General features: G+C 64.9%; 102 protein-coding genes and 2 pseudogenes (2 of these 104 only partly in view). 56 read left to right on the plus strand and 48 right to left on the minus strand.

The window, feature by feature from the left end:
- Positions 1-275, plus strand: partial view of a hypothetical protein gene (locus EPL04_RS00795; RefSeq protein WP_134668526.1) — the final stretch only. The gene continues 283 nt to the left of window position 1, outside the view; 275 of the gene's 558 nt are visible here — the last part of the coding sequence; its start codon lies beyond the left edge, outside the window; its stop codon occupies positions 273-275.
- An 80-nt stretch (positions 276-355) separates the two neighbouring features.
- Positions 356-1,552 carry an MFS transporter gene (locus EPL04_RS00800; protein ID WP_134668528.1) on the plus strand — a complete coding sequence of 399 codons (1,197 nt, stop codon included), beginning with the start codon at positions 356-358 and terminating at the stop codon, positions 1,550-1,552.
- Positions 1,553-1,566: 14 nt separating this feature from the next.
- On the opposite strand, the gene EPL04_RS00805 is transcribed toward EPL04_RS00800, so the two are convergent.
- The 5 genes from EPL04_RS00805 to EPL04_RS00825 all read right to left on the minus strand — a co-directional run bounded on the left by EPL04_RS00805 (position 1,567) and on the right by EPL04_RS00825 (position 6,753).
- Positions 1,567-2,394, minus strand: a complete 828-nt coding sequence (locus EPL04_RS00805) for a ZIP family metal transporter (protein WP_167599384.1) — start codon at positions 2,392-2,394, stop codon at positions 1,567-1,569.
- A 123-nt stretch (positions 2,395-2,517) separates the two neighbouring features.
- Entirely contained in the window at positions 2,518-3,534 is a 1,017-nt protein-coding gene (locus EPL04_RS00810; protein ID WP_134668532.1) for a metal ABC transporter permease, read from the minus strand.
- Positions 3,531-4,313 (minus strand): metal ABC transporter ATP-binding protein, encoded by a 783-nt coding sequence (locus EPL04_RS00815; RefSeq protein WP_134668533.1) that lies wholly within the window; start codon positions 4,311-4,313, stop codon positions 3,531-3,533. The genes EPL04_RS00810 and EPL04_RS00815 overlap by 4 nt, the downstream gene beginning before the upstream one ends.
- Complete coding sequence (locus tag EPL04_RS00820) at positions 4,310-5,383, minus strand: metal ABC transporter substrate-binding protein (protein ID WP_134668535.1); 1,074 nt, start codon at positions 5,381-5,383, stop codon at positions 4,310-4,312. Before EPL04_RS00820 ends, EPL04_RS00815 begins: the two co-directional genes overlap by 4 nt.
- A 200-nt stretch (positions 5,384-5,583) precedes the next feature.
- A complete protein-coding gene (locus EPL04_RS00825) occupies positions 5,584-6,753 on the minus strand; it encodes a pyridoxal-phosphate-dependent aminotransferase family protein (RefSeq protein ID WP_134668537.1) in 1,170 nt (389 codons plus the stop codon).
- Between the two features lie 177 nt (positions 6,754-6,930).
- Here EPL04_RS00825 and EPL04_RS00830 point away from each other — a divergent pair, with 177 nt between their 5' ends.
- Entirely contained in the window at positions 6,931-7,167 is a 237-nt protein-coding gene (locus EPL04_RS00830) for a PRC-barrel domain containing protein (RefSeq protein ID WP_134668538.1), read from the plus strand.
- Positions 7,168-7,179: 12 nt separating this feature from the next.
- Here the strand turns inward: EPL04_RS00830 and EPL04_RS00835 are convergent, their stop codons facing one another.
- The gene (locus EPL04_RS00835) at positions 7,180-8,031 is read right to left on the minus strand and encodes a hypothetical protein (protein WP_209019535.1); all 852 of its coding nucleotides are present in this window, start codon (positions 8,029-8,031) and stop codon (positions 7,180-7,182) included.
- Positions 8,032-8,205: 174 nt separating this feature from the next.
- Here EPL04_RS00835 and ligA point away from each other — a divergent pair, with 174 nt between their 5' ends.
- Positions 8,206-10,278 carry an NAD-dependent DNA ligase LigA gene (gene ligA / locus EPL04_RS00840; RefSeq protein ID WP_134668540.1) on the plus strand — a complete coding sequence of 691 codons (2,073 nt, stop codon included), beginning with the start codon at positions 8,206-8,208 and terminating at the stop codon, positions 10,276-10,278.
- Positions 10,279-10,284: 6 nt separating this feature from the next.
- Here the strand turns inward: ligA and EPL04_RS00845 are convergent, their stop codons facing one another.
- From EPL04_RS00845 to EPL04_RS00855, 3 genes are read right to left on the minus strand one after another with little or no spacing between them, the layout of a single operon-like run.
- Positions 10,285-11,169 carry an ABC transporter permease gene (locus EPL04_RS00845; protein WP_134668541.1) on the minus strand — a complete coding sequence of 295 codons (885 nt, stop codon included), beginning with the start codon at positions 11,167-11,169 and terminating at the stop codon, positions 10,285-10,287.
- On the minus strand, positions 11,166-12,086 hold the full coding sequence (locus EPL04_RS00850; protein ID WP_134668543.1) for an ABC transporter ATP-binding protein: 921 nt from the start codon (positions 12,084-12,086) through the stop codon (positions 11,166-11,168). The genes EPL04_RS00845 and EPL04_RS00850 overlap by 4 nt, the downstream gene beginning before the upstream one ends.
- 59 nt (positions 12,087-12,145) lie before the next feature.
- Positions 12,146-12,409 (minus strand): hypothetical protein, encoded by a 264-nt coding sequence (locus EPL04_RS00855; RefSeq protein ID WP_134668545.1) that lies wholly within the window; start codon positions 12,407-12,409, stop codon positions 12,146-12,148.
- A 192-nt stretch (positions 12,410-12,601) separates the two neighbouring features.
- Between EPL04_RS00855 and EPL04_RS00860 the strand changes: the two genes are divergently transcribed.
- The 3 genes from EPL04_RS00860 (at position 12,602) to EPL04_RS00870 (ending at position 16,336) form a co-directional block, all read left to right on the plus strand.
- A complete protein-coding gene (locus EPL04_RS00860) occupies positions 12,602-13,210 on the plus strand; it encodes a hypothetical protein (protein ID WP_134668546.1) in 609 nt (202 codons plus the stop codon).
- A gap of 9 nt (positions 13,211-13,219) precedes the next feature.
- On the plus strand, positions 13,220-15,064 hold the full coding sequence (locus EPL04_RS00865) for an excinuclease ABC subunit C (protein WP_134668548.1): 1,845 nt from the start codon (positions 13,220-13,222) through the stop codon (positions 15,062-15,064).
- A 117-nt stretch (positions 15,065-15,181) separates the two neighbouring features.
- Complete coding sequence (locus EPL04_RS00870) at positions 15,182-16,336, plus strand: SPFH domain-containing protein (protein ID WP_134668550.1); 1,155 nt, start codon at positions 15,182-15,184, stop codon at positions 16,334-16,336.
- A gap of 1 nt (position 16,337) precedes the next feature.
- Here EPL04_RS00870 and uvrB read toward each other — a convergent pair whose 3' ends face one another.
- Positions 16,338-18,404, minus strand: a complete 2,067-nt coding sequence (gene uvrB, locus EPL04_RS00875; RefSeq protein ID WP_134668551.1) for an excinuclease ABC subunit UvrB — start codon at positions 18,402-18,404, stop codon at positions 16,338-16,340.
- 501 nt (positions 18,405-18,905) lie between these two features.
- Here uvrB and EPL04_RS00880 point away from each other — a divergent pair.
- Positions 18,906-19,832 carry a hypothetical protein gene (locus tag EPL04_RS00880; RefSeq protein WP_134668553.1) on the plus strand — a complete coding sequence of 309 codons (927 nt, stop codon included), beginning with the start codon at positions 18,906-18,908 and terminating at the stop codon, positions 19,830-19,832.
- A gap of 48 nt (positions 19,833-19,880) precedes the next feature.
- Here the strand turns inward: EPL04_RS00880 and EPL04_RS00885 are convergent, their stop codons facing one another.
- The 3 genes from EPL04_RS00885 to EPL04_RS00895 form a co-directional block, all read right to left on the minus strand.
- Positions 19,881-20,510 (minus strand): rubrerythrin family protein, encoded by a 630-nt coding sequence (locus EPL04_RS00885; protein ID WP_134668555.1) that lies wholly within the window; start codon positions 20,508-20,510, stop codon positions 19,881-19,883.
- A 50-nt stretch (positions 20,511-20,560) separates the two neighbouring features.
- Positions 20,561-21,670 (minus strand): sensor histidine kinase, encoded by a 1,110-nt coding sequence (locus EPL04_RS00890; protein ID WP_134668556.1) that lies wholly within the window; start codon positions 21,668-21,670, stop codon positions 20,561-20,563.
- Between the two features lie 116 nt (positions 21,671-21,786).
- Positions 21,787-22,647 carry a sulfurtransferase gene (locus EPL04_RS00895; protein WP_134668558.1) on the minus strand — a complete coding sequence of 287 codons (861 nt, stop codon included), beginning with the start codon at positions 22,645-22,647 and terminating at the stop codon, positions 21,787-21,789.
- A gap of 230 nt (positions 22,648-22,877) precedes the next feature.
- Between EPL04_RS00895 and EPL04_RS00900 the strand changes: the two genes are divergently transcribed.
- The 3 genes from EPL04_RS00900 (at position 22,878) to EPL04_RS00910 (ending at position 25,065) form a co-directional block, all read left to right on the plus strand.
- Positions 22,878-23,660 carry a sulfurtransferase gene (locus tag EPL04_RS00900; protein ID WP_134668560.1) on the plus strand — a complete coding sequence of 261 codons (783 nt, stop codon included), beginning with the start codon at positions 22,878-22,880 and terminating at the stop codon, positions 23,658-23,660.
- A 55-nt stretch (positions 23,661-23,715) separates the two neighbouring features.
- A complete protein-coding gene (locus EPL04_RS00905; protein WP_134668562.1) occupies positions 23,716-24,576 on the plus strand; it encodes a ribose-phosphate diphosphokinase in 861 nt (286 codons plus the stop codon).
- Positions 24,577-24,777: 201 nt separating this feature from the next.
- The gene (locus EPL04_RS00910) at positions 24,778-25,065 is read left to right on the plus strand and encodes a HalOD1 output domain-containing protein (RefSeq protein WP_167599385.1); all 288 of its coding nucleotides are present in this window, start codon (positions 24,778-24,780) and stop codon (positions 25,063-25,065) included.
- A 15-nt stretch (positions 25,066-25,080) separates the two neighbouring features.
- Here the strand turns inward: EPL04_RS00910 and ileS are convergent, their stop codons facing one another.
- Positions 25,081-28,278, minus strand: coding sequence for an isoleucine--tRNA ligase (gene ileS, locus EPL04_RS00915; RefSeq protein ID WP_134668563.1), 3,198 nt, complete (start codon positions 28,276-28,278; stop codon positions 25,081-25,083).
- Between the two features lie 158 nt (positions 28,279-28,436).
- Here ileS and EPL04_RS00920 point away from each other — a divergent pair, with 158 nt between their 5' ends.
- The 7 genes from EPL04_RS00920 (at position 28,437) to EPL04_RS00950 (ending at position 34,893) form a co-directional block, all read left to right on the plus strand.
- Positions 28,437-28,880, plus strand: coding sequence for an SHOCT domain-containing protein (locus EPL04_RS00920; protein WP_134668565.1), 444 nt, complete (start codon positions 28,437-28,439; stop codon positions 28,878-28,880).
- Between the two features lie 126 nt (positions 28,881-29,006).
- Entirely contained in the window at positions 29,007-29,435 is a 429-nt protein-coding gene (locus EPL04_RS00925) for an HIT family protein (protein WP_134668567.1), read from the plus strand.
- A 95-nt stretch (positions 29,436-29,530) separates the two neighbouring features.
- Positions 29,531-30,868, plus strand: a complete 1,338-nt coding sequence (locus EPL04_RS00930; protein ID WP_134668569.1) for an O-acetylhomoserine aminocarboxypropyltransferase/cysteine synthase family protein — start codon at positions 29,531-29,533, stop codon at positions 30,866-30,868.
- Positions 30,865-32,055: a homoserine O-acetyltransferase MetX gene (gene metX / locus EPL04_RS00935; protein ID WP_134668570.1), complete on the plus strand. Its 1,191-nt coding sequence runs from the start codon at positions 30,865-30,867 to the stop codon at positions 32,053-32,055. The genes EPL04_RS00930 and metX overlap by 4 nt, the downstream gene beginning before the upstream one ends.
- Positions 32,056-32,144: 89 nt before the next feature.
- Entirely contained in the window at positions 32,145-33,188 is a 1,044-nt protein-coding gene (locus tag EPL04_RS00940; RefSeq protein ID WP_134668572.1) for a S1C family serine protease, read from the plus strand.
- Between the two features lie 83 nt (positions 33,189-33,271).
- Complete coding sequence (locus EPL04_RS00945; protein WP_134668573.1) at positions 33,272-34,159, plus strand: NAD(P)H-binding protein; 888 nt, start codon at positions 33,272-33,274, stop codon at positions 34,157-34,159.
- A complete protein-coding gene (locus EPL04_RS00950) occupies positions 34,159-34,893 on the plus strand; it encodes a DUF7530 family protein (protein WP_134668575.1) in 735 nt (244 codons plus the stop codon). The genes EPL04_RS00945 and EPL04_RS00950 overlap by 1 nt, the downstream gene beginning before the upstream one ends.
- A gap of 15 nt (positions 34,894-34,908) precedes the next feature.
- Here the strand turns inward: EPL04_RS00950 and EPL04_RS00955 are convergent, their stop codons facing one another.
- The 4 genes from EPL04_RS00955 to EPL04_RS00970 all read right to left on the minus strand — a co-directional run bounded on the left by EPL04_RS00955 (position 34,909) and on the right by EPL04_RS00970 (position 38,065).
- Entirely contained in the window at positions 34,909-35,967 is a 1,059-nt protein-coding gene (locus EPL04_RS00955) for an NAD(P)/FAD-dependent oxidoreductase (protein ID WP_134668577.1), read from the minus strand.
- A 163-nt stretch (positions 35,968-36,130) separates the two neighbouring features.
- On the minus strand, positions 36,131-36,769 hold the full coding sequence (gene serB / locus EPL04_RS00960) for a phosphoserine phosphatase SerB (RefSeq protein WP_134668579.1): 639 nt from the start codon (positions 36,767-36,769) through the stop codon (positions 36,131-36,133).
- Positions 36,770-36,849: 80 nt separating this feature from the next.
- Positions 36,850-37,578 (minus strand): hypothetical protein, encoded by a 729-nt coding sequence (locus tag EPL04_RS00965; RefSeq protein WP_134668581.1) that lies wholly within the window; start codon positions 37,576-37,578, stop codon positions 36,850-36,852.
- A gap of 109 nt (positions 37,579-37,687) precedes the next feature.
- Complete coding sequence (locus EPL04_RS00970) at positions 37,688-38,065, minus strand: hypothetical protein (protein WP_134668583.1); 378 nt, start codon at positions 38,063-38,065, stop codon at positions 37,688-37,690.
- A 134-nt stretch (positions 38,066-38,199) separates the two neighbouring features.
- Between EPL04_RS00970 and EPL04_RS00975 the strand changes: the two are divergent.
- Positions 38,200-39,090 (plus strand): annotated as a pseudogene (locus EPL04_RS00975) (MBL fold metallo-hydrolase); the annotation flags it as partial.
- Between the two features lie 79 nt (positions 39,091-39,169).
- Here EPL04_RS00975 and EPL04_RS00980 read toward each other — a convergent pair.
- Genes EPL04_RS00980 through EPL04_RS00995 form a run of 4 tightly spaced genes read right to left on the minus strand, consistent with a single transcriptional unit; the run spans position 39,170 to position 41,758 of the window.
- The gene (locus EPL04_RS00980) at positions 39,170-39,640 is read right to left on the minus strand and encodes a hypothetical protein (protein ID WP_134668585.1); all 471 of its coding nucleotides are present in this window, start codon (positions 39,638-39,640) and stop codon (positions 39,170-39,172) included.
- A 57-nt stretch (positions 39,641-39,697) separates the two neighbouring features.
- Entirely contained in the window at positions 39,698-40,843 is a 1,146-nt protein-coding gene (locus EPL04_RS00985) for a tyrosine-type recombinase/integrase (RefSeq protein WP_134668587.1), read from the minus strand.
- A 5-nt stretch (positions 40,844-40,848) separates the two neighbouring features.
- Positions 40,849-41,310: a hypothetical protein gene (locus tag EPL04_RS00990; RefSeq protein WP_134668589.1), complete on the minus strand. Its 462-nt coding sequence runs from the start codon at positions 41,308-41,310 to the stop codon at positions 40,849-40,851.
- Positions 41,300-41,758: a hypothetical protein gene (locus tag EPL04_RS00995; protein ID WP_134668591.1), complete on the minus strand. Its 459-nt coding sequence runs from the start codon at positions 41,756-41,758 to the stop codon at positions 41,300-41,302. Before EPL04_RS00995 ends, EPL04_RS00990 begins: the two co-directional genes overlap by 11 nt.
- A gap of 529 nt (positions 41,759-42,287) precedes the next feature.
- Between EPL04_RS00995 and EPL04_RS01000 the strand changes: the two genes are divergently transcribed.
- Positions 42,288-42,881 carry a winged-helix domain-containing protein gene (locus EPL04_RS01000; protein WP_245154506.1) on the plus strand — a complete coding sequence of 198 codons (594 nt, stop codon included), beginning with the start codon at positions 42,288-42,290 and terminating at the stop codon, positions 42,879-42,881.
- Positions 42,882-42,883: 2 nt separating this feature from the next.
- On the opposite strand, the gene csa3 is transcribed toward EPL04_RS01000, so the two are convergent.
- Entirely contained in the window at positions 42,884-43,537 is a 654-nt protein-coding gene (gene csa3, locus EPL04_RS01005; RefSeq protein WP_134668593.1) for a CRISPR-associated CARF protein Csa3, read from the minus strand.
- 437 nt (positions 43,538-43,974) lie between these two features.
- Here csa3 and EPL04_RS01010 point away from each other — a divergent pair, with 437 nt between their 5' ends.
- The 8 genes from EPL04_RS01010 to EPL04_RS01040 all read left to right on the plus strand — a co-directional run bounded on the left by EPL04_RS01010 (position 43,975) and on the right by EPL04_RS01040 (position 62,656).
- Complete coding sequence (locus EPL04_RS01010; protein ID WP_134668595.1) at positions 43,975-44,841, plus strand: hypothetical protein; 867 nt, start codon at positions 43,975-43,977, stop codon at positions 44,839-44,841.
- Positions 44,838-45,767: a hypothetical protein gene (locus EPL04_RS01015; protein WP_134668597.1), complete on the plus strand. Its 930-nt coding sequence runs from the start codon at positions 44,838-44,840 to the stop codon at positions 45,765-45,767. Before EPL04_RS01010 ends, EPL04_RS01015 begins: the two co-directional genes overlap by 4 nt.
- Positions 45,764-48,841 (plus strand): hypothetical protein, encoded by a 3,078-nt coding sequence (locus tag EPL04_RS01020; protein WP_134668599.1) that lies wholly within the window; start codon positions 45,764-45,766, stop codon positions 48,839-48,841. The genes EPL04_RS01015 and EPL04_RS01020 overlap by 4 nt, the downstream gene beginning before the upstream one ends.
- A gap of 1 nt (position 48,842) precedes the next feature.
- On the plus strand, positions 48,843-49,679 hold the full coding sequence (locus EPL04_RS01025) for a hypothetical protein (RefSeq protein WP_089787276.1): 837 nt from the start codon (positions 48,843-48,845) through the stop codon (positions 49,677-49,679).
- A gap of 2 nt (positions 49,680-49,681) precedes the next feature.
- Positions 49,682-55,210 (plus strand): DEAD/DEAH box helicase, encoded by a 5,529-nt coding sequence (locus EPL04_RS01030; RefSeq protein WP_134668601.1) that lies wholly within the window; start codon positions 49,682-49,684, stop codon positions 55,208-55,210.
- A 26-nt stretch (positions 55,211-55,236) separates the two neighbouring features.
- On the plus strand, positions 55,237-57,576 hold the full coding sequence (locus tag EPL04_RS19115) for a DEAD/DEAH box helicase (protein WP_245154508.1): 2,340 nt from the start codon (positions 55,237-55,239) through the stop codon (positions 57,574-57,576).
- Between the two features lie 189 nt (positions 57,577-57,765).
- Positions 57,766-60,687: a helicase-related protein gene (locus EPL04_RS19120; protein WP_245154509.1), complete on the plus strand. Its 2,922-nt coding sequence runs from the start codon at positions 57,766-57,768 to the stop codon at positions 60,685-60,687.
- Positions 60,680-62,656, plus strand: coding sequence for a hypothetical protein (locus EPL04_RS01040; RefSeq protein WP_134668603.1), 1,977 nt, complete (start codon positions 60,680-60,682; stop codon positions 62,654-62,656). Before EPL04_RS19120 ends, EPL04_RS01040 begins: the two co-directional genes overlap by 8 nt.
- A gap of 1,086 nt (positions 62,657-63,742) precedes the next feature.
- On the opposite strand, the gene EPL04_RS01045 is transcribed toward EPL04_RS01040, so the two are convergent.
- Together EPL04_RS01045 and EPL04_RS01050 are read right to left on the minus strand one after the other, a co-directional pair.
- Positions 63,743-64,009, minus strand: a complete 267-nt coding sequence (locus tag EPL04_RS01045) for a hypothetical protein (protein WP_134668605.1) — start codon at positions 64,007-64,009, stop codon at positions 63,743-63,745.
- Positions 64,010-64,262: 253 nt separating this feature from the next.
- On the minus strand, positions 64,263-64,616 hold the full coding sequence (locus EPL04_RS01050) for a DUF7344 domain-containing protein (RefSeq protein ID WP_134668606.1): 354 nt from the start codon (positions 64,614-64,616) through the stop codon (positions 64,263-64,265).
- 389 nt (positions 64,617-65,005) lie between these two features.
- On the opposite strand from EPL04_RS01050, the gene EPL04_RS01055 reads away from it, so the two are divergent.
- The 10 genes from EPL04_RS01055 to EPL04_RS01100 all read left to right on the plus strand — a co-directional run bounded on the left by EPL04_RS01055 (position 65,006) and on the right by EPL04_RS01100 (position 75,081).
- Entirely contained in the window at positions 65,006-67,909 is a 2,904-nt protein-coding gene (locus tag EPL04_RS01055; RefSeq protein WP_134668608.1) for a queuine tRNA-ribosyltransferase tRNA-guanine transglycosylase, read from the plus strand.
- A 97-nt stretch (positions 67,910-68,006) separates the two neighbouring features.
- Complete coding sequence (locus EPL04_RS01060) at positions 68,007-69,041, plus strand: tRNA-guanine transglycosylase (protein ID WP_134668610.1); 1,035 nt, start codon at positions 68,007-68,009, stop codon at positions 69,039-69,041.
- Complete coding sequence (locus EPL04_RS01065) at positions 69,038-69,934, plus strand: hypothetical protein (RefSeq protein ID WP_134668612.1); 897 nt, start codon at positions 69,038-69,040, stop codon at positions 69,932-69,934. Before EPL04_RS01060 ends, EPL04_RS01065 begins: the two co-directional genes overlap by 4 nt.
- A complete protein-coding gene (locus EPL04_RS01070) occupies positions 69,934-71,091 on the plus strand; it encodes a BREX system ATP-binding domain-containing protein (protein WP_134668614.1) in 1,158 nt (385 codons plus the stop codon). The genes EPL04_RS01065 and EPL04_RS01070 overlap by 1 nt, the downstream gene beginning before the upstream one ends.
- A gap of 245 nt (positions 71,092-71,336) precedes the next feature.
- A complete protein-coding gene (locus EPL04_RS01075; protein ID WP_134668615.1) occupies positions 71,337-71,720 on the plus strand; it encodes a DUF7344 domain-containing protein in 384 nt (127 codons plus the stop codon).
- 115 nt (positions 71,721-71,835) lie between these two features.
- Complete coding sequence (locus EPL04_RS01080) at positions 71,836-72,342, plus strand: hypothetical protein (protein ID WP_134668617.1); 507 nt, start codon at positions 71,836-71,838, stop codon at positions 72,340-72,342.
- 340 nt (positions 72,343-72,682) lie between these two features.
- Positions 72,683-73,054, plus strand: coding sequence for a hypothetical protein (locus EPL04_RS01085; RefSeq protein ID WP_134668619.1), 372 nt, complete (start codon positions 72,683-72,685; stop codon positions 73,052-73,054).
- Positions 73,054-73,398 carry a hypothetical protein gene (locus EPL04_RS01090; protein ID WP_134668621.1) on the plus strand — a complete coding sequence of 115 codons (345 nt, stop codon included), beginning with the start codon at positions 73,054-73,056 and terminating at the stop codon, positions 73,396-73,398. Before EPL04_RS01085 ends, EPL04_RS01090 begins: the two co-directional genes overlap by 1 nt.
- A 38-nt stretch (positions 73,399-73,436) precedes the next feature.
- Positions 73,437-73,736 carry a hypothetical protein gene (locus tag EPL04_RS01095; protein WP_134668623.1) on the plus strand — a complete coding sequence of 100 codons (300 nt, stop codon included), beginning with the start codon at positions 73,437-73,439 and terminating at the stop codon, positions 73,734-73,736.
- Between the two features lie 112 nt (positions 73,737-73,848).
- Positions 73,849-75,081, plus strand: a complete 1,233-nt coding sequence (locus EPL04_RS01100; RefSeq protein WP_134668624.1) for an MBL fold metallo-hydrolase — start codon at positions 73,849-73,851, stop codon at positions 75,079-75,081.
- A gap of 100 nt (positions 75,082-75,181) precedes the next feature.
- Here EPL04_RS01100 and EPL04_RS01105 read toward each other — a convergent pair whose 3' ends face one another.
- Positions 75,182-76,963: an ATP-binding protein gene (locus tag EPL04_RS01105; protein ID WP_134668626.1), complete on the minus strand. Its 1,782-nt coding sequence runs from the start codon at positions 76,961-76,963 to the stop codon at positions 75,182-75,184.
- A 1,009-nt stretch (positions 76,964-77,972) separates the two neighbouring features.
- On the opposite strand from EPL04_RS01105, the pseudogene EPL04_RS01110 reads away from it, so the two are divergent.
- Positions 77,973-78,323 (plus strand): annotated as a pseudogene (locus EPL04_RS01110) (MBL fold metallo-hydrolase RNA specificity domain-containing protein); the annotation flags it as partial.
- Positions 78,324-78,478: 155 nt separating this feature from the next.
- Here the strand turns inward: EPL04_RS01110 and EPL04_RS01115 are convergent.
- The 3 genes from EPL04_RS01115 to EPL04_RS01125 form a co-directional block, all read right to left on the minus strand.
- The gene (locus EPL04_RS01115; RefSeq protein ID WP_134668628.1) at positions 78,479-79,237 is read right to left on the minus strand and encodes a creatininase family protein; all 759 of its coding nucleotides are present in this window, start codon (positions 79,235-79,237) and stop codon (positions 78,479-78,481) included.
- Positions 79,238-79,329: 92 nt separating this feature from the next.
- Entirely contained in the window at positions 79,330-79,617 is a 288-nt protein-coding gene (locus tag EPL04_RS01120; RefSeq protein WP_134668630.1) for an amphi-Trp domain-containing protein, read from the minus strand.
- 175 nt (positions 79,618-79,792) lie between these two features.
- Positions 79,793-80,941, minus strand: a complete 1,149-nt coding sequence (locus EPL04_RS01125; protein WP_134668632.1) for an NAD(P)/FAD-dependent oxidoreductase — start codon at positions 80,939-80,941, stop codon at positions 79,793-79,795.
- A 100-nt stretch (positions 80,942-81,041) separates the two neighbouring features.
- Between EPL04_RS01125 and EPL04_RS01130 the strand changes: the two genes are divergently transcribed.
- Positions 81,042-81,722, plus strand: coding sequence for a class I SAM-dependent methyltransferase (locus EPL04_RS01130; RefSeq protein ID WP_134668634.1), 681 nt, complete (start codon positions 81,042-81,044; stop codon positions 81,720-81,722).
- A 49-nt stretch (positions 81,723-81,771) separates the two neighbouring features.
- On the opposite strand, the gene EPL04_RS01135 is transcribed toward EPL04_RS01130, so the two are convergent.
- Positions 81,772-82,326: a DUF1684 domain-containing protein gene (locus tag EPL04_RS01135; protein WP_134668636.1), complete on the minus strand. Its 555-nt coding sequence runs from the start codon at positions 82,324-82,326 to the stop codon at positions 81,772-81,774.
- Between the two features lie 78 nt (positions 82,327-82,404).
- A complete protein-coding gene (locus EPL04_RS01140) occupies positions 82,405-82,854 on the minus strand; it encodes a universal stress protein (RefSeq protein ID WP_134668638.1) in 450 nt (149 codons plus the stop codon).
- A 141-nt stretch (positions 82,855-82,995) separates the two neighbouring features.
- Here EPL04_RS01140 and EPL04_RS01145 point away from each other — a divergent pair, with 141 nt between their 5' ends.
- Positions 82,996-85,347, plus strand: a complete 2,352-nt coding sequence (locus EPL04_RS01145) for an ATP-dependent DNA helicase (protein ID WP_134668639.1) — start codon at positions 82,996-82,998, stop codon at positions 85,345-85,347.
- Positions 85,348-85,365: 18 nt separating this feature from the next.
- On the opposite strand, the gene EPL04_RS01150 is transcribed toward EPL04_RS01145, so the two are convergent.
- The 3 genes from EPL04_RS01150 to EPL04_RS01160 all read right to left on the minus strand — a co-directional run bounded on the left by EPL04_RS01150 (position 85,366) and on the right by EPL04_RS01160 (position 89,482).
- Positions 85,366-86,424 carry an ABC transporter ATP-binding protein gene (locus EPL04_RS01150; protein WP_134668641.1) on the minus strand — a complete coding sequence of 353 codons (1,059 nt, stop codon included), beginning with the start codon at positions 86,422-86,424 and terminating at the stop codon, positions 85,366-85,368.
- A gap of 100 nt (positions 86,425-86,524) precedes the next feature.
- Positions 86,525-88,318, minus strand: a complete 1,794-nt coding sequence (locus EPL04_RS01155; RefSeq protein WP_209019536.1) for an ABC transporter permease — start codon at positions 88,316-88,318, stop codon at positions 86,525-86,527.
- Between the two features lie 6 nt (positions 88,319-88,324).
- The gene (locus EPL04_RS01160) at positions 88,325-89,482 is read right to left on the minus strand and encodes a thiamine ABC transporter substrate-binding protein (protein WP_134668643.1); all 1,158 of its coding nucleotides are present in this window, start codon (positions 89,480-89,482) and stop codon (positions 88,325-88,327) included.
- Between the two features lie 98 nt (positions 89,483-89,580).
- On the opposite strand from EPL04_RS01160, the gene EPL04_RS01165 reads away from it, so the two are divergent.
- Together EPL04_RS01165 and EPL04_RS01170 are read left to right on the plus strand one after the other, a co-directional pair.
- Complete coding sequence (locus EPL04_RS01165; RefSeq protein ID WP_134668645.1) at positions 89,581-90,465, plus strand: hypothetical protein; 885 nt, start codon at positions 89,581-89,583, stop codon at positions 90,463-90,465.
- 50 nt (positions 90,466-90,515) lie between these two features.
- On the plus strand, positions 90,516-91,514 hold the full coding sequence (locus EPL04_RS01170; RefSeq protein WP_134668647.1) for an AI-2E family transporter: 999 nt from the start codon (positions 90,516-90,518) through the stop codon (positions 91,512-91,514).
- On the opposite strand, the gene EPL04_RS01175 is transcribed toward EPL04_RS01170, so the two are convergent.
- Together EPL04_RS01175 and EPL04_RS01180 are read right to left on the minus strand one after the other, a co-directional pair.
- Positions 91,515-92,339 carry an HVO_0234 family beta-propeller protein gene (locus tag EPL04_RS01175; protein WP_134668649.1) on the minus strand — a complete coding sequence of 275 codons (825 nt, stop codon included), beginning with the start codon at positions 92,337-92,339 and terminating at the stop codon, positions 91,515-91,517.
- A gap of 39 nt (positions 92,340-92,378) precedes the next feature.
- Positions 92,379-92,780, minus strand: coding sequence for a hypothetical protein (locus EPL04_RS01180; RefSeq protein WP_134668650.1), 402 nt, complete (start codon positions 92,778-92,780; stop codon positions 92,379-92,381).
- Between the two features lie 132 nt (positions 92,781-92,912).
- Here EPL04_RS01180 and glmM point away from each other — a divergent pair, with 132 nt between their 5' ends.
- From glmM to EPL04_RS01205, 5 genes are all read left to right on the plus strand, one after another.
- Positions 92,913-94,277, plus strand: a complete 1,365-nt coding sequence (glmM, locus tag EPL04_RS01185; RefSeq protein WP_134668652.1) for a phosphoglucosamine mutase — start codon at positions 92,913-92,915, stop codon at positions 94,275-94,277.
- A gap of 94 nt (positions 94,278-94,371) precedes the next feature.
- Positions 94,372-94,794 (plus strand): hypothetical protein, encoded by a 423-nt coding sequence (locus EPL04_RS01190; protein ID WP_134668654.1) that lies wholly within the window; start codon positions 94,372-94,374, stop codon positions 94,792-94,794.
- Positions 94,795-94,938: 144 nt separating this feature from the next.
- Positions 94,939-96,423, plus strand: coding sequence for an ATPase domain-containing protein (locus EPL04_RS01195; RefSeq protein WP_134668656.1), 1,485 nt, complete (start codon positions 94,939-94,941; stop codon positions 96,421-96,423).
- A gap of 14 nt (positions 96,424-96,437) precedes the next feature.
- The gene (locus EPL04_RS01200; protein ID WP_134668658.1) at positions 96,438-97,541 is read left to right on the plus strand and encodes a sensor histidine kinase; all 1,104 of its coding nucleotides are present in this window, start codon (positions 96,438-96,440) and stop codon (positions 97,539-97,541) included.
- Positions 97,534-98,937 (plus strand): PAS domain S-box protein, encoded by a 1,404-nt coding sequence (locus EPL04_RS01205; protein ID WP_134668660.1) that lies wholly within the window; start codon positions 97,534-97,536, stop codon positions 98,935-98,937. Before EPL04_RS01200 ends, EPL04_RS01205 begins: the two co-directional genes overlap by 8 nt.
- Positions 98,938-98,942: 5 nt before the next feature.
- Here EPL04_RS01205 and EPL04_RS01210 read toward each other — a convergent pair whose 3' ends face one another.
- The 8 genes from EPL04_RS01210 to hisA form a co-directional block, all read right to left on the minus strand.
- Positions 98,943-100,082, minus strand: coding sequence for a DUF7118 family protein (locus tag EPL04_RS01210; RefSeq protein WP_134668661.1), 1,140 nt, complete (start codon positions 100,080-100,082; stop codon positions 98,943-98,945).
- Positions 100,075-100,485, minus strand: a complete 411-nt coding sequence (gene hisI, locus EPL04_RS01215) for a phosphoribosyl-AMP cyclohydrolase (protein ID WP_134668663.1) — start codon at positions 100,483-100,485, stop codon at positions 100,075-100,077. Before hisI ends, EPL04_RS01210 begins: the two co-directional genes overlap by 8 nt.
- A 126-nt stretch (positions 100,486-100,611) precedes the next feature.
- Positions 100,612-102,576: a gamma-glutamyltransferase family protein gene (locus EPL04_RS01220; protein ID WP_134668665.1), complete on the minus strand. Its 1,965-nt coding sequence runs from the start codon at positions 102,574-102,576 to the stop codon at positions 100,612-100,614.
- Positions 102,577-102,660: 84 nt separating this feature from the next.
- On the minus strand, positions 102,661-103,284 hold the full coding sequence (locus EPL04_RS01225) for an IMPACT family protein (RefSeq protein ID WP_134668666.1): 624 nt from the start codon (positions 103,282-103,284) through the stop codon (positions 102,661-102,663).
- Entirely contained in the window at positions 103,277-104,470 is a 1,194-nt protein-coding gene (locus EPL04_RS01230) for an AI-2E family transporter (RefSeq protein WP_134668668.1), read from the minus strand. Before EPL04_RS01230 ends, EPL04_RS01225 begins: the two co-directional genes overlap by 8 nt.
- A 93-nt stretch (positions 104,471-104,563) precedes the next feature.
- Positions 104,564-105,067, minus strand: a complete 504-nt coding sequence (locus tag EPL04_RS01235; RefSeq protein ID WP_134668670.1) for an amino acid-binding protein — start codon at positions 105,065-105,067, stop codon at positions 104,564-104,566.
- Positions 105,068-105,131: 64 nt separating this feature from the next.
- On the minus strand, positions 105,132-105,719 hold the full coding sequence (gene hisB, locus EPL04_RS01240; RefSeq protein ID WP_134668671.1) for an imidazoleglycerol-phosphate dehydratase HisB: 588 nt from the start codon (positions 105,717-105,719) through the stop codon (positions 105,132-105,134).
- Positions 105,720-105,820: 101 nt separating this feature from the next.
- On the minus strand, positions 105,821-106,543 hold the full coding sequence (gene hisA / locus EPL04_RS01245) for a 1-(5-phosphoribosyl)-5-[(5-phosphoribosylamino)methylideneamino]imidazole-4-carboxamide isomerase (protein WP_134668673.1): 723 nt from the start codon (positions 106,541-106,543) through the stop codon (positions 105,821-105,823).
- A gap of 115 nt (positions 106,544-106,658) precedes the next feature.
- Between hisA and EPL04_RS01250 the strand changes: the two genes are divergently transcribed.
- The 3 genes from EPL04_RS01250 to EPL04_RS01260 all read left to right on the plus strand — a co-directional run bounded on the left by EPL04_RS01250 (position 106,659) and on the right by EPL04_RS01260 (position 108,666).
- Positions 106,659-107,060 carry a 30S ribosomal protein S6e gene (locus EPL04_RS01250; protein WP_134668675.1) on the plus strand — a complete coding sequence of 134 codons (402 nt, stop codon included), beginning with the start codon at positions 106,659-106,661 and terminating at the stop codon, positions 107,058-107,060.
- Between the two features lie 55 nt (positions 107,061-107,115).
- Positions 107,116-107,556 (plus strand): DUF7112 family protein, encoded by a 441-nt coding sequence (locus tag EPL04_RS01255; RefSeq protein WP_134668677.1) that lies wholly within the window; start codon positions 107,116-107,118, stop codon positions 107,554-107,556.
- 63 nt (positions 107,557-107,619) lie between these two features.
- Entirely contained in the window at positions 107,620-108,666 is a 1,047-nt protein-coding gene (locus EPL04_RS01260; protein WP_134668678.1) for a hypothetical protein, read from the plus strand.
- On the opposite strand, the gene EPL04_RS01265 is transcribed toward EPL04_RS01260, so the two are convergent.
- Positions 108,663-109,325 carry a DUF5806 family protein gene (locus EPL04_RS01265; protein ID WP_245154510.1) on the minus strand — a complete coding sequence of 221 codons (663 nt, stop codon included), beginning with the start codon at positions 109,323-109,325 and terminating at the stop codon, positions 108,663-108,665. The two genes, EPL04_RS01260 and EPL04_RS01265, sit on opposite strands and share 4 nt — an antisense overlap.
- A 103-nt stretch (positions 109,326-109,428) precedes the next feature.
- Here EPL04_RS01265 and EPL04_RS01270 point away from each other — a divergent pair, with 103 nt between their 5' ends.
- Positions 109,429-109,797, plus strand: a complete 369-nt coding sequence (locus tag EPL04_RS01270) for a universal stress protein (protein ID WP_134668682.1) — start codon at positions 109,429-109,431, stop codon at positions 109,795-109,797.
- Entirely contained in the window at positions 109,794-110,318 is a 525-nt protein-coding gene (locus EPL04_RS01275; RefSeq protein ID WP_134668684.1) for a GNAT family N-acetyltransferase, read from the plus strand. The genes EPL04_RS01270 and EPL04_RS01275 overlap by 4 nt, the downstream gene beginning before the upstream one ends.
- 152 nt (positions 110,319-110,470) lie before the next feature.
- Here EPL04_RS01275 and EPL04_RS01280 read toward each other — a convergent pair whose 3' ends face one another.
- On the minus strand, positions 110,471-110,926 hold the full coding sequence (locus EPL04_RS01280) for a universal stress protein (protein WP_134668686.1): 456 nt from the start codon (positions 110,924-110,926) through the stop codon (positions 110,471-110,473).
- 127 nt (positions 110,927-111,053) lie between these two features.
- Here EPL04_RS01280 and EPL04_RS01285 point away from each other — a divergent pair, with 127 nt between their 5' ends.
- From EPL04_RS01285 to EPL04_RS01295, 3 genes are read left to right on the plus strand one after another with little or no spacing between them, the layout of a single operon-like run.
- On the plus strand, positions 111,054-111,482 hold the full coding sequence (locus tag EPL04_RS01285) for a universal stress protein (protein ID WP_134668688.1): 429 nt from the start codon (positions 111,054-111,056) through the stop codon (positions 111,480-111,482).
- Positions 111,483-111,530: 48 nt separating this feature from the next.
- Entirely contained in the window at positions 111,531-112,646 is a 1,116-nt protein-coding gene (locus EPL04_RS01290) for a DHH family phosphoesterase (protein WP_134668690.1), read from the plus strand.
- Positions 112,643-113,488 (plus strand): BtpA/SgcQ family protein, encoded by an 846-nt coding sequence (locus EPL04_RS01295; protein ID WP_134668692.1) that lies wholly within the window; start codon positions 112,643-112,645, stop codon positions 113,486-113,488. The genes EPL04_RS01290 and EPL04_RS01295 overlap by 4 nt, the downstream gene beginning before the upstream one ends.
- Here EPL04_RS01295 and EPL04_RS01300 read toward each other — a convergent pair.
- Positions 113,485-114,417, minus strand: coding sequence for a carbohydrate kinase family protein (locus EPL04_RS01300; protein ID WP_134668694.1), 933 nt, complete (start codon positions 114,415-114,417; stop codon positions 113,485-113,487). The two genes, EPL04_RS01295 and EPL04_RS01300, sit on opposite strands and share 4 nt — an antisense overlap.
- Positions 114,418-114,466: 49 nt before the next feature.
- On the minus strand, positions 114,467-114,656 hold the 3' end of the coding sequence (locus tag EPL04_RS01305; protein ID WP_134668695.1) for a DUF7090 family protein. Its footprint extends 398 nt past the window's final position; 190 of the gene's 588 nt are visible here — the last part of the coding sequence; its start codon lies off the right edge, out of view; it ends in the stop codon at positions 114,467-114,469.

Raw genomic sequence — 114,656 nt, forward strand, 5'->3', positions numbered from 1 at the left:
CGCTGTACCTCCTCGCGGTCCAGTTTCTCGTCCCGGCGCGGGCCTACTCGCTGGGGGCGGCGCCGCCCGAGAGTCTGGTCTCGACCGCCGACTCCGCGCTCGTGCTCGTGTTCGCCGACCCGCAGTGGATCCTCGATCGGGCGGTCACGGTGGCGCCCGGGCCGGTCGTCTTCGCGGTGGTGCTCGCGGTCTGGGCCCAGTCGCTGGGTCCGGGCGAGGAGGCGTCGTTCGTCGAGCGCCGCTTCCCCGAGTCGTGGCGCCGGCTCCGGGAGTAGCTGATCGGGGCGAGTCCCGGCGACCGTCCGACTCCGCCGAGACTAAGACTGCTCGGCCCCCAGTTTCGAACGTCTCTCCCGTGAGTGCTATCAGACGCGATCGGCGGACGCTCGCGGCGGTGGTGTTCGCCGTCCTGCTGGCGCAGGTGTTGCTGTACCCCGGCGTCTCCGACCTCGTGGCCGCGGTCGGCGCGACCACGACCCTCGACGCGAGCATGTGGTTTCTCGCGGCGGAGTTCGCGGCGTTCGTCGCGTTCGCGGGGGTCTGGGGCGCGGCAAGCGACGGCGTCGGCCGGCGAGCGCCGCTGGTGGTCGCGGGCGCGCTCGGGGGCGCGGTCGGGTACGTCGCGCTCGCGGCGCTCCCGAGCGCGCTCTCGCTGTCGTTTCCCGCGGTGCTCGGGCTCCGGGTCCTGCAGGGGGCGACCACCATCGGCGCGTTCTCGCTGGCGATGACGATGCTGATGGACTTAGACGGCGGTCACGGCCGGAACATGGGCGCGGCGGGCATCGCCATCGGTCTCGGGACCGCGATCGGCGCGCCGCTCGGCGGCCAGCTCTACGGCCTCGGGCCGCTGGTCCCGCTGTACGTCGCCGCCGGCCTGCTCGTCTGTGCGGGGGCGCTCGCTCTCGGGCTCCCCGACCGCGCGCCCGGCGACGGCCGCGAGGGCCGCGTTCGGCGGGCGATCGCGACCCTCCGGGCGCGACCGGCCCTCGGGGTCCCGTACTGCTTCGGGTTCATCAACCGGTTCACCGCGGGCTTCTTCGCGCTCGTCGGCACGGTGTACTTCCGGGAGGCGTTCGGCCTCGACGCCGCCGCCACCGGCGTGATGCTCGGGCTGTTTTTCGCGCCGTTCGCGTTGCTTCAGTACCCGTTCGGCGTGCTCTCGGACCGGGTGGGCCGGACGGCGCCTATCGTCGCGGGGTCGGCGGTGTACGGGCTCGCGGTGGTCGGCGTCGGCCTCGCGCCGACCGTCCCGACCGCGGGCGCGGGCATGGTCGCGGTCGGCGTCATCGGCGCGCTGATGGCGCCCGCGACGATGGCGCTGGTCTCGGACCTCTCGCCGGCCGACGGCCGCGGGACCGCGATGGCGGGGTTCAACGTCTTCGGGAGTCTGGGCTTTCTGGCGGGCATCGTGGTCGGCGGGACGGTCGCCGACGAGTTCGGGTTCTTCGCGGCGTTCCTCGCGGCGGGGGCGCTCGAAACCGCCGTCGCGCTCGTGTCGATCCCGGCGTTCCTCCGGCTCGACGCCGACGGCGACCGGGCCGCGTTCGGGTAGCCGGGCGTCGCCGGTCACCCGAGCGCGATGTCGAGATAGAGCATCACGATCGTGCCGAAGATCGTCCCGAGCGTCGCGACCCGCTCGTTGCCCCCCGCGTGGGTCTCGGGCACGATCTCGTCGCTGATGACAAACAGCATCGCGCCCGCCGCGAATCCCATCGCGTAGGGCAACAGCACCGAGACGGTCCCGACGGCGTACGCGCCGAGCACGGCCAGCGGGACCTCGACGACCCCCGACCGGAGCCCGGTGAACGCGGCGTAGAACCGCCGGTTCAGCCCGGCGTTGACCGCGGCCACCGACACCGCGAACCCCTCGGGGATGTTCTGGATGCCGATCGCGAGCATCAGCGGGACGGCGGTGCCGAGGTCGCCGCTCCCGAACCCAACGCCGACCGCCAACCCCTCGGGCATGTTGTGGAGCGTGATCGCGAGTACGAACAGCACGACGCCCGCGACCCGCTCGTCGTCGACCGGGAGGTCCTCGCTCGGACTCGCGGCGTCGGTCCGGCGTCCCCCCGACAGCAGGTAGTGGGCGTGGGGGACGAGCGCGTCCGACCGGTCCAGAAACAGCGCCCCGAGCGCGACGCCGGCGAGGACAGGGATCGGGTTCCCGTTCGAGTAGGTCTCGATGCCGGGGATGATGAGGCTCGTGAAGCTCGCGGCGAGCATCACGCCCGCCGCGAACCCGAGCGCGCCGTCCATCGACCGTTGTGAGGGGTTCCGCCAGACGAAGATCAGCGACGCCCCCAAGAGGTTGAGTCCCGCGATGACGAGCCCGCCGACGAGCCCGTTGAGTACCGGATCCGCGCCGAACAGCCGTCCGAGCTGTTCGACTACCACCCGTGCCACCCGCGTCGGTTCGATCTCATCGGTGTCCGACCGCAACGATACGTCCCGGGGCCTTGAAAGTTCAGTCCGTCCGGCGTCGCCGACCCGCCTCGCGCCGGGGCGACCGCTCGGGGGTCAGTCCGAGGGTGCCTCTGCGCTCTCGCCGTCGATGGCGCCGAGTTCCGGGGTCGTCTCCTCGCCGAGCGCGGTCTGGAGCCTGCCGAGCGCGACGGCCACGACGTAGATCGCGACCGCCACCAGTACGATGACCGGGCCGCCGGTCGCCCCGCCGTAGTAGGCGGCGCCGATCCCGATCAGCACCGCCAGTTCGGCGAGCGCGACCGAGACGAAGATCGACTCGGTGAAGCTCCGCGAGAGCTGGGTCGCCCCCGCGACCGGGACGACAAGCATCGCGGCGACGAGGATCACGCCCATGATCTGCATCGCACCGACCACCACCAGCGCGGTCAGCATCACCATGACGCGGTTGTACCACTCGACCGAGATGCCAGAGACCGCCGCCGCCGTCTCGTCGAAGGTCACGTACAGCAGTTGGTTGCGCGTCATCGCGACCGTCGCGACGATGACGACGAACAGCGCGAGCAGGACCACGGCGTCCGACGGCGACACCGTCGAGAGGTTCCCGAACAGGTACTGATTGACCCCGACCGCGAGCCCGCCGGCGTTGATGCTGATGAGCGTCGAGCCGAGCGCGAACCCCGTCGAGAGGACGATCGCCATCGAGACGTCGTTGTACGCGTCGGTCGCTTCCGAGATGAGTTCGATGAGCAGCGCCGCGACCACCGCGACCACCACCGCGGTGAGGTACGGCGACACGCCGAAGTCGAACGCGGCGTTGAGAAAGAGCCCGATCGCGACCCCCGCGAACGCGGTGTGAGCGAGCGCGTCGCCGATCAGCGCCAGCTGGCGGTGGACCAGAAAAGTCCCGATCAGCGGGGCCATCACGCCGATGCACAGCCCCATCAGGATCGCCCGGTGCATGAACCGGTAGGTCGGGTCGAGCATTTCCAGTCCGGTGAGGTAATACAGCTGGGTCAGGAGTCCGTACCAGAGTTCGAGGAGCCAGTAGGCCGGCGCGACCGCGGCGTCGACGAGTCCTGCCTGGAGCGGGACCGCGAGCGTCTCGATCATCGGCGCTCACCCACGAGCCCCGCCGCCGTGCCGAACGCCCGAGCGAGCGCGTCGCTCTCGACGAACGCCGCGGTCGGCCCGTCGAAGTACACCTCGCGGTTGAGACAGACCACGCGCTCGGCGTGGTCGGTGACCGCGGTCAGGTCGTGTTCGATGAGCACCACCGTGATGCCGTCGTCGTTGAGCGCCGCGAGCAGGTCGTAGAACGCCTCGACGGACTCGGCGTCGACACCGACGGTCGGCTCGTCGAGCACGAGGAGGTCGGCCTCGCCAGCCAGCGCCCGCGCGATGAACGCCCGCTGGCGCTGGCCCCCCGACAGCCGGGTCACCCGCCGGTCGGCGAACGCCGCCATGCCCACCGTCGCGAGCGCGTCGTCGACGATCTCCCAGTCGCGCTTCGAGAGCCGACCGAACCCGACGTGCGGGAATCGTCCCATCTTCACGACCTCCCGGACGGTGATCGGCATCTCGTCGGACGCGCCGGCTCGCTGGGCGACGTAGCCGACCCGCTCGCCCGCGTCGAACCGGTGGGCTGGCTCGCCGAACAGCCGAGCGTCGCCCTCGTCTGGCCGGACCAGCCCGAGCGCGAGCTTCAGGAGCGTCGACTTCCCCGAGCCGTTCGGTCCGACGACCGCGACGTACTCGCCGGGGTCGATCCGGATCGAGACGTCTTCGACGACCGGCGTCGCGGTGTAGCCGAACGCGACGTCGGCGAGCTCGACGATCGGCTCGGCGGCCTCGGTTTCGACGCCCGCCCCGGAATGGGTCGGAGCGCTCATTCGAAGTTCCTCCACTCCGCGGCCCACCCGTCCGGACCGGCCGTCTCGGGCGACTCGTTCCCGAGCGCGACCTCGAAGGTGGGCATGTTGACGTTGTCGGCGATCTCCTCGTAGCCCCACGCCTGTTCGACCCACTCCTCGCGGACGCCCGCGTACGGCGTGACCGGGAAGTACGCCTCGACGGCGGTCTCCCGGACGAGCTGTTTCGCCGGGCGCCGGGTCTCGAACACCGCGGCGCCGATGTACTCGATGTCGTTGTCGTCGATGACCGCCTTCGCCTCGGTGACGTCCGAGGGCTTGACGTCGCCGCTCGCCGCGAGGTTGACCACCAGCGGTCGCATCCGGATGCCGTACCGGGCACCGACGTACTGAAAGGCGTTGTGGGCGGCCAACTGGACAACGTCGCGGTCGGCGGCGTCGAAGATCGCGCGGTAGTCCCGGTCGATCCGATCGAGGACGTCGGTCTTGTACGCCTCGGCGTTCCCGCGGAGCGTCGACTCGTGGCCGGGCGCGAGGTCGACGAACCCCTCGGCGATGTTGTCGACCGACTGCTTCGCACGCCGGGGGTCGAGCCAGAAGTGGGGGTCCTTTCCGCGGTTCTCGCCGATCCCCTCTTCCTCGGGATCGAGGCTGGCCGCGAGATCGACCAGTTCGACGCCTTCCCGGACGTTGATCAGCGTCGTGTCGACGCCGTCGCCTTCCAGCGTCTCGATCGCGCGGTCGGCCCACGGCTGGAAGTCGGGCCCGACGTGGACGAAGGCGTCTGCGTCGATGATGTCTTGGGTGATCCGGGCGTTGGGCTCCCAGCCGTGGCCGTGGAGCCCCGCCGGGACCAGGTTCCGGACGGCGATCGGGGTGTCGCGTGCAATCTTCCGGGCGAAGTCGTAGAAGCTGAAAAACGAGACGACCGCGACGGGACCGTCCGAACCGGCCGCGGTCGTCGTGGGTCGGTCGGCGCTCGCGCCGCTGAGACAGCCTGCGAGGCCGGCGCCGACGAGGCCGGCGCCCGCCGAAAGCGCTCGGCGGCGCGAGAGGTCGCGAGCCGTCTCCGGCCCGTCGATGTCGTTCATGGCTACCGAACCGGACCACGCCAAACAAAATAATACCTTCGGTCTAATATAGGATTTAGACTAGTCTAATTTTTAGAAGCCGGGGCACCGGCGGCTGTCGGGCGTCGATCCGCGGCCGGCCTCGGGGCGGGGCCGGCCGGCGCGGCCGCGTCGCTACCGAGCGAGCGATCGGTCGAGAAACAGCGCCGATCCCGAGAACGCTACCGCAGGCGGTCGCGGGCCGCCGCGACGCCCGCCTCTTTGTCCACGTCCGCGCCGACGTCCTCGAACGCCTCGCCGATCGTCCGCACGCCGCGCAGAATCTGCTCGGCCGAGAGCCCGCCCATGTTGCTCACCCGGAAGATCTCGCCGCCGAGGTGGGCCTGTCCGCCCGAGATGGAGACGCCGCGAGCCTCGACCGCGTCGAAGAAGGCGTCGGGGTCCTCGCGGACGTCGGCGGGGAGCGACACGCCGGTGAGCGTGTTCGAGTACTCGGTCGCCGCGTTGCGCTCGGCGAACAGCTCCAGCCCCATCGCGGTGAACGCCTCGCGGAACGCCGCCGACTGACGACGGTGGCGCTCGATGCGCTCGGCCATCCCCTCCTCGACGATGTCCTCGGCGGCGACCGCGAGCCCGCGGAACAGCGGGACCGCGCTCGTGAACGGCGTCTGGTGGGATTCGGCCTTCCGGAGGTGCCAGTCGAGATCCTCGTAGAACGGCGCGGCGTCGCCGTCGAACGCCTCTTGGGCGTCCGCGGTCGCGTACATCGCGGAGGTACCCGGCGGGGCCGCCAGACACTTCTGGGCGTCGGTGACCGCCACGTCGACGTTCCAGTCGTCGATCCGGAACTCGTCGCCGCCGATCGAGGTCACGCCGTCGACCACGAAGCGGGCGTCGTGTTCGGCGGCGATCTCGCCGACGCGCTCGACCGGGTTCAAAAGCCCCGTGGAGGTCTCGTTGTGGACCATCGTCACCACGTCCGTGTCGTCGCCGACGGCGTCCTCGACCGCGTCGAGGTCGAGCGACTGGCCCCACGTCGCCTCGACCGCGTCGACGGCGGCGTAGCGGTCGGCGATCCGCTTGAACCGCCGACCGAACTTCCCGTTGACGAGCGCGACCACGTCGCCGCCGTCGCCGACGAGGTTCGCGACCGCGGCCTCCATCGCCATCGTCGCGGTGCCGTTGAAGATGAGGCTGGTGCCGTCGGTCGCGGTGGTCGTTCCGTCGAGCGTCGACTCGGTGAACACGTAGTCGAGCGCGTCCTGGGCGCGCTCGTAGACGGCCTCGAACGCGGCCGAGCGGTGCGAGACCATCGGCTCGCTCATCGCCTGCCGTACCTCGCGGGTCACCGGAACCGGGCCGGGGTTCAACAGGAGAAAGTCCTCGCGCATAGTCTGACCGATGGCGCCCCCCGGCTTAAAGACGGGGATGCTCGCAAATGCCGCCAGCGCGGCCCGGCCGCGTTCGACCCGTGACCGGAAACCGGACAGGTGGTCCGAGCCGACAGGTCGGCGCGCTCGATAGGTGGCCCAAGCGGTCTTCAGTGACCGCGTCGTCGTTCGAGTGCGATGGCAGACTTCACAGAACACGACGAAGGCAAGCCGGTCGTAATGGGCGACGAGAAAGTCGGAATGATTTCGCGCGTCGAGCACGGCACCGCGCACGTGAACCCCGACGCGGGCATCACCGACAAGATCAAAGCCTCGCTCGACTGGGGCGAGGACGACCAAGACACCTACCCGCTGAGCGAGGACCGGGTCGACACGATCACCGACGACGAGGTCCGACTCCGACACGACGCGTAACCGCACCGCACGCTACTTTTTTGAAAGCGTCGCGAGCCCGTCGAGGTGATCGAGTCCGACGATCGCGACCGCGTCGCCGCGCTCGCGGAGCGAGTCGAGCCGGGCGGCCATCGACTCCTCGCGGGTCTCGTCGCGGAGCGCCACCGGTTCGGGCTGGTCGAACGTCCGCAACAGCGATCGGGAGCGCTCGGCCTGTCTGCGTTCGTCGCGGGCCTGCTCGCGCGGCGGATCGGCGCGCGAGCAGTCGTGTGCGACCGGATCGTCGACCTCGACGCGGAGCCCGGTTCGGTCGGCGACCGCGGCCGCGACCCGACAGACCGCGGCGTGGCGCGAGACCGACGCGACGCCGCCGGCCACGCGCCGGAGCGTGTCGAGCGACGCCCCCTCGCGCCAGCAGTTGCGCGCGAGTCGCGCGAGGAAGTCGCGCGTCGGGGCGTCGACGCCGACCACGTCGGCGCCCGACTCGCGGGCCGCCCGGGCGGCGGCGCTCATCTCCCCGCCGAACGACGGCGTCGGCCGGTCGCTCCGGGCGTACTCCCGGTAGAGGGGCACCGCCAGCGGCGGGAGTTCGAGCGCGACCGTCTCGGGGGCGCGCTCGCGGACGACCGCGCCGGCCCGGAAGACGCTCGCGGGATGGTCGTGGACGACCCCGACCAGCGTCAGGTCGCCGCGGTCGGGAGAGGCGAGTGTCCGGACGTACTCGGGGTCGAGCCGGGGGTCGTCGCCGGGCGACTCGTCGGTCGCGTCGTCGGCCGACCGCTCGGGCGCACGATCGGCCGACGCCGTCGGCTCGGCGCGCTCGGTCGGTTCGGCGGGCGATTCGGACGAATCGGGGGACGGGGAGGAGTCTGCGGGGGCGGACATCGGCGTGCCACCGGGTATCACGCACCCCTCATATGCTTTCGGGTTCGCCTCGAGACGCGCCTTCCCGATCGAGAAGGTTGCCGAGCCCTCGCGGAGTGACGCCGCGACCGGCGCCGGCGCGCACCCGCCGGGCGTCGCCGGGGTTTTTACTCCGCGCGCGGCCAAGAGACGCTAATGACCGCGACGACGGCCGACGAGAACCCCTACGTCGAGGAGCCGCCGACGGAGTTCGACCCGGTCTCGGAGCTGACCGAGGCGGAGGCCGAAACCCAGGCCCGCCGGCTCCGGGAGGCGATCCGGTTTCACGACTACCGCTACTACGTCGAGAACGACCCCGTGATCGCCGACCGGACGTACGACGCGCTGTTCACGCGGCTACAGGACCTAGAGGAGGCCTTCGACCTCCGGACCGACGACAGCCCGACCCGCCGGGTCGGCGGCGAACCCCTCGACGAACTCGGGACCGTCGAGCACGTCGCGCCGATGCTCTCGATCGACTCCAGCGGCGACGCCGACGACGTCCGGGAGTTCGACGACCGGATGCGCCGGGCGGTCGGCGACGACGTCGAGTACGTCTGCGAGCCCAAGTTCGACGGGCTCTCGGTCGAGGTCGTCTACGAGGACGGCGAGTACGTCCGGGCGGCCACCCGCGGCGACGGCCACGCCGGCGAGGACGTGACCGAGAACGTCCGGACGATCGCGAGCGTCCCCTCCCGGCTCCGGGGCGACCACCCCGACGACCTCGTCGTCCGCGGCGAGGTGTACATGCCCGAGGCGGCGTTCGCCGAGCACAACCGCGAGCGCGTCGAGCGCGGCGAGGACCCCTTTGCCAACCCCCGGAACGCCGCGGCGGGGAGCCTCCGCCAACTCGATCCGAGCGTGACCGCCGAGCGACCGCTCGACTGCTTTTTCTTCGACGTGCTCGACGCTTCCGTCGCGTTCGAGACCCACTGGGAGCAACGCGACCGACTCCCCGACTGGGGCCTGAAGGTCAACGACCGGGCCGAGCGGACCGGCGACGTCGAGGAGGCGATCGACTACCGCGACCGACTGATGGACGACCGGGCGGATCTGGGGTACGAGATCGACGGCGTGGTGATCAAAGTCGACGACCTCGCGGCCTGCGCCGAGCTCGGCGCGACCGAGCGCGCCTACCGGTGGGCGTACGCCTACAAGTTCCCCGCCCGCTCGGAGGTGACGCCCATCGCCGACGTCGTCGTGCAGGTCGGTCGGACGGGTCGACTGACGCCGGTCGCGCTGCTCGAACCCGTCGACGTCGGCGGCGTCACCGTCTCGCGGGCCAGCCTCCACAACCCCGAGGAGATCGCCGAGATGGACGTGAACGTCGGCGATGCGGTCCGGGTCGAGCGGGCCGGCGACGTGATCCCGTACGTCGCCGAGGTGGTCGAGAAGCGCTCGGAGGGCCACTACGAGTTCCCCGAGCGGTGTCCGGTCTGTGACAGCCCGGTCGAGTTCGACGGGCCGATCGCCTACTGCACCGGCGGGCTGGCCTGCGACGCCCAGCTCCGGCGCGCGATCGCGTACTACGCGAGCGACGACGGGCTCGACATCGAGGGGCTCGGCGGCGAACGCGTCGACCAACTGCTCGACGCCGGGGTGATCGAGGACGGCCTCGCGGACCTCTACGACCTGCGCGAGGACGATCTCGCCGGCCTCGACGGCTGGGGTGAGACCAGCGCTCGGAACCTGCTCGCCGAGTTAGAGGAGTCGAAACGGCCTCGCCTGCGGGAGTTCCTCTCGGCCATCGGCATCCCGTCGGTCGGCCCGGCGACCGCCGCGGACCTCGCCCGCGAGTTCGGCGACCTCGAATCGATCCGATCGGCCGACCGCGAGGCGCTGGAGTCGGTCGACGGCGTCGGCCCGAACGTCGCCGACCGGATCGCGGAGTTTTTCGACTCGGCGGAGAACCAGCGGGCCATCGACGACCTGCTCGACGCGGTGGGCCCGCTCGAAGCGCCGCCGGCCGAGGCGACCGGCGACGCCCTCGACGGCCTCACGTTCGTGTTTACCGGGTCGCTCGACAGCTACACCCGAAGCGAGGCCCGCCAACTGGTCGAGGATCACGGCGCGAACGCCACCGGGAGCGTCTCGGGCAACACCGACTACCTCGTGGTCGGCGAGAACGCGGGCCGGACGAAGCGCGAGGCCGCCGCGGATCACGGGGTGAGGACGCTCGACGAGACCGAGTTCGAAGAACTGCTCGAAGACCGCGGCGTCTCGACGTAGCCCGGCCTACAGGTCGGCCTGTTCGAACACCCAGTAGCCGACCGCGATCGGGACCGCGAGCCACAGCAGGAACTGGACCGCCACGAACGGGTCCGAGAGGTAGAACGGCACCTCGCCGATCTCCTCCTGAGCGAACCCGCGCTGGAGCCGCCCCGCCTGATAGAGTCGGGCCTGCAACTGGGTGTCGGTGTAGAGGCTGGCCGCCAGCGTCTGGTAGGCCCGCACCGGGTTCAGGAACTTGATGAACAGCCCGTACTGCATGAGGTCGACGCTCGCGAGTTCGAGCGACAGCTGATCGTTGACGAACAGCAAGACCCGCCGGACCTGTCCCCAGAACAGCGTGAAGACGAAGTAGAGCCCGACGGTGCCAAGCATCGCCCGGCGGTTGGTCGAGGCCGCCGCCGACACGCCGACCGAGATGCTGACGAACACGACCCCGAGCAACATCGTCAGGGCGGTGAACGCGACGAAGTTGAGCACCTTCAGCCCGACGCCGTAGACCCCGAGCACCCCGAACGCGAGGACGAGTCCCAGCAGGATCGGGAGGGCAACGACCGCGCTCCGGCCGACCGCCTTGCCGAGGAGCGCGTCGCCCCGCGAGTGGGGCAACGAGAGCAGCAGCTTCAGCGACCCCGACTCGCGCTCGCCGACGATCGCGCTGTACGAGACCACGATGGCGACCAGCGGGATCAACAGCGTGATGACCAGTTGGCCGAGCGTCTGGAGGAACGCGTCGGTGGTGATCGGCTGTTGGGGGTCGGCCGGGAGGTTCGAGCCGACGAAGTACGCCGCGCCCGCGAACAGCCCGACGAAGATGGCCGACAGCGCCCAGAGCCACCGCGACCGCACCGCGTCCCGGAAGTCCTTCCGGGCGATCGCCTGCCACGTCATGCTTCGACCTCCCCGGGCTCGGCGGTGTACGCCATGAACAGGTCCTCCAGCGAGGTCTCCTCGGTCTCGAAGTCGCGGACCTCGGCGCCCGCGCTTTCGAGCTCCGAGAGGACGCTGGTCTTCACGCCGCTTTCACACGAGACCCGGAGCGTCTCCCCCTCGCGGGACACCTCCGAGACGCCCTCGATGCCGGCCACGCGGTCGAGCGCCTCGTCGGGCACGTCCTCGGCGGTGATCTGCAGGACGGTGTCGGCGCTTGTCGCCTCCCGGAGCCCCGCGATGGAGTCTTCGGCGACCAGTTCGCCGTCCCGCAGGATCCCGACGCGGTCACAGACCGACTCGACCTGCCCGAGGATGTGACTCGAGAAGAAGACGGTCGCGCCCCGGTCGGCCTCGGCCCGGACGATCTCGCGCATCTGCTTGGCGCCGTTGGGGTCGAGTCCGGTCGAGGGCTCGTCGAGGATCAGCAGGTCGGGGTCGCCGACCAGCGCCATCCCGAGCACGAGCCGCTGGGCCATCCCCTTCGAGTAGCCGCCGGCCTTCCGGTCGCCGTCGCCCGCGAGCCCGACCCGATCGAGGATGGCGTCCGGGTCGGCGTCGGCGTCTTTCGATTCGATGGCGAACTCGATGTGCTGGCGGCCGGTCAGCCGGTCGTACACCGAGAACCCCTCCGGGAGCACGCCCAACCGCTCGCGGATCGCGACGCTCTCCTCGGAGGCGTCGTAGCCGAGGAGTCGGACTTCGCCCTCGGTCGGGCGGACGAAGTCCAACAGCATGTTGATCGTCGTCGACTTGCCCGCGCCGTTCGGCCCGAGGAAGCCGAACACCTCGCCCTCCGCTACGTCGAGCGAGAGGTCGCGGACGGCGACCACGTCGCCGTACCGTTTCGTCACGCCGTCGAGTTCGATGGCGGCCATGCTCGCGGCTTTCGCGTCACCCTACGTAAAGCCTTGTCTTATCCGGTCGCGGCGCGAACTCAAACCGTCTCGTCGGGGTCGCGGTCCGCGGCCATCCGGGCGGCCTCGTCTGCGTACCGTTCGCGAGTCTCCGGATCCTCGACCGGGTGGAGGTCGTCGGGGTCGGCGGTGATCGCGGCGGTCACGCCGCCCGTTTGGCGGAGCGCGTTCGCCGACCGCTGGCGCCGGAACCGCCGCTCGCCGTCGGGGGTGGCGTACACCAGCGTCACGAGTCCCTTGTCGGTGTACGTGCGCTCGACCAGCCAGAGTTGTACGTCGTCCATACGTCGGGGGTCGCGGTGCTGTGGGTTGAATCCTGCGGGTCGTTTCCGCACGTTGACACCGCCAGTAGCGTTAAGGTCCAAAGCGGCGTACCGAGTGACACTAATGGACTACGGGTGGCAGACGTGCGTGCAGTCTCGCGGACGGGGTATCGGGCACAACCGGGGTTCGGTCCGAACGGCCCAGAGGTGACGATGAGCCAGTCCCCGCTCTCGCAGGCGACCGACGATCGGCTCTCCAACATGCTGTTTCAGGGCGAGGAGGTCGAGGAGGAACTGTCGGTCGAGGGGGCGCGCATCGCGGTCACGACCCACCGCGTGCTCGTGTTCACCCCCGACGGCGAGGGCCGGCGGTTCGACCACGCCGACCGTCCGAACGTGGTCGACGCGACCGTCGAGACGACGGGCCACACCTCCTACGTCTCGTGGGGCGTTCGGAGCGGGGTCTACGGTGCGGTTCTGTTGGGCGGGGGCCTGCTGGTGCAGTTGAGCGGCATCCTCGATCGGCTGGGCGCGGCGACGCCGCCCGAGAACGCCCCGGACGCGGGGCTCGGGGATCTGGTGGCGATGCTCCCCGACGCGCTCGCCGCGCTGACTGACGCCTTCCTCGCGGGCGGGGTCGCGTTGCTGGTGGCGGCGGCCGCCCTGACTGGCCTCTACTATCAGTCGCGCTCGCGCGAACTCGTCATCGAGCGGGCCGGCCGCGATCCGATGCGGGTGCCTCTCGGCACCGAGAACGGCGAGCAGATCGCCCGGCGGCTCCGGACGGCGGTAGGAACAGGTTCAAAACCGCAGAGCGACTAGCGCGGCTCGATGGACGGGGACGCGGTTCGCGAGCGCGCGGCGGAACTGCCGCGCGAGCCGGGGGTGTATCAGTTCCAGACCGTCGAGTCGCCGCGCGACCACGGCGGGACGACCGGGGATCGAGCCGCCGAGACGGTCGTCTACGTCGGGAAGGCCGTCGACCTGCGCGACCGGGTGCGGTCATACGCGGATCCGCGGGGCGAGCGCATCCGCCGGATGGTCGAGCGCGCCGACCGCATCGACTACTCGGTCACCGACACCGAGACGCAGGCGCTGTTGCTCGAGGCCAACCTGATCAAGCGGTTCCAGCCCCGGTACAACGTCCGGCTCAAGGACGACAAATCGTACCCGCTGGTCCAGCTCACCGACCACGAGTTCCCGCGGATCGAGATCACCCGCGACCCCGATCCGGAGGCGACCGCCCGGCGGCGGGCCGACGGCGGTGCGACCGCGGCCGACCCGGGCGTCGCCGGCCCCCGGGTGTTCGGGCCGTTCACGGAGAAGACGCGGGTCGAGACGGTCGTGAAGGCGCTCCGGGAGACCTACGGCGTCCGCGGGTGTTCGGACCACAAGTTCTCGAACCGCGACCGGCCCTGCCTCGATTACGACATCGGACTCTGCACCGCGCCGTGCACCGGCGAGATCGGTCGCGAGTCGTACCTCGCCGACGTCGAGTCGGTGGTCCGGTTCTTCGAGGGCGAGACCGGCGTGCTCGCCGACCCGCTCGGCCGCGAGATGGAGCGCGCCGCCGAGAACCGGGAGTTCGAGCGCGCCGCGAACCTCCGAGACCGGCTCGACGCGGTCGAGGGGTTCCACGGCGGCGCGGGCGAGGCGGTCGCGAGTCGGGGCGACGGGCGGTCGGTCGACGTGCTGGGGGTCGCCTTGGAGGGCGACTCGGCGACCGTCGCGCGCCTCCACAGCGAGTCGGGCCAGCTGGTCGAGCGCGACCGGTTCGAGGTGAGCGTCCCGGAGGGCGACGCCGACACCCGGGCCGGCGCGGTCCTCTCGGCGTTCGTCCCCCAGTACTACGCCGAGCGCGAGCTCCCCGACGCCCTCCTGCTCTCGGAGCGGCCCGACGCCGAGGTGCTCGAGTGGCTCGACCGCGAGGGCGTGGCGGCCCGCGTCCCGGGCGCGGGCCGGGAGGCGACCCTGCTGGATCTCGCGCTGAAGAACGCCCGGCGCGGGGCGAGCGAACCCGACGCGCTGGCGGCGCTCCGGGACGCGCTGGGCCTCGACGCCGTCCCCCGGCGCATCGAGGGGTTCGACGTGAGCCACGCGCAGGGGACCGCCGCGGTCGGTAGCGACGTCGCCTTCGAGAACGGGAGCGCCGACAAGTCGGGCTACCGGCGCAAGAAGCTCGACGACCGCAACGACGACTACGCCAACATGTACGATCTGGTGCGATGGCGCGCCGAGCGCGCGCTGGCGGGCCGCGACGACCGGTCGGACCCCGACCTCCTGCTGATCGACGGCGGGGCGGGCCAGCTCGGGGCGGCCCGCGACGCGCTCGCGGACGCCGGCTGGGACGTGCCCGCCATCGCGCTCGCGAAGGACGAGGAGCTGGTCGTGACCCCCGACGCCACGTACGACTGGCCGAGCGACGCGGCCCACCTCCACGTCCTCCAGCGGGTCCGCGACGAGGCCCACCGGTTCGCGGTCCAGTACCACCAGAGCCTGCGCGACGACGTCTCGACCGAACTCGACAACGTGCCGGGCGTCGGTCCCGCCACCCGCCGCAAGCTCCTCCGGCGGTTCGGGAGCGTCGAGGGGCTCCGGGCGGCCTCGGCGGCCGAGCTCCGGGAGGTCGACGGCGTCGGCGAGAAGACGGCCGAGACGCTGTTGACGCGGCTGTGACTCCGTCGATCCGGTGGATTCTGCCGGCGTGCGACCGGCGCGTTCCCGATCCGTTCGCGTGTCCGGCCACCGACAAGAACGTCAAGCGTTAAGCCGTCGGAGCCTCGAAATGGTGACATGAACAACCCCTTCTACGAGCTCGGACGACTCTCCGGGCGCGTGGATCTCTCGACGGTCGCGGCCGCGGTGATCCTCGTCGTCGGCCTCATCGCCGCGCTCCCCGCGCTCGATCCGATCGCCGTCGCGGGGGTGCTCGCGCTGGCGCTCGCCGCGGTCGTGGTCGCCAGCGCGGTCGAGATCGTCGGTCCCTACGAGAAGCGCGCGCTGACCGTGTTCGGCGAGTACCGGAAACTGCTGGGGCCGGGGATCAACGTCGTGCCGCCGTTCGTGAGCGAGACCCACACCTTCGACATGCGGACCCAGATGCTCGACGTCCCCGAACAGGAGGCCATCACGGAGGACAACTCCCCCGTCACGGCCGACGCGGTCGTCTACATCCGAGTGATGGACGCCGAGCGGGCGTATCTGCAGGTCGAGGACTACCGCGACGCGGTGGCGAACCTCGCCCAGACCACCCTCCGGGCGGTGGTCGGCGACATGGAACTCGACGATACGCTCCGCGAGCGCGCCGAGATCAACGCCCGCATCCACGAGGGGTTAGACAAACCCACCGACGAGTGGGGCGTCCGGGTCGAGGCGGTCGAGGTCCAGAAGGTGATGCCGACCCCGACCGTCGTCGACGCGATGGAGCAACAGACCGCCGCCGAGCGCCGCCGGCGCGCGATGATTCTGGAGGCCCAGGGCGAGCGCCGGAGCGCCATCGAGCGCGCGGAGGGCGAGAAGGCCGCGAACGTCGTCCGGGCGCAGGGCGAAAAGCAGAGCCGGATCCTCGAAGCCCAGGGCGACGCCGTCTCGACGGTCCTGCGCGCGAAGTCCGCCGAGTCGATGGGCGAGCGCGCGATCATCGACAAGGGGATGGAGACCCTCGACGCCATCGGACAGGGCGAGTCGACCACGTTCGTGCTCCCGCAGGAACTCTCGTCGCTCGTCGGTCGCTACGGCAAGCACCTCACCGGTAGCGACGTGAGCGCGGGCGGGTCGTCGCTCGACAGCCTCGACTTCGACGCCGAGACCGAGGAACTGCTCGGGCTCGACGACGTCGAGGCGATGGCGGCCGCGGACTTCGAGAACCTCGACGATATCGAGGTCGAGGAGATGGAGACCGAAGCGATGGAGACCGAGGACCTCGAAGCCACCGAGTCGAACGACTGACTCAGAACTCGGCGTCGGGTTCGGGCACGCCGCCCTCGCCGTCGACCTCCACGTCCACGTCGAACTCCTCGCGGAGCTCGCGGATCTTGTCCCGGATGTCGGCCGCGAGTTCGAACTCAAGGTTGTTGGCGGCCTCGTTCATGCGGTCTTCGAGCTCCTCGATCCGGCGGGCGGCCTCGTCGTCGGTCTCGGGGTCGCCCGAGGCGACGCCGCCGGTGTCGGTCTTGCTCCCCGGGAGGTTCGCCTCCGAGACCGCCTTGTCGATGGTCGTCGCCTCGTAGCCGTGTTCCTCGTTGTACTCGCGTTGGATCTGGCGGCGGCGCTGGGTCTCCTCGATGGCCGCGGCCATCGCGTCGGTCGTCTCGTCGGCGTACAGCACCACCTCGCCGTTGACGTTCCGGGCGGCCCGCCCCATCGTCTGGACGAGCGAGGTCTCCGAGCGCAAAAAGCCCTGCTGGTCGGCGTCGAGGATCGCGACCAGACTCACCTCGGGGATGTCGAGCCCCTCCCGGAGGAGGTTGATGCCCACGAGCACGTCGAACTCTCCGAGCCGTAGGCCCCGGACCAGCTCGTGGCGTTCGAGGGTGTCGGTCTCGTCGTGCATGTACTCGACCGCGACGCCGGCCTCTTCGAGGTACTCGGTGAGGTCCTCGGCCATTCGCTTGGTGAGCGTGGTCACGAGCACGCGCTCGTCGCGCTCGACCCGGGCGTCGATCCGGTCCATCAGGTCGTCGATCTGGCCGGTCGCGTCGGCGACCTCGACCTTCGGGTCGACGAGGTGGGTCGGTCGGACGATCTGCTCGACGATCCGGTCGCTCTGCTCGCGCTCGTAGTCGGCGGGGGTCGCCGAGACGTAGAGGGTCTTGTCGGTCTTCGCCTCGAACTCCTCGAACGACAGCGGGCGGTTGTCGTAGGCGGTCGGGAGTCGGAAGCCGTTGCCGACCAGCGACTCCTTCCGGGACTTGTCGCCCGCGAGCTGGCCCTTGATCTGGGGGACCGTCTGGTGGGACTCGTCGATGACGGTGAGAAAGTCGTCGGGGAAGTAATCGAGGAGCGTGAACGGCGCGTCGCCGGGCTCGCGGTCCGAGAGGTACACCGAGTAGTTCTCGATGCCCGAGCAGTAGCCGGCCTCCCGCATCATCTCAAGATCGAACGTGGTCCGTTCCTCGATCCGCTGGGCGGCCACGAGGTCGTCGTTGCGCTCGAAGTACCGAACGCGGTCGTCGAGGTCGGCCTCGATCTCGGCGATGGCCTCCTCCATCGTCTGTTCGGGGATCGAGTAGTGCTCGCCGGGGTGGACCAGCACGGCCGACTCCCGGGAGACCACCTCGCCTTCGAGGGGGTCGACTTTCAGCATGCGGTCGATCTCGTCGCCCCACAGTTCGACGCGCACCGCGTACCGGCCGTACATCGGGAAGATTTCGACGGTGTCGCCCCGGACGCGGAACGTCCCCTGCGTGAAGTCGACGTCGTTGCGCTCGTAGTTGAGGTCGACCAGCTTCGCGAGCAGTTCGTCGCGGCCGATCTCGTCGCCGACTTCGAGCCGGAGGCTCATCTCCTCGTAGTTTCCCGGGTCGCCGAGCCCGTAGATCGCCGAGACCGACGCCACGACGATCACGTCGTCGCGGGTCAAAAGCGACCGGGTCGCCGAGTGGCGCAGGCGGTCGATCTCCTCGTTGATCGAGGCGTCTTTCTCGATGTACTTGTCGGTCTGCTCGACGTAGGCCTCGGGCTGGTAGTAGTCGTAGTAGGAGACGAAGTACTCGACGGCGTTGTCCGGAAAGAGATTCCGGAACTCCTCGTAGAGCTGGGCGGCGAGCGTCTTGTTGTGGGCGATCACGAGGGTGGGCGTCTGGATCTCCTCGACCACCCACGAGACGGTGTTGGTCTTGCCCGACCCCGTCACCCCGAGCAGGGTCTGTTTGTCCATTCCCGCCTCGAACCCCGCCGCCAACTGCTGGATGGCGTCGGGCTGGTCGCCCGCGGGGTCGAAGGGAGCGTCGACCCGGAACTCGGTTTCGGCCTCGGGTCTGTCGGGCGAAAGCGGCCCGGAGTCGGCGTCGCTCATTGTGTCCCGTGGTAGGGGTCGAAGCTACTTTACCCCCTCGTCGCGGGCTTCGATCGCCGATTCCGACCGGCCCGAGCGGCCGAACGGACCTGTCGGCGAGCCCGCAAAATGCGGTGTGTTCACAGTAAGCGTCCGTCGGTCGCCCGGACCTATCAACGCGCCGACCCACGAACGCGCCGACGCTGGCGCCGAGCGAAATCGGGAACTCCCCGTTACTCGGCCGATCCGAGGCGCGCCCGAATCTCGGACCGCTGGGACGTCTCGCGACCGGTGGCGCCGTCGCTCGCTCGCCCCCGAGACCGACCGGTGTTTTGGCCGTCGTCGTGTGCGGATAAGCCGACCCAAACGCCCGAAAACGAGGCGTTGTGATCGCTATCGTCTGTGCGGATTTCGGAAACGTCAGCTTCCGTTCGTGAAGCTCGGTTAATCCGGTTGAATCGGCGGATAGCGACGCTCGGGTTCAAATGGAACCGGGTATTCAAAATGTCGTGGAGAGAAGAGATGACTGACCCAGACGGAGAGAACGGGCGGATGTATCGACGCACTGTACTGAAAGGCACGGCGGCCGCCGGACTGTTCGGCCTGACCGGCGTCGCGAGCGCGAGCGACTACCGGGAGGTCACGTTCACGTCGGCCGACGACGACCTGTTCGAGTACAAGGTGAAAGTGAGCGGCAAGATGAAACGCGGCGGCACCTACGAGAGCGACCCCGGCGACGAGGTCGGCCACGACTACGCGCACGGCCGGTGTGCCGAGGGCCGAAGCGACAGCTTCCTCTGGACCGGCGAGATCGTCGACCTCCAGCTGAGCGGTCGCGGCAAGGTGTACGTCGACGGCGAGCTGGTCGAAGACACGACCGGCGAGAAAGACCACGACGGCGGCGACGACAAAGACGACCACGACGGGAAGACCCGCGAGGTCACCTTCACCTCGGTCAGCGACGAGATATTCCGGTACCGCGTCGAAGTGTCGGGCAAGATGATGCGGGGCGGCACGTACGAGAGCGACCCCGGCGACGAGGTCGGCGACAACTACGCGAACGGACGCGCCGCCGATGGCCGGAGCGACAGCTTCCTCTGGACCGGCGAAGTCGTCGAGCTCAAGGTCGGCGGTCCCGGGAAGGTGTACGTCGACGGCGAACTGGTCGAGGACACGACGACCGACGGCGACCTCTCGAAGGAGGTCATCGTCTCGAACCCCGGCTCCGACGAGCTCAGAGAGTACACGCTCCGCGTGACCGGCGACGCCCGGATGCTCGAGCCCGACGAGGACTTCCCGCCCGCCGACGACGAGATCGTCGATCTCGACGGCGGCGGCGCTCGGATCGAGGGCGCGGTCAGCACGGGCGACGACCGGTTCGCCTTCTCGGGTGATCTCATCCGGGAGAACGTCCCCGACGGCGTCCAGATAGACGTCAGAAACCGGTAATCAGACCGGAGTCGATCGACCGTACCGGGCGGTGACGACCGCCGGCGTTCAACAGACCGGTTTCGGGTTCACGCCCATTCCTTCTAGGGTGTCGGTGTACTCCTCGTAGGCCGCCTGTATCGCACCGGTCGCGGCGTCCAGCGCGCGGTCGTACTCCGCGTCGGACTCACAGACAGCCGCGAGGAGCTCGCGACCCCGCGCCAACTGCTCGTCGAGGTCCTCGCCCAGCTCTCGGAACAGCCCCGCGGTCTGGGGGTCGGCCTGCCCGACGAAGAAGCCGACCATCTGCTCTTTGGACTTCTCGCTGGCGAGCGTCCGGCCGAGAAAGCCGCCGACGCGGGCCGGATCGGCGTCGAGGCTCCGGAGGTACTCGTGGATCGCGGGCGTCTCGTCGGGGTGGTGGTCGGCGTCGAGCTCGCCGGCGACCCGGTCGTAGTGGGCCCGCTCCTGCTCGGCGAACGCCTCGAAGGCCTCCCGGACCCGCTCGCCGTCGGCGTCGTCGGCCCACCCTCCGAACGTCTCGGCGGCGGCGTGCTCGGCGTCGGCGGCGGCTCCGAACACCTCCTCGGCGTCCATCTCGCCCGCGGTCTCGGCGTACAGCGCTTTCGAGGAGCCGAGCCGGGAGAGAGCGGTCTCGTTGTCGTCGCGCACGGCGTCGAGGAACTCGTCGGGATTCATGGCCGGGAGTACGGAAGCCGGCCGCTTGTAAGTAGCGACGCCGGCGAGGGTCACGTCGCGGCGTCGAGCCGGAGCGCGACCACGCCGCCGTCGGCGTCGTCGGGGAACGACAGCGTCCCGCCGAGAGACTCGACCACCCACTTGGCCTGCCAGAGACCGAAGCCGCTGCCGTGTTCGAGCTGAGTCAGCGCCCGGTCGCCGGCGACCACCGCGGCCTCGTCGTCGGGGATGCCCGGGCCGTTGTCCTCGATCCGGACCGTCACGCGGTCGTGGGTCTGTCGGGCGGAGATCGCGACCCGCGGCGTCTCGGCGTCGGTGTGTTGGACGGCGTTCTCGACGACGCTTCCGAGCGCCCGCCGGAACTGGTCGTTGGCCGCCGCCGCGAGCCCGGTCGGGACGTCGACGTCGATCTCGGCGTCCGGGTGGGCCTCGCGGAACTCGGTCGCGATCTCCTCGGCGAGCGGCGCGAGCGCGACCGGCCGGGTCTCGGGGCTGTCGGCCTCGATGGTCTCCTGAATCCGGGCGACCTTGTCGTACATCGACCCGAGCGAGTCGGCCTTCCCGTGGACTCTGCGGGCGGCCTCGGCGAGCTGGGGGTCCTCGACGTCGGTCGCGAGCTTCTCGGCGTACCCCGTGAGCACCTGCGCGTCGTTCCGGAGGTTGTGGCGGATGAGCCTGTTGAGCACCGCGGTCTTCTCGCGTTCGGTGGCGAGATCCTCGGCCCGGATCCGGCGCACGTCGTTGACGCCGATGATGACGTGGGCGGCCGTGCTCACGCCTAACACCGTCGCGATCACGAACGGCGGGACCGTCACGGGCCGGTAGAGAGAGACTAACCCGAGCACGGAGCCGAGAACGAGCACGCCGAGGGTGTTCCACGCCGCGATGCGGAGCGTGTTCTTGGTCGTGAAGTCGGCCCGATAGATCAGATAGCTCGCGGCCACGAGCACGATCGAGACCACCGACCCGACCCCCGCGAGCACGAGTTCGATCGTCGAGGTCGGCGAGGCGATAAGCCGGCTCACGTTCGGGATGAGGAGGACGAACCCCGTGAGTCCGATGACGGCGCTGGCGACCGCACGACGGAGATCGCGTCGCAGTCCGCCCGCTCGGGGGTCGGTCACCAGCGGCCCGCCGACGAGTTCACCGGGAGATACCATTCACCGGCTTGATTCGTCTAACTAAAGCCACATAACTCCGTCGTTACCTCTCCTCTCTGTGTCACGTAGGCGAACGTCAAAACGGGTCGGTCGTGGCTACGGCGCGAGGCGAGCGCCTACTCGCCGGTCTCGATCGGCGCGTCCACGAGGTTGCCCCACTCGGTCCAGGACCCGTCGTAGTTGACGGTGTCCTCGTAGCCGAGCAGTTCGTGGAGCGCGAACCACGCGACCGACGACCGCTCGCCGATCCGGCAGTACGCGACGGTGGTGCCCTCGCCGTCGATGCCCTCGTCGGCGTAGAGCTCTTCGAGTTCCTCGCGGGTCTTGAACGTGCCGTCGTCGTTGGTCACCGCGGCCCACGAGATGTTTTTCGCGCCGGGGATGTGGCCGCCGCGCTGGGCGGTCTCCTGGAGTCCCGGCGGCGCGAGCACCTCGCCGCTGTACTCCTCGGGCGACCGGACGTCGACGAGCGGGACGCCCCGGCCGATCGCCTTCTCGACGTCGTCGCGGTAGGCCCGGATCGACTCGCGCGGCCCCGCGGCGTCGTAGGACTGCTCGGAGAACGACGGCACCTCGTCGGTGGTCGGGTAGTCGTTCTCGACCCAGTACTCGCGGCCGCCGTCGAGCAGTCGCACGTCGTCGTGGCCGTAGTACTTGAACTGCCAGTAGGCGTAGGCCGCGAACCAGTTCGAGTTGTCGCCGTAGAGGACCACCGTCGAGTCCTCGGTGATGCCGTGGCTCCCGAGCAGGTCCTCGAAGTCGCCCTTCTCGAGGATGTCGCGCTGGGTCTGGTCCTGGAGCTGGGTCTCCCAGTTGAACCCGATCGCGCCGGGCGCGTGGGCCTCCTCGTAGGCCTCGGTGTCCACGTCGACCTCGACGAGTCGGTACTCGGGGTCGTCGCTCTGGAACTCCTCCAGTCGGTCTTCGGCCCAGTCGGCCGAGACCAGCACGTCGTTCGCGTACGCTGTCTCGCTCATACAGTATCGTGTAGGAGCGCCTCACGTTTAGTTCTGGTAGCTACGGTAGGTACCGCCAACTGTCGTCTCTCCCGGAACTTCTTGCCGGTTGTCGCGGGAACGGCCGTTCGTTTTCCACACCCGATACGTTCGGCGGCCCCGGAGCCGGCAATTACTGCCGGCGGCTACGACCCCTCGCGAGTCTGCCCGGAACCGGACGCCTATACTCGCGGAGTCCCAACTCGGAGCCGATGAACGAGAACGTCGTGGCGAGCGCCGACTGGCTCGCCGACAACCTAGACGACGTGCGGATCGTCGACGTGCGAGACGCCTGGGAGTACGACGGCATCGGCCACGTCCCCGGCGCGGTCAACGTCCCGTTCGATGCGTTCCGGAGCGACGACGACGCCGACGCGGGGATGCTCCCCGGCGCCGACCGGTGGGCCGACCTCGTGGGCGGGGCCGGGATCACCGCCGACGACACCGTCGTGGCCTACGACGACACCCACGGGGTGTTCGCCGCCCGCTTTCTGGTCACCGCCGAGTGCTACGGTCACGAGGATCTGCGCCTGCTCGACGGCGACTTCAGTTCGTGGATGCGCGACCACGAGACGTCGAGCGAGACCCCCGAAGTGACCCCCGCGTCCTACGAGGTGCGAGCGCCCGCCGACTCCCCGCTGGTCGACCGCGAGGCGGTCGAACGCGCCGTCGAGGACCCGAACGCCGTCCTCGTCGACACTCGCGACGACTGGGAGTTCGCCGAGGGCCACATCCCCGGCGCGGTCAACCTCGACTGGAAGGCGCTGGTCGACGAGGCGACCCGCGGGCTGAAGCCCCGCGAGGAGCTCCGGACCGTCCTCGAATCCCACGGTATCACCCCCGACAAGCGCGTCGTGCTGTACTGCAACACCGCCAGACGCATCAGCCACACCTACGTCGTACTCTCCTCGCTTGGCTACCCCGAACTGGATTTCTACGAGGGGAGCCTCACCGAGTGGGAGGCGGCCGGCGGCCCGCTCGAAACCGACGAGTGACCGGTCGCCGGACCGAGTGAAAACCGATTTACCCTCCGGCGTTCACCCCTCGCGTATGATTATCAGCGGGTCCGCATCCCAGGTGCTCGCGGCCGAGCTCGCGGCCGAGCTCGACGAACCGCTCGCGAGCGTCGAGTACGACAGGTTCCCCGACGGCGAACTGCTGGCGAGCGCCCCCGGCGTCGCCGAGGCCGAGACCGACCGCGCGATCGTGGTCGCCTCGACGGTCTCCTCGGACGCCCACCTCGAACTCCTCCAGTTGCAGGACGCCGCCCGCGAGTGGGGCGTCTCGGAGGTCGTGACCGTCCTGCCGTACATGGGCTATGCGCGCCAGGACGACGCGTTCGAGTCGGGCCACCCCGTCTCTGCCCGCGCAGTCGCCCGCGCGATATCCCCGGGCGCCGACCGCGTGCTGACGGTCAACCCCCACGAGGAGAGCGTCTGTGGGTTCTTTGAGGTGCCGGCCGAACCGCTCGACGCCGCCGGCCGACTCGCCGACCCGCTCCCGGCGGACCTCGACGATCCGGTCTTCCTCTCGCCCGACGAAGGGGCGCTCGACATCGCGACTGCGGCCCGCGACGCCTACGGTCGGGGAGCCGTCGACTACTTCGAGAAGACCCGGCTGTCGGGCACCGAGGTCGAGATGACCCCGAGCGACGCCGCCGTCTCGGGCCGGGACGTGGTCGTCACCGACGACATCATCGCGACCGGCTCGACCATGAGCGAGGCGGTCGCGCTCCTCCGGGAGCGTGCGGCCGCTCGAGTGTTCGTGACCTGCGTCCACCCGATGCTGGCGGCCGACGCCTACGCGAAGCTCTCGCGGGCGGGCGTCGAGGCCATCTACGGGACCGACACGATCGAACGGCCCGCCAGCGAGGTGTCGGTCGCGCCGGTGGTCGCCGACGCGCTCCGGTGACGCCGGCCGCACGGACACCCCGGGTCGAGTCGAACGCGACGCCGTCCGTCCCCGTCACCGGCTTTCGAGTAGATGCTCAACGGTAATCGCAAAACCTTCTTTAGCGTCGACTGCGACGCTCGACGCAGTGAAGCGCCGCGACGTCCCGTCGGCGATCCGACGCGTCCGTCCGTCGGCGAGCGCGACTCGCGGCTTCGACCCATGACGAACGACTCAGAGGAAACAGACGACGAAGCGATCCACGTCGGTCGCTACGACGCCGACGAGCGCATCAGCGTCCGCGTCGCGAGCGATCTCGCGGACGTGCTCGATGTCGACCCCACGGACGTCGACCTCTACGAAAACGTCGACACGGAGGCGCTCGACCGGCTGTTCGACTCGACTCGGGACGGCGTCTCCCGGACGGGTCGGGTGGTCTTCGAGGCCGAGGGACACCACATCACGGTTCGGAGCGACGGGACGTTCACCATCGCTCGGGCCGACGGGTAAGCCGGCCGACCGCGCTCAGGCCTCGGCCTCGGCGACCGGCACCACCGCGATCTCCATCTCGACGCCCTCGACGTCCCACTCCTTGCGGTGGCCGTCCTCGACGTCGCCGACCGCGTCTGCGCGGACCTCGTCTTTCACGAGGTCGAGTCGCTCCTCGACCAGTTCGGCGACGCGGTCGTCGGCCACGTTCAGTTCGAGCCGGACGCGCTGTCCGATGTCGAGGTCCATCTCCTTGCGCATCTCCTGGACCCGGCGGATGACCTCGCGGGCGTACCCCTCGCTCTCGATGTCCTCGGTGAGCTCGGTGTCGACGTAGACGACCCCGCGGCGGTCGCCGTCGGTGTCGAACGCGACGCCGGTGACCCCCTCGGGAGTCTGGGTGACGAACTCGACCATCTCGTCGGTGAGGTCGACGTCCATCCCGGTTTCTGCCTCGACCGCGTCTTCGAGCCCACCGAGGTCGGGCTCGTCGACGCGCGCGGCGTTGAGCGCACCCATCACGCGGCCGGCGTCGTCGCCGAACGCGGGCCCGAGGACGCTCATGTCGGCCTCGGCGCTGTACCGGAGTTCGCCCCACTCCTCGCCGGGCGCGACCAGCTGGACTTCGCGGGCGTTCAGCCGGTCGGCCAGCAGGTCGGCGTGGCGCTCGACGGCCTCGACCGTCCGATCGTCGTCGGCGTTGACCACGACGCGCGCGACCGGCCACCGGAGCTTGCGCTCGGCCTGCTGGCGGGCGTTCGACCCCGCCTCCTCGACCGCGCGCAGGAGCGCCACGTCGGTCTCTAACTGCTCGTCGGCCCAGTACTCGTCGGGATCGGGCCAGTCGCACATGTGAACGGTGTCGTGGCCCTCGTCGCCGGTGAGCGCGCCGTAGATCTCCTCGGCGACGAACGGCGCGTAGGGCGCGATCAGCGCGACCACCGTCGTCAGCACCTCGTAGAACGTGGCGTACGCCGCCAGCTTCGAGTCGCTGTCGTCTTCCTCCCACATGCGCTCGCGGACCACCTGAATGTAGAACCGCGAGACGTCCTCGACCACGAACTCGAGCAGGGCGTGGAGCGCCTTGTCCTGCCGGTAGGCCTCCCAGTGGTCGGTCATCTCGGCGACGACCGACTGGAGGCGCGCGAGCACCCACTCGTCGACGAGTTCGAGGTGCTCGTCGAACGCCTCCAGCGTCGTCTCCGCCGGATCGAAACCGTCGAGGCGCATGTACGGCAGGGGGAACCGGAACACGTTCCAGAGGATGTTGAGATCCCGCTGCATCTCCTCGGTCTCGTCGTACGAGAAGCGCATGTCCTCGCCCTGCGGGTTCGACGAGAGCAGGAACATCCGCATCGGGTCGGTGCCGTACTCGTCGATGACCTCGTTGGGGTCGACGAGGATGCCCTTGGACTTCGACATGCCGCGGCCGTCGGGCATGTTGGCGTAGCCGTGCATCAACACCTCGTCGTAGGGGATCTCGCCGGTCGCGGCGGTCGACATCCCGAGCTGGGACCAGAACCACCCGCGGGTCTGGTCGTGGGCCTCCATGATGAGGTCGGCGGGCCACAGCTCCTCGAAGGCGCCTTCGCGCTCGGGGTAATCGAGGGTGCCCCACGAGGCGACCGACGAGTCGAGCCAGACGTCGAACACGTCGGCGACCCGGGTGTAGGTCGTCCCGTCCTCGGTGATGGTGAGGTCGTCGACGGTCGGCTTGTGGAGGTCGACCTCGTCGGGGTCGACGTCCTGATCGACTCGCTCGGCGAGCGCCTCGCGGGTGCCGACGACGATCACGTCGTCCATGCTTCCGTCCCAGTTCTCGGGCGTCCAGATCGGGATGGGGATACCCCAGTAGCGCTGGCGCGAGACGTTCCAGTCAGGCGCCTCCTCGACGAAGTCCCGGAACCGGTTGTCCCGGGCCCACGAGGGGTGCCACTCGCTGTCCTCGATGTTGTCGAGCAGTTCGTCTTTGATGTCGGTGACGGTGATGAACCACTGGTCGGTGACGATCTGGAGGATGCCGGTGTCACACCGCCAGCAGTGGCCGTAGCTGTGCTCGACCGTGTCCGACCGGAGCATCAGCCCCTTGTCTTCGAGGTCCGCGATGATGTCGTCGTCGGCGTCCTTCACGAACTGGCCGGCGTACTCCCCGGCCGCGTCGGTGTAGACGCCGTCGCCGGCCACCGGACAGAACACGTCGAGGCCGAGTTCGGTCCCGCGCTCGAAGTCCTCCTCGCCGTGGCCGGGCGCCGAGTGGACCAGCCCGGTCCGGTCGGCCTCGACGTAGTCGGCGCCGTACACCTGCAGGGCGTCCTCGCCGTCGGCGTGGTCGGGCACCTCCGCCTCGAGCGGGTGGTCGTACTCCCAGCCGATCATCTCCTCGCCGGCGAACTCGGCCTCGACCTCGTAGTCGTCGTACCGACCGGCCTTCAGGACGCCCTCGACGCACTCCTCGGCGACGTAGAGTACGTCCTCGCCGCCGTCTTTTTGCGCCCGCACCTGCTGGTAGGTGAGGTCCTCGTCGACCGCGACGAAGGTGTTGGCGGGGATGGTCCACGGGGTCGTGGTCCAGATCACGAGGTGGCCCTCCCGGTCGGCGAGCGGGAACTTCACGTAGATCGAGGGGTCCTCGACGTCGTCGTACTCGACCTCGTTGTTGGCGATGGCGGTCTCACACCGCGGACACTGGGAGATAGAGCGCTTGCCTCGCTCGACGAGCCCCTCCTCGTGGGCTTGTCGGAACCCCCACCACGCCGCCTCCATGTACTCGGGGTTGACGGTCTTGTAGGGGTCGTCCCAGTCCATCCAGACGCCGAACGACTTGAAGTCCTCCTGAAGCCCGACGAGCTGGTCCTCGGCGAACTCCTTGCACGCCTCGATGAAGTTCTCCTCGCCGAACTCCTCGATGTCTTTCTTGTTCTCGAAGCCCAACTGCTCCTCGACTTTCGTCTCGATCGGCAGACCGTGCATGTCGTAGCCCGGCCGATCGGTCACGTCGTACCCCTGCATCCGGAGGTAGCGGATGTAGGCGTCTTTCAGCGTCTTGTTCCACGTCGTGCCCATGTGGGCCGCCCCGGAGGTGTACGGCGGCCCGTCCACGAAGAAGAAGTCCTCGCCGTCCGCGCGGTGGCGCTTGGTCTTCTCGTAGGCGTCGACCTCGTCCCAGTAGGCGAACACGCGGTCCTCGACCGCGTCGGGGTCGTACTGGTCGTCTACCTCGTCGAACCTGCTCATATGGGTCCTGTTTGCCTACGGAGTTAAATCGGGTTCGGTTGTGCAGACGCGGCTGTAATCGAGGCCGAGCGGTCGGGACCGGACGGCGGTGCGGTCGGGGCGACCCCGAAATAGGCGTCCCCCGATTTTTTATCGTCAGCGAGTCTCGGTACGCTCGTATGACTGCTTCGACCGCCGAGCGCTTCCGGGAGAACGCGACCGAGATCGTGAGCACGGTGGTCACCGGAATCTGGATGGCGGCGCTTTTCACCGGTCAGGACTGGTGGCTGGCGGCGCTGTTGTTCGGGTACGTCGTCGTGGTCCCGGTGGTCGAACTCCTGTACGGCGACGACGGGGACGGCGAGCTCGAAGACCTCTCGGACGGCGAGGCCGACAGCGAGTGGTGGACGGACCTGTACGGCGACGGGCGGACCGCCGACGAATCCGACCGCGACGAGACGGCCGAGACCAACAACCGCGAGGCGCTCGAAACGTTGCGCGAGCGGTACGCGCGCGGCGAACTCACCGACGAGCAGTTCGAGCGAAAGCTGGAGCGGTTGCTCGACACCGAGACGCTGGAGAACGTCGAGGACCGCGCCGACCGCGACCGACTCCGGGAGTGAGCGATCGAGCGTCGTAACCGACGGGACCGCCGTCGGGCCGCGACGGGACGCCGAACGCAGAGCCCGTCAACCCCGCGGAGCCTCAACTTTGATACGGCGTCCGATCGAACCACACCGAACACAGCCATGAGCAACGACGACTGCATCTTCTGTCAGATAGTCGACGGCGACATCCCGAGCCACACCGTCTTCGAGGACGACACCGCGATGGCCTTCCTCGACGCCAACCCGCTCGCGCCCGGCCACACGCTCGTCATCCCGAAGGCCCACCACGAGACTCTCGAAGACGTGCCCGAGGAGACCGCGGCCCACGTCTTCGGCGTGCTCCACCGACTCAACACGTCGGTCCAGCACGCGGTCGACGCCGATGCCGCCAACGTCGCGTTCAACGACGGCGAGGCCGCCGGCCAGGAAGTCCCGCACGTCCACGGACACATCATCCCGCGGTTCGACGCCGACGGCGGCAGTCCGATCCACGCGGTCGCGGGCCAGCGCCCCGACCTCACCGACGCCGAACTCGACGAGATCGCCGAGGAGATCCACACCACGCGGTAGGCTCGCCGACCGCCGGCGGGCGGAGAGCCGGCTCCGCCAGCAAGCCTTACCGTAACTGCTGGTTATAACTTACTCGAAGAATATTCCTGTAGTACATGACCACCGAGGACGAGCCGCGCTTCGACACCCGGAGCCTCCACGCCGGACAGGAGGCCGACCCCGCCACGGGGGCGCGCGCGCCGCCCATCTATCAGACGACCTCCTTCGAGTTCGCGGACGCGGACCGCGCCGCCGACCTCTACGCGCTCGACGCGGAGGGCGACATCTACTCGCGCATCTCGAACCCCACGACCCGCGCGCTCGAAGAACGGCTCGCCTCCCTCGAAGGCGGCGCCGGTGCGATCGCCACCGCCTCGGGGATGGCGGCCTTCGACGCGCTCACGCTCGTCCTCGCCGAGCGCGGGGACAACGTCGTCTGCTCGACCGACACCTACGGCGGGACGACCGCCCACCTCCGTCACACCGCGAGCAAGCGCGGCATCGAGCCCCGGTTCGTCGACACGCTCGACTACGACGCGTACGCCGAGGCGGTCGACGACGACACCGCCTACGTCCACGTCGAGACGGTGGGCAACCCCTCGCTCGTCACCCCCGACTTCGAGCGCGTCGCCGCGATCGCCCACGACGCGGGCGCGCCTCTCGTGGTCGACAACACGTTCGCGACGCCGTACCTCTGTACGCCCCTCGACCACGGCGCGGACGTCGTCTGGAACTCCACCACCAAGTGGCTCCACGGGAGCGGCACCACGGTCGGTGGCGCGCTGGTCGACGGCGGGAGCTTCGACTGGCGGGCCCACGCCGACGACTACCCCGAACTCGCTGGCGAGAACCCCGCGTATCACGCCACGGACTTCTCGCGTGACTTCGCCGACGCGCCGCTGGCGGCGGCCGCGCGATACCGGGCGCTCCGGAGTCTCGGGAATCAGCAGTCGCCGTTCGACGCGTGGCAGACCCTCCAGGGGCTCGAAACCTTACCGCTCCGGATGGAGCGCCACTGCGAGAACGCCGCGATCGTCGCCGAGTACCTCGCGGACCACGAGGACGTGGCGTGGGTCGACTACCCCGGGCTGGCGAGCCACGAGACCCACGACAACGCCTCTCAGTATCTGGCGGGCGGCTACGGCGGGATGATCGCGTTCGGGCTCGACGGCGCCGACGGCCCCGGCTCGCCCGCTCGCGACACCGAGTCTCGCGGCGGGTTCGAGGCGGGCAAGTCGTTCTGCGAGACCGTCGACCTCGCGAGCTTCCTCGCCAACATCGGCGACGCCAAGACCCTCGTGATCCACCCCGCGAGCACCACCCACGCACAGCTCTCGGCCGACGAACAGCGCGCGGCGGGCGTCTCGCCCGACCTCGTGCGACTGTCGGTCGGCATCGAAGATCCGGCGGACCTGCTCGCCGACATCGAGCGGGCGATCGACGCGAGCACATGAGTCGGACGCGCGCGACCGCCGACCTCGGCGAGTTCGAGTTCGAGTGCGGCCGGACGATCCCGATCGAGGTCGCCTACGAGACCTACGGCGAGTACGACGGCGACAACGCGGTCCTGATCTGTCACGCGCTCACCGGGAGCGCCCACGTCACCGGCTCGACCCGAGACAATACGGACGGGCAGGCCGCGGCGTGGTGGAGCGACGTCGTCGGCCCCGGGAAGGCCGTCGACACCCGCGAGTACTTCGTGGTGTGTGCGAACGTCCCCGGGTCGTGTTACGGCACGACCGGGCCGGCCAGCGTCGACCCCGAGACCGGCGAGCCGTACGGCACCGACTTCCCGGCGGTGACCGTGACCGACTGGACGCGGGCACAAGCCCGACTCCTCGACCACCTCGGGGTCGGGCCGCTCCGGGCGGTCATCGGCGGTAGCGTCGGCGGGATGAACGTCCTCGAATGGGCAAAGCGGTACCCAGAGCGAGTCGACCGGGTGGTCCCGGTCGCGACCGCGGCCCGGCTCGACCCCCAGATCCTCGGTATCAACGCGGTCGCGCGCCGGGCCATCACCGGCGACGACGCGTGGAACGGCGGCCGGTACTACGGCGAGGGCCCCGACCCCGACGAGGGGCTGGCGGTCGCGCGCCAGCTCGGCCACGTCACCTACCTCTCGAAGGAGTCGATGGACCGGAAGTTCGGCCGCCGATCGGCGGGGATGCTCGTCCCCGACGGGTTCGCGCCCGACGACCCCGCGGGGGAGTTTTTCCCCTACCGGGAGGTCGAGTCGTACCTCGACTATCAGGCCGGGAAGTTCGTCGACCGGTTCGACGCCAACAGCTACCTCTACCTGAGCCGGGCGATGGACGACTACGACCTCGCGTCGGGCTACGACTCGGACGCCGACGCGCTCGCGGGCTTCTCGGGGGAGGCGATGATCCTGAGCTTCACCGGCGACTGGCACTTCACGGTCGAGCAGGCCGAGCGCCTCGCCGCCGCGTTCGAGACCGCGGGCGTCGACGTCGCCCACCACGTCGTCGAGAGCGACCACGGCCACGACGCCTTCCTCGTCGAACCCGAGGAGGTCGGGCCGCCGATCCGGGACTTCCTCGCGGCCGGCGTCGAGGGCCGGGCGGTCAGCGACGCCGACCAGGAGTCGTTCGCGCCGGTCCACACCAGCCTGTTCGGAAACTGAGCGCCGTCGGTCCGTCCGGGCCGGCCGATTCGTCCGCCGGCGGCGCTCGGCCACGACTTTCTTACTCGTCGCTGTCGTCCGGGTTGTCCATGCGAATACCAGCGGTACTACTGACAGTCGCGCTCGTCGGTGTCACACCGGCCACCGCAGTCGTGGCGGGCAGTCCGTCCGCGATCGGGGTCGCCGCCGACACGGGGACACAGCAGACCTGTGACTTCGAATCGCTGTACGACGAGACGATCCGGTCGGTCGTCACCATTCAGGTCCGAACCGACGGCGGCGGCGGACTCGGATCGGGCTTCGTCTACGACGAGTCGGGGCGAATCGTCACGAACCAACACGTCGTCGCCGACGCCGAGACGGTCGAGGTCCAGTTCGACCGCGGCCAGTGGCGGACCGCCGAGGTCGTCGGCACCGACGCGTACAGCGACCTCGCGGTGCTGGAGGTCGACGACGTGCCCGACTACGCCGACCCGCTCGCCGTCGAGTCGGGCCACCCCGAGACCGGCCAGCGGGTCGCCGCGCTGGGGAGCCCGCTCGGGCTTCAGGGCACCATCACCGACGGCATCGTGAGCGGGACCAACCGCTCGCTCCCGGCGGGCCAGGAGGGCGGCCCGCAGTTCACGATTCCCAACACCCTGCAGACGACCGCGGCGATCAGCCCGGGTAACAGCGGCGGGCCGCTGGTCGACTGCACCGGGACGGTCGTCGGGGTCAACACCGCGGGCGCCCAGGGCGGGGAGAACATCGGCTTCGCGGTGCCGTCGACTCGCGTCGAGCGCGTCGTCCCGGCGTTGATCCAGAACGGCTCGTACACCCACTCGTTCCTCGGCATCTCGTCGAGAGACGTGTCGCCGGCGGTCGCCGAGCAGGCCGGACTCAACGTCACGTCCGGCGTGTTGGTCCAGCAAGTCATCTCCGGGTCGCCCGCCGACGGCGCGATCCAGAGCGGCGACGTGGTACTGCAGGTCGCGGGCCAGCCGGTCGCCTCGCAGGAGGACCTCGCGAGCGCCCTCGTGCGGTATCGGCCCGGCGACACCATCTCGATGCAGATCCTTCGCGACGGCGAGCGCCGGACCGTCGAGGTGACGCTCGGCGAGCGCCCCGCACCGGGCGAGACGCTGGGCGACTGAGCGGGCAGACCTGACGACTCTTTTCGGGCCGCGGACCGCTCTTGCACCGACAGTTATGACCCCTCGGTCCGAACCCGCCGCCAATGCGCGTGCTGGTGACCGGAGCGACGGGATTCGTCGGCGGCCGGCTGGTGCCGGCCCTGATCGATGCGGGCCACGAGGTGGTCGCGCTCGTCAGGGACGCCGAGCGCTACGACCCGCCCGACGGGGTCGCGGTCGTCGAAGCCGACCTGCTCGACCCACAGAGCCTCGAGGGCTGTTTCGCGGACGTCGACGCCGCCTACTATCTCGTCCACTCGATGCAGACCGGCGGTGACTTCGCGGCCCGCGACCGCGCGGCGGCCCGGAACTTCGTCGACGCCGCCCGCGAGTCGCCGCTCGAGCGGGTCGTCTATCTCGCCGGACTGGGCGAGACCGGCGACGACCTCTCGGCCCACCTCAAATCCCGCCGGGAGGTCGAGTCGATCCTCGCGGGCGGCGAGTTCGACCTGACGGTGCTCCGGGCCGCGGTGATCGTCGGCGACGGGAGCGCGAGCTTCCGACTGATGCGCGAACTGGTCTCGAAGCTCCCGGTGATGATCACCCCGCGGTGGGTCCGCAACGACTGCCAGCCGATCGCGGTCGCCGACGTGGTGGCGTACCTCGTCGGGGTCCTCGACGCCCCCGAGACCGCGGGCGGGACCTACGAGATCGGCGGCCCGGAGGTGTTGAGCTACGCCGAGATGCTCCGCCGAACCGCCCGGACCGCCGGCCGACCGCTCGTGCTCGTTCCGGTGCCGGTCCTGACGCCGACGCTGTCTGCCCACTGGCTCCGGCTGGTGACCGACGTGCCCGCGAGCGTCGCCCGGCCGCTCGTCGAGGGACTGAAAAACCCCGTCGTCGCCGACGACGAACGGATTCGCGAACTCGTTCCCGTCGAACTGACGCCGTTCGACGCGGCGGTCAAGCGCGCACTGGCGGGCGGGGACTGATGGCGGGAGACGCCGGTGGCGACTCCGACTCCCCGACCCCCGAGTACGGCGAGACGTGGGTGTACGAGAGCATCGTCGGCGCGATCCCCGGGGTCGACCTCTCGCCGACCGCCGCGGTGACCGTTCAGTTCCTGCTGTTCGAGGGCGCGATGCTCGCGCTCGCGGCGGGCTACGACCTCTGGTCGGCCGTGCCCGCGGGCACCGCCGCGGTGGGGGTCGCGGCCGCCGGGAGCTATCTCATGCTCGCGCTCAGCCGCGAGATCCGGGCGTCGTCGGCGCCGCCGGCCTACCCCCGGCTCCTGTTCGGGACGAGCATCGAGGTGGTGCTTGGCGTACTAGCGTTCGTCGCGCTGGTGACCGCCCTGCTCGCCGGCGGCGCGGGCGTCGGCCGGCGCCCGCTTTTGACCGCCCTCCTCGGGCCGGCGCTCCCGGTGCCGGCGGTGTACCTCGCGCTGTTGGTGCTCTGGGACCTCTGTTACCGGATCGGCACCGGCTGGTGGGCCAGCGTCGTCGGGCTCTCCCGGTCGGTCCGGTACCGGCGGACGCTCGACGCCCCGACCCGGGCGCGACTCCGCCGGGCCGACCTGCTGACGATCGGGTTCGCCCTCGTCCAGTTGGCGCTGGTCCCGTTCGTCGGCGACCGGCCGGTGTTGCTCGTCGCCATCGTCGGCCACGTCCTCGCGGTGACGGTCGTCTCGGGGGCGTCGGTGGTGTTGCTCTCCCGGTCGGCCTGACCTCGGCGGGACCGATCAGCGGTCCGCGTCGACCCGGTCGCCGGCGTCCAGTCCGCTCGCGAGCGCGGCGTGGAGTCGCCCCTCGCCGACCACCCAGTCGCCCGCGAAAAAGAGGCCGGCGTCGGCGCCCCGGTCGAGCGCCTCGCGGTCGGCGCCCGCGTCGGGTAGGGCCTCGCGCCACCGCACCACCTCCGCCCAGTCGAACCGCTCGCGGGCGGTATCGTCGAGCAGGTCGGCCGCCCGTTCGGCGGCCGCCGCCGCGAGCTCGTCGTCGGGGTCGTCGTAGCGCCGCCGGGACCACTCGGGCGCGGGCTGGACGACCAGCACGCTCTCGCCGTCGGGAACGTGGCCGGGCTTGCACTCCTCGCGGGCGACCCACCCGAGGACGTGGTCCTTGTCGGCGTTCACCAGCGCGTAGTAGGGCGCCTCGATGCGGTCGCCGTAGCCGAGCGCGACCGACAGAATCGTCCGGTAGGGGACCGCCGACGCGGCCTCGACCAGCGTCGACCGAAGCCCGTCGTCGCCCAACTCGCTGTCGGCGAGCAGGTCGGCGGTCGTCGGCCCGGGCGGCGTGAGCACGACGGCGTCGGCTCGGACGGTCGCGCCGTCGCCGTCACCGTCGACCGACCCGCCGACGTCGCGGGTCTCGACCCGCCACCGATCGCCGTCGCGTTCGAGTCCCGTGACTTCGGTTCCGGTCCGCACGGCGGCGTCGCTCGCCGCCCGGAGTCGGTCGCCGAGCGCGGCCAGCCCCTCGCGGTAGGTCCACTTCGAGCCGTCGTCGCCCCGACCCTCCGAGATTTCGCCGTCGGCGTCGAACGTCCAGACCGGGCCGTCGGCCTCGACCAGCCCGTCCGAGAGCTCCTCGCGCAGGAGGCGGGCGACCCGGTCGTCGCCGTCCTTGCAGTAGTTCGCGCCCACGTCGACGGTACAGCCGTTCCGCCGCCGGGTCGCGGCCCGGCCGCCGACCGACTCGCGGCGCTCGAAGACGATCACCTCGGCGTCGGTTTCTCGAAGGCGGTAGGCGGCTCCGAGCCCGGCGACGCCCGCACCGACGATCGCGACTGTTGGCATGCCTGACCCGTGGGACCGCGTCGGCAAAAGGCTGGCCGCGGTCCGGGTCGTCTCGGTTCGCTCGCGTCGGCCGAACAGGTGGTTCGTGCTGTCGATCGCTCGCTCGTCGCGACCGGGCGAGCGCGCCGCGGATCACTCGAACCCTGAGGCGGCCGGTATCAGCTCATCCGAACAGCTCCTCCTCGTCGAGCACGTCCCGCAGTTCCTCCATCGAGCCGACCACCGCGTCGCAGGCCGGCCGGACGGCGGGCTTTGGCGCGAACCCGACCGCGAGCCCCGCGACCTCCAGCATCGGGAGGTCGTTAGCGCCGTCGCCGACCGCGATCGTCCGGCTGATGGGGATCTCGCGCTCGCCCGCGAGCCGTTCGAGCGCGTCGTCTTTGGTCCCCTCGATGAGCGGCCCCTCGACCGCGCCGGTGAGCCGGCCGTCTTCGACGGGCAGGCGGTTCGCGACCACGACGTCGACCGAGACGCCCGCCTTCGCCAGCGCGGCCTCGACGCCGCGCTCGAACCCGCCGGTCAGGATCGCGGTCGTCACGCCCGCCTCGTCGAGCTCGCGGATCACCGTGGCGGCGTCGGGCCGGAGCGCGACCTCGTCGAAGGCCGCTTTGGCCCCGTCGGTCGAGAGACCCTCCAGCAGGGCCGCCCTGTCTCTGAGGCTCTCGGCGTAGCTGAGTTCGTCGTTCATCGCCCGCTCGGTGATGTCGGCCATCTCGTCGGCGACTCCCATCCGCTCGCCGAGCAACACCGTCATCTCCGAGTCCGAGAGCGTCCCGTCGAAGTCGAACGCGACCAGCGTCATGGCGTCGGCTTGGTCGGGCGGGTGCTTGAAACGCCCGGAAGGTGCGCGTGTTGCGAGCGTCGCGGGCGCCCGACCGCGGCTCACTCGTAGCTGTCGAGGGTGGCGTTGACCCGCACGTCGGTTCCGTCGCCCTCCTCGGGGTCGACCTTCCGGACCCACGCGGTGTAGCTGTCGGGGAGTTCGGTCACGTCCACCCGGATCTTGAGGACGGTCGCCTCGCCGGCCTTGGCGGTCATCGCCTCGCGCTGGCTCCGCTCGAACGAGCCGTCGCCGGTCTTGACCTCACACCAGTACTCGGTCAGGACCGGCCGGTCGGGGCCGAGCCGGACCGTCGCCCGGCAGTCGGGCACCCACCGACGCGACGCCCCGACGACCACGGGCTCGGGGTCGGCGTCGAGTTCGATCCGGAGGTCCTCGTCGGGGAGCGCCGGATCGACCCGGGCGAAGTGAGCCAGCACCGGCGGGTTCACCGCCGGCGAGCAGACGACCGCCTCGCCGAGCGCGCCGTACTGGTTCGCCGCGGTGTCGAAGGTCAGCCCCCGGGCGGGCGTGCCGTCGGGGTCCCGGCGGCGGCGCTCGGGCCACGCGACGAGGTAGGCGTCGGCGTCCGAGGGGTCCTGTGGGGCCGCCCGCTGGATCTTGAGCGGCGTCTCGCCCGCCGCCGAGAGCTCGCGGGCGCGGCGCCGAGCGTCGGCCTCGGAGTCGAACTCGGCGGTCTCGCCCTCCGCCCGCCCGAACTGCCACGCCGCCTCGTTCGCGTCGGTCGCGCTGTCCTTGATCGCGACCCGGAACGGCTCGTCGTCTGTCATCGCTCGGGTGTGGACGCGCCGGCCATTTGAATGGCGACGAAACGACGTCGCCGGACCGGATCGCGATGGCGTCGTCCTCGCGGTCGGCGACGACCGGCCGACGGTGGGTTCAGAGCCCGAGCGCCCGCCGGAGTCGACCGACCAGTCCGCCGTCCCGGGCCGAGTCGCCGCCCGAGACCGGAAGCTCGCGGGCGAGCGCGTCGACCTCGCCGTCGCCGATCCGATCGTTGTGGCGGGCCTCCTCCAGCCACTGCTCCCACTCGTCGGGAGACAGCGTGCCGCGGGAGTCGGGTCCCCACTGCTCGACGAGCGCCGTCCGGTCGCGGAACGGCACGTCCATCTCGCCGCCGCCCCAGTGGAGCGGCGAGAGCGCGAACTCGTAGTCGGCCTCGTCCGGGAACGCGACGCGGTAGGGGTAGTTGTTGTAGAGGAACACGTCGTCGGGCGCGACCGTCTCGCCGTTCGGGAGTTCGAGCGTCCGATCCATTCGGTCGACCTACGGTCCGGGCGCCTTTGAGCGTTCTGTCGGCGGGCGTCCGGCGAGTTCGGTCGCGAGCGCCGGGTCGCGCCGCGATCGGAGAACCGACGAACGAAAAGGCCTCGACCGACTATCGACGACCGATGGACATCGAGTTTCTCGGCGGGGCCCGCGAGATCGGCCGGAGCGCCGTTCTCGTCGACGACTCTCTTCTCCTCGATTTCGGGATGCTGACCGACAACCCCCCGCAGTTTCCGGTCGAGACGCCGACTCCCGACGCGGTCGTGGTGTCCCACGGCCACCTCGACCACGTCGGCACGGTACCGGCCCTGCTTTCGGGCGAGGCGCGGCCGCCGATTCACTGGACGCCGCCGACGTACGAACTCACGCTGACGCTCGCGCGAGACACGCTCAAACTGCATGGGGGGTCGTACCACTGCCCGTTCACCGAGACCGACCGCAAGCGCGTCACGCAGGTGTCGAACACCCACGGGTACCGCGAGCCCTTCGACGCCGCGGGCTACGAGGTGACCTTCTACAACGCGGGCCACATCCCGGGGAGCGCGCACGTCCTCGTCGACGACGGGGAGACGCGACTCCTCTACACCGGCGACTTCCACACCGACGACCAGCGTCTGGTCTCGGGGACGACTGGGCGACCCGACGCCGACGCCGTCATCTGCGAGAGCACCTACGCCGACGTCGACCACGAGGACCGATCCGTGGTGGAGAAACGGTTCGCAGAGAGCGTGAAGACGACGCTGTGGGAGGGCGGGACGGTCGTCGTTCCCGCGTTCGCGATCGGTCGGACGCAGGAGATGATGCTCATCTGCGAGGAGTACGACATCCCCTGTTACGTCGACGGGATGGGCAAGCAAGTCACCGAGATGCTTCGGCAGTATCCCGAGTTCGTTCGCGACGCAGACGCGTTTCGACGAGCGAAATCCCACGCGCGGTTCGTCACCGGACGAAACGGCCAGCGAAAGCGGATTACTGAACAGAAGGCCGCGATCATCACCACGAGCGGGATGCTCGGAAACGAAGATCCGCTAGCAGTTGCTGGCTAGTTTTGATGTCTCAATAGTATTGAATGTAGACTGGTAAGTGGAGTGTCTAGTCTCGAGTACGACCGTAAATCACGTCAGCCAGTAGTTCGGGATTCGAAACATCATTTACGGGTGCATAGGTACCGGTTCCCTGAAGTGGTTGTCCAGTAATTTGCTCCACTTCGTCATGCGTAATCGCTGCCTCTTCGTCTAGAACGACCTGCCACCGAACAGGCACATGGTATTCATTGGCGCCACTATCAGCACTATGGAATATCATATTACTCGGCTCAACAGGCTTCTCATCGAAATCGCCAACAACAAGCCCAACAGCTCGGACACCGACCCCGTTTTGATAAGAGAACACTGCATCACCTTGTGATAGATTTTCTAGGTGATAGCCGAACTCATCGTAGTCACCGAAGGTGGCAACTACGTTATGTGCATAGATTTCTGTTCCAGGATCGCCGTCAGGAAGTCGACCGCTATTGGTATTCACCCAGTGATAATTTCGGGGCATAGTCTGTTCTATCGACATGTATACTAAAAGGCATCGGTAATAAGGGTTCCAAAGAAGGTTCTTCCGATACCGGGGTCAATACGGTCCGATACCTAACTTGAAGACGTTCTCACGGTAGATGTTCTCGATGTCCTCGTAGTACGTGTGGAGATACACGTCGATCGCTTCGCCGTAGTCGACTGCTGCGTCGCCGATCGCGTCTCCGCGCATGTACTTGACTAGTTCCCGGTTGAGATCCTGGTCGATACGCCAGAAGCTGGAGAACCAGTGTCGACCGAAGTGACTCGTCACTGCTTCGTGTTGCTCGGTTTCGGCGTACTTGGGATGGAATCCGGTCTTCCACGCCTCGTTGATCCTTTTCGGCCACAGTTGATCGTGTCGATGGTCAGAGAGGAACAGCCACGGCTCACCGTTGTCAGGCCGAATGAGCAGCCACTGGACAAGGAGTTGACGCATTTCGTCGTCCAGCGGCAGGACGCGCCCTCGTTTGGACTTGTTCCCATCCCGCTCGTCAGCCGGCGGGATGTAGATCGCATTTTCGTAGTCACGAATCTGGGGATGAGTTCCCAGTTCCGGATAGCTCTCCTCGATGTCGGGGTGCTGGATGCTCACGTCTTTGAGTTTACTGTTGCAGACCGCTCCTGCTCGCATCCCGAGTTTGAGTTGCTTGCAGACAAAGCATCTGTCTCTGATGTGCTTGATCGCCCTGACTCCCTCTTGCAGGTCTTCGAGGGGAACATTTGGATGATCTTTGTCGGGTTCTTCACTCTTCCATTCCCGGAACGGGATCTTTTCGCGAGCGGCCTTGATCGGGTTGAAGTCCTTACCGTGAGGAAACACCGATTCGCGCTGCCAATACTGATAGACTCGGTTCAGCGCGCGTAGGTGCGCTTTGATAGTCCCGACATCATGACCTCGATCCGTCCGCTGCGCTTCGGCGAAACTCGTGATGTGACCCGTGTTTGCGCAGGCGGGGTGCCGACCCTGTTCTTCCATGTGCTCTTTGAACTGCCGGAAGATCCTGCGATAATCGTTCTCTCGACTCGTCGAGAGTCCTCTCGACTCCAGAACCTCCTTCATGTATACCTCGAGAGGGTCGACATCGAGGGTCTGAAACTGTTCTTCGTACTTCGCGAGCGGATCTGCTTCCAGGTCGAACGCGTCAGCGAACGCCTGGCGCTGTGCGTCGATACCGTCGTTGTTCCTTTTTTCATTACTCATGGGTGTTACCTCGAACTGACTTTTGCGTCCCAAATCCGGCTAGCGGTATCGTACTCCACTGCGGCCATCAGGAACGGCTGGTACACATGTGGATGATCAGTTCGTGCGAGCAGCCAACTGTAGAACCGCTCTAAACGAACCCAGTAATGGTTGTACACCGTCCGGACGTTCCGGCGGTCCAGTAGTGATTTACACCACTGGTCGACGTCAGCAGGGGTCGCGAGTGCGTGGTGGCGACCACGATCGGCCATGTGTTCCTTCCAGAACTGTCCCGCACGGCGAGTGTCCTGCCGATACCGATTACTCGAATACTGCGGGAACAGATGGTCCTCGAGGAACGACTCCCAGATGTCTTTGTCGCGGTATGCCGCAGCGTGCTGGTTCAGGCGGTACCGCGAAGGCACCTCCTCGAGTCGCTTGTAGACGCCGAGGCGGTCTTTCGGATCTTCGGAGAGTTCACGCGGCATCCGCGACCCCCTCCTGTGTCTTCATCGTTGCAGGATAGTACCGATCACCGACGGTCTCTATCGAGTCGCCCTGCAACGCATCCAGATGCCCGTTTATACGATCTGGAGCAGTGTCGATGATATGCTGCGTGACTTCCTCGTATGTTGCTCCAGGGTTTTTCTCGACGTAGGTCCGGATCGTCTCGCGTTCCGTCCCATGGAGTTGATCCTCTAGCGTGTCGATGCGGTCTCGGGCGCGTTCGAGTTCGTCTTTTATATCGTTACGTTGCTCTCGCAGCTCACGATGAGATTCGTCCGGTTCAACGCGAGCATCGAACTTCTTCAATCCGGCCTCCACCATCGCTTGAATAAATTCGCTGATGCTCATCCCGTACTCTTCCGCACGGTCTGCCCAGCGATCGTACTGCTCTTCGGTCGGATATGCGGTAGCGGGTTGCGACTCAGACATCCTTCCGAGGTTCTGGACCGGTACGTGACGATCTCACTTCGGCAAATCGAAGCTGGCCGTTCTCTACCCAGTAATCGAGGGCACGGACGTCGTCAAGTTCGACTCCAAGCAGACGCAACTCGGCAGCACTCAGCATAATCGCGATACCGAGGGGATCGCCGTTCGGGTCTCGGTTTACGGTTGCTTGCCGTTGGTCCGAGCCGTTTCCGATGGCCTGCACTCTGGACCAATCGTCTGGATCGCCGTAGGGACTGTTCGTGCCCTCGTTACTGGGAGACCACTCTGGCCAGGCTACCTGTTCCTCCGTATCGCACCAGGTCCCAGACGAGCCGATTTCACTTTCCACAGCCTATGTCACCTCTATTTAGGGTGCATCGATGATCTCCATGCATCGTTTCCATCCCCAGATTATGGTTGCCAGTATATAAATGTGGGCCACTATTTGGTCATGAGAAATGCAATATAATAACCAGAACTGCGAATCATTATGGGACACTAATAAAAAGGCAGCGTGCGTACGATTGCGAAAATGCGTCGTCTCCAGCCGAACTGGCTGAATGAAAACGATGATCTAATCCTCGAATTGCTGGGAAAGAGCGGTGTTGCTCTCAATAAGCGAGGGATTGAGCTAAACCTCGAACTCAACGACAAGTCCGTCTCGTATTCGACGATCAAGAGACGAATCGATAAATTAGCTGAAGCAGGCTTTGTAGAACAAGTTCGTGAGGAGGGGTCCTATTATCGCATCACGGGGAAAGGGATCAGCTATCTCACTGGTTCACCATATGGGGCGTCCACAGCGGGAGACGAACCCGTAGAAGTAACAGAGATTGAGCCACTAGATTATGAAATTCTCGATGCGATTCATAGCAGTGACGAGCCCCCAGAAGTTGACGAAATCATTGCGGTTGTCTCCGCTAATCCCGAGCGTATACGGGATCGAATAGAGGATCTCATCTCGGATGGAACCGTTACTGAAACGTCAGAGAACCAGCTCAAGTTGTCGCTCGGAGGTCAGTATATACTTCAAATGTTCCGATTGGGCTCGGATGTAGAAGGACAGATAGACCGATACGGCATCGTAGATTTAGACGATGGAACGAACCAACGTCAGAGTGGATAATATCAGATAGGACTAGAATTTCTTGTTTTAAGAAAAACCCGTCCACTATCAGTTATATCGACAGTTTTACTCCTTCCATCCTTTCTGGTGTGTACGAACCCCTCAGATTCTAGGCTATTAATATGGCGCGCGATTGTACTCTTCGACTTATCAAGTTCATCTGCTATCTCACTTATTGATAAAACTGCATCCAAATCGTGGAGGTCGGCGAGAAGAGTCGCTTCGGCGTCCGAAACTTCCCCGCGAAGATTCAAGCGTGGTAACCGTCGGACACTGCTATCTATATCGCCAACTTGGAGCACTGTGTCGATATTTGCACCACTAGTGAATGTCGCGACTGTTAGTGGCAACAGTAATTCTCGCGCACCACCACCCAAAATAACGATGGTGTCCCCTTCCGATGCTTGGATGAGATCAGCACAGTACAACGTTGTCTCGACAAAGTCTGTGTACGGTAGATGCTCTGTTTCTAAGTCTAGGTCCGGGACTACCTGTGTCAGGACATTTTGAACTTCCTGAAAAGCATCCTCTCCTCTATCGGAACTGCTTGCGGGTTGCAGTAATACGACTCGATCTCCTGTTTCTATGCCTTCACTCAAAACTGGTCTGACTACGCGTCGACTATCGAATCCCAATGGAGCGAGGTATGTGCGCATATCGATAGTATCTGCTCGAAGCCTCGTTACTGTTCCGGAATAGTGCAACAGAGCGCACCGTATTCGAACAGAAACGGCGAGAAGGGGTCAGAAATCACTGGTATATCGGATGTCTTGATTTAGTTCCCGACGTGCCGCATTACATTATCGCAACTCACGACGAACTGTTTCATCGCCGATAATTATATGATGATTCGACAGAGAGTGTGAAGTGTTCGCTCATCTCGCCGACGGGGCGAGTAGAGGCATCTGTGTAATTATAATCTCTCCGACAGTTTTATGTGGGTCCCGGTCAGACTGCTATGCGTCCGCATCCTACGTTCACGGCCTGAGAAGGCTGAGAACGACGTAGTGATAGCTACGGTCAATGGGTGCGTGCAGACGGCGTCCATCCCACACCGACGCCGAAACCAACTCCCAAGCGATCACCCAGAACGATGCACGATCCACCCGACTCAGAGACGCCAGCATTAGCGGACTTCATCGGAACACGGGATTCGTTTCTCGTGATTCGGGATCCGCAACTAGCAAAGACTGGTTCGCAAGCACGTGCGCAACTCAGGTCGTTGCCGTTCCTCGCCGAATTCGGCCTCGATAGAGTTTCACATCCGGAGATATACGATAACGGGTTGCGACTCGTTGAGTACGAACTGTTTCCGAACGAGGACCTCCGAGAGCATGGGGTGGGTGGTGTCGAGTTTCCACTAGTTCACTACGTCAGCCAAGAGATGCTGACGGGAGAACTACGGGACGAAGACAGCACATTCGACGATCAAGACGTTATTCGGCGGCTGCTGCGGAAGCGCCCGGAAAGTCTGCCATATGTGCTCGTCACTGATACGAGCACACCAAAGATGCCCCGTCATACGAAGAAACCAGGGAAATCGTTCATCGACGAGTTCGAGTGCACGGTCACCGATTACAAAGGACTGCTAAAGCGGTACATACAGTACAACCTCGATTCGGATCTACCGCTATCAACGACGCAGAATCTGTTCTTCCATCAGATTTCTGCGCATCACAAACAGGAAGGTCTCGAGGCAGGCTCGATTCCGGTACTCTTCGATTACACGCAGATTCCGGCTGACAGTCCCGCCTGGGCACCCCTCTACTACCTCATTCGAGAGGACGTAGACCGTGTACTGGAAGATTACTCCGAGCGCATCAGAGAGGCGCTCCGTTCGTGGACTGAGCGCGGGCCCACGCAGAAAGTCGCGAACAGCATGCTCGACATGCTCGAACGTGTAGAATTCGAGGAAGATCGATTAGACAGTTATCGTTATCGCCACCAGGAGGACATATGAGTACAACATACACACCGGCGACCAACAAGCCGGACAAACTACTCACCGGGTTCATCTCGGTACGAGCACCGGAACTAAAACACATCTACGGCTCACTTCAGGGGACCACCAGTGTCTCGGAAGTCACGAGCAAATTCGGTCGACCAGCCACCGGCGGTGAGGTGAAAACCGATCACGTCGAAGGGTCACTTCGTTTCCTGAATGCGGTCGACCTCGTCGAGAGTCCGACCGGAGACATCAAAGATACGGTCGAACCCATTAACGAGCGGCACTTCGAGGGCCTCCCTTTCGAAGCACGGTTGCTATACCACTGCAATCAGCAGGACGGTCGTCAGTCCCACTTTGGGGATGTTCATCGTTCCCTATTGAGTGAGGGGAGCCGAACGGTGAACGCTGGCCGAGACAACCTTCGAACCATCCTGAAGCGCGAGACTGACTACGACTTCAGTTGGACCGACGAGAAGATCGACATGTGGGTGACGTTGTGCGAGCAACTGGGTCTCGTGTCGGAGACCGAGGACGGTCTCGTGCTGAGCCCCTGTCGGGCAATAATGTACGACGCGCTCGTACTCGCCCCAACTAGTTCAGGAGAGGATGCAGGCTACGACGGAGAGACAGTTGAAAACGGTGAATTCCGACGTGCACTCAACTGGATCAACGACAACCTGTTCACCGTCTACAAGGCACGAACTGGAACGCCGCGGCTTCACCCTGCAATCGCTGACGTCCTCCGTAACATGGAGGAAGATGGGGTCCTGTCCCTGTCTGCACCCGGCGACGCGCAGAACCAGGTAGAAGTGCCACCGGCAGACCTCGACGATGACGTCCGCGGAAACAGACGAAGCGTGACGCACGTTTCGATTCATTCTCGACCGGACGAAACGGCGTATCAGTACCCTCTCGACCAACTTCTTACTCACCAATGAGCCAGCAAACCGAAGATTCACCGGCCAGCGGAGAGATGCCCCACTACTGGGACGACGACGAAGTCGACCACTTCATCACATCGGAAGCCCACACGAAGAAGAAGACGCCCGAACAGTTCCGAGAGACCCACGTCGACATCGATCGTATTTACGCAGACACGCTGACCCCACTCGGTATCTCGGGCGACTTCGTCACCCAAGAGAACGTACTCGACGCGATTACTGCCTCGAATATCGACGACCCGAACCGTATTTTCATCCTCCGTGGTGAACCAGGGTCGGGGAAAAGCCAGCTCTGTGAGTGGACGAAGTACCAGATAAATGGGTACGGCAAGGATGACGACGGTGTTGAAGACTACGTCGCCCTGCACGTCTCCCGTAGCCAGACCCGAATGGATCAGATCATCGATGTCCTCACTGAGCCACTCGATGTCGACACCGATGTCAGAAACATCGATGATCTCGACCCTGCCGATGCGGCGAGTGCTATCGTCGAGTATATGCGCGGCATCTGGTCAACCGAGCACTTTTCGGACCAAGAGATACAGGAGCTGACCGAGAACAGAGGCGATAATAGCGACCTGCGAGAAATCTTCGCCAAGAATATCAGGGAGTATCAGGAGGCTCTCGATTCTCGTGACGAGAATCCTGACTTCAATCTGCTAACCCGCGCAGATTTCCGTACTCTACGCCTGCAACTGAGCTTCAGTACGAAGCTCACGGAGAACAAAGACGTTCTGTACTCTGTCCTGAAGAACGAGGCTCACGAATACCTTTCCCGCAATCTCGTGGGCGACTTCAAGGAACAGCTACAGCAATACTCGGAGATGTATCAGGAGCGAGGTATCCGGCCGGTACTCATCTGTGAGGACCTCACGACGTTCAGCGTCCTGAAAGAACAACTCCTGGACCACATCTTCGAACTTAGTAGTAGCAGCTACGACATCGTCCTCGGTTGGACGATCGGCTGGGAGCAGGACAACATCGACGACGCCCTCGCTCGCGAAGACGCAGCGACGTACATGCAAGGCCGATCCGAGGGGTACCTAACGATGACCGACGAGAACGGCGAGGCGTACTTCCTCGACGACGATGCTTCGGTAGCCCTCGCCCGATCGTATCTAGGTGCCATCGAACGGAATTCTGATGCGGCAGATGCGCCTCAGGACGTTGCAGAAGCTTTCGACGGTTTATACCCGTTTAACGAGCGCTTCATACACGTCGCTTATCGACAGCTAAACGACGAGGGAAGCAACCGGAAGACGCCGCGACTGTTGCTTCTTCGAGTGGTAAAGCACTGTCTCAAGTCGACGTGGGCACCTTACGAAGCGATGAAGTCGAACTCGTTCGTCGACACGCCGACCTTCGAGATCGACATGAAATACGACCAAATCTACCAAGACGTCAGCCGCTGGTACGGAGTTCCTGTCGAGGACGGCGTCGGGGTCAAGGTCGGCATCTTCGAAACGTTCGGTATCGAACTACCGGACGACGACACTGCCGCTGTGAAAGGCGATTACGTCGTGTTCGACAAGGGCAAGGGGAGTGCGGTACTCGATAAGATCAAGAACCCGCCGGTACCGGATCACGAGGTCGATACCGAGGACGACGGAGACGATACAGAAAGCAACTCTTCTGAGGTCGAAGACGGCGAAGAAGCAGCAGACGACGAGGATCCAGAAGACGAGCAGGTTGAGGTCATCGACGAACCAGAACTGAGCGAGGAAGAACGCGAGCGACAGCGCAAATTCCAGGAGTTCCAGGACTGGGTCACGAGCGGCGAAGAGTATCCCAGTTCGGACACGCTCCACGACGGCGCAGTCGCCGTTCTCGAACGGTGGCACAACCCTACGCGCCTGAGTAATCCGAACTCCTCGACGCGGTCGGTCGGTGGGATCTACTACGCTCGCGGCGACAGTATTCCGGTCTCCATTCAAGGGGACCAACAACGCCAAGCTAGCGTCGACATCGAACTCGAATGGGGCGCAGAACACGCCGATCTCTACACACCGATGCTGGAGTACGGACTGTTCGATATGTTCGACCCGACGACGACGAACTTCGATCAGCTCCGTGCGTGGGCAGACACTAACGTCGCCCAGTTCCAGCATGAAATGCGCGAAGAGATCGAGGACTGTCTTCCCGAGGAACTCACGATAGAGAAAACGCTGGTCCTCGCACAGTTCTTCCTTATCAACGCTGCCCGTGGAGTTGAGGTCGACGACGATCAGATCCCCACAGAAATCGTCTTCGAGGAGTACGACAGCAATCAGTCGTACGGTAAACCGATCGTCGAAAACTTCGATCGAGATAGCGCGTTTGGACAGGCGTTCACCGACCTCACCGTGTCGTCGGGGGATATTAGTGACCTCATCGAGGGGTTCTTCCTCCTCAAATCGAACGTCGTAGACTACGAGCGCCTGTCTGAAGCACGTAGGGAGGTTGCCGAAGACCTCGAGGCACACGTCGACGCTGCGATGGTCATCGATACCGACGAACTCGCTGACGCGTACAAGGTCGGAACGACGCGAAATAACGCCAATACCAAGGTATCGAGTCTTTTCGATCGGATTTCGGATTACGCAGCAGAACTCCAGCGGCTCACGGTCGACGACGACGCATCACACATCCAGGACGCGCTTGAACCCGTTGAACGGTGGTACGACAGCGGCCATACGGTCGACCAGCTCGCAGAGTGGTTCGAGACGTTGTATCAGTGCGCAGGTGCGATGGACGTTCCGATCAAGTCGAGTTACGAGGACGCCTACGAACTGCTCACCGAATCGCCGGAGGAAGTGAAGCTCACGGCCTTCCGTGATGACGTCGAGCAGTTCCGTAACATGGGTGACGCAACCGGTGTGACGTTCATCGCTCGACTTCACGACTTCGCCCGGAGCCAAGACGAACAAGCAGCGTGGGAGATATACGAGGCGTTCGACTCGCTGATCAGCGATCTCCAAGACCAGGAACACGCTACCGGGGCCGATCTCGAACATCGCATCAAGCAACTCAGCGAGTACAGTAACTACGAGCAGAAGCGCCAGTCGATCGTCTCTCTGACGGAGGATCTGTAAAATGAGCGAATCGAAATCACTACCGACGGCCGTTGACGCTCTCGAAGACAAGGCTCGAGAACACAAGCAGGCACAGAACACGCAGTATCACGTCTCAGTCGCGCGGCACAACATCAGCGAGGTGAACGACGAACTCGACGACCTCGCCGAGCGCCTTCGAGACCTGAAATACTACAAGAAAGTGCTTGAGGAGGCCTTCGACGGTTCCGCGCCATCGATGACCAGTAGTGCGGTTCAGGTGGCAGAGAAAGCGGTCGAGGTGACTCAAGAGGATCTACTCGAGAACGTCCAGAGCGACGATATGGGCGAGGGAGACGCGGAACTCGACGATCTTGGCGCAGACGGTCAGAGCGACCTCGAAGTCCAGCTGACACCGGACGTCGAGACCCATATCGAGCAGATTCGCTCGGCGAAGAAGCAGGTAAAGAACGTCACCGAGACCATTGAGAGTCAACTCGACAGCAAGCGCAACGATTGGAGTACAAAGGTCGCGGCAGCGGAAGAACTCCAGAAGATCCTCGGTGGGCAGGACTCGGACTTCGCGCGTACACTCAACCACATGCACACGTTGCTGACGCGAGAGTTGATGGACTCGAGCGGAAGCGCCACGAGCTTCGTATCAAAGTGGGATAACGCCACCAGCGACTGGGAGAAACATCAATCGCTCCAGAGCTTCGACGACTTTCAAGAGAAACACGACCTCTCAGACTCCACGATCGAGGACGTAAAGACGCTCAGTAAGTCCCAACAGCTTACGTTGGCTGATGTCTCGCTCGACTCGCTCGAGGAGATGAAACGCGTGGATGAACTGGAATCGGCGGTGGAGCTTAACCTGTAACGATGAATGACCCCGTCGCCAGCGCGGAACAAATGCAAGCCGCATACCACGACTACTTTATCGGTCGTGGTGGACGGGCTGCGCGTAGCGTCGCTAATCGCCTGGCGGACGGCGAGGACGACATCACGGGGATGCGCGGCCCCTACCTTCAGGCACTCGACATCCCGAACTGGAGCGGCCGTTCGTGGGACGCGTTCGCCAGGTCGGCACGTCTCGAGCCGCATATCCGCCGGGCTTTCTCGAAGATCGGCTTCGAACGACTCTACGACTTCCAGGAGCGTAGTATCGAGGCCATTCTTGAGGGAGATGATACCGTCATTACTGCCGCGACGGGACGAGGAAAAACTGAAGCGTGGCTCATTCCCATCCTCAACCGCATCCTCGAAGACAAACGGCATGGTGACGGGGGTGACGATACGAGCGTCAAGGCCACGCTCATCTATCCGACGAAGGCGCTCGCACAGGACCAGTTGAAGCGCCTCCTCCAGTACCTCTACCTCATCAACAACCACCTACGGTCGGAACAACAGATTACCGTCGGTATTTACGACGGTGATACCCCGCGGAATGTCGGCGAATCAGGCTCCGAAGGGTACCTCAATGCGACCTTCCGTCACTTCGAGTGCCCTGGGTACAATGACGAACTCGACAAATGCCAAGACTGCGGTGGTGGTGTTCGGATCCGAAACACCGGCGCTCGGTTCAAACTCATCCCAGAGAAAGCGCACTGTGAAGACGATGATCCGCACGACGTTCCGCTCGATTTCCTGCGGCTAACGAAGAACGACATCCTCGAGAACGGCGTTGACATCCTGCTCACCAACCCGGACACGATCAACTACCGACTCATCAACACTAACGCCGAAGACGAACACGAGCGGTTCGTCTACGAACCCGAGTTCCTCGTCTTCGACGAGGTCCACACCTACGACGGCCTGTTCGGGAGCTACACGTCGACGCTGATGAAGCGAATCCAGTCGCTCCGCGAGGAACGCGGCCTCGACGACTTACAACTCGTCGCGAGCAGTGCGACCGTCGAGAACGACGTCGAGTTGTTCCAGAAGGTTAGCGGTGCCGTCGACGTCAAACAGGTGAGTGAGTCACCACGCAACCTCGATGGGGACGCTCCGGACGAGATTCCGGAAGAGCTAACGTCGAACAGTCTGTCCGTCGACCGCATTCTGCGTGCGACGGCCGCGCCGGACGACGTTGTTCCGGGCCTCGATGCGTTCGACTACACGCTGGAGGATGCATCGAGTTACGACCGTGACCGTCGGGAGACGCTAGTGAGTGACGCTCTCTTCGACCATCTCACCGAGGTCGAGGATGACCTCGGCGCACAGGTCGTTCGCTACGTCCACCAGTTGCTGTACGACGAGCCGCTCACACGGTCCCAGCTACACGACGAGTTAGCGACGACGCTGAATCTCGACACCGATGAAGCATCGAAACTGGTGTCGAACGTCCGGACCCTCGGTGAGTTTTCCGGTATGCTGGAGAACCGAAGTCACGTGTTCTCTTGGCCGATCGACGGCTTCTATACGTGTCCATCGTGTGACGCAACATACCGCTCCCCACAGGACGACTGTAACGAGTGTGGATTCGACTTCGTCACGCGCTCTACCTACTGCCGACACTGTAGCGACGAACACCTTGTCGGATGGTACTGTCCAGGCTGCGACCAACTAGAGCCGTACACGCCGACCGAACACGGGACGATCGACCAAGACGAGGAACACGTCTGCCGCCGATGTGAGGAAGCGCGCGACGATGTCGTCCAGATGGTTCGTACGACGTTCCAGCCGTTCCTCGAGTGCCTCGACTGTGGACACCGAACCGAGCGAACGACGACCCGTGACTGTCCCGAGTGTGGTTCCAAGACCGTCAGGACCGACGATGAGACGTTCACCTGCGTTAATCCGAAGTGTGAGTCGGCTCACGAGATTGAACGAGTCTGCGACAGCTGTGACGGGACCGACTTCGGACTAGCTACTGTTGCGAGTCGGTTCGATTGTCCAGAATGTGGCGCAACTTACGAAGACCCCGAGCAGGCCCCTGACCAGTGTGTCGACTGTGGTTCCTCACTCACCTCGACGAGGTTTCTTCCCTGGGTCTGTGGGAGCGACGATTGTAGTCGGGTCCTCTTCGATGATTCCCCCAATCAATGCGACTGTGGCTCATCGTCGTTCGTAAAGCGCGGACTCTTCGAGATTCACGACGACCAACACTGTCGTTCGTGTGAGACGGCATTCCTCGGCGACGAGGGTTGCAACTGTGACGATCCGGACATCCATCCGCGGACCGGTCACCATCAGGCCTACAAGACGATCGACACCAGGGGGTGGATTCACACGATGAGTTCGCAGCCGTCGGCTGTCCCGTGCCCGCATCCGTATGCCCGGTACGAGATTGACCGCCGGTTCGACGAACTGATGCGAGGTCCGAGCAACCTCGCGGTGACCACCTCGCAGTACATGTTGCGCCGCGTCGCCGACAAGGAGGGCCAACAGGCGGCGAAGCTCCTGTCGTTCGCTGACTCTCATCGTGACATGAAGGAGCTCAGTCGTGACTTCTCGGAACCAGAGGTCGAGACCCTTCTTGATCAACTGTTAATCGAAAGTGCATCGTCCCGAAATGACGGGAACGACTGGACACCGTTTAATCAAGTCCTCGAGGATGCGGCGAACATCGTCGACGAGGTAAACGATGCACTGGAACCGCCGCGAGTCACAAGGAGTGTCGAGTTTGACCTGAAGTCACGATTGAAAGATCAGCCCCGAAAGCGCTGGGACGACGATGACGCGCTTCGGGATCGACTCACCCGACGCGCACTCGAACACACCTACAGCCAGCGTTTGGGCGAGCGGGATGGCTCCCTCACCGAAGAAGGACTGCTCGATGTCCGCTTTGGCCCAGGTCTCGACGAACTCGATGGTGATGAGCGCGCTATCGTCCGCGAACTCGCCGACGAGGGCAATGACTATCGTGTCGCAAACTTCGACCATCCGAGTCCCGACAGGCCCGCCGAAGCAGTCGTCGACGAACTGGTCGACCGAAATATCCTCTCCTACGGACACTCTGATGACTACGTCTCGTTCGATCCGTCGGCGCTCGCTGTTACGGTTGCGGGCGACGGTGATGGTATTCGGTTCGACCCTGATACTGAGCGGTACTACACGACGCTCCAGCACCAGTTTGGTCTGGATACGCAGTCCACTGTTCAGTCCGGAACGTCGCTCGCCGAACGTGCCTCGACCTCCCATCCCCGGTTCACACAGCGTGCCCACCGTGCCGAATACTCAGAGACGCGGATTCTCATCTCTGAGGAGTATCTCGGGGCGACGAATAAGCGCAAGCGTCGGGAGTTAGAGTACCTCTTCCGCGAGGAGAACTACCCCCACCACCTCTCTTCGGGACCGACGATGGAACTCGGGGTCGACATCGGCGACCTCGACGCACTCCTGCTGTATGGGACGCCGCCGAACATGAACGCGTACCTCCAGCGGGTCGGGCGTGCAGGGCGTAGCTCCCATTCTTCGATGGTCCACTCGGTCAGTCAGCGCAACCCGATCGACTACTACTACTACGACCACCCGGACGAACTCATCGACACCGACCCGACTCCAGTACCGCTCAACGAACACAACGAGGAGGTCCTACGCGTTTCGCTGTCGTGGGGAATCTTCGACTACGTGGCGGCTAACTTCACTATTCCGTGGGACGTCAGTCGACACGGTCGCGCGCGGTCGATCGATGGTGGAGATACCTATCACCGTCGGAGCATGCTCGACGAGAGCGAACGTGACGATGCCAGTAAACTGACCCACGTGATGTCCCTCGGTGCCGACACGCTGTCGCTCGGTAGCGACGACTCAAAACTCGACGTACTCGGCGAAGTCGTCGACGACTATGAACGAGACATCGCCGACTACCTTGAATCTCTCCTCGACTACCGCTACTGCGAAGAATGTGAGCGACGGTATGCTACTGACGACGACCGCGAAACGTGTACCGACAGTGACTGTGAGGGAGAAATCCTGCACGCTCAGAGCGAGTTCGGCCACCTTGTCGACGACGTTCTCGCAAACTTTGACGAGCGCTACATCACTGGATACCGCGAGTACAAACAGGGGCTGGAAAGTGAGTTGTCCGACCTGAAACGACGTAACTCTCGGTTGCGTCGTGACCAGCAGCGGGCCGGGTCAGACGAACGGGCACGCATCATGCGCGAACGACGGGGCCTCAAGGACCGCATCGAGGTTCTCGAGGACTACCTCTCTGATCTGGGCGGCGCGAGCTACTTCGACTTCCTCAGAGAGTCCCGTGAAAGCAAATATGACTTCTCGATGCGGAGCGTCGCCACGACGGCCGGTCTGTCCCTGGTCGACGAAGGGTACAACCGACGGAACGTCGGCGATCAGGGGAGCGGACGCGCGATGCAGATGGCGCTCTCAGAACTCCACCCCGGTGCCGCCTACCTTGACGGCGGGGAGACGTACACCGTCTCGCGCGTCCGACTCGACGACAAGGCTAGCTCGGACCTCCGGGATACCGTGAGCGAAGCCGTCGACGGAGATCACCTGGCCGAGGAACTCGTCTGCCCGGCGTGCCACACCTCGCACGACCTCGACGCTGACGGGTGTGATTACGATAACGATGTACCGCTCAAGCGACGCCGACTGGCGGTACTCGATTCGGTCGATGCCTACCACGACAACCTCAAACTGACCGCAGAAGGTGACGAAGCGCGCTACCTCCACGACGAACCGAACAAACCGATCCAGAACACGTACGCCGAGCGGGAGACGTCGATACTCGAGTTCGACTCTGAACGGACGTTCGAACTTCAGGATGCCGATGGCGATCCTCTCGGGACGATCGAGTACGGCGATTACTCGGTTCTGCTGCACACGAAGAGCTACAAGACGAAGTACAAGTCCGGTGAGGTCGATCCGAGGCCGACAGCCTTCGAGGTATGCGGTGAAGAGAACTGTCCAGGCGTCATCTATCGTGACGATGACGACGAGCGTCGGTGCAGCGCCGACCCTGACCACTTCCCTAACGGCCGCGGTGCTGACTCCGAGTTCATTCGCCTTGGATACCAGTACGACACTCAGGGTGTCCGAGTTGACCTCAACGACCGCGACCTGTCGCACACGTTGGCTCACGGCCTCCGAGTCGCGCTGCAATACCTCGGCGGCGTCAACATTCGTGACCTCGCCGAATATGTCGGCGAGGATCACGTAGACGTCTTCGAGTCTCAAGAGGGCGGGTCCGACGTCGCGCGACTCCTCTTCGAACGGACGGACGGAGAGTTCCGGGCGTTCCACCGTGCAGTCGGGCTTATGCGCGATCAGTTCGACTGTGACTGCGAGAACGGGTGTCCGTCCTGTCTCTACCAATACGGCTGTGACGTCAGGAACGACCAGCGGTCGTTCGACCGAGAACGTCTTCGAGACATCCTCGCCAACGGTAGCGTGATCATTCAGCCGATCACGAACCACGAAATCGACGAACAGCTCACCGACTGACCAACATCCCACACAAATTGCCACCGATGGATTTCGACCCACTCGAACTCGCGAACTCGATGCGCGAATCGTACGCTGAACACTACGCCGGCTCCCAACCACAGCGAGCCGTCAAGAACCTCGTCTCGCGGTACCACGACGGGTCTGGCGAGTCACTGGAGGAGGACCTTCCTGAGTTCATCCGGACGAAAGGCCCCTTCCTCCAGGTGCTGGACCTTCCACGGATGAGCGACACCTCTTGGGAGACGTTCGCCAGTAACCAAGGCCTCCACGACGATGTCACCGAAACGTTCTCTGAGGCCGGGTTCCGATCCCTGTATGAATTTCAGGAGTCAGCGGTCGAATCGGTTCTCGAGGACCACCACACGCTCCTGACCGCAAGTACGGGTCGGGGAAAGACCGAGGGATGGCTCATCCCTATCCTTCAGTTCATTACTGAGGCAAAAGCGGGTCAGCACGGCGACCATCCACCAGACAGCGTCAAGTGCGTCCTCACATACCCGACAAAAGCACTCGCACAGGACCAGTTGAAGCGATTGATCGACTACCTCTTCACGCTCAATCGAGATCGATCGTCGGACGAGCAAGTGACCGTTGGTATCTACGACGGTGACACTAAGCGTCGCGACCCCGACGAACTCGCGTACCTCCAGACCACGTTCCAATACTTCGACTGCCCGTGCGACGAGTGTGATTCGTCGCTGACGGTTAGGCAGCGTGACGACGACTCGTTCGTCGTCGAACCGATGGTGGAACACGAGGACGACCTCACGTTCGATTTCATCAAGGTCACTCGTGACGCCATCGTCGAATCGCCAGCGGACATCCTGTTGACGAACCCAGACACGATCAACTACAGGCTCTTCAACGTCAACGGTGACGAGGAACAGCAGCGCTTCGTCGCCGAGCCGAAATACTTCGTGTTTGATGAGATCCACGAGTATTCCGAACTCTTCGGTTCGTTCACGTCGACGCTCATGCGCCGGTATATTCGAGAGCGGCAGGAACTCAACGGGTACGAGAGTGAGGCAGACGACGATCTCACCATCGTCGGTGCGTCGGCGACCGTGGAGAACAAACGGACGGTCTTCCAGCGCATCAATCCGTTCGTCGACCCTGACATCGAAGTTGTCGAAGAAGACGAGCGTACCCTCGACGCACCGTTCCCCGTCGACATCCCCGACGAATTTGTTTCGGCAGAAATGAGCGAAGAGGAGTTACGTGCCGGGGACACCGATGCCGCGAGGCAAGCACTTGACGCCGCTGCCGTAAAGGATGGTAGTGAGGACGTTGATGATGCGCTCTACGAACATTTAGTCGAGGACGAAGGTGGGCCCCTTGAGTTCGTCCGCGGGATCTACGCGGCGCTCCGTGAGACCCCACTTCGGCCAGTCGGTCTTCGGGGCCGCCTGATCGACGAGGCTGGGCTTTCTGAGTCCCAGGCGGAGACAGTCGTAGCGAACTTCATGACTATCGGCGAGGTGTCGGGTATTCTCGAGCGCCGCGCCCACTTGTTCAGCTGGCCGCTCGACGGTTACTACACGTGTATTAACTGTGGGACAGTCTACGACACCCCGCAGTCGTCCTGTACTGAGTGCGACCACCACTTCGTGACGAAACTCTCGTTGTGTAACGAGTGTGGTGAAGAGTCGCTTGAATCGTGGTTCTGTCCAAACTGTGAGCGCCTCGCACCTCATACCGTCACGTCGGAAGAAGGCCGTTTCGAGTATTTCCAACGGAGAGAATGTCAGTGTGAGACCATCGACGGCGAAACACCGGAGATGGTTCGAGTTTACTGGCGACCGTACTACGAGTGTACGGACTGTGGCGAGCGTCAGAAGATTGACCATCAGCATGACTGTCCCGACTGCGACGCCTCGATGGTCCTCGACGATTCGATGGAGAAGCACGTTTGCACCAACCCAGACTGTGACGGCGAACTCACGGTCGAGGAAGCACGGGAACCCGAATGTCATTCCTGCCGTTCCACTGCGTTAGAGCCGCTTGCAGACGAAGATGTTCAGTATTGCACCGAGTGTGGAGAAGTCTATGAAGATCCGGAGGGTCAGGAGTGCACTACGGACGACTGTGACGGCGAACTCACGCCCAAACGGTTCCTCGGATGGACGTGCAGCGACCCCGGGTGCGACGAAGTGTATTTCGGTAATCCACCCGCGTCGTGCAGTTGCAATAAACGGAAACTCGTTCGATCCGCGCTGTTCGACATCAACATGGTCGACGAGTGTCAGTCCTGCGGGCACGAGTTCCTTCCTAACGGTCCACACAACTGCAACTGCGACGATCCCGAGATTAGCCGCCGGGCGAAGGGCTACGGGAACTTTCGGATGGTAGACGATAACGGATGAATCAGGGAAGCGAGTAACTTCTCCGGCGGACTGCCGTGTTACCACGAAGATCGGCGAGAAACCTACGCGAAGAACCGGCGATACGACTCGATGCTCCGTGGTCCGGCCAATGCTGCTGTGACGAGCGGGCGCTATTTGTTGCGTTCACTGGCAGATCGTGACGATCCCAGTACCTTCGGAGAATCGAAGATGCTCTCGTTCGCGGACAGCCAGTCCGACATGAAGGAACTCGAGCGGAACTTCCGCGAACCCGAAGAGTCGTTCTTCTTCGACCAGTTGTTCGTAGATAGCGTCAGCTCGGAGGCTGACGAATCGGGTTGGGCAACACTGTCCGACGTCGTGGAGTGCGGAGTAGACGATGCACACCAGTACGAAGGGCAATTAGTCGGTAAGGACGGTAACGCCCCGCAGATGTACGAACATCTGACCGGCTACGACCAGTCGGTCGACGAATACCTGACAGAAGAATTGCTATCTCGCGTCTTTGAAGGTAAGTACAGTCAGCGTTACCGCAGTAGCCAGCTTAGCGACGAGGGGCTGGTCGACGTTCGGCTGGACGCCGGACTTGACGAGCTCAGCGAGGGCGAGCGTGAGTTACTCGTAGAGGCAATCGGTCAGAACCACCATTATGAGCCGAATCTGGTGGACGAGCTCGAGAACGGACACGACCATCTCGACTCCCTCGTCGATCGCGGTATTCTACGTCGCGTCGAAGAGGAGGGGAGTCGGTTCGTCATGGTCGACGAAGATGCGGTCGAATGTGCGGTCGTCGACAACATGACGCCGACGAACTACAGTCCGAGCCAAGAGGAATACGCGACCTCGCTCGAAGTCACTCTAGGGCTCGCACCGGATGATGTCATCGAGTTCGGAACGACGATAGAGGACCGGTCGGAGTTCTCTCACTCCCACTACTCCCTGACTGCTCAACAGGTTTCGACGTCCGACCCGATGATGTTGCTCGCGCGGGCATACTACGGTGAGACCGATCGCGACGAGCGGCGAAAACTGGAGTACCAGTTCCGACAGGGGCGGTATCCACACTTCCTCTCGTCTGGGCCGGCGATGGAGTTAGGTGTCGACATCGGCGACCTCAACACGCTCCTCCTGTACGGGACCCCGCCGAACGCCAACTCGTATCTTCAGCGAATCGGACGTGCGGGTCGGGCTTCGGGCAATTCCCTCATTCACTCGGTCAGCCAGCGGAACCCCATCGATTACTACTACCACGAACACCCAGAGGAACTCATCGCGGCCGACCCCCAGCAGGTTCCGCTCAACGAGGTGAACCACGAAGTGCTCCACCAGTCGCTTTCGTGGGCCGTCCTCGACTGGGCTGCGACGACCCGATGGGTCCCATGGCGCCGCGAACAGAGCGGTCTCGAAGACCTCATCGCCTGTGGCAACGAGCCAGTACCGCGAACGGAGCCCCGACCGAACGATGTGATGACGTTCACCGGGGTGCTTTCGTCCACGAACTTCCAAGTCCAGAGTTGGAACGATGATGCTCCGCTTGAAGCACTTCGGAGGCTCCTCGACGAGAACCGGGACGAAATCGAGCAGTGGTTGGAGGACCTCCTGTCGTTCAGCGTTTGTTCAGCGTGTGGCCGAAAGCACGCCGCTGGCTACGGCGGGGAGTGTCAGCGTAACGACTGTGACGGTGTCGTCGAGTCGGTTCTCGATAAGCATGGGGACATCGTCGAAGGGATCCTCGCCGGAACCGAGGACAAACAGAGCTTCGAGGAGACTATCGTCGATCTCTATCGCGACCAGCAAGACGACATCTACGACGACATCGATGAACTTGACGAGGAAGTAAGCGATCTACGGCGAGAAGAACGGAATACTCGCGACCGCGACGAAAAGCGCCGCCTACGAGAACAGCGAGAGCAGGTCGAGCGTCAACTCGACCAACTGAACGACTATCTCGACCGACTTGAGGACATGGACTTCGGTAGCTATCTGAACCGGGAGAGTCCTGCTGCGTTCGGATTGCGGTCGGTTGGTAGCTCGGTCGATTACCAACTCGTCGGTGAAGACTTCGAGCACGTCAGCGACGGGTCACGCGAGCGCCGCATCGCTCTCTCTGAACTCCATCCTGGCGCTGCGTATCTCTACGACAGCGAGACCTACGTCGTGACACAGGTGTACTGGGAGCCGCTGGAATCCGCACGCATCACTGACGACCTCGAAGATGCGGCTATTTGTCCGACGTGTGCTTCCGAGTACGATAGCGACACTTCCAACTGCGAGTCGTGCGGGACGCGACTGAAGCCGCTCGTCACTCAGGTCCCGGAAAGAGTGATTGCGTACCAGCACGATCTCCCGCTCAGTTCGACGCCGAGTACCCAGCAACTTCAACCCTCGACGGTCTACCAGAACGATACGGAACCCCAGAGCACGTACGCTCCCGTCGAAACCGATGCCGGCGATTCGTTCGAGGCGACGTTCTCCCGGGACATCGTCGACGAAAACGGGACCGTCCACGGACAGTTCGAGTACGGAGACGTCACGCTACTCGCTTCGACGAGCAAATACTGGGCGACCTACAAGGACGGTGGAGCAGACCCGTTACCGAACGTGTTTGAGATGTGTGGTGTCGACGGATGTAACGGAGCAATCGCGAAAACCGGAGACTCGGCATACTGTACGAACAACGTCGAACATCCCGTCGATGAGAGCGAGGCTGTCCGGCCCGCAACGAAGTTCTCTACGAAGGCGGCCCGGGTACGCTTCGACAGCGAAGAACTCGAACACGGCTTCGCTCACGGCCTCCGAGTCGCACTCCAGTACATCGGCGGCGTTAGCGTCAGGCAGGTTCCAGAATCCATCGAGGACGAAGGAACACTAGTCTACGATTCCGACGAAGGCGGAAGCGGCATCACCGTGCTGCTAACTCAAGATGACGGAGAGAAATTCGAACGCGCCGTCGAACTCATGCGTGAGGCGTTTTCACCGGACGAGTCGAAGTGTAACTGCGAGAATGGATGTCCGTTCTGCCTCTACCAGTATGGGTGTGTAGAGCAGAACGACCCCGAATCGTTTGCAAAGGACGAACTGCTAGACCTGCTGTCTCACGACCTTCACCTCGAATCGAGGAAAGATGAGTAAGCCACTCAACGCCGCGAGCGAACTCCGAACGCAGTCGCCTGAGCGCCTCTGGGCGCTTTCAGCGGAGAGCGTGTACTCTGCACTCGCTGCAAAAGCAACTGGGGAGTCGATACAGGAACGCCTCGAACCGCATGTTCGGACTGAAATTATCAGAACGAATGACGAACGAGGCCGCGATCCCGTCGTCTCGATACACGAGTGGCTGCTCGACGAACTCGGTCTCGTCGACAACGGCACCATTTCGCTACTGGGAATGGTAGTGCTAATCTCGGACGAGCCACAGCCGTTCATCCGAACAGCTACTGTCGCTCGGCTTCAGCCAGCTGAGATGGTGCTTCGCTCGTGCAACGAGATCGAGGAGGATAACGTCCCGAGACGCGAACTCGACAGCCTGCTCGCCGACGAGTGGGATGAAACCGTTCTTGCTCCCCTCTTAGGGTCGCTCGGGTTCATGACTATCTATCCCGACAGCGTCGACCTCAATCGAGAACGGATCGACAGTTCGCTGTCGGCCCAGCAGACAATGTCTACCGAGACAGTTGTTGCAGAAGCCTATCGCGACATCCTCTCTCGCGTCGTCGAATCTGCGGACGCAGCCTGTCTAGAAGACCTCGTACAGCGATTAATTGGAACAACTCCGACGAAGGGGGAACTGGAGATGGCCGAGGTAGCAAACCTCGCCAGTACGCAAGCGATCACAGTCGATGAAACGGAAGTCGAAGACGCAGTCCGTAACCAGCGGCAGGAATACGAGGACGAATTCGACCAAGTGCGATCACTGCTGGTGCCATCAACTGAGGCCGACTTAGAGAGGGTCAACACGGACCAGTCGGTCGGACTCGACGATGTATCGGAAGATGCGGATCTTAGCGCTGATGAACGGGAGGCAGCTCTCAAAGTCGTCGCCACTGTTGCGGCATACCCCGTTCTGGCGACGTTCGACGTGCACTTCGTTACTGAGCGGTGGCCGAGCGTAACGCCGTACTCTCTCTACCAAGCACTTTCATCAGTTCCGGGAGTCGAGTGTGAGGTCAGCGATGGCCTCGTCGAATTTGAGACCGTGCCAGAAGCTGTCGATGTCGAGGCTGTACGAGACGAATATACGAAACACCTCGTGGAACGCTGTTCGGACATTCAGAGTCGCATTGACACCCTCTCTCAAGAGACGGTGTCACTCCCACCGGACCCCGTCGCGACCGAGTCGATGGTGGTTCAGGACTACGAGTCGATCGACAGCGGGGCGATCGCGCCGACCTACTTCACCTACACGCTCGTCGATCCGGACGCTCTCGGAGAGCAAAAGATGGACGCCTACGTCGGAGATTCACGTGGACTCGGTAGAGAACGGGCACGTCTCCGCCGCTGGCATGAGAGGCGCTCGTCGGGACTGAAACCGTACACTGCAATGACCGACCGCTTGTTCAGCCTCGGCCTCGAGCGCGACATAGAGGACAAGGTTTTGCGCATCATGACACCGTTCGACGACGACACGTTCAACGAGTACGTGGCCCAGATTCGTCGTCTTCTCGAACATGGCTACGAGCTGCGTTTGCTCACTCGCCATACGAAGGAATCCTGGGAGTGGCGGCGGCTTCAACGAAACCTGCTGAGCGAGATCAAAGAACATCGTGATCGAGTGACGGTGCGTACCTATTCGCGGTTCAAGCAACACAAGCGTGTGACGCCCGATATGGACTTCCGCGATCTCAATGAAATCGGGATTCATGGCAAACTCCAGACGGTCGGTGCACCGGAGGAAGGGGCAGCACTTCTCGGGTCTGCGAACTTCATGGAGAACAGTTACGACTGGAACCCCGAATGTGGGATCTACACTGAACGGACGCAGTTTGTCGATGCCGCAATCGAATTCTTCGACATCGTATGGGACATCTCGGCGGCTGACGAATTATCGATTGAGCGCTTGCAAGAGATTCCCGATCACCAGCTAGTACCAACGTACTATAGCTAGCTTGTCCTGCCTAACAAGCGCATTTGGATCTCTGCTTCAGAAACATACGTTAGTATACAGGTAGTGCGAATATGTAGATAGCCCAACTGGCGGCTGAAGTTCTTCTCAAGTTGGTTCACTCGGTTCGTCGCCTTAATGGCTCATAGGCATGGGTTCTTACGGACTCAAAACCACCCTCACGACTCCACTTTTTGCTATACTGGTGCGTTAGATCCGATAATATCTCATCTAATGGCGAGAGAAAGCGTGAGAGTTTTCGTCGAATCCCACCATTACTGACCTCACACTTTCTAAGAATATTATAGGGGCCAAAGTAGTATTTAGAGCTTTATTTCCCACCGAAACGCTCGAATGGCTTGTGATGGCGGTAAATATAGCTTCTCGGGATGACACAAATGTGTGCAAACTGCCCACATCGATCTAAAAATCGCAGGCCATCGAGACGACTCTGAAATCATCCAAATGATATTCTGTGTATCATCTCTCGTATTATAAACAATATTACCATTGTACAGTACGCCTGATGCACCTTGTGAAAGACTTTTTATTATAATGTGGGCAGATTGCCCACATAGTTCCAGAAATCGCAAGACGGAATCCGAAATCCTATATTCGAAATCAGACATATACTATGTAACCTACCACTCATAAGATAACTTTTATAACTCAATTTCAATACGTGCTCGAAATAGTTTGATTGATTATCTTAATGTGGGCAGGTTGCACACATTCCTTGAGAATTGGGGGACGTGGCAAGAGGTATTGTATGAAAATTCTGGTATTAGGATACTTGCCAGATTTATATAAATACACATTCACTAATGCCTGCTAAATTGAACTCTATCTATCATCTCTGCGTTTTCAGACCCCACTGCTATTAGTAACTCGTAGGTTCGGAAGGATCGCCATACCGCATCAGGTTCTAGTGTCTTGGAGTCTTTGTGAAACCGTCCAATTAGCGCGCCAATGCGGATCCTTCGAAGTTGCATTCAAGAGCGTTCCAGCGTGACGCCTTGAACGATGGGATTTCCTACCGAAAGTCGCCGCTGTTCAGTGATTCACCAGAGTCAGCTCGTACAAAACCGGTTACTCGCACCAGCAGCGAACTCGACTCTCATCCTCTTCGGTTTTGATCTCACAGGTGAATGAATCTCCTTCAGGGAACATGATGAATCGATCTTCTTCAACGTTTTTGACGCAGTCAACGTCCTCTATCTCCCAATTCGCATCTTCACTATCCTCCCACGTGTAGTAGTCATTCTCTCCTTCAACTGCAAAATCAAGGATCCCTGAGCCACTCCCGAGAATGTGTTCAACTTGTTCCAGCGTGGTTGACTGAGAGATTCTTGGCATGATCGAGTGTTCTGTGTCCACACAAGTTAATACCGGCTACTTTGCGGCGCTGTGACACTATTTCAAAAGGGAAGTTCGTGCCACCGATGGAGGATGGCAACTCCCAAGCTTCCCAGGTGGGGACGACGTAATTCCAGAGCATACCACGCATCCCACTACGCGGTAGGCTGTCGTCCACTGGACCAAACGCGGTCAAGAGATAAAGATATTGGCCGCATAGACTAGTGACCGCCTTTATTCTGAAGAGGAGACCTTAGACCGATATGGCGAGTTGAGCGAGCACGGAGATCGATGCGTACCTCTGAAGACGGGGGGTTACCACTACCTCTTTCGCTGATTCATCGTACTCAATCAAGCCCCTCGCGCTGAGTTTCGGAAGATGCGTTTGGATCAGTCCGTTGTAGGCTGATTCGTAATCGCCTGTACTGACCTGCGTGGGCGGCGTTCCGGTCTCTATCCCTCGAATGACCCTTGCGATGTGACGGACTGTTACGGAGGCGTTCTCCTCGAACAAAGAGAGGTACCGAATGAGCAGGTTACGCCGTTCGTTGCCGAGGAGTTCGTGAACCTGTGCCGGTCGGGTTTCGACGTCACTCGCAGCTGCCATTCTTCTCCACCTCCGTTGAGGGCAATGCGATAGTTGCGTCTACTATTCTATCGTCGGACTTTTGCGAATCGTCCTCGACTATGTACATGCTGTCTGCTCCAGACAGCGCGGGTTCGGTGTCTTCAGCACCGGGCCCACTTCTGTGGACCACCGCGCGTCAAGAACGTGTAGGGCGAGAACCGTCTTAACCGTGGGTAAATTGGCTCAGCGAGTATCAAACAAGTAGCTATTTTGGGAGAGTTGGTCGTCTCCTCAAGAAAAACTCGCCTTGGACTGGACACGTCCTATCGTGATAATATTTTCATTCGTTCCGGAACTACACTTCGACGAAGCAGAAAGGGAGATTCATAAGGAGGTACCAACTTAGCGTAAGACGGTGAATAGAATCTGTGAGATTTTACGTTCCTGAGTGGGACGACGCGGTCGATTCCCACTACGATTTCCGACACGACGAGCTCTCTACTCTCGACCGTCAGGAGCGGGATCTAGATTACATCTGGGATATTTTCGAACGCGACACAACCCCGATCGATGGCGTGCTAATTTCGCGTGAACAAGTTGAAGAGACGACTCGCAAAGCAAATCGTCTCGCCGAGTACGGGGTCTACGATGACCCGGTGTTGTCCGTTCCAGAATGGCTTCCTACGATCAGCGACTGCGGCGCGTGGGGCTACAAGTCACTCCCATTCCCTCCGTACGGGAACGCCGAGATGCTTGACTTCTACGAAACGCTGGAGGTCACAGTCGGCGTTACTATCGATCACCTCGTTTTGGGTTCGGGGAAAGACAAGGGTCGTCTGTACCTCGACGAACGCGCCTTCCATACCGATTTCAAGAAGAGTGACATCCCAGACGCACTGACTGACGTCGTCGATTTGATGGTCGACGAGTGGCCCAACGAATGGCCTACTTACGTCGAGGAGTACGAACCGTCCATCTGTACTCAATCGAAGAAGGAGGTCGAGGCCTTTGCTCCAGAAGACTTCCAGGGAGACGTCGATACGGTACTTGCGCGATTGGCTCGTGATCCCAGAGCGGTGTACCGAGAGGACGACGCAGCATTCCGCTATGAGCTTACTCTCCGGAACGCTCAGGAGATGTACGACCTGTACCACCGAGGTAACTACCCGTTCCGGCTAATGGTAGCGATCCAGGGCTGGAACCCCGAGACGTATATCGAGGCCACGGAAGAAGTGCTCGACATTGGATACGATTATCTCGGTATCGGTGGCGTCGCTGGCAGTCCCATCCATGACGTCAGGCAAATCGTGAAGGGCGTCGGAAAGTCTGTAAAGGAGTTTGAACGCGAGAATAACACTCGCATTGACTCGCACGTCTTCGGGTTTGCGAAGAGCGAAGGATTCGAGACGGTCGGTCGATCGGGGATGACCAGTTTCGATAGTGCGAGCATGCTCCGTTCGGCATGGACAGGAGGGCAGAATTACCGGCTTGACAACAACGAGCGATACGACGCGATTCGGGTGCGTTACCCATCTAACCGCGATTCTCTTGCAGAGGCCGTGGAGAAGTCCCTTCGAGGCCGCGAGACGCTAGTTGCGTTGAGAGCCTTCGATTCTGAGGAACCCATCGTTGACGCGCTCTATGAGTGGCAAAAGAAAGCAGAAAAGGTCCTTCCAGCCACTCGAGAATATCTGCGTGAACACCGTCACGACGAGCAATACGACGCTTCGCTACTCCAAGAAGTCGAAACCGCTTTTAGAGACGATTTCGAGTACGCCCGAGAGCTCCAAGCGAGTTTCAGCGACAATCTTCGAGGTAAGCTGGTCAAACTTCTTCGGAAAGACGATCCCGAAGACCCGGTTAGCTTCGAAGAGTATTCTGATCTACTAACCGTCGCACAGCAGGAGTTCGAGCCTTTCCCGCGTATGACTACCATCCTCGAAAACGACGATCCTGAAACTACTTATGACGCGATTTGGACCGTCGTTCGCGATTACGCGACGTGGATCGGCGACGAAGACCTCTTAGAAGAGTACCAGCGTACACTGCAAAACCGACCTTGGGAGAAGTGCGATTGCTCGATCTGTACCGAGAACAGTATCGAGGTCTGTATCTTCCGTGGTAACGACCGCAACCGTCGACGTGGATTCCATAACACCCGACGGTTCTACGACGAGTTCACCGACGAGCTACCGAAAATCCTCATCGGAACTCGAGGTACGGCATCTCTGAACGGCTACGAAACTATCGAGGACTACCTTCGAGCCGAGCATCCTGACTTCTGGCAGCAGGTGCATGATCTCCCAGTTGCCGAAGTTGGCGTTTTGGATGCCGGCGGTGTACGGGAATGGTGGGACGAGACCCCCACCGGCGTTTCGCTTGCCCGGAGTCGCATGGCTGAAAACCTTGGCCAGCAATCAGAGCGATACCAGAAGGTGTTTCTCCACACACCTGACGGAGAAATCGACGAGCACATCGTAGATGCCGTGGAAGAAAGCAACTGCACAATCCAGACGTTCCAAGATCCATCGAAACTGCGCCAGAATGCTTTGGAAGCGTGCGGAGAGAATTACATAGCTGGGGATGACTTCCTGCCTCACCCACCCAGAATCAACGTCCAGGATGGGCTCGACATTTTGGTTATCGACCAATGTTCTGGCTCGAAGGACATCCCCGAAGGTGCACCCGTCTTCGATGATAAAGAGACCCTCCAATTCTCGAGAGAAGAGCTCTTGGAGCGCGATAATGTTCCCGGAATCAACGCCAAGGATCTCTACACGGGCCGACAGCAGGAGTTCGTGAAGGAAGCGGTTAGACGACTCAAAGGAGAAGGTCACGATGTCGAGCGGTACTTCATAAGTGCAGGCTTCGGCCTCGTTTCCGAGGATGAACCGTTGCCACCATACGAAGTGACGTTCAGCTCGATGGGCGTTGCCGACATCAGAGAGCGATCTAAACAACTCAGCATTCAGGCCGACTTAGAGCAGGTGCTGAACGAATCAGACTACGATGTAGTCTTTTTCACTCTCGGGAAGGATTACTACACCAGCGTTGACATCGATAATATGGTCCAGAACGTTCGTTCTGATCGTATTGGAGTCGTCTTCAACCGGGAACTCGTCGACGACCAGTTCGATAATATCGTGTCAGTGCCTGCCCGCACAGAAGACGCGAAAAACCACGGCACAATCGTAGTAGGGTTGAAAGGGCACTATATGAAGAATTTTGCACACCGTATAGACAGTGTCGAATCACTGGAACCTGAAGCGATTGAGGGTCTCTGTCGTCGTGTAGAAGAGGAACCGACTCAGATGGCCTTCGAGAAGTATTAGACGAGAAATTACTAAGACGAACCCCTATACTTCATCTCTTCTGACCGTCTATCGCCCCATTATCTAAGTAAGATAACAGCCTATCCGAGCGGGAGGGATGCTGTACAGACAACGGAAACTCGATCTACCCCACGGGGTACTGGATACACCAGTTCTCTTCCCGGTTCGGAACGTGGGAAAACGATCGAGTGACAACACTCCCAAGTACGTCGGCACTATCCCGGAGTTTTCCGCGGCGATGATTAACGCTCGATCGATACGGAACCGGGACCCGATGTGGAATCGGCTAACGAATGGTGTGACTCTCCGCGAAGAGATGGATGTTCCAGAAGAGACCATCATCTTCGCTGATAGCGGTGGATTCGATTTTTCTGAACAGGAGATCGACACTACACCGAAAAAGACAATCAAAACTCAACGGAAATTAGATAGCGACATACACGGGACAATAGACATTCCTTTGTCCAGAGAAAACCGTGCAGCAGAGAATCAACGGCGTATCGATCGAAGCATCGAGTTTGCTCTCGAGGCAAGTGATCTCCATACTGGCGATGCTCTACTCTTTGCGAGCGTTCACGGGTACGATCCAGAAACGATTCGGAACAATATCCAGTACCTGGAGAACCACGGGGAATTTGACGGATACGCACTCGGGAGTATGGTCCCAATCCGGACGGACTACAAAAAGGTAACAAAGCTGGTACTGGCTGCAAGAAATGCGACTGAGAAACATCTACACGTCTATGGGCTCGGTGGATTAGTCTATCAACCACTTTTACTTTATCTCGGTGTCGATAGTTTTGACTCGTCGGCGTTCATCAGAAGTGCCGGCAATCGTAACTACCTGATACCTGGTTTTGGGGGGGAAGAGCTCCACAACATCGAGGACTTAGATCGGTTGCCTTGCCCTTGTCCGATCTGTGGGCAACGAAGCTTAGAAGACATCCGGGAAGATCGAACCGCGCTCACTCAGCATAATCTCTGGGCGCTTGCAACGGAACTTCGGCGATTCAAATACATAGCTGAGTCCGATCGAGACGTCGAGAATTACCTCGACCTTCGATTCCAGGGCAACGAAGTCACTAAGCGAGCCTACGAGACCGCAAAACAGCAAGTGAGGAGGCTCACATGAGTGACGAACGTGCGACGATCCGTCCGGTCACACTGAGCCGTTTAGTCGAACTCACACACGCCTGTGACGACGATGAGAAAACGACAGAGGATCTCGAGACTGCCCTCGATGTAAGTCATCGGCGAGCGCGAGAAACGGTTCTAGAAGCGAAACGGATCGATCTTCTGGACGAACGCGAGTCAGATGATGTTTCCTTTTACGAGACCACTGCTATCGGTGAAGCATTCTTAGAGGCGATTCAAGATGAGGACTGGCAGCAAGTGAGTTCAATCCTCGCGACTCGTAGCCCTCACTACGGAGCATTTCTCGAGGTTCTGGAGAAACTCGAACCGGCAGACCTCGATACCCTTCTGGAGAAACTGGAAGAAGATCAGAAGTATACACCCTACTCGTTCAACCAAACCGGAATCGAGGTCGTCGGTGATTGGGCCGAACGATTAGGTCGCGTTCAGCGGAATGCCTTCACTGGTAGCTATTATTTGACCAGCCAATCCAGCATTCCGGACAACTTCCCCTTCGTGGTGCTTGACGCTTATGACCACCTCGAACAGACAGCTGGCGTAGATTTGCGACAGCGCTATCTGTCGATACCGCAACTTCGGGAAGAAGTCTGTGAACGAGTTGGATGTTCACGTGAGGGGTTCGACGAGGCACTGGTCGCTCTTTGCCAGCAGAACGTCGGCAAACTCGAGCTTTCGGGAGCTCCAATGGATACGGAGGCCAAAGATTCCGCTCTCGGGATCAAGCGGATTTCCTTGACAGATGAGGGAACGTTGGTCTCCACGTCGCAATCAACACAGCAGGTGATGTCTGGCGTCGAATTGTACGACAAACAATACTACTACCTCGCGGTCCACGACCGCGACGTTACGTTCCACCAGGAGGATACATAATGTCCGACGCATTCGACATTTCAGACGAACAGCAAGACTACTCACAGTACGGCCTCGAGGCCAATCCGTTTCCGTACAGTCCGGTTCCCGCAGAGGACCCCGAAATATACTGTGGTCAACAGCACGTCTCCGAAAAGATCAGTTCCACAGTCTCTACGATGCTTTCGACTGGAAAGTCCAAGCATCTCGTTATCACTGGGAAATACGGCAACGGAAAGTCGCATACGCTCAAATATACCCGCTCGCTGTTACGGGATCGGGACGATGTTGTCGTTGGGTACGTTGCTCAACCGGGCGAAGGCTTTCTCGACATCTATCATGAGTTCGTGTACGATCTAGGTTTCAATCGAGTCCAAGAGTTGGCCTACGAGTACCTCGCCTCGATTGCTCGTGACGCCACGGATGCAAATCCAATTGGCGCGAGCGCAATGAAATCGCTCATCGATGAGGGAGACGTCCTTCTCTCTGAGATCGTTCCGGAGGCGGTTCGACGGTTAAGCGATGTGACTCACTTTGCCGACTTTGCTCGTGCGATCGTACACATGGTGTACGAAGACACCAACCTCTATGCTTGGCAGTGGTTGACCGCAGAGGGCATCCGCTATGAGCAGCGCAAGGAGATGGAAATCCACAGCGCACTCGATGATGATACGATGGGCGTCCGGGCGTTTACCGCTTTCAAGAATATGCTACTCGAACTCGGTTACACTGGCGTATTTGTTTTCGTCGACGAGTTCGAGAGTATCGCACGTCTCAGCCCAAAAAACGAGCAGGCTACGCTCAACAGTATTCGACACCTGATGGACCAGAATAGTTCCGGGCTGTGTATGTTGTTTGGCTGTGCTCCCGAAGTCTGGCAAGACGTCATGAGTGAGTATCATGCCTTCAGTGAGCGAATCGGGGAGGAGGTTGCCCTGAAGCCGCTTACGAACGAGCATCTAAACGACCTGGTATCAGACTACCTCAGCCGAGAACGCAATGGGCCGACCGAAGCTTCTTCGATCGACCCGTTTACTGATGAAGCGTTGGACGGGATTCTACAACGTTCTCAGGGTAACGTTCGCCAGGCCCTGGCTATCTGTAGCCGCGTGTTGGACTCTGCTATTGAGGAAAACCGAGAGCAGGTCACACCCGAATTCGTTCAAGAATCGATGTGAAACGTGGTCTACTGAACGAACATCCCACTAGTTATGGGGCTTCTGTCCCTCAAGCCATCTTGAACCGCGTCGAGGAATACTCGTCTCGAATGAGGCGAGCGACCCACGCTGGCTCGTGGGTGCTCTAACCTCGATGCGGTCAGACCAGACCGACCGCATGATCCGATACGTACGCACACGTCCTGAATCCTACGCTCGAAGTTGGATGTATCGTAGTCAAAAGAACTCCAAGCAGGAGGGGTCCTATGACCTCTGATGGCGAAGATGAACAAGACAGGACTGGACCGCTTGGCAAGGACCAACGGTACTTCGATAACAGTGCCGAGGCCATCGCTGAAAAGGCCAAGTTGTGGACGAATTTCCGCCGTCAGCACGTTGTGCGGCAGGTGCTAGCTGCTCCAAACAGGGAGATGTCGCTTCGACAACTTGCGCAGAATCTTCGGGACTACATCGATGAACGTTCCGATCAGGATCCTGATTACGATGACGTTCGCCAGACTCTTCGCCGCCGTCACCTCCCCCTCCTCTCTGAGCACGATGTTATCGACTTCGAAGACGATATAATTCGGCCTGGACCGGAATTTGGCGCCGCAGTAGAGCTGTTAGTTCGCAACGACCCTCGGGTATAATCGAGGAATTGGCAATATAGCTTCTTTATTCAGAGGATCTTTCGGAATCCGTAGACAGTACAGACTGTACATTCAACAGACTATTTTAAAGTGAAGAGAGGATTGATAGTGAGCCATGGCAAGCAATTTTGAAGAGCCTGTCGCTATCGCGTGTCAGAACAATGCCGTTCCATCTGCCTCCCAAAGACAATACATCGCTCGAGGACTGTGGGTGGTTGATTTCAATACGGGATATTCCTTCGAAAGTAGTGATGCTCCCTCGTCCTCTCGAACTGAAGCCGGGGAGGTATTCAATCGATTTGAAGAAGCCTCTCAGGCAGGGGGTATCGGTACCTTGCGTTCAGACGACTCCCGGCTAATCGCTGTCGGGCGATTTGGTACGAACGGCATCTGCCTCTTGGACCGAGTTGGAGATAGTGAGAGCAAAAAGAAGGGGCTCCAGTTCTCGGAATATACTGTTCTGGGTCCTGGAGATCCGAAGTATGAGGAGGCACGAGAGATAGGCGGAACCCTTGGGGGAACAGTTGCGAGCCTCAAGGGCCGTGGCGACAAGAAACAGCGTCTGGAGACTCTCCTCCAACAGGTTGAGGATGCAGGTTATCTCCGGAAGCCTGTCCGATAAGCACGCGTAGTTGCTGAACGGAGCGGTTATAAATTAGGTGACTATCAACCAGGGCTATGATATTTTCCATTTCTAACTGAATCTGCTGACTACAACAGGGCCACCTCAGAGAATTTCGAAGGGTTCGGCACGTTTAGTTCATTTCCGTGGTGGATTCTTCTAAGCACCCTGTGGGCGAGACCAGTTTTGAATTGCTATATTCCGTATTGTAGTGGGGGGTAGAGGGGCTATAGCATTGGAGGGTGACTGTGGGCGTCGCTGTTAATGCTACTTCGCTCCACTAACGACCTGGAACAATAGTGGGCTTTTCGAGATCACCCGTCCACTTTATCCGTCAACTATGACGCAAACCTCGCAACCACCTACACTGGAAAATAGGCAGCACAAACCTCGAAAGACAAAAATTTACTCCATACTAGGAGATTCTGAACACCGAATTATTCTCCGGGTTCTTGCAGACGCTGATGAACCAGTGTCCCTCGAAGAACTCACTCGCGAAACGCTCCGTGACGAAGAGTATGACAGAGACGTTAGCGTGTCAATCTTGGAAGGTCTGATGCTGGACATTTACCTGCCGGTTCTGGACTCAACGGGAGCCATCGAGACCGATGCAGGGTACAACAGGATTGGTCCGGGCGAAGATCACGAAGCGTATCTCCAAATGGCTGAAGCCCTCGATGAGGTCTACGAACAGCATTTCGGAGGTGTCTAATGCTCGCAACACCCGTCGGACTCTACGAACTTTCCGACATTCATCTTGATGTCAATGAGTTTGGAGTCCACATCGACAATCCGGTCGTTCTCCTCGGAACGCGGCATGGTAGTGCAAGTCGTCACAAGCAGGGGTCGAAATCGGTGATCAAGTTCGGTTCAGTCCATTATCCCGAATCGATTTTCCGGAATGACGGCTGTGACGCTCTCGACAATGCAAATGACATGCTGTATGGCTCTGTTGTCGTGTCAGAGGATGACCTGACAGACGATGCGATCACTGCTCTCCGGCAGAGTGGGGGTTCAGTATTCTCGGACGTTTCTGACCCAGATGTGCTCTACTAACCCCAGTGAACTTCTCTACCACTAGAATATAACCCAGCATGAGTTTCAGAGATTTTGCTACCACCATCAATAACGTATTTGACCGATTCGAAGTGGTCGGGAACCCTCTATCAGATTATGAGCGACCACTTGACGAGCTGTTCGAAGATCCAACTGTAGTCATTCGCTGGTCTGCTGATCCCCGCGAACAGATACCAGACATCTCTCCGGTGCTAAAGCTTGCTGCACAGGAAGATATGCTCCTCGTCGATCGTACTCTCGAGTATGACGAGGGCGACGAAAGCCTAAGTGAAACGCCACAGCTGAGCGAATCCTTAGAGTTCGAACACCGCCCTTGATTACTGCTACCTGAGAAGCTTCTGTAAATCCGTTTTATTGATGTTGGTTACCTCTACAGATAGCTTCGGATAAATCGACGAAGAAAAGCGGTTGGCGAGTATAAATCCGATAATGGATATTCAGTTTCTTGGCGGAGCACGCGAGATCGGCCGAAGCGCCATTCTCGTGGACAATTCTCTTCTGCTCGATTTTGGGATGTTGACGGACAATCCTCCTCAGTTTCCGGTGCAAACACCGAATCCGGATGCAGTCGTTGTTTCGCACGGGCATCTCGATCATGTTGGTACGATACCGTCTCTGCTTTCTGGTGACGAACGGCCGCCGATTCATTGGACACCCCCGACGTACGAGCTGACGCTGACGCTCGCGCAGGACACACTCAAGCTACACGGGGGATCATACAATTGCCCGTTCACTGAGAACGATCTCAAGCGCGTTACACAGGTGTCGAAAACGCACGGGTATCAGGAAACCTTCGAAGCGGCTGGCTATGACGTGACATTCTATAATGCAGGACACATCCCAGGAAGTGCTCACGTACTGGTTGACGATGGGGATACACGGCTGCTCTACACGGGAGATTTCCATACTGACGACCAACGTTTGGTTTCAGGGACGACTGCACGACCCGAGGCTGACGTCGTGCTCTGCGAGAGTACCTACTCCGATGTTGAGCATGAGGACCGATCCGTGGTGGAAGAACGATTCGCTGAGAGCGTCGAGACGACACTCTGGGAGGGCGGTACGGTCGTCGTCCCCGCATTCGCGATCGGACGAACGCAAGAGATGATGCTCATCTGTGACGCGTACGACATCCCCTGTTACGTCGACGGAATGGGAAAGCAGGTAACCGAGATGCTTCAGCAGTATCCCGAGTTCGTTCGCGACGCAGATGCGTTTCGACGAGCAAAATCCCACGCTCGGTTCGTCACCGGGCGAAACGGCCAGCGAAAGCGAATCACCGACCAAAAAGCAGCGATCATTACCACCAGTGGAATGCTGTCTGGTGGCCCCGCTATGACCTATATCCCCGAAATCCGATCCAATCCGGTGAACAAGGTCACGATGACTGGCTATCAGGTTGAAGGCACACCCGGTCGCGATTTACTCGAGACGGGGAGCGCCGAGATCGACGGCCGCGTGATGCCTGTTAGTGCCCAAGTCGAACAATACAACTTTTCTGCGCACGCTGATCGCGATAGCCTTCTGGATTTCTTGGAATCGTATGAGGGGTCATCAATCTTAGTAAACCATGGTGACAAGTGCGACCAATTTGCATCTGACCTCCAAGCAGATGGCTTTGAAGCCACGGCTCCGCAACTCGGCTCCATACACGTTATTTAATATATGGTGGTAAATATAATATAAAAATATAGAATAGCAGCTGCTATAGTGTCACTATATCTATTCTACGTAAAAATAGGAAAGTAGTCTTGTATCGCCGTTAGTCGGCGCGTGCTTCGAATCGGACGCCGGCCATGTTGAGTCGGCGGAAGTGGTCGAGTAGCACCTCCTTCCGTTTTTCAGGCGAGTATTCCTTGACCTCGCCGAGATGCTCGTTCAGAAGTGCGAGTTCGTCGTCTGTGAACTCTGCGAACGAGATGTGCGTCGTTTCGACCGATTCTTCGTCTTCTTCCTCCTCGCCGTCACCGTCCGGAAGGGTGTCGACGGGTTCGAGCGATTCGATGTCGATGTCGCGATTGTCGGACGCCTCATTTAGTTCGAGGAGGTAGCGCGGACGCTCCCACTCAGCGAGGTCAGTGTAACGAACACCCTCATTGATATGGTCACGTGCCATCTCCGAGAGACGCTTGCGCTCGGATTCTCCGCTACGCCCCTCCTGGGTGAAGTCCGGGGGACGACTCTGAAGTTCCTCTAGAGAGTCGAAGCAACCGAAATTCTCACGCTTCGCCTCAGTGAGCGCGTGGTACGTGGGTCGCATCCACGGTTCCACCCAGTCGAGGTATTCGTATTTGATGCCGAGCTGAGCGTGCGCAGACGCAGTGTCCTGCATGTCGGTGACCTTCGGGAACCCCTTCATGGGCTTGTCGTTGATCTGGACCTGCGTGATTTTGCCCTGACGCATCCGTCGGTAAGTCTCACTCAGGTCTACGACTGCGATGTCACCACCGTTGGCCGCGTAGCGACTGTCGTCAGTGTACGGTTCGAAGAACGCGGGCTCTACTTCACCGTAGCTCGCGCGCATGTAGCGTTTGACGACCTTCCGGAGTACGTCCCGGGCGGCTTCAGTCACCGGGTGACGAGCGTGGATGCGCGATTTGTCAGAGTTCCAGGGCATCTCGGATGCGTCGCCCTCAGTGTAGAGTTCGACCCGTCCCTTCAGGCGCTTGTGCTTGCTCAAGTCGAACTGAGGAAGCTCCTCGTCGAAACCGCTCACCGCGTCCCGGTTCGCTCGTTCGACGACGCGCTCTTGGCACACCCAGTCGATGCCAGCTTCGTCTCCATCCCCAGTCGACAGCAGACCCACTTCGACGCTCATGTGAACCGGCGTCGACACGTGGTCAGGTTCGAGGATGATGCCGTCGTACCGACGAGGGTAAAGCCCGTCCCACGGCGCGTAGCTGTATGACGGGCGCGTGGGCGGGTGAAGCGGTTCCAGTCCGCTGGTCTCCTCGTCCGGGAAGAGCAGTCGGAGGGTAACCGACGTCTTCCCTCGGAGGTGTAGTTCATACGTCTGGCTCAGGTCGTCTTCGAGACGACCACGCACGTCGGTCCAGTCGAAGTTCAGGTCACGAATCTCGATCTCGGTCGTGCCCGATTCGAGTTCGACTTCGTCTACAGGAACGGTCCACTCGTCACTGTCCGCGAGCCAAGACTGTCCGACCGTGTACTCGTACCCGGTACTGGCATCGGTATGACGACTGCGGATGGTGAACTCGTTTCCGAGGCACATCAAGGCCTTCTTCGCACCGATGCCGAAGGCACCGATGCTTCCCTCGATGTCGTCCTTCTCACTTTCACCCAGCGCGAAGACCATGCTCAGTTCTTCGGGCTTCAGACCGCCACTGTCGTCCTCGATGATTAGCGTGGGCGTGCCGTTACTGTCCGTTTCGTACCGGACTTTGACCGTAACGTTGTCTCGGTTCTGTCGGCGTCCGTTGTCGATGCTGTTATCGATGAGTTCCTTGACCGCTGCGTTCTCATCGACGTCCGCTTTGATCGCAGTGTATGCGTCTTTCGTCGGTGTGAGTTTGATTTTGTTCATAGTGGAGTTTTCACTCTAGGCAGATGACTTCGACTCTGTGCCGATCGTGAAGAACGGTATCGCGCTTCTACTTCTCGCTGCAACAGCGACGCTGCTGTGAGTGCGAAAAGTTATAGCGCTCCGACGCATACACCCAGATGCAACTCGCTCAAGTCCGGGCGCACACGTGCGCTCTCTTGGGCGCCACCCGACCGCTCACCGATCCCTACCAAAGTTCCGGTCCGCGGGTTTGGGTGGACTTACCTTTCATCTCCTCATCGTTCGTACTCCTGAGTATGCCCGGCCGATACATAAACTTTGGCAATTTTACATTTTGAAATTATGGGTCTTAGGCCCCAGAGGAGGAGAATAACGGGGTTTGTAGGAGAAGGTACCAAACATCAATCATGAGAATACACCTGATATATTACATTATGACCTCTCCGGGAGAACATGTAAGGAATTAGAGGAACACTCAGAAAGTAGTGGCCTCATCCACTTACTCGTGGATCACCCAGACAAGAAGTGAAGGGACAAATTGGACGCTACCAACCATCTGCTATGCTCTAAACTACATATCTGGAGATCAGAGAACCGCTACGATTTGGGTGTTAGAAATCACACTCAATTGTCTCTATTACCCTTGTTATCTCGAATTTCGGCCGAACTATATTGGTACGCACCACAGCGTATTAAATGTTCTGGTCGGGTAGCGACTAGATCATTGGTTCCTTCAAATACATAAGAAATCTACGGAGAGAATAGATTTACTAGTAAATCGTCACTTCTGGCACAGGAATTCATCATGAATTTTCGTCCTTCAACCCACCAACCGATGGTAATAATACATATTCAAAATAATACAAATGATCTGTTGTATCTGTGTTAGCCGTATTTTCATGGGGTTTTGGGAGGTCGCTACATGTATGCCGAGCTCGAACCCTATTGGGACGGAGGAGGTACCAAAACTCAGTATAGCATAACGGCCGCATAGTTTCTGGGAAGCAAGATCACTTGCACATCTTCGTTTCCGATGCTCTCGGGCGGCCCCGCCATGACCTACATCCCCGAAATCCGATCGAATCCGATGAACAAGATCACCATGACCGGCTATCAGGTCGACGGGACACCCGGGCGCGATCTACTCGAAACCGGGAGCGCCGAGATCGACGGGCGGGTGATGCCCGTGAGCGCCCGAGTCGAACAGTACGACTTCTCGGCTCACGCCGACCGCGACGGGCTCGTGGAGCTTCTCTCGTCGTACGAGGACGCCGCCGTGCTCGTGAACCACGGCGACCGGTGCGAGCAGTTCGCGTCCGAGCTCCGGGCGGACGGCTTCGACGCGACGGCCCCGCAGGTCGGGTCGGTGCATCGCGTCTGAGCGATCGCAGTCGAGAACGCCGGGGTCGGCTCGGAACGCGCTGACCGAGTCTCATCCGACACCGGGTGTGTGGCGGCTCGTGCGGTCGTTCGTCTCGCGTCCGCACGGACCGCGACGCGAAAGCACCGCGAACGGCTCGTCGCGACGATCGGCGATCAGACCGAACGGCGCTCGGTTTCGATGTGGTCGACGTACGCGTCGACCACGTTCCGGATGATCGTCTCACCGGCCTCGGGAGTCGCTTCGTTCGGATCGCCGAGCACGCCGTTGTCGGTGATCGATTTGAACCCCTCGCTCAGCAGACGGGCGGTCGTGATCTCTCCTTCCGGGCCGGACTCTATGTCCCCGACCCTGACGAGGTCCTCGTCGATCGCCAACACGACTGCCGTCTCGGCCGCGCCCGCGTGGATCACGTCCTGCTCGTACTCGACGCCCGCCTCGGTGAGGCCCTCGTTCAGCAACCGCATGTGCTCGTCGAGGTCCGCGAGCGGGATGACCGCGGCGTCGATCTCCCGAGCGATCTGTGGCGCGACGGTCTCGACCGGGCCGAAGTTCCCGCCGTGGGTCGGCACGAGGACGATGTGTTCGAAGCCGTGTTCGTCCAGCGAGCGACAGTACGACCGGATCACGTCCATCAGCGTCTCGGGCGCCACCGTGATGGTCCCGGGAAACTCGATGTGGTGGCCCGAACAGCCGGGCCGAATCGTGGGGGCCGCGAGGGCGTCTCCGAGCGTCGTTGCGATCCGTCGAGCGAGCTCGTCGCCGTCGAGCGTGTCCATGTTCAACGGCAGATGGGGTCCGTGCTGTTCGATCGACCCGACGGCAACGATCGCCGTTCGCGTCCCGCGTTCGAGGGCTGACTCGACTTCCGGCCACGTCATCTCTTCGAGGCACACTGATCTGCGAGAAGCCATCGGCCGACAGTTCTATCAACCGTCGTGAAAGTCTTGTGGTGGAACGAATACGACGGTCGGCCGACCGCCGATCGCTCGTCTTCGCCGGGGCGCTACTCGATCTCTAACTGGCCGCTCTCGGCGCGCCCCGAATCGCCGTCCTCGTCCCATTCGAGTTCGAACTCGACGCTCAGTTCCCCGGCGCCGCCCGCCGGCCCCTCTCGCTCGGCTTTGACCTCGAACGTCGGTCGGGCCGGCGGGTCCATCGTCACCGAGTCCGAGCCGGATTTGAGCGTGATCGCGTCCCCGCTTTCGAGCTTCTCGGCGACGCTGTGAAGGTACGACGCGATCTCGTCTCGGGTCCGGTCGCTCTCTGACTCGAACAGGACTTCTTCTGGCATACGGGTACATACGGTCGCCAGCCCCGATAAGTGTATCCGCTACGTACCGTTCGGCTGACGAATCAGGCGGCGTCGCCCCGTCGATCCCGCCGCGGCGACGGGGGCGAGGAGATCGAGGGCGACGCGGTAGCCCCGAAGGTCGGCGCGAGCCCGCCCGTTCGGGATCGGCTCCGGATCACGCGACGTTCCGCTCGACGAGCGCCTCGCCGTCCTCGAAGCGACGGCTCGACAGCGGGTCGACGTCCACCAGCGACGCCGCACCGTCGACGCAGAGTTCGGCGACGATCTGCCCGGTCGCCGGCGCGTGCTGGAAGCCGTGACCGGAGAACCCCGCCGCGGTGACGAGGCCGGGGCGGGTCTCCTCGACGATCGGGTGGTGGTCGGGCGTGACCGCGTACAGCCCGGCCCACCCGCGCCGGATGCGCGAGTCGCCGTCGAAGTACGTCGTCCAGTCGGCGGCGCGCTCGACGGCGGTCGCCGCCCAGTCGATGTCCAGCGACTCCGAGTAGGCGTCCGGGTCCACATCGGGGTCGGCCTCGTCGAACTGGCCGCCGACGAGCGCGGCGCCGTCGCGCTCGGGGCGGAAGTACGATCCCGTCTGGAGGTCGATGGTCAGCGGGACGTCCTCGGGGACCGATTGAGTGGGCTCGACCACCGCGATCTGGCGACGGCGCGGGGCGATCGGGAGGTCGACGCCGGCCAGTTCGGCGACCTCGCCCGCCCACGCACCGGCCGCGTTGACGACGAACGTCCCGTCGATCCGCCCGTCGTCGGTGTCGACGCCCGTCACCGCGTCGCCGTCGGTGCGGACGTCGGTGACCGCGGTCCCGGTCCGCACGTCGACGCCGGCCTCGCGGGCGGCCTCGGCGTACCCCTGGACCGCGAGGTTCGGGTCCGCGAACCCGTCGGCGCCGTTGTACGTCGCGGCGACGAACCGGTCGTCGATCAGTCCGGGACAGCGCTCGCGGGCCGCCGCCGGATCGAGATACTCGGTGTCGACCCCGAGGTCGTTTTGCATCGCGACGTCCTCGCGGAACCGCTCTGCGGTCGCCTCCGTCCGGGCCACGAAGAGGTACCCCGACTTCCGGTAGGCGATGTCGACGCCGAACCGCTCGGCGAAGTCGTCCCACACCGCCCGGCTCGCGACCGAGAGTTCGACGTTGACCCGGGTCGAGAACTGGCTCCTGATGCCGCCCGCCGATCGGGCTGTCGATCCCATCCCGAGCGACCCCTTCTCGAGGAGCGTCACGTCCGCGCCCGCCTGAGCGAGCGAGTACGCCGACGACAGGCCGACGATCCCGCCTCCGACGACGACGGCGTCCATGTCGGCTACAACTGCCCGGCGGAGCGAAATAAGTCTACCGTCGCCGGGGTCGACGCGGCGTTTCGAACCCGTTTTGTCCGTGGCGCGTCTCGCGGCGAGTATGAGCGTCCGCGAGGAGTTCGACGACTGGGCGGCCGAGGGCCGCGACAAGGGGATGGAAGACCGCCACTGGCACACCGCCAAGTACGCGCTGGCCCGGATGCCGGTCGAGGCCGGCGACGTCGTCCTCGATCTGGGCACGGGGAGCGGGTACGCCGCCCGCGCGCTCCGGGACACCAAAGGGGCGGGTCGGGCCTACGGGCTCGACGGCTCGCCGGAGATGGCGCACAACGCCGACGGGTACACCGACGACCGGCGGGTCGGGTTTCTGGTGGGGGACTTCGACCACCTGCCGTTCGCCGACGACAGCGTCGACCACGTCTTCTCGATGGAGGCGTTCTACTACGCCAACGACCCCCGCGAGACCCTCGCGGAGATACGGCGCGTGCTCGCCCCCGGTGGCACCTTCTTCTGTGCGGTGAACTACTACGAGGAGAACGTCCACTCTCACGGCTGGCAGGACAACATCGACGTCGAGATGACCCGCTGGAGCGCCCGGGAGTACCGCGAGGCGTTCCGCGACGCCGGTCTGCACGTCGCCGAGCAGGACAACGTCCCGGACCGCGAGATCGAGATCCCCGACGCGAGCGCGTTCCCGACCGACGACTGGGACAGCCGAGCCGCGATGGTCGAGCGCTACCGGGAGCTGGGCACGCTACTCACTGTCGGCGTCGCGCCCTGACCGCCGGTCGGTCCGGTTCCCGCGTCAGTCGCCGGGCCTCGACGCCCGATCAGTCGTCGCGCTCGCCCGCCCGGACCTCGGTTTCGAGCCAGTTCTCCTCGGGCGCGAGCGGGCAGGCGAACGTCTCGCTGTAGGCGCAAAACGGCGAGTACGCGAGGTTGAAATCGACCGTGATCTCCGAGCCGTCCTGCAAGTCGCCTTCGGTCTCGAACTCCATGTACCGGCCGCCCTGGTAGGTCTGTTGGCCCGTGGTCTTGTCCCGAAACGGGACGAAAAGCCCCTCCTGCTGGTCGCGGGTGTACGCCGCGAGCTCGTGGTCCTCGCCGCCCAACTCGAACCGGAGGGTCGCCACCCGGAGATACCGCTGGGGCGCGCCCGCGCTCACGTCCATCTCGACCGGGTCGGGCTCGTCGTGGGTCTCGACGATCGCGGTCACCCGGTAGTCGGGGTCGGGCGCGAAGTACTCGAGGCCCTCGAAGCCCTCGCGCTCCTCGGGCGGGATCGGCGACTGGGGGTGGTCGCCGAAGAAGTCGTCTTTCTCCGCGCGGTGGGACTCCAGTTCCTCGCGCCACTGGTCGGCGTCGAAGTTCGGGGCGTCGCTCATGGACGACGGTAGTCGGTCGCGCCGGGTAACGGTTTGCATCGGCGCGTCGGGTCGGCCCCGATCGGACCGCGAGCCCGGCTACTCGTCGGCGTCGGTCTTCACGACGATCGCGGGCCGGGTCGTCAGCCTGAGCACGCGGTCGGTGATGCTCCCGAGGAGCGCCCGGTACTCGGCCGGCCGGCGCTTCGTCCCGAGCACGACGGCGTCCGCGTCGTTGGCGTCGCCGTACTCGATGATGGTCTCGACCGGGTCCCCGTGTTCGAGCGCGTCGACGACCTCGACGTCCGCGCGGTCGGCCTCGGCCCGGATTCGGTCGAGGGTCTCGCGCCCGCGCTCTTCGAGGCCGTGCTCCGGGCCCTCGGAGCCGTCGACGTACTCGTCGCCGCTGTACGCCGTGTACACGCTGTCGTCGACGACGTAGAGCGCGTGGAGGACGGCGTCGTGGGCGGCCGCGAGGTCGATCGCGTGGGACTCGGCGTTCTCGGACGCGACGGTGCCGTCGGTCGCGAGCAGGATCGTCTCGTACATACGAGCGATAGTTCGTCCGACCGCCAGATAAGGGATGTCCGCGATTCTCACCTTCTGGGACGGCCCGCCGGCCGCCCCGCCGAGGGGCCCGTCGGGGTGCCATCCAAACGTTCAAACCCGACGCCGACCAACCCCGGTCCAGTGACCGCCTCCGATTCGTGGCGCGACGTCTTCGGCCACGACGAGCCGTACGACGAGCAAGTCGACGGTATCGAGACCGCCATCGAGACCGGCCGGGACGGCGGGTTCGCCGTCGTCGAGGGCGCCTGTGGCACCGGCAAGACGATGCTGGCGCTGACCGCCGGGATCGAGCTGGTCCGGGACCCCGACAGCGACTACGACCGGGTGCTCGTGTTGACCAGCGTCAAGCAACAGCTCCGGCAGTTCGAGGACGACCTCCGGACGATCAACGCGAACCTCCCCGACGGCTACGATCCCGTGACGGCGCTCACGCTCGTCGGGAAGGCCGACGTCTGCCCGTACAACCGCGAGAACGCGGGCGGGATCGACGACACAAACGTCTACGAGCGCTGTGAGTCTCTCCGGGAGGACACCCGCGCGATCACCGGCGAGGCCGGCTCGACGACCGCCCGGAACCTCGTCTCGCGCGCCCGAAGCCAGCAGACCGGGCTGGCTGACTCGGGGGTCTCGGGCGGGGGCGCGACGTATCTCGAAACCGGCGGCGAGCCGACGCCGTACCCCCCGGAGATGCCCGAGTACGACGACGTGGAGTACTGTCCGTTCTACGCCCAGTTCCTCGACGATCTGCCCGACGACGGCGAGCCGGTCGAGGCCGTCCCGTTCGACTTCGACGCGATGGGGCTGATCGACCCCGAGGAGCTGGTCTCGCTGTCGGTCCAGCACGGCACCTGCCCTCACTCGATGATGGGCGCGGTGCTGGGCCACGCCGAAGTGGTCGTCGGTAACTACTACCACGCGTTCGATCCCGTCACCACTGGGGGGTTCACGGGCGCGTTACTCGACGACGCCACGTTCGTGGTCTGCGACGAGGCCCACATGCTCGAACCCCGGGTCCGGGACCTCGTGAGCGACGCGGTCGGCGACGCGACCCTGCGGGACGCCGAGTCGGAGCTCGGCCGCGTGATCCAGCCCGTACAGTTCGAGGGTCGAGAGAGCCACACCACCGCCGACGCAGACCTCGTCCGGGCCGAACTCGAGGACGCCGACGTCTCGCTCTCCGAACTGGAGCGGACCCGAGAGTTCCTCCGGGACCTCCGGGAGGAACTGGACCGGCGGGTCACCGCCCACCTCGAACGCGAGCACCGCGGCTGGAAGTCGCGGCTCGCCGACCTCCCCGACGACGAGATCCCGCTCCGGGATCCGACCGAGCCGAGCCCCGACGAGATCACCGAGTGGGCCGAGAAAGCGGGGTACCACGACGGCGTCTGGGCGCGCGCCGAGGCCGTCGGGGGCGTCGCCGCCCGCATCCTGAACGAGGCAGAAGACGACGAGAAAGAGCGCGCCGCCCCGGCCGCCGGGCGCGTGCTCGGCGAGTGGTACCGCAACGACCACGAGCGGTACTTCCGGGAGATCGAGCTCGAACGGACGTGGAACGACACCGAGCCCGAGTCGTCGTGGCGCCGGGCGTACAACGCCCGGCTCGCGATGCAAAACTGCGTGCCAAGCGACGCCATCGGCGAGCGCCTCGCGGAGTTCGGCGGCGGCGTGCTGATGAGCGCGACCCTCGAACCCCTCGACGTGTTCGAGGAAGTGACCGGGCTGAACCACCTCGAACGCGAGGACGATCGCCCGATCGTCGAGCGAACCTACGGCCTGAACTTCCCGCCGGAGAACCGCGAGAGCTTCGCGGTCGACGCCCCGAAGTTCACCTACGACAACCGCGGGGCGCCCGGCGAGGAGACCACCGCAAGACGGGCGTACGCCGACGCGCTCCGGGACGTGGCGGCCGGGACCGCGGGCAACGTCCTCGTGGGCATGCCCAACTACGCCGAGGCCGAGTGGGCCGCCGACGCGCTCCGGGCGAACCCCCGCGTCGAGAAGACGGTCCTGCTCGACGAGAGTAGCGACGACGACGCGACCGAGGACCTCAAGGCCGAGTTCTTCGGCGGCGAGCCGAAGGTGCTGGTGACGAGCCTCCGGGGGACCCTCACCGAGGGCGTCGACTACCAGGGCGATCGGCTCCGGGCCGCGGTGGTGTGTGGCGTCCCGATCATCAACACCGCGAGCCCCCGGACGAAGGCGGTCCGGACCGCGTACGACCGGGCGTTCGGCGACGGCTTCGAGTACGCGCTCACCGTCCCCGCCGCCCGGAAGGCCCGGCAGGCGCTCGGGCGGGTGATCCGCGGCCCGGAGGAGGTCGGCGTCCGCGTGCTCGTCGACTCGCGGTACGCCCGCGACTCGTGGGACAGCGTCCGCAAGTACCTCCCCGAGACCGAGCGCGAGGAGTTCCAGCCGGTGAGTCCCGACATGCTGTCGCTCGGGATCGAGCGGTTCTGGGACGGGCGGGCCTGACCGACCGCCCGGCGACCGCTACTCCTCGACCCTCCGGACCGCGGGCTCGCGGCCGTCGACCGACACGACGTGGGCGTCGTCGGGCTCGAACCCGACCGTGAGGCGCCGGGCTTCCGGGCGCTCTGGCACGCGCAGGGTCACCTCCCGGCCGTCCCAGTCGAGCGACGCCCGGAACGCCTCGCCGAGGAACTCGACCGTCTCGACCGTCGCCTCGAAGGCGTTGGTCGCGTCGCCGACCGCGAGGTGTTCGGGCCGCACGCAGAGGGTGACCGGCGCGCCGTCGGGGGCGTCGAGACCCGCGACCCGGAACCGCGAGGCGCCGACCCGGACCGCGCCGCCGTCGACCTCGCCCGTAAAGACGTTGTTGTCGCCGAGGAACTCGGCGACGAACCGGGTCGCCGGCCGGCGGTACACCGCCTCGGGCGCGCCGACCTGCTCGACCCGGCCGCCGTTCATCACCGCCACTCGATCCGAGATCGCGAGCGCCTCCTCCTGATCGTGGGTGACGTAGACGGTCGTAATCGCGAGCTCCGACTGGATCGCCCGGACCTGCGTCCGGAGCCGCTGGCGGAGCCGGGCGTCGAGCGCGCTCATCGGCTCGTCGAGCAGGAGGACCTCGGGGCCGGGAGCGAGCGCCCGAGCCAGCGCCACGCGCTGGCGCTGGCCGCCCGACAGCTCGTCGGGCTCGCGGTCGCCGAAGCCGGCGAGGTCGACCAGTTCGAGGAGCTCGGCGACGCGCTCCTCGCGGGACCCGCCGCCGGGGACCTCCCGGAACCGCAGGCCGTAGGCGACGTTCTCGGCGACCGTCATGTGGGGGAAAAGCGCGTAGTTCTGGAAGACGACCCCCACGTCGCGGTCCTCCGGGGCGACCCCGGCCATCTCGCGGTCGCCGAACGCCACCGATCCCGCGTCGGGGGTCTCGAACCCCGCGATCGCGCGGAGGGTCGTGGTCTTGCCACACCCCGACGGGCCGACCAGCGTGAAAAACTCCCCGTCGGCGACGTCGAGGCTCACGTCCCGGAGCGCCGTCACCTCGCCGAACGACTTCGAGACCCCGCGCAGGCGGAGGTCGGTCACGCCTCCCACCTCCGGCGTCTGTCGGCGGTCGAACCCGCGTTCGACCGCCGACGAACGCCTCCCACCTCCGGAGGCCTTCGGACCTCGCGTCGCGAGCCCCTCACGCCTCCCACCTCCCGCCGAGTCGGTCGATGACCACGAAGCTCAGGCTGGTCACCGCAAGCAACACCGTCCCCATCGCGGTGGCGGGCCCGAGCGTCCGGTTGCCGATGTAGCGCTCGACGGCGACTGGCATCGTGTAGCTGGAGCTTCCGGTGGCCAAAATCACCGTCGAATCGAACTCGCCGATGGAGATGGCGAACGCGAACGCCGCGCCCGCCGCGACGCCCGAGGCCACCAGCGGCAGTTCGACGTCGATCAGCGCCCGGACCCGGCTGGCGCCGAGCGCGCGGGCCGACTCGACCATAGAGCGGTCGAGGCCGCCGAGAAGCGGCGAGACGTTCCGGACCACGAACGGGTAGGCCGCGACCGCGTGGGCCGCGACGATGGCGGTCGGGCCGGCGATCTGGATCCGGTGGCCCCACACCTCGACGCCGAACACCAGCCCGCGGAGCATCCCGAGCCCGACGACCACGCCGCTGACCGCGAGCGGCGCCATCGCGGCGGCGTCGGCGAGCCGTTCGGCCCGGCCGCTCCGGGTCGTCAGCACCGAGACGGTCACGCCCATCGGGAGCGCGACCGCGAGCGCGGCCGCCCCGAACAGCAGGGAGTTGCGCACCGCGACCCCGGGTTTCGTCTGGAACGACGCGCCGGTGGCCTGCCGTTCGAGCAGGAACTGGTAGTACTGGAGGGTGAACCCCTGGGGCCCGGTGAGGCTCTCGGCGACCATGCTGGCGAGCGGGCCGAGGAACACGACCGCGACGACGCCCGCGTAGGCGGCTACGCCGACGCGCTCGGCGAGCGCTCCCGCCGAGGGGGTTTCGGGAACGAGTCGCTTTCGGGCCGGCGGGTTCGCGGCCCGGCTCCCGCCCGACTGGCTCGACTCGTACCGGAGGTAGGCGTAGGTCAGCGCGAGCGAGAGGACGGTCTCGACGACCGCGAGCGTCGCGGCCTCGGCGTAGTCGAGTTGCTGGACCAGCGAGTACACCCACACCTCCACCGTCGCGAGCTGGAACCCCCCGAGCGCGAGCACGATGGGAAACGACATGAACGTGAAGACGAACGTGAGTAAGGCGCCGGTCAGCACCGCGGGCAACAACTGCGGGACGAGCACGTCGAGGAACGCCCGGCGCGGACTCGCCCCGAGCGACCGGGCGGTCTCGACGGTCCGGGCGTCGACGCTCTCCCACGCGGCGGTCGTCACGCGGGCCACGAGCGGCGCGTTGTAGAAGGCGTGGGCGACCACGATGGCTTCGAGGGTAAAGAGGAGGTTCACCCGCCCCAGTCCGAACCGGGCGAGCAGGTCGTTGAGCGGCCCCGCCGACCCGAAGAAGGCGACGAAGCCGATGGCGACCATGATCGAGGGCAGGACGAACGGGAGGATGGTGAGCGACCGCACCGTCCGGCGACCCGGGAACTCGTAGCGGGCGAGGACGTACGCGCCGGGGAGCCCGAGCGCGACGCTGGCGAGCGTCGAGAGGGCGGCCTGGTACGCGGTGAACCCGAACCGCCCGAGGGGCGTGTCGGCCGCGACCGCCCCGACCGAACCGAGGTCGCCGGCGAACACCGCCGCGAGCGGGCCGAAGTAGAAGGGGTCTTCGAGCACCTCACGGACGACGTCGAGGCTCCAGGCGTCGCCGATCCGGACGGCGTCGGCGAACACGGTCAGGACCGGGTAGTAAAACACCACGAGCAGGACCGCCGCAGTCGCGACGCCGAGCGCCCCCAGCGCGTGGCGCTCGGCCGTCGACGCGCGGCGTCCGAGCCAGCCCCCGACCCCGTCGCGTCGGCTCACGTCGGGTCAGTTGCTCGCGATCTGGCGCGCCCAGTCGTCGACCCACTCGTCGAGGTTGCCCGCCAGCTCCTCATAGGTGAACGTGACCGGCTCGTCGGGGATCTTGGCGTACTCGGCGAACTCCTCGGGGAGCTCGGCCCAGTCGGTCGCGGGGAACTGGACGTTCCGGACCGCGATCTCGCCCTGTGCCTCCGCCGACAGCACGAAGTCCATGAACGCGTCGGCGAGCTCGGGCACGTCGGTGTCGGCGAACTTCGCCATCCCCTCGGGGTTGGCGTACCCCTGGTCGTCGAGGAACGAGACCTGGTGTTTCTCCAGATCCTGATCGTAGCGGTTGGCGTACACCTGGTCGGTCGAGTACGAGACCACCATCGGCGCCTCGCCCTCCTCCCACGCGGTGTAGGCGTCGTCCCACGACCCGAGGATCGTGATGTCGTTGTCCACCAGCTGTTTCCAGTAGTCGAGATACTCGTCCTCGCCGCGGTTGTGGACCGTCCACAGCAAGAACGCCCGACCGGTCGCGGCCGACTGGGCGTTCTGGACGATGAGATCGCCCGCGTACTCGTCGGTCGTGAGCGCGTCGAACGTCTCGGGGTCGTCGGTCTCGGTGCCGTCGTAGACGAGGCTGATGTAGCCGGTGTCGTAGGGGATCGCGCGCTGTTGGGGGTCGAACTTCAGATCGTCGTCGACGTGGCCGTAGTTGTCGAGGGCGTCGGCGCTCGACGCGAACAGCGATCGGTCGCCGAGCTTCTCGTCGATCCGGATGAGATGGTCGACGTTCGCCCCCACGTACACGTCGGCGTCGATGTCGACGCCCTGTGTCCGACGCTGGATGTAGTAGTTCATCTCGTTGTCGGGGGTCGCCCACTCGATCGTCACGTCGGGGTGGCGCTCCTCGAACGTCTCCTTGAGCCACGGCCCGGGCGAGGAGCTGGGGGCGTCGACGAACGAGCTGTAGGTCGCGACCGTCAGCGTTCCGCTCAGCCCGTCGTCGCTCTCGGTGGTGGTCTCCTCGGTCGTCTCGGTCGTCTCCGTGGCCTCGGTCGTCGTCTCGGTGGTGGTCTCTTCGGTCGTGGTCGTCGCCTGCTCGCCGGTTCCGGTACAGCCCGCGAGGCCGATCAGCGACCCCGCCGCGCCGCTTTTGAGGAACGTGCGTCGTTTCATTACCCGGTGATTGCACACAGTGATACTTAGGTGGCGCGGTCCTCGGCTCTCGCGTCCCCCGCCGAACGTATTTGTCCCCGCGCCGTCACGTATCGGGTATGAGCGACCCCGCCGGCGTCGAGTGGCGTTACGACGCGACCCGATCGAGGCTCCTCCGGGTGCTCGCCCACGGGTTCGTGGCCGGACTCGGCGGCGCGCTGTTGCTCGCGACGGGCACGCTCCTCTTCGCGCTCCCCGCCCTCGTCACCGCGATTTCCCTCGGCGCGTTGCTGTTCGTCGCTCTCCTCGTCCTCGTGGGCGGGCCGGTCTCGCTGGTCTACCTCTGGCCGATGCTCGCGGACCCCGACCAGCGACCGAGTCCGGGCGCGTTCGCCGGCGACGCGACCCCGTGGACGCCCCGAAGCGTGGCCGTCGCCGCCGTCGCGGGCGCGGTCGGCCTCTGGGGGCTGGCGGCCGCCGGCGTCGGCTTCGACGCGCTGTTCGCGGTCGTGGTCGCGCTCGTGTTCTCGCCGGTCGCGGTCGCGCTGTTCTCGACGGCCGGGACGGTCGACCTCGACGGCGGCCCCGCCGGCGCGGCCGACCCGCCGGACGCGACCGGCGAGGTCGACCTCGTCTGCAACGGCCGGCGGGTCCCGCTGGCGCAGGTGACCCGCGTCCGATCGGTCCGGGTCGCCGGCCCGACGATCTACTGGGCGTCGTACGCCCGCGGGACCGGCGCGTTCGTCCCGCGACTCCTGACGGTGCCCCCGGAAGCGGCCGACGCCGTCGGCGCCGCGCTCGATGCGGGCGTCGAGACGCCGGCCGAGTCGCCGACGACCGATCCCGCGGTCCGGGCGGTCGTCTCGGGCGCCGGCCTCCTGTTCGTCGGGGTCGCGGTCCTCGGGTGGCGCGCGGTCGACGACCCGGTCGTCGGCGCGTACCTCGCCGGCGTGCTCGGCCTCGTCGGCGCGCTCCTCTGTCTCGCCGGGTGGCGGGGCGTGTAGCGCCGGCGCGGGACCCAAAGGTTTTCGTGTCCGCTTTCGATGCGGCGAGTATGTCCGGGACGCGACAACGGGTACTCGGCGTGGTGCTCGTGCTGGTCGGACTCCTCGCCGCGGTGGTGCTGTTCGACGTGCTCGGGACCGTCTTCTTCGCGATCACGGTGGCGTCGGTCCTCACCCCGCTCCACCGACGGCTGGTCGAGCGCGGCGCCCACCCGTGGTGGGCGAGCGTCGCCGCGACCGCCGTGGGCTTTCTCAGCGTCCTCGCGCTGTTCGGCTCCTTTGCCTTCCTCGTCTACCGGCGCCAGGCCGACATGCTGGCGGTGCTCAGAGCGCTCCCCCGGAGCCTCACCGTCGAACTGCTCGGCGTCGCCTACACCGCCGACGCGAGCGTCGCCATCGCGTTCGTCCGGGAGAACCTCACCGGGGTCGCGCTCACCGTCGCACGGATCGCGCCGGTGCTCGCGCTCAAGGCGACGCTGTTCGCACTACTGGTGTTCGCGTTGCTCATCCACCGCGAGCGCGCCCGAAAGGCGTTGCTCGCACCGATCCCGCCGAGCTACCGCGACGTGGCCGAGGCGTTTCGCGAGCGCGCCCGCGAGACGCTGTTCGCCATCTACGTCTTACAGGCCGCGACCGCCGCCGCGACCTTCCTCGTCGCGCTCCCCGTCTTCTACCTGCTCGACTACCGGCTGTTCGTCACGCTCGCGCTCGTCTCGGGGTTCCTCCAGTTTCTCCCTATCGTCGGCCCGACCGTACTGGTGGGACTGCTCGGACTCTACCAGTTCGGCGTCGGCGACGTGACCGCGGCGGTCTCGGTCGGCGTGCTGGGCGCGGTCCTGATCGGGTGGCTCCCCGACGCGGTCGTCCGGCCGCGACTCGCGCGCCACACCGCCGACATCCCCGGGAGCCTCTACTTCATCGGGTTCACCGGCGGGCTCCTCAGCGTCGGCCCGATCGGGTTCATCGCGGGGCCGCTGGTGGTGGCGCTCCTCGCGGAGGCGACCGACCTCCTCGCCGCCGAAGTCAACGGCGCCACCGCGACCGACTGATCACGGGACGGCGACCGCCGCCGCCTCGCGCAGGCCGACCGGCTGGGAGCGCCAGCCGTCCCCGACCGACAGCAGAAACGTCCCCTCGGCCGTCATCGCGTAGGCGCCGTCGGAACCGCGATCGAGCGCGACGATCGCCTCCTCGACCGGTAGCGACACCGTCCGCCACGCCCCCTCGGCGAACTCGAAGAGCGCCGCGTCGGTCGCGGCGTGAGCCTCGCCGAGGTCGCCGGCGCTCGCCGTCTGGTCGGCGCCGGCCGGCGAGGCGCTGACCGCGCGGAAGGCGCCCTCCAGTTCGGCCAGCCACCCGTTCCCGAGTCGGTAGAGGCCGTCGTCGGTGGCGGCCAGCGGCGTCTCGGCCGCCGACACGTCCCGGGCCTCGTTCAGTCCGACCTGCCGGAGGCCGCCGCTCGTCGCCCGGTAGACGCCGGAGGCCCCCGCGAGGAAATCGCCGTCGACGGCCCGGGCGTCGGCGACCTCGCCGAGTTCGGTCCACGAGTCGCCGCGCTCGCGGATCACCCGGCCGTCGCCGAGCGCCGCCACGAGGTCGCCGTCGGTCCCGAACCCGACCGCGACCGCCGGGCCGACGCCGAGCGCCCCGAAGCCGTCGCCTGTCGCGACCAGCACGTCCTCGTCTGTGGCGACCGCGAGTCGGCCGTCCCGCCCCGCGGCGTCCCGGGCGGTACACTGGTGTTTTAGCCCGAACTCCCCGACCAGATCGTCGGAGGTCTCGATCGCGGCCACGCCGAACTCACCGACGACGTACACCGGGACGCTCTCGTCGCTCCCGTCGTACACCCGCTTCTCGTCGATGCTGATGTCCATGTCCGATCGTGGGGCACCCGGCGGGTTAGTGGTTCGGGTTCACGGGCCGTCGAGGAACGCGGCCCCGGTCGCGATGAGCGTCCGGAGAGAACACCCGACGTCGTGGTCGAACGTGACCGCGACGCCGCTCGCGTCGCTGTAGGGGTAGTGGACGAGGACGCCGTCCCCGAACCACCGGGCGGTGGCCTCCAGATCGCCGAGTCGGTAGAGGTCGGTCAGCCGGGTGGGGTCGCCGAACGCTTCGAGCGCGAGGTCGTCGATCAGGCAGGCGATCTCGTCGTCGTCGTACGACTCGGCGACGTCGTCGCGGACGTCCAACACCGTCTGGTGGCGACCGTGGTAGTGGACGCCACATCGGAGGCTATCGCCGGCGAGCGGTCGCAGCGTCTCGAGTAGCTCGCGCGCCCGCGACGCGCAGAGGTGGGCCGCCGAATCGCTCACTGTTGGACTCACTTTGCCTCTCGTATATAACGTCGTCTACTCGGCACTCCCCGACCGGCGGGGCTGACGGCCGGCTAACACGTCCCGAGCGTCTCCGGAATGCCTTTTGCGTCCCGGTCCGCACCCACGGGCATGAAGGTATTCGGGTCCAGCGGAACTCGCGGGGTCGCCAACGAGGCGCTGACCCCGGAGTTCGTGCTGAAGGTCGCCAAGGCCGCGGGGACGGTGTGGCGGGCCGATCGCGTGGCGGTCGCTCGCGACACCCGCGCGACGGGACGGATGCTCGCCGACGCCGCCGCCAGCGGGCTCGCCAGCGTCGGCGCGGACGTCGACCGGCTCGGCGTGGTTCCGACGCCGGGCGCCCAGTCGTACGCCGGCCGCGAGTCGGTGCCGGTCGTGATGATAACCGCCTCCCACAACCCGCCCCAGTACAACGGCGTGAAGCTCGTCGGCGCGGACGGCGTCGAACTCGCGGTCGAGGACCTAGAGCGCATCGAACAGAAGTTCCTCGCCGAGCAGTTCGACGGGGCGCCGTGGAGCGAGACCGGAACGAGCCGCGAGGTCGAGGGCGTCCGGCGGGCGTACGTCGACCGGCTTCTGGCGTCGGTCGACCGCGAGACCGTCGCCGACGCCGACCTCACGGTCGCGCTCGACCCCGGCCACGGCGCGGGATCGCTCACCAGCCCGGAGTTCTTCCGGAAGCTGGGCTGTCGGGTCGTCACCGCCAACAGCCAGCCCGACGGCCACTTCCCCGGCCGGGACCCCGAACCGGTCCCGGAGAACCTCGGCGATCTCGGCCGGCTCGTCGAGGCGACCGACGCCGACGTGGGGATCGCCCACGACGGCGACGCCGACCGCGCCATCTTCTACGACGAGACCGGCGAGTACGTCGAGGGCGACGCGACGCTGGCGGCGCTCGCGGCCGCCGAACTCGACCCCGGCGACTCGGTGGTCTCGGCGGTCAACGTCTCCCAGCGCCTCGTCGACGTGGCCGACGACTGCGAGGCGTACCTCGAACTCACCCCGATCGGCTCGACCAACCTCATCACCCGGATCGAGGAGCTCCAACAGCAGGGCAAGCCGGTCCCGGTCGCCGGCGAGGGCAACGGCGGGATCTTCTTCCCGGAGTACCTGCTGGCCCGCGACGGCGCGTACACCGCCGCGCGATTCCTCGAACTGCTCGCCGACCGCCCCGCGAGCGAGGTCGTCGCGCCCTACGACGGCTATCACAACGTCCGCATCAACATCGGCCACGACACCGACGCCGAGCGCGACGCGCTTCTCGAGGCCGCCGAGCGCGAGGCCGAGGCCGCCGACGCCGAGGTCACGACCCTCGACGGCTACCGGTTCGACTACGGCGACGCGTGGGTGCTGGCCCGCCCCAGCGGCACCGAGCCGATGGTCCGGATCTACGCCGAGGCCCGCGAGGAGTCCAGAGCACGCGACTTGGCCGAGGAGATGGCGGCGGCGTTACGCGACGCGAAGGCCGCGGCGTAGCGATCGCTCGGCGAGCGGTCGGCGGTGGCGGCTCGAAGCCCTCCCACACCGACGAGAGAGAAGACTTATTCGGACCCGCCGGCGTCTCGGAGACATGCCAGCCTCTCGGCGTACGTTCCTCGGCGCGGTCGGGACCGCCCTCGCGACCGGGGTCAGCGGCTGTACCGGCTCGGACCCTCGCCCGGTGTCGCTCTCGGTGTCGAATCTGACGGCCGAGGACCGCTCGGTGTTCGTCGAGATCCTGCCGGTCGATATCGAAGCGGACCTCTCGGAGAAGCAGTTGTTCGGTGAGTGGATCGATCTGGCCTCGAACGCGTCGGACGGGACCTCGTACGTCGACCGTCAGGACGTCTTCGACGCCCAGAAAGCGCTCGTCCGGGTCAAGCAAAGTCAGGGCTACATCAACGAGTACACCTTCGTCCCCGACTGCCCCGATTCGGACGCGGGCGAACACGTCGAAGTCTCGATCCTGTCGGCTACCGTGGCGTCGGTCTCCCAGAACTGGTGTCGGACGTAGACGGCGTCGCGGCTCTCTCGTCTCCCGACGCGAACGACCTCGTCGTCGGCCCGCCGCGATCGACCGCTCGCCAATACGTTCGTCTCTTTTCATCTGACCTCAGTTTTCGTGGCTTTTATGCTTGCTAGCCGGTGATTCTGGGATATGACCTCCTCAGACCGTCAGTTCACGCGGATCTCGAGCGGGATCTCCGGGCTCGATACGCTCCTCCGCGGCGGGTTCGTCAACGGTCGGTTGTACCTCGTCATCGGGCCGCCCGGGGCCGGCAAGACCCTCCTCGGGACCCAGTTTCTCGAAGCGGGCCTCGACGCGGGCGAGACGGTCCTGTTCATCCACGGCGAGGAGTCGGCCGACGACCTCCGGGCCAACACCGCCGAACTCGGCATCGACCTCGACGACGCCGCGTTCCTCGACGTCGGGCCCGAGTCGGACTTTTTCACTCGGGCCCAGTCGTACGACGTGGTCAAGCCCCGCGACGTCGAGGACGGCCATCTGATCGCCGACATCAGAGACTCGATCGAAGCGGTCGACCCCGACCGCGTTCTGATCGACCCGATAACCCACTTCCAGTACCTCGAACCGACCGAGTACCAGTTTCGGAAGCGCATCATCTCGTTCGCGCGCTTCCTCAAAAACCGGGGGACGACCGTGCTGGCGACCAAGACGCCGACCGAGCAGATGGACACCCAGCTCAAGTCGCTCAGCGACGGCGTCATCACCCTCAACCACGGCGACGAGAAGGCCGGCCGACGGATCCGCGTGCCGAAACACCGCGGGGTCGGCCAGCGCGATGGGTCCCACGGGATGGAGATCCGCGAGGGCGGGGTCGAGGTCTTCCCCGCGCTCGTGCCCGAAACGCACAGTCGGCGGTTCGAACCGACCAAGTTTTCCTCGGGCATCGACGGACTCGACGCGCTCCTCGACGGCGGGCTCGAACGGGGCACGGTCACGATCCTCAGCGGTCCCTCCGGGGTCGGCAAGTCGACGACGGCCGCGGAGTTCCTGTCGACGGCCGCCCAGCACGGAGACCCGGCGCTCGCGTACCTGTTCGGGGAGTCGATCGAGACGTTCACTCACCGGGCCGAGCACTTTGGCAACCCGGTCTCGGACCTCCACGAGGAGGGGTCGCTTTTGATCGAGGAGATCGACTCGCTCGCGATGTCGCCCGAGGAGTTCGCCAATCAGGTCCGCACGCAGGTCGAACGCCACGCGGCCGAACTCGTCGTCATCGACGGCATCGCCGGCTACAAGAACGCGATCAAGGGCGGGGAAGACGGCGTGGAACTGCGCCGCCGGCTCCGGGCGCTCACAAAGTACCTGATCCAGATGAACGCGTCGGTGATTCTGATCGACCAGCGCAGGGAGGTGACGGGGTTCCCCGAACCGACCAGCGAGAGCGTCAGCTATCTCGCCGACAACATCGTCTTCGAGAACTACATCGAGGTCGGCGGCGAGCTCCAGCGGATCGTCGGGGTGCTGAAAAAGCGCATCGGGGGCTTCGAGACGGTCCCGCGCCGGTTCAGGATCACCGACGACGGGCTCCAGATCGGCGAGTCGGTCTCGGGGATGCACGGGGTCGTCGAAGGCGTGCCCAAACGCGTGGGTGGTGATCCCGATCAGTCGCTCTGAGACATCCGATAGCAATGACCGAGATCCAACTGCTGTTGTCCGCCGACGGCAACCGCCGGGCGCTGGCGTCGGTCGTGGACGAACACTACGATCCGATCGTCGACGAGGAGCTCCGGGACGCGGATCTGTATCTCGTCGACGAGCCGTCGTTTCACCGCTACCGCGACGCGCTGGATCGACGCAGACGCGAGACCAGAACGGTGTTCTGCCCGGTAGTGTTGCTCCGTCGCGACCGGACGCCGGTGACCGTCGACCTCCCCGACCCGGTCGAGTCCGAGTCGCCGCTCCTCGTCAACGAGGTGCTGGACGCGCCGGTCGGGAAACAGACGCTCTTTCGAACGGTCGAGAATCTCCTCGCGAGGCAGGCCCGGAGCGAGCACATCGCGGCGGAACTCGACGCCGCGACCGCCAAACTCCGCGAGCGAAACGACCAGCTCGAAGCCCAGCGCGACGACCTCGGGCTGTTGAACCAGATGTTGCGCCACGACATCCGCAACGACCTACAGCTCGTCACCGCCTACGGCGACCTGCTCGAAGCCCACGTCGACGAGGCGGGGCGCGAACACCTCCGAACGGTCCTCGACAGCGCCGACCACGCGGTCGAGCTCACCGAGACGGCGCGGGAGATGGCCGACGTGATGCTCTCGACCGAGGAGGCCGAACCGGAGCGAATCGCGCTTCGCGGGACGCTCGACCTCGAACTCGAACGAGTCCGCTCGAAGTACCCGGACGCGACCGTCGCCGTCGAGGGGACCGTCCCGGGGGTCACCGTCGCCGACGACATGCTCGACTCGGTGTTTCGGAATCTGCTCAAAAACGCCATCCAACACAACGACGGGCCGGCCCCGACCGTGACCGTCTCGGTCCGCGAGCGTGCGGGCGAGGTCGCGGTCCGAATCGCGGACGACGGCCCCGGCGTCCCCGACGAGCAGAAAGACGAGATCTTCGGGAGACGGGCGACCGGTCTGGAGAGCGACGGGACGGGCATCGGGCTCTATCTGGTCCGGACGCTGGTCGAATCGTACGGCGGCGACGTGTGGGTCGAGGACAACGACCCCGAAGGCGCGGTGTTCGTCGTGACGCTCCCGACGGTCGAGGAGGCTCGGTCTGATGGCTGAGATCCAACTGCTGGTCGACGGCGCGGGCAACCGCCGCGCCCTTACCTCGATTCTGGACGACAACCACACTCCGGTCGTCGACGAGGAGTTGCGCGAGGTCGATCTGTATCTCGTCGACGAGCCGTCGTTTCACCGATACAGCGACGCGCTAGAGCGCCGCAAAAGAGAGCTCGATCCGGTGTTCTGTCCGGTCGTCCTCGTGCGCCGGGACCAGACGCCGGTCACGGTCGACCTCCCGGACGTCGAGACCGCCGAGCGCCCGCTGGTCGTCGACGACGTCGTGACCGCCCCCGTCGAACCGGCGTCGCTGTTCCGGACCATCTCGAACCTCCTCGCGCGTCGCAACCAGACCGCCGAACTCCACGCCGACCTCCGGGCGCAAAACGACGAGCTCCGGCAGTTCAAGAACGCGGTCGAGCACGCCGGTCACGCGATCCTCATCACCGATCCCGACGGGGTCATCGAGTACGTCAACCCGGCCTTCGAGCGGATGACCGGCTACGCCGCCGCCGAGGTCATCGGCGAAAACCCCCGGATCCTCAAATCCGGCGAGCAGGACGAGTCGCTGTACCGGGAGCTGTGGCACACCATCCGGGACGGCGACATCTGGACCGGCGAACTGGTCAACGAGCGCAAATCCGGCGAGCGGTTCGTGATCAATCAGACGATCGCGCCGATCGCGGACGCCGACGGGGAGATTCAGGCGTTCGTCGGGATTCAAGACGACATCACCGCGCACAAACTGCGCGAGCAACAGCTCACGGTGTTCCACCGCATACTCAGACACAACCTCCGGAACAAAGGGACGGTCATCAACGGGTACGCCGCCGAACTCGAGGCGTCTCTCGACGACGACGCGTTCGTCGAACACCTCCGCACCATCCAGGAGAACGTCCAGTTGCTCCTCGAAACGAGCGAGAAGGCCCACCGCATCCAGCGGATCTTCGGCGACTCGCTCGACGAGGACACCGAGCGCGGGCTGATGGCGGCGCTGGAACAGATCGCCGACGAGGTCGGGGCGCTGTACCCGGATGCCGAGATCGCAATCGAGGGCGACCGCTCGGAGTCGGTCCGGATCGACGCGCGGGCGATCCCCGCGTTTCGCGAACTCGTCGAGAACGCGGTCAAACACTCAGAGTCGGCGGTCCCGCGTGCGGCAATCACCGCGAGGACCGAGTCCGCCACGGCGACGGTCACCATCGCGGACAACGGTCCCGGCATCCCCGACCAGGAGCGACGCGTCATCGAGGCCGAGACCGAAAAGCCCCTCGAACACGGCTCCAGACTCGGGCTGTGGTTCGCCTACTGGGTCATCACGTACGTCGGCGGCGACATCGATCTGGAGACCACCGCCGACGGCACGACGGTGTCGGTGACCCTCCCGGTCACGCGGTAGCGCGCCTATCGGTTCGGGTGGTCCTCGAGCGCGTCCTCCAACCGCTCTCTCCGGGACCGAAGCTCGTCGAGTTCGCGCTCGACCGCGCCGCGCTCGATCTTCTCGCGTTCGGCCTCCGAGAGCTGTTCGGCCGCGATCGCCGCGGTCCGCAGACGTTCGAAGCGGTCGGCGTCCCGGACCGCCGTCTGGACCGCCCGGAGGTCTGCGACCACGTCCTCGGGCGCGAACCGGCCGACGACCGACACCAGCTCGTCGGTCCGCCACCGGAGGTCGGCCGCCGACCGGGGCGGCCAGTCGAGCCGCAGGGGCGCGGCGTCGAGGCGTTCGAGGTACGTCTCGTTGGTCGCCACCGCGCGCTTGAGCGCGGCGGGCGCCTCGACGTAGTGGTCGAGCTTCGAGTTCGAGTACCCCGAGAGCTCCAGTAGCTCCGGGACGGGCTTCTCGCCGGCCTCGCTGTCGGCGACGTACGCCCGGAGGCGCTCGGGCGGCTCGCGGAACTCGACCAGCGGGTAGTCGCGGGTGACAGCCACGAAATCGAGGACCGCGCGGGCGCTCGCGTTCCGTCGGAACTCGTCGAACGCCTCGGTCACCGCGTCGTTGTACGCCTCGATGGGCTCGCGGATCTCCTCGACCGGCGCGTCGAGGTCGGCGTCGCCGAGTTCGAGCAGTCGCTCGCGGTCGGCGATCTCCTCGCCCACGCCTTCGAGCGCGTCCCGGACCGCGTGCCGGTGCTCGCGGTAGCGATCGAGCGCCTCGGCGCGGTCCTCGAGCAGTCCCGCGATCTCGGCGGCGGGTTCGAGGTCCTCGCGGGCGAGTTCGAAGTCCCGCTCGTTGAGTCGGTTCTTGTCGAAGCGGTCGCCGGCCGCGTCGAAGGCGTCGTAGGCGGGCAGGTCCTCCGAGAGCTCTTCGACGAACGAGCCGAACTCGGCTTTGAACTCCACGAACTTCTGGAAGTTCTGGCGGCCGGTCCCGGTCGCCTGCTCCTCGTAGCGCGCCAGCAGGCCGGTCGCCCGGTCGTAGGCGTCGGCCACCGACTCGACGGTCGACTCGCCGTACTCCTCGATCCGGGCGTCGATCTCGCGACGCCGCTCGTCGGCGTCCGCCAACTCGGCGACCGCCGAGGCCGGCGCGGCGTTCTCACTCATACGCGTCGTCGGGGTCGAACGCGCGGTCGGCGACCGTCTCGCCGTCGAGCGTCCGGTAGAAACACGTCTCGTAGCCGGTGTGACACGCCCCGCCCTCCGGGTCGACGAGGTACAGCAGGGCGTCGCCGTCGCAGTCGACCCGGACCTCCTCGACGTGCTGGACGTTCCCGCTGGTCGCGCCCTTCTGCCAGAGCTCCTCGCGGCTCCGCGAGTAGTAGTGGGCGAGGCCGGTCTCGCGGGTCTTCGCGACCGCCTCGTCGGTGACGTACGCGAGCATCAGCACCTCGCCCGTCTCGGCGTCCTGTGCGACCGCGGGAATCCGTCCGGACTCGCCGAAGTCGAGTTCGACCGCCCGGGCGGCGTCGGGGTCGGCCTCGGCCTCGGTCGTGGGGGCGTCGCTCATTTGGTGAGGCTTCGTCTTTCCCGGCGATATGCTTTGTGTGTCGGACACGCCGCGCCGATCGCGAAAAATAGCGACGAGCGGCCGCGCCGCCGATCGGCGCCGTCCCGCCCGAGCCCGCGACCGGCGTTAGGACTCGGGGGCGCCGACCGCGCCCGCCCGCCGGAAGTCGGCCGCCCCGACGTACTCGCCGTCCCGGACTAAGATCGCCTGCGCGTTGCCGAGCCCGACCGACTCGTCTTGGATCGCGTGGCCGAGCCCCGACAGCTCCTCGCGGACGCCTTCGGGGACGCCGTCCTCCCAGTAGAGCTCCGGGTCGTCGTCGGCGTAGATACGTGGCTCGGCGATCGCCTCGGCGAGCCCCATCCCGAACGTCGTCACGTTCTGAATTATCTGGGCGACCGTCGTGATGATGGTCGTGCCCCCGGGCGAGCCGACGGTCATGAACGGCTCGCCGTCGCGGAACACGATGGTCGGGCTCGTCGAGCTCAGCGGGCGCTTGTTCGGCCGGACCTCGTTCGGACCGCCCGGCGTGGCGTCGAAGTCGGTCAGCTCGTTGTTGAGCATGAACCCGTAGCCCGGCACCATCATCTTCGTCCCGAAGAACTGCTCGATGGTGCTCGTCCACGACACCATGTTGCCCTCGCTGTCGGCGGTCGTGAAGTGGGTCGTCTGGCCGCGATCGGCCGCCAGCGGCGTGGCTCGGTCGGGTCCGGGCCGGCCGGCGGCCGCCCCCGCTCGCGCCCCGGCGTCGCTCCGGGAGACCGCCAACAGCGCCGCCAGCATGCCGAGCACGGTCTCTGCGCTCTCGGCGTCGAGGCTCCGGGCCATCTCGGCCGGGTCGGCCACCAGCGGGCTGGTGCGGTAGGGCTCGCCGGGCTGGTAAGCCCACGGGTCGCCCGGCTCCCACGGCGGTTCGGTCGCCGTCGACAGCGAGATCTCGTCGCGGCGCTCGGCGAGGTACTCCTCGTCTAACAGTCCCTGCCACGGCGCGTCGGCGAACAGCTTGTCGCCCATGTACGCCCCGCGGTCGGCGTACGCCCGGTGGAACGCCTCGGCGAGCGCGTGGTACTTCTCGGTCGATCTGGGGCCGTACTCGCCGAGGTCGAAGCTCTCGACCAGCTTCAGGACGTGGCCGACCGTCAGCCCCCCGGAGCTGGGCAGTGACATCGTCCGGATCACCACGTCCTCGTACTCGACGTACTCGGGGTGGTCCATGGTGACGTTGTACGCCGCCAGATCGTTCGTGGTCATGGTCCCGCCGGTGTCCTGTACCGTCTCGGCGATGGCTTCGGCGATCTCGCCCCGATAGAACGCCTCGACCCCCTCGTCGCGGATCAGCTCGAGCGTGTCCGCGAGGTCGGGCTGGAGCAGCGAGTCGCCCGCCTCCAGGGGCTCGCCGCCGGGCGCGAACACCGACCGGGCGGCGTCGTTGAAGTTGTCGACCTCCTCGGCGATCACCTCCGCGAGGTACGCGTCGACCGTCGCTTCCCGGAAACCGGGCGACGCGAGGTCGATGGCCGGCTGGATCAACCGCTCGAGCGGCCGGGTGCCAAAGCGCTTGAGCGCCACGTCGATTGCCCGCAGGGTCCCCGGGACGCCGACGGCCTGACCGCTCATGTGGCGCTGGTCGAACGGGATCGGCTCGCCGTCCTCGCCGAGAAACATCTCCGGGTCGGCCCCGACCGGCGCGCGCTCGCGGTTGTCCACCGCGTAGGTCACGTCCTCGTCGGCCGAGTACACCAGCATGAACCCGCCGCCGCCGATGCCCGAGCCGTGCGGCTGGACCACGTTGAGCGCAAACTGGACCGCCACCGCCGCGTCGACCGCGTTGCCGCCGTCTTCGAGTACGTTGGTGCCGACCCGGGTCGCCTCCGGGTGGACCGACGACACCATTCCCTCGGCGCTGGTCGCGGTCGCGACCTCCTCGGCCTGCATCGCGCGCGGTCGGCCGTCGACCGCGCTCGCCCGTGCGGAGGCGGGCACCGCGCTCAGCCCCAGCGCGGCCGCCGACCCCAGCAAGAAGTCGCGTCGGTTCGTTCGCCCTGTTCGTTCGCGGTCGCGCTCCTCGGAGCGCGTGTCGTGTCCCCCCATAGTTACCTTGTCCCGTGCGAACGCACGGCACGAACCGGCTACTGTTAGTCGCCGCTTAACTCTAGGGGACGGCGAGCTGACCTGTCAGTCTATTTCGGCCCGGCCGCTGGTGGCGCTCCGGATGCGGTCTCTGAGCCCCGCGGCTTCGGCGACCGGAACCGTCACCGCGAACGACACCTCCGCCTCGTAGGTCGCCTCGAACTCGGCGTCCGCGCTCTCGAGGATCCCTCGGACGGTCCCCGAGTCGTCGTAGGCGACCGTCACCCCGAACTGTTCGCGCGGCCGGCGCTCGGCGATTCCGGCGTCCGCGAGCGCCTCCTTGACTCCACGGGAGTACGCGCGGGCTAACCCGCCGACCCCGAGGTTGGTCCCGCCGTAGTAGCGGGTCACGACCGCCGCGACGTTCTCGACGCCCTCCTGCTGGAGCACGTTCAGGGCGGGCTTGCCAGCCGACCCCGAGGGCTCGCCGTCGTCGTCGCCGTACTCCCGGAGGAGGTCGCCGTCCGCCCGAACCCGGTAGGCGGGGACGTTGTGGGTCGCGTCGGCGTGCTTCTCGCGGACCTCCGCGACGAACGCCTCGGCCGCCTCGCGGTCGGCGACGGGCCGGACTCGGCCGACGAACTCCGACCCCCTGATCTCGAAGGCGGCCCGACCCGACCCCGCCGCGGTGCGGAAGGTGTCGGGCGCGCCGGCGCGCTCGTCACCCATCGCTGGACCCCTCCGAAGTCGTCGGGCCGGGGCCGGGGCCCGACTCGTCGGCGTCGCCCGATTCCGCGGCACCGGGCTCCGCGACGCCGGGATTCGACCCCAGCGACTCGGCGGCCCGCACCTCTCGGGTGACGGTCTCGCCGTGGATCAGTTCCGGGAGGACGATCCGGGCGAGGTGGACCCCGAGCACGACCAGCATCGGGCCGAGAAAGAGCCCGTACCAGCCAAAGAGCATGGTGCCGCCGATGTACGCGAACACCATCAGCCCGCCGTGGACGTGCCGGCCGGCGATGTAGGGTCGAAGCACCGCCACCGGGAGGAGGTCCAACAGCACGAACGCCGCCGCGAAGAACGCGATCGGGAACCACAGCGCGTCCGGCCCCGGCCCGGTGGTCGCCCGGTACGCGAGCAGGAGTCCGACCGGCACGTAGACGATCTTGCCGACGACCAGCGGGACCAGCGTCGCCAGTCCGGTCAGCAACGCGAGCAGGGTCGGCACCGGCACGCCGACCCCCGACGGCGCGAGGAGGTCGAGGCCGTTGTAGACGCCCAGTCCGAGCGCGGTGACCGCGAAGACGGTCAGGACGTTGCCGACGTACACCTCGTGGAGGTCCTGATCGACCGCCGCCGCGTAGGCGTGGGCGGCCGACCCTTCGCCGCCGAACATATTCCGGAACCACGCCGCGATGCGGGCGTCCTCCCGGAGCAGGACGAACGACAACAAAAGCGACAGGAAGAAGTGAGACAGCCCGGTGGCGGCAGCCGCCAGCGTCCCCAGCACGGTCGAGAGCAACTGTCCGCCCGCCGACCCGGCCGATCCCGAGCCCAGCGCGGCCCGGAGGTCCTCGAACAGCGCGGTCGGCTGGTCGGGCGACCACGGCACCAGCCGGGCGAGCGCCCCATCGGTCCCGATCAGTTGGCTCAGCTCCTGAAATCCGACGGCAACCGCGAACCCGACCAGCCCGAGCACCGGGAGCGCGACCAGCACGACCGTCAGGTCCGCGGCGACGTCCGAGGAGAGCCGGCGGCGGAGCTGGCGGTCGAGCGGGCGCATCCCGTAGTAGAGAAAGACCCCGAACACCACGGTCCCGACGAACGACCAGACGACGAACCCGAGCGCGCCGACCATCGCGAGCGTGAACGCCCACCACGCGAGGCGCTCGCGGTCCTCCGGCACCAGCGTCATGGCCGGCGGTTGGTCGGCCAGCCCTAAATAGGACGCGCCGCCCGCCCGTCCCGGGCCCCGGCACCCGGCGCTCGACGGACTCGTCGATCCGGCCTACTCCAGTTCGATCTTCCGCACGAACCCGAGGTTCTTGAGTTCGTTGAGCACGTCGCCCGGGATGTCGGCGTCGGTGACGAGGTAGAGCCGCGGGTCGTCGGTGAACTCCGGGTCCTCGCTTATGGTCTGGCGGATCGAGATGTCGTGGTCGGCGAGCAGTCCCGTGACGGTCCCGACGATGCCCGACTCGTCGGCGTCGGTCACCTCGACGGTGAGCACCGTCAGGTCGAGCACGGGCGCCAGATCCATCAGACTCGGGATCGAGGAGATGTTCTGGAAGATGCGCCGGAGCTGTTCGTCCTCGAGGATGGCGTCGGTCGTCGAGTCGACGACCCGGCGGTCGACGTCGATCTCGCGGGCGATCTGGGTGTTTGGGATCTCGATGCTCCCCGAGACCACTCGTCCCTCGTCGCTGACCGAGAAGCCGCGTTCGAGCAGCAGTCGGATGACCGCCTGCTGGGAGGGGCTCCCCTCGAACTTCCGCATTATCTCGTCGAACATTGATTGGCGGATGATACGCGGTGACGGCTTTAGTGGTGTTGGGTTCCGCCGGGCGCTCGCATCGCTATAGCTGGCCCTTCGTGCTCGCGACGTCGCCGCGCCGGTCGTCGATCCGGGTCGCGTCGTCGAGCGCCCGTCCGACCCCCTTGAACAGCGCCTCGATCTCGTGGTGGGCGTTCTCGCCCGTCACGCCGAGGTGGAGGGTCAGTCCGGCGTTCATCGAGAGCGACCGGAAGAAGTGGCCGGCCATGTGGCTGGTCATCCCGCCGACGCCGGCCTGCGAGAAGTCGCCGTCGAACTCGAACAGCGGCCGGCCGCTCACGTCCACGACGACCTCGGCGACCGCCTCGTCGAGGGGCACCTTCCGGTCGGCGAAGCGCACGATCCCGCGCTTGTCGCCCAGCGCCTCCTCGAACGCCGTTCCGAGCGCGATCGCAACGTCCTCGACGGTGTGGTGGTCGTCGACGTCGAGGTCCCCGTCGCACCGCACCGTGAGATCGAACAGGCCGTGCTTGGCGAAGCTATCGAGCATGTGGTCGAAGAAGCCGACGCCGGTCTCGACCGTGGCGTCGCCGTCGCCGTCCACGTCGAGGATCACCTCGATGTCGGTCTCGGCGGTCTCGCGGGTCACCGCCGCGGTTCGGTCGCTCATGGTCGACAATTCGGGCCGAGACACAAGGCCGTTGCCCTCCGCGTGCGACCCGCGTCGTCGGCGAACCGCGGACGCGTGGTACCCGGAACGGGGCGCCCGCCCTAGATCGAGTTCGCCGCTTCGAGCGTGAACTCCCCCTCGTAGAGCGCTGTCCCGACGACGACGGCGGCCGCCCCGGCGTCCCGGAGCGCGGCCACGTCGTCGAGGGTCGCGACGCCGCCCGAGGCGACGACCGGGATCTCGACCGCCTCGACCACCGCGCGGACCCGGTCGGTCTGGACGCCCGCGAGTCGTCCCTCGACGTCCACGTCGGTGAACAGGATCGCGCCCGCGCCCAGCTCCTCGTAGCGGGCCGCCGCCTCGGCGGGGTCGAGCCCCGTTCCCTCGGTCCACCCCGAGACGACGACCTCGCCGTCTTTCGCGTCGAGGCTGACGGTCACCGACCCGGGGTACGCCGCCGAGATCTCCGCGACGATCTCGGGGTTCTCGACCGCCGCCGTCCCGAGGATGACCCGATCGACCCCGCGGTCGAGTAGGCCGATCGCGTCGTCGGCGGTCCGGATGCCGCCCCCGAGCTGGACGGAAACGTCGACCGCCTCGCGGATGCGCTCGACCGCGTCGGCGTTCGCGCGTTCGCCGTCGAACGCGCCGTCGAGGTCGACGAGGTGGAGGGTCTCGGCGCCTCGATCGACCCACTCGCGGGCGGCCTCGACCGGGTCGCCGTAGGTCTTCTCGGTGCCGCGCTCGCCCTGTACCAACTGGACGACCTCGCCGTCCTGCATGTCGACGGCCGGGACGACCTCGAACTCGGGGAAAGCTGTCATGGCCGGGTGTTGGTCGGACGGCGGTTAAACGCTGACTCTTCGGGCGAGCGCCGCGTCCGACCGCCCCGCGGGACACTTCGACGTATTTTTACGCCCAATCGCCCTTCTGTTCCGTATGGCAGACTTTCAGGTCGTCGTCGCGGACCCCGACTCCGGGACGACATTCCAGCGCGACGTGGACGGACAGGACGCCAACCGGTTCCTCGGCAAATCCATCGGCGAGGACGTCGACGGCGGCGCGGTCGGCCTCGACGGCTACAGCGTCGAGATCACCGGCGGCTCCGACGAGGCGGGTCGACCGATGCGCGGCGACGTGTCCGGTCCGGACCTGAAGGAGGTCCTCCTCGACGGCGGCACGGGCTACGCGCCCTCCCGAGACGGCGAGCGCCGGCGCGTGACCGTCCGCGGCGGCGAGGTCAGCGAGTCGGTCGTCCAGATCAACGCCAAGATCAGCGAGCGCGGCGACACCGCCGTCGAGGAACTCCTCGGCGAGGGCGACGACGAAGACGCCGAGTAACGCTCGACCGCAGGCGTTTTCTCCCGACCGACCGTACCCCGCCCCAGCGATCGCTATGGCCGACCGCATCTCCAGCGACCACTCCTCGGTCCCGACCGTCCGGGCGACGCTCGTCCGGAGCGGTGGGCTCGACCGCCCGAAAGTAGAGATTCCGAACGACGAGGCCGACCGATTTCCGGACGGCGACCTCGTGCGCGTCGTCGCCGGCGACACCGAGTACCGCGCTCGGATCGAGGCGCCGCTGACCGGCGAGGGCCGGGAGCTCCGCGGGCTGTACGACACCCCCCGGCTCGCGCGCAACCCCGGCGAGGCCGACAACCGCCTCGAATCGTGGGTCGCGGACACCGGCGTGGAGTTCGGCCAGTCGGTGCTGGTCGACGTGATCGAGCCCGGGTTCAAGTACGGCCTGCGCGAGCCGGGAAAGCGGGTGTTCTACGACGCGACCGAGTCGCCCGACGAGGGGCTCTCGGACATCGCCGAGCAGTTAGACGGGTAGGGTCGTTCCGGCGGGCCCGTCGGCCATCGGACAGATAACGCCCGACGGTGAACGTCGGGTAGAATGGCCGAGGCAGACCGCGACTCGCTGACCGAGATCAGCGACACCATCGACCGCCCGGACCGGGGGACGCTACGGGCCGCGCTGTTCGCGCTCAAGCGATGGCTGTTGCTCGACGCGAACCGGTGGACGGTCGTCGGGCTGTTGACCGGCTCGGTGTTCGTGCTGACGGTGCTGGTCGGCACCTTCGGACCGGTCTCGGCCCAGCGATTTCTCGCCCGCGGCACGTCGCCGGGCTCGGTGCTGGTCGAGCTGATGAAGACCATCGTCTCGGTCGTCACCATCGTGCTCTCGATCAATCAGCTCGCGCTCTCGCCCGAGCTCGGGCCGGTCGGCGACCAGCGCGAGCGCCTGGCCGACACGATGGAGCTCAGACGCGACAGCGAGGACCTCCTCGACCGGCCGACCAGCCCGCTCGCGCCGGGTCAGTACCTCGACGACCTCGTCTCGGCGCTCAGAGAGCAAGGGCTCGAACTCGCGGCGTCGGTCGACGGCTCCCCGGAGCTCCAGTCGGAACTCGCGTCGTTCGCCCGGGAGCTCGCCGCCGAGGCCGACGGCGTGAACGACGAGCTCGCCGAGGCGACGTTCGGCGAGTTCGAGGCGGTCGCCGCGGTCATGGATCTCGACACCTCCGGGAAGATCGAGCGACTGCGCCGCGTTCGGATCGAGTACGACGACAAACTCGGCGACGACGAGCGGGCGGCGATCGAGGAGATGGTCGACACCATCGAGCTGTTCGTCACCGCGCGGGGCTTCCTGAAGACCACGTACGTCCGCACCGAGTACATCAACTTCTCGCGGGCGTTGCTCTACGTCGGGCTCCCCACGCTGTTTGTCACCTACCTCGCCACCCAGATATACGATCCCGGCGTGTTCCCCGGCGCGACGCTCGGCGTCGAGAACAGGCTGTGGTTCGTCGCCGCCGCGACCACGGTGTCTCTGATCCCGTTCGCCACGCTGGTGTCGTACGTCGGGCGGCTGGCGACCGTCTCCCAGTCGACGCTGTTCATGGGGCCGTTCGTCGCCGGGGCCGAGCGCGACGGCGATTAGTCGTCGGCCGGCTCCATCTCGTGGCCGCAGTGGGGACACTCGAGTTCGTCGTGGCGGAGCTGTTCGCTGGCCGACTGGACTTCCCGCATCACCGACGAGATGCGGTCCTCGGCCTCTAGCTCCTCCTCGACCGAGAGGTCGACGCCCTCGACTTCGAGCAGGAACTTCGCGACCTCGGTCACCTCGTACATCGTGTCGTCGAGCTCCTCGGCGGTGAAGAACCCGGACATCGCCCCGTAGAGGAAGGTGGCGCCGGCCTGCTTTACCTTCTCCTCGAAGCTCGCCCGGGCCTGATTGACCGCTTGCGGGGTGTAGGTGTCGGTCATGAACGGGACCAGTTCCGGGAGGTTCTCGCCGATCTTGGTCATCTCGACGCCGGTCTCGGTCCGGAAGTCCGCACAGAGCCGGGCGATGGCCCACTCGCGGGCGGTGATGTACGTCCGATCTCGGAGGAACTCGTTGACCCGGTCGTACTCCGCACCGTCCATCTTCTTGAACCGCTCGTACTTGCGGACTTCGTCGGGGACGTCGCCGCCCTCGGCCGAGCCGTCGGCGACAGAGGCGTCGGCCTGCCCGTCGTCTGTCTCCGGGGCGTCGACCGCCCCGGTGTCGGCGTCCTGGTGGTCGTTCTCGGTCGGACGCGGTCGGTCGTCTGCCATGGATCTCGCTTGCGGTGGGAGGTGGAAAAGCGTATCGTCTGTGGGGATCGCCAGCCCGGACGCTCGCACAACTGTTTTCACTGATGCCCGGGTTTGGTCGAGTATGAACCTCCTGCTCGGCATCGGCGGAAGCGAGGACTCGATCCGCGCGTTAGAGAAGACGGTCGAGCGCGCGAAGACGGCCGGCGACGAACTCACGGTCGCGATCGTCGACAACCCCGAGAGCGACCGCACGCCCGAGGGCATCGAGACGCGGGTCCGAGACACCCTCGAAGACGCCGACTTCTCGGCGACGGTACGACACGTCTCGGGCGATCCCGGGAGCGAACTCGTCGACCTCGCCGAGCGGGAGGGGTTCGACCAGATCGCGCTCGGCGGCGGCCAGCGGAGCCCGATGGGGAAGATACAACTGGGCCACATCGCGGAGTTCGTCCTGCTGAACTCCCCGGTGACGGTGACTCTGGTTCGATGAACGGATCCGAACGCGAGTACCCCGACGCGTCCGCGGGCTCGTTCCCCGAGCCGCCGCTGTCTTTCACCGACCGCGAGGACCGCGAGATCGAGGTCCGGCCCTACGAGGACGGCGACCTCGAATCGGTCGTGGCGATGTACGTCGACTTCGACTCGGCCGACCGCGCGCAGGGCATCCCGCCGGCGACCGAGTCGCGGGTCCGGGACTGGTTCGACGCGCTGCTCGACGGCCTGAACGTGGTGGCGTGGCACGGCGACCGCGCGGTCGGTCACGCCACTCTCGTGCCGGGCGACGACGCCGACCACGAACTCGCCATCTTCGTCCATCAGGACTACCAGCGCGCGGGCATCGGCTCGAAGCTCCTCCGCGGCCTGCTGGGTCACGGGGGGGCCAACGGCGTCGAGAAGGTGTGGCTCACCGTCGAGCGGTGGAACCGCGCCGCGATCGGGCTCTACGAGTCGGTCGGCTTCGAGACCTGTAGCTCCGAGAGCTTCGAGCGGGAGATGGCGCTGCGACTCTAAACGACCGTTTCTGCGGGCGGCGCACGAACGCGCCGCTCTTGCAAACCGTTGCTGAAAAACACGGCGCCGCCCCCTCTTTCGCGACCTCGCGTCGCTCGCGGTGGGATTGCCGGTGCGTCGGGGAAAAGACCGAGCGTGCGAACGCGTCTTCCTCAGACCGACAGCACGGGCTGGCTCGCGTACAGCAACACGTACTCGGCGGCCTTTTCGAGCACCTCGCCGGGCTCGCCGCTCACCGGCTCGCGCGGGATCACGAGGAAGTCGGCGTCGAGGTCGTCGGCGGTGTCGAGGATCGCGCTCCCGGGGTGTTGGGTCTTGCGCGTGGTCGAGAAGCCGTACGCGTTGGAGGTCGAGAGCTCCACGCCGTACTCCTCGGCGAGGTCCCCGACCGTCTCCATGAACGCCTCGGTCTCCGAGAGCACCTCCTCCTCGGCGACGGTCCCGGTCTCGATCCCCCGGACGAACTCCTCGCCGAGGACGTACATCGCGTGGACCGAGGCGCCGTACGTCTCGGCGACCGCGGCGGCGTACTCGGCGGCCTCGACCGACTCGTCGCTTCCGTCGACCGGGACGAGGACGGTTTCGACTGCGAGCGGCGGTTCGGTCATACGACTACGTGTGTGGCCCCCCGGGAAAAATCTTCGTTCGCGCGCCGGCCGAAGGCGCGCCCCGAACCGGCGGGCCGGTCCCGGCGACTCACCGAACTTTAAGAGGCGTCCGACGGTAGAGGCGGACATGATAGACACGGTCGTCATCGCCACCGACGGCTCCGAGAGCGTCCGACGGGCCGTCGAGGTCGCGCTCGACTTCGCCGAGCGGTTCGACGCCGCGGTCCACGCGCTGTACGTCGTCGACGAAGGGGAGGTCGGCTCCTCGCCCGAGGAACTGCGAGACGAACTGCGGACCGCGCTCGAGTCCCAGTCGGAGGCGGCGCTCGCGCAGGTTCGGGACCACGCCGACCGCGAGATCGAGACCGCGGTTCGGGAGGGCCATCCCGCGCCCGAGATCACCGAGTACGCCCGCGAGAACGACGCCGACGTCGTCGCGACCGGCACCCGCGGGCGCCACGGCGAGAACCGCTTTCTCATCGGGAGCGTCGCCGAGCGAGTCGTCCGGTCGTGTCCGGTTCCGGTGCTCACCGTCCGCCAACTCGCCGAGGAGTGACCGGCCCGGAACCGGGGATTCTTTCGTGTCGGGCGCCCAGAGGAGGGTATGAAAGACTGGGTCATCGACGACGACGCCCTGCCCATCGAGCGCAAATCGATCCTGCCGGGCGAGGGGTTTTTCGTCCCCGATTCGATCGAAGACGAAAGAGAGGACGCCGAGGCCGAGGCGGCGCTCACCGGCGCCGACGTGGCGGTCGTGGCCGACCCCGACGCCGACGGGCTCGCCTGTACCGCGCTCGTCCGAGAAGTGTACGGCGACGCGGCGCTCGTCGACGCCGGCCCCCACGACCTCGACGAGGCGCTCGAACGCGTCGCCGAGTACGCCGAACCCGACGCGCGCGTGTTCGTCTGTGACCTCTGTCCCGACGCCTACGACGACGTCGGGGCGCCCCTGGAGACGCTGGTCGAGCGATCGGGGTCGGTCCGGTGGTTCGACCACCACCAGTGGGACGACGCGGTCGCCGAGGCGGTCCGCGAGGCGGGCGTCGACCTCGTCGTCGGCGACAGCGACGAGGAGTGTACCGCCGACGTGGCGCTCCGGTCGCTCGACTACGAGTTCCCCGAGTACCTCGCCGAACTCGCGGCGGTCACCCGCGACCACGACCTCTGGCTCCGCGAGGACCCACGGAGCGACGATCTGGCGGACTTCTCCTACTGGTCGGACCCCGAGGAGTACATCGAGGCGGTCGCCGAGCACGGAGCGGACCTCCCGCCGGAGATCGAGGAGTTCCTCGCCGAACAGCGCGTCGAGAAGGAAGCCCTCATCGAGAAGGCGGTCGAGCGCGCCGACGTCGAGGAAGTCGGGCCGTGGACGATCGGGGTGACCTACGGTCGGTGCTCCCAGAACGAGGTCGCCGAGGCGCTCCGCCAGCAGGGGACCGACGCCGCGGTCGTGGTCAAGCCCTCCGGGAGCGCCTCGATCCGGGGCACCGACGCCTTCGAGCGCGCCCACGAGGTCGCAGGGCAGGTCAACGGCGGCGGCCACCCGAAGGCCGCCGGGTGCAAGCCCGACATCTACGACGACATGCTCGACTACGCCCACCACTGGACCACCCGCGGCGCGGTCGCCAAGCAGGTGATCGTCGACGCGTTCCGAAATCTGGAGTACGACGAGCCCGACTCGGACGACGAGCGAGCGGACGCCGAGGGCGCCGGGGAATGACGACGCTGGACGCCATCGACGCCGGGAAGCCGATCGTCGGCATGATCCACCTCCCGGCGCTACCGGGCGCCCCGGGGTTCGACGGCGACTTCGAGGCGGTCCGGTCGGCCGCCCTGCGGGACGCCCGTCGGCTCGCGGCCGGCGGCGTCGACGCTCTCATGGTCGAGAACTTCGGGGACGCACCGTTCTACCCCGACGACGTGCCCAAGCACGTCGTGGCGTCGATGACTCGGCTCGCGACCGAGATCCGCGAGGCCGTCGACCGCCCGCTCGGGGTGAACGTCCTGCGAAACGACGCCGAGGCGGCCCTCTCGGTCGCGACCGCGGCGGGCGCGGCGTTCGTCAGGGTCAACGTCCACGTCGGCGCGCGGGTCACCGATCAGGGCGTCGTCGAGGGGCGGGCCCACGAGACGATGCGCCTGCGCGAGCGCCTCGACGCTGACGTGGCCGTGCTCGCCGATCTGGACGTGAAACATTCAGCGCCGTTGGCGAGGCGCCACGCGCCTCGGACTGCGAGCGGGGAGCGCCCGCTCGACGCCGAAGCCGTCGCCGAGCCGATCGAGCGCGGGCTCGCGGCCGGCGTCGTCGTCAGCGGCGCGGGCACGGGCCACGCCGTCGCGGGCGAGCACCTCGCGGCGGTGGCGGCGGCCCGCGACGAGCGGGGGCTCGACGCCCCGGTGTTCGTCGGGAGCGGAACGACCGTCGAGAACGTCGCCGACCTGCTCGCGACCGCCGACGGCGCCATCGTCGGCACCGCGCTGAAGGTCGACGGCGAGACGACCGCGCCGGTCGACGAGGAGCGCGTCGCGCGGCTGGTCGCGGCCGCCGACGAGGTCCGTTAGCTCGATTCGAGGAACGCCTCGACGTCCCGGGCGGTCGGCAGGCCGCCGCGGGCGGTCTCGGCGGTGCAGTTGAGCGCCGCGGTCGCGGCCGCGAACCGGCCGGCCGCCGCGGGCGGTCGCCCGTCGAGTAGCCACGCGTGTATCAGCCCCGCGGTGAACGCGTCGCCCGCGCCCGTGGTGTCGACGGTCTCGACGTCGAACGCCGGGATCTCGCTCACCGACTCGCCGTCGAACAGGAGCGCGCCCGCCTCGCCCCGCGTGATCGCGGCCCGCGGGACCCCGCGATCGCGGAGCTCGGCTATCGCCGCTCGCGGACCGACTCCGAGATACGACCGGACGGACACCTCGTTGGCGACGAACAGGTCGCAGGCCGAACAGAGCGAGTCGATGGTCGCCCGACGAGTCGCCCGGCCGTCGAGCTCCGCGAGCGGTCCCGAGAGATCGAAGACCAGCGGCGGGAGCCCGCCAGACCCCGCGGCGTCGGCGAGCGCGGCGGTCACCCGGTCGGGCGCGTACGCGCTGGTGAAGACGAGGTCCGACCGCCTGAGGTACGCACGATCGGCGGCGTCGAGTCGGAGCTTCGGGACGCTCTGGCCGCCCGCGACGATCATGCGCTCGCCGTCGGGGTCGCGCAGAATCAGCGAGTAGGAGGTCGATTCGTCGCCCCGGACGATCCGGCTCGCGTCGACGCCGCGCTCGCGGAGGGCCGCGAGCACGCGGTCGCCGGCCTCGTCGTCGCCGACCCGCGAGACCACGCCGGTCTCGCGCCCGAGTTCGGCGAGCGCGGCCGCGACGTTCGCCGCGACGCCGCCCGTCGCGGTCGTCTCCTCGCGGACGAACGCGCCGCCGTCGGGTTCCGGGAGGTTCGAGAGCCCGTAGAGCCTGTCGAGGACCGCGCTCCCGACCGCGATCGCGTCGAAATCGCTCATTGGGAGAGAGGGGCGCCCCGCCGTGAAACGGCTTTCGGGAGCCGGCGGCTCAGACGCCCTCGAAGTCGGTCCGGACCTCGCCGTCCCGGTCGAGGTCGACGACCGCGTCGAACAACCCCATGAACTTCTCGACGTGCTCCTCGTCGTGGACCCCCTTCGAGAGGTGGAACAGCGCGACCGCGTCGTGGTCGTCGAGCAGGTCGAGCAGTTCTCGGATCAGGTCCCGCACCCGGGCCTCG

The sequence above is a fragment of the Halorussus marinus genome, assembly GCF_004521895.1.
Lineage (GTDB): Archaea > Halobacteriota > Halobacteria > Halobacteriales > Haladaptataceae > Halorussus > Halorussus marinus.

Coding starts and splice junctions, on each gene's coding strand:
- EPL04_RS00920 (WP_134668565.1), top strand. CDS start 28,437: ATGACTGCTTCGACCGCCGAGCGCTTCCGGGAGAACGCGACCGAGATC.
- EPL04_RS00925 (WP_134668567.1), top strand. CDS start 29,007: ATGAGCAACGACGACTGCATCTTCTGTCAGATAGTCGACGGCGACATC.
- EPL04_RS01050 (WP_134668606.1), bottom strand. CDS start 64,616: ATGGCAGCTGCGAGTGACGTCGAAACCCGACCGGCACAGGTTCACGAA.
- EPL04_RS01130 (WP_134668634.1), top strand. CDS start 81,042: ATGAGCGTCCGCGAGGAGTTCGACGACTGGGCGGCCGAGGGCCGCGAC.
- EPL04_RS01080 (WP_134668617.1), top strand. CDS start 71,836: ATGGCAAGCAATTTTGAAGAGCCTGTCGCTATCGCGTGTCAGAACAAT.
- EPL04_RS01270 (WP_134668682.1), top strand. CDS start 109,429: ATGAACCTCCTGCTCGGCATCGGCGGAAGCGAGGACTCGATCCGCGCG.
- hisA (WP_134668673.1), bottom strand. CDS start 106,543: ATGACAGCTTTCCCCGAGTTCGAGGTCGTCCCGGCCGTCGACATGCAG.
- hisI (WP_134668663.1), bottom strand. CDS start 100,485: ATGAGCGACGCCCCCACGACCGAGGCCGAGGCCGACCCCGACGCCGCC.
- EPL04_RS01025 (WP_089787276.1), top strand. CDS start 48,843: ATGAGCGAATCGAAATCACTACCGACGGCCGTTGACGCTCTCGAAGAC.
- EPL04_RS00910 (WP_167599385.1), top strand. CDS start 24,778: ATGACGAACGACTCAGAGGAAACAGACGACGAAGCGATCCACGTCGGT.
- EPL04_RS01285 (WP_134668688.1), top strand. CDS start 111,054: ATGATAGACACGGTCGTCATCGCCACCGACGGCTCCGAGAGCGTCCGA.
- EPL04_RS00900 (WP_134668560.1), top strand. CDS start 22,878: ATGAACGAGAACGTCGTGGCGAGCGCCGACTGGCTCGCCGACAACCTA.
- EPL04_RS01045 (WP_134668605.1), bottom strand. CDS start 64,009: ATGCCAAGAATCTCTCAGTCAACCACGCTGGAACAAGTTGAACACATT.
- EPL04_RS01075 (WP_134668615.1), top strand. CDS start 71,337: ATGACCTCTGATGGCGAAGATGAACAAGACAGGACTGGACCGCTTGGC.
- EPL04_RS01065 (WP_134668612.1), top strand. CDS start 69,038: ATGAGTGACGAACGTGCGACGATCCGTCCGGTCACACTGAGCCGTTTA.
- EPL04_RS01100 (WP_134668624.1), top strand. CDS start 73,849: ATGGATATTCAGTTTCTTGGCGGAGCACGCGAGATCGGCCGAAGCGCC.
- EPL04_RS00980 (WP_134668585.1), bottom strand. CDS start 39,640: ATGTCGATAGAACAGACTATGCCCCGAAATTATCACTGGGTGAATACC.
- EPL04_RS00930 (WP_134668569.1), top strand. CDS start 29,531: ATGACCACCGAGGACGAGCCGCGCTTCGACACCCGGAGCCTCCACGCC.
- EPL04_RS01020 (WP_134668599.1), top strand. CDS start 45,764: ATGAGCCAGCAAACCGAAGATTCACCGGCCAGCGGAGAGATGCCCCAC.
- EPL04_RS01120 (WP_134668630.1), bottom strand. CDS start 79,617: ATGCCAGAAGAAGTCCTGTTCGAGTCAGAGAGCGACCGGACCCGAGAC.
- EPL04_RS01280 (WP_134668686.1), bottom strand. CDS start 110,926: ATGACCGAACCGCCGCTCGCAGTCGAAACCGTCCTCGTCCCGGTCGAC.
- EPL04_RS19120 (WP_245154509.1), top strand. CDS start 57,766: ATGCTCTCGTTCGCGGACAGCCAGTCCGACATGAAGGAACTCGAGCGG.
- EPL04_RS01250 (WP_134668675.1), top strand. CDS start 106,659: ATGGCAGACTTTCAGGTCGTCGTCGCGGACCCCGACTCCGGGACGACA.
- EPL04_RS01170 (WP_134668647.1), top strand. CDS start 90,516: ATGTCCGGGACGCGACAACGGGTACTCGGCGTGGTGCTCGTGCTGGTC.
- EPL04_RS00835 (WP_209019535.1), bottom strand. CDS start 8,031: ATGTCCGCCCCCGCAGACTCCTCCCCGTCCCCCGATTCGTCCGAATCG.
- EPL04_RS01135 (WP_134668636.1), bottom strand. CDS start 82,326: ATGAGCGACGCCCCGAACTTCGACGCCGACCAGTGGCGCGAGGAACTG.
- uvrB (WP_134668551.1), bottom strand. CDS start 18,404: ATGAGCGACGCCGACTCCGGGCCGCTTTCGCCCGACAGACCCGAGGCC.
- EPL04_RS01195 (WP_134668656.1), top strand. CDS start 94,939: ATGACCTCCTCAGACCGTCAGTTCACGCGGATCTCGAGCGGGATCTCC.
- hisB (WP_134668671.1), bottom strand. CDS start 105,719: ATGAGCGACCGAACCGCGGCGGTGACCCGCGAGACCGCCGAGACCGAC.
- EPL04_RS01115 (WP_134668628.1), bottom strand. CDS start 79,237: ATGGCTTCTCGCAGATCAGTGTGCCTCGAAGAGATGACGTGGCCGGAA.
- EPL04_RS01225 (WP_134668666.1), bottom strand. CDS start 103,284: ATGGGTGACGAGCGCGCCGGCGCGCCCGACACCTTCCGCACCGCGGCG.
- EPL04_RS00890 (WP_134668556.1), bottom strand. CDS start 21,670: ATGGTATCTCCCGGTGAACTCGTCGGCGGGCCGCTGGTGACCGACCCC.
- EPL04_RS01015 (WP_134668597.1), top strand. CDS start 44,838: ATGAGTACAACATACACACCGGCGACCAACAAGCCGGACAAACTACTC.
- EPL04_RS01095 (WP_134668623.1), top strand. CDS start 73,437: ATGAGTTTCAGAGATTTTGCTACCACCATCAATAACGTATTTGACCGA.
- EPL04_RS00825 (WP_134668537.1), bottom strand. CDS start 6,753: ATGCGCGAGGACTTTCTCCTGTTGAACCCCGGCCCGGTTCCGGTGACC.
- EPL04_RS00955 (WP_134668577.1), bottom strand. CDS start 35,967: ATGCCAACAGTCGCGATCGTCGGTGCGGGCGTCGCCGGGCTCGGAGCC.
- EPL04_RS01300 (WP_134668694.1), bottom strand. CDS start 114,417: ATGAGCGATTTCGACGCGATCGCGGTCGGGAGCGCGGTCCTCGACAGG.
- EPL04_RS00985 (WP_134668587.1), bottom strand. CDS start 40,843: ATGAGTAATGAAAAAAGGAACAACGACGGTATCGACGCACAGCGCCAG.
- EPL04_RS01010 (WP_134668595.1), top strand. CDS start 43,975: ATGCACGATCCACCCGACTCAGAGACGCCAGCATTAGCGGACTTCATC.
- EPL04_RS01190 (WP_134668654.1), top strand. CDS start 94,372: ATGCCAGCCTCTCGGCGTACGTTCCTCGGCGCGGTCGGGACCGCCCTC.
- EPL04_RS01070 (WP_134668614.1), top strand. CDS start 69,934: ATGTCCGACGCATTCGACATTTCAGACGAACAGCAAGACTACTCACAG.
- metX (WP_134668570.1), top strand. CDS start 30,865: ATGAGTCGGACGCGCGCGACCGCCGACCTCGGCGAGTTCGAGTTCGAG.
- EPL04_RS00885 (WP_134668555.1), bottom strand. CDS start 20,510: ATGAATCCCGACGAGTTCCTCGACGCCGTGCGCGACGACAACGAGACC.
- EPL04_RS01000 (WP_245154506.1), top strand. CDS start 42,288: ATGCGTCGTCTCCAGCCGAACTGGCTGAATGAAAACGATGATCTAATC.
- EPL04_RS00905 (WP_134668562.1), top strand. CDS start 23,716: ATGATTATCAGCGGGTCCGCATCCCAGGTGCTCGCGGCCGAGCTCGCG.
- EPL04_RS00845 (WP_134668541.1), bottom strand. CDS start 11,169: ATGACGTGGCAGGCGATCGCCCGGAAGGACTTCCGGGACGCGGTGCGG.
- EPL04_RS00990 (WP_134668589.1), bottom strand. CDS start 41,310: ATGCCGCGTGAACTCTCCGAAGATCCGAAAGACCGCCTCGGCGTCTAC.
- EPL04_RS00830 (WP_134668538.1), top strand. CDS start 6,931: ATGGCAGACTTCACAGAACACGACGAAGGCAAGCCGGTCGTAATGGGC.
- EPL04_RS01200 (WP_134668658.1), top strand. CDS start 96,438: ATGACCGAGATCCAACTGCTGTTGTCCGCCGACGGCAACCGCCGGGCG.
- EPL04_RS01140 (WP_134668638.1), bottom strand. CDS start 82,854: ATGTACGAGACGATCCTGCTCGCGACCGACGGCACCGTCGCGTCCGAG.
- EPL04_RS00855 (WP_134668545.1), bottom strand. CDS start 12,409: ATGGACGACGTACAACTCTGGCTGGTCGAGCGCACGTACACCGACAAG.
- EPL04_RS01105 (WP_134668626.1), bottom strand. CDS start 76,963: ATGAACAAAATCAAACTCACACCGACGAAAGACGCATACACTGCGATC.
- EPL04_RS00870 (WP_134668550.1), top strand. CDS start 15,182: ATGAACAACCCCTTCTACGAGCTCGGACGACTCTCCGGGCGCGTGGAT.
- EPL04_RS00950 (WP_134668575.1), top strand. CDS start 34,159: ATGGCGGGAGACGCCGGTGGCGACTCCGACTCCCCGACCCCCGAGTAC.
- EPL04_RS00895 (WP_134668558.1), bottom strand. CDS start 22,647: ATGAGCGAGACAGCGTACGCGAACGACGTGCTGGTCTCGGCCGACTGG.
- EPL04_RS01125 (WP_134668632.1), bottom strand. CDS start 80,941: ATGGACGCCGTCGTCGTCGGAGGCGGGATCGTCGGCCTGTCGTCGGCG.
- EPL04_RS00810 (WP_134668532.1), bottom strand. CDS start 3,534: ATGATCGAGACGCTCGCGGTCCCGCTCCAGGCAGGACTCGTCGACGCC.
- EPL04_RS01235 (WP_134668670.1), bottom strand. CDS start 105,067: ATGTTCGACGAGATAATGCGGAAGTTCGAGGGGAGCCCCTCCCAGCAG.
- EPL04_RS00995 (WP_134668591.1), bottom strand. CDS start 41,758: ATGTCTGAGTCGCAACCCGCTACCGCATATCCGACCGAAGAGCAGTAC.
- serB (WP_134668579.1), bottom strand. CDS start 36,769: ATGACGCTGGTCGCGTTCGACTTCGACGGGACGCTCTCGGACTCGGAG.
- EPL04_RS19115 (WP_245154508.1), top strand. CDS start 55,237: ATGGATTTCGACCCACTCGAACTCGCGAACTCGATGCGCGAATCGTAC.
- EPL04_RS00820 (WP_134668535.1), bottom strand. CDS start 5,383: ATGAACGACATCGACGGGCCGGAGACGGCTCGCGACCTCTCGCGCCGC.
- EPL04_RS01230 (WP_134668668.1), bottom strand. CDS start 104,470: ATGACGCTGGTGCCGGAGGACCGCGAGCGCCTCGCGTGGTGGGCGTTC.
- EPL04_RS00940 (WP_134668572.1), top strand. CDS start 32,145: ATGCGAATACCAGCGGTACTACTGACAGTCGCGCTCGTCGGTGTCACA.
- EPL04_RS00880 (WP_134668553.1), top strand. CDS start 18,906: ATGACTGACCCAGACGGAGAGAACGGGCGGATGTATCGACGCACTGTA.
- EPL04_RS01275 (WP_134668684.1), top strand. CDS start 109,794: ATGAACGGATCCGAACGCGAGTACCCCGACGCGTCCGCGGGCTCGTTC.
- EPL04_RS01030 (WP_134668601.1), top strand. CDS start 49,682: ATGAATGACCCCGTCGCCAGCGCGGAACAAATGCAAGCCGCATACCAC.
- EPL04_RS01290 (WP_134668690.1), top strand. CDS start 111,531: ATGAAAGACTGGGTCATCGACGACGACGCCCTGCCCATCGAGCGCAAA.
- EPL04_RS01040 (WP_134668603.1), top strand. CDS start 60,680: ATGAGTAAGCCACTCAACGCCGCGAGCGAACTCCGAACGCAGTCGCCT.
- csa3 (WP_134668593.1), bottom strand. CDS start 43,537: ATGCGCACATACCTCGCTCCATTGGGATTCGATAGTCGACGCGTAGTC.
- glmM (WP_134668652.1), top strand. CDS start 92,913: ATGAAGGTATTCGGGTCCAGCGGAACTCGCGGGGTCGCCAACGAGGCG.
- ligA (WP_134668540.1), top strand. CDS start 8,206: ATGACCGCGACGACGGCCGACGAGAACCCCTACGTCGAGGAGCCGCCG.
- EPL04_RS01220 (WP_134668665.1), bottom strand. CDS start 102,576: ATGGGGGGACACGACACGCGCTCCGAGGAGCGCGACCGCGAACGAACA.
- EPL04_RS01085 (WP_134668619.1), top strand. CDS start 72,683: ATGACGCAAACCTCGCAACCACCTACACTGGAAAATAGGCAGCACAAA.
- EPL04_RS01260 (WP_134668678.1), top strand. CDS start 107,620: ATGGCCGAGGCAGACCGCGACTCGCTGACCGAGATCAGCGACACCATC.
- EPL04_RS00970 (WP_134668583.1), bottom strand. CDS start 38,065: ATGGATCGGACGCTCGAACTCCCGAACGGCGAGACGGTCGCGCCCGAC.
- EPL04_RS01175 (WP_134668649.1), bottom strand. CDS start 92,339: ATGGACATCAGCATCGACGAGAAGCGGGTGTACGACGGGAGCGACGAG.
- EPL04_RS01210 (WP_134668661.1), bottom strand. CDS start 100,082: ATGAGTGAGAACGCCGCGCCGGCCTCGGCGGTCGCCGAGTTGGCGGAC.
- ileS (WP_134668563.1), bottom strand. CDS start 28,278: ATGAGCAGGTTCGACGAGGTAGACGACCAGTACGACCCCGACGCGGTC.
- EPL04_RS00945 (WP_134668573.1), top strand. CDS start 33,272: ATGCGCGTGCTGGTGACCGGAGCGACGGGATTCGTCGGCGGCCGGCTG.
- EPL04_RS01165 (WP_134668645.1), top strand. CDS start 89,581: ATGAGCGACCCCGCCGGCGTCGAGTGGCGTTACGACGCGACCCGATCG.
- EPL04_RS00965 (WP_134668581.1), bottom strand. CDS start 37,578: ATGACAGACGACGAGCCGTTCCGGGTCGCGATCAAGGACAGCGCGACC.
- EPL04_RS00815 (WP_134668533.1), bottom strand. CDS start 4,313: ATGAGCGCTCCGACCCATTCCGGGGCGGGCGTCGAAACCGAGGCCGCC.
- EPL04_RS01255 (WP_134668677.1), top strand. CDS start 107,116: ATGGCCGACCGCATCTCCAGCGACCACTCCTCGGTCCCGACCGTCCGG.
- EPL04_RS01160 (WP_134668643.1), bottom strand. CDS start 89,482: ATGAAACGACGCACGTTCCTCAAAAGCGGCGCGGCGGGGTCGCTGATC.
- EPL04_RS01295 (WP_134668692.1), top strand. CDS start 112,643: ATGACGACGCTGGACGCCATCGACGCCGGGAAGCCGATCGTCGGCATG.
- EPL04_RS01090 (WP_134668621.1), top strand. CDS start 73,054: ATGCTCGCAACACCCGTCGGACTCTACGAACTTTCCGACATTCATCTT.
- EPL04_RS01060 (WP_134668610.1), top strand. CDS start 68,007: ATGCTGTACAGACAACGGAAACTCGATCTACCCCACGGGGTACTGGAT.
- EPL04_RS00865 (WP_134668548.1), top strand. CDS start 13,220: ATGGACGGGGACGCGGTTCGCGAGCGCGCGGCGGAACTGCCGCGCGAG.
- EPL04_RS00860 (WP_134668546.1), top strand. CDS start 12,602: ATGAGCCAGTCCCCGCTCTCGCAGGCGACCGACGATCGGCTCTCCAAC.
- EPL04_RS01265 (WP_245154510.1), bottom strand. CDS start 109,325: ATGGCAGACGACCGACCGCGTCCGACCGAGAACGACCACCAGGACGCC.
- EPL04_RS00850 (WP_134668543.1), bottom strand. CDS start 12,086: ATGGCCGCCATCGAACTCGACGGCGTGACGAAACGGTACGGCGACGTG.
- EPL04_RS01205 (WP_134668660.1), top strand. CDS start 97,534: ATGGCTGAGATCCAACTGCTGGTCGACGGCGCGGGCAACCGCCGCGCC.